The sequence below is a fragment of the Aeromonas sp. XH genome (genome assembly GCF_033348475.1).
Lineage (GTDB): Bacteria > Pseudomonadota > Gammaproteobacteria > Enterobacterales > Aeromonadaceae > Aeromonas > Aeromonas sanarellii.
The window spans coordinates 190996-302500 of sequence record NZ_CP137630.1 but is presented as its reverse complement, the minus strand read 5'-3'; the positions used below and the strand labels follow the sequence as shown (position 1 = coordinate 302500).

At 62.0% G+C, this 111505-nt stretch carries 97 protein-coding genes and 4 tRNA genes (1 of these 101 cut by a window edge); 38 read left to right on the top strand and 63 right to left on the bottom strand.

The window, feature by feature from the left end; genetic code table 11:
• Positions 1 to 116: 116 nt before the first annotated feature.
• The 22 genes from gmhB to R2B70_RS01255 all read right to left on the bottom strand — a co-directional run bounded on the left by gmhB (position 117) and on the right by R2B70_RS01255 (position 21529).
• On the bottom strand, positions 117 to 659 hold the full coding sequence (gene gmhB, locus R2B70_RS01360) for a D-glycero-beta-D-manno-heptose 1,7-bisphosphate 7-phosphatase (RefSeq protein ID WP_318162453.1): 543 nt from the start codon (positions 657 to 659) through the stop codon (positions 117 to 119).
• A 112-nt stretch (positions 660 to 771) separates the two neighbouring features.
• Complete coding sequence (gene tuf, locus R2B70_RS01355; RefSeq protein ID WP_209795068.1) at positions 772 to 1956, bottom strand: elongation factor Tu; 1185 nt, start codon at positions 1954 to 1956, stop codon at positions 772 to 774.
• A 54-nt stretch (positions 1957 to 2010) separates the two neighbouring features.
• On the bottom strand, positions 2011 to 4116 hold the full coding sequence (gene fusA / locus R2B70_RS01350) for an elongation factor G (RefSeq protein WP_042074448.1): 2106 nt from the start codon (positions 4114 to 4116) through the stop codon (positions 2011 to 2013).
• Positions 4117 to 4191: 75 nt separating this feature from the next.
• Positions 4192 to 4662 (bottom strand): 30S ribosomal protein S7, encoded by a 471-nt coding sequence (gene rpsG / locus R2B70_RS01345; protein ID WP_010675949.1) that lies wholly within the window; start codon positions 4660 to 4662, stop codon positions 4192 to 4194.
• Positions 4663 to 4755: 93 nt separating this feature from the next.
• Positions 4756 to 5130 carry a 30S ribosomal protein S12 gene (gene rpsL, locus R2B70_RS01340; protein WP_026456685.1) on the bottom strand — a complete coding sequence of 125 codons (375 nt, stop codon included), beginning with the start codon at positions 5128 to 5130 and terminating at the stop codon, positions 4756 to 4758.
• Positions 5131 to 5312: 182 nt separating this feature from the next.
• A complete protein-coding gene (gene tusB / locus R2B70_RS01335; RefSeq protein ID WP_219143006.1) occupies positions 5313 to 5591 on the bottom strand; it encodes a sulfurtransferase complex subunit TusB in 279 nt (92 codons plus the stop codon).
• A 7-nt stretch (positions 5592 to 5598) separates the two neighbouring features.
• A complete protein-coding gene (tusC, locus tag R2B70_RS01330; RefSeq protein WP_219143007.1) occupies positions 5599 to 5955 on the bottom strand; it encodes a sulfurtransferase complex subunit TusC in 357 nt (118 codons plus the stop codon).
• A gap of 8 nt (positions 5956 to 5963) precedes the next feature.
• Entirely contained in the window at positions 5964 to 6356 is a 393-nt protein-coding gene (tusD, locus tag R2B70_RS01325) for a sulfurtransferase complex subunit TusD (RefSeq protein WP_318162452.1), read from the bottom strand.
• An 86-nt stretch (positions 6357 to 6442) separates the two neighbouring features.
• On the bottom strand, positions 6443 to 6823 hold the full coding sequence (locus tag R2B70_RS01320) for a RidA family protein (RefSeq protein ID WP_042074462.1): 381 nt from the start codon (positions 6821 to 6823) through the stop codon (positions 6443 to 6445).
• 26 nt (positions 6824 to 6849) lie between these two features.
• The gene (locus R2B70_RS01315; protein ID WP_042074464.1) at positions 6850 to 7566 is read right to left on the bottom strand and encodes a transcriptional regulator; all 717 of its coding nucleotides are present in this window, start codon (positions 7564 to 7566) and stop codon (positions 6850 to 6852) included.
• Between the two features lie 196 nt (positions 7567 to 7762).
• Positions 7763 to 12067, bottom strand: coding sequence for a DNA-directed RNA polymerase subunit beta' (rpoC, locus tag R2B70_RS01310; RefSeq protein WP_042074468.1), 4305 nt, complete (start codon positions 12065 to 12067; stop codon positions 7763 to 7765).
• Positions 12068 to 12158: 91 nt separating this feature from the next.
• Entirely contained in the window at positions 12159 to 16187 is a 4029-nt protein-coding gene (gene rpoB / locus R2B70_RS01305; RefSeq protein ID WP_042074470.1) for a DNA-directed RNA polymerase subunit beta, read from the bottom strand.
• 222 nt (positions 16188 to 16409) lie between these two features.
• Positions 16410 to 16775 carry a 50S ribosomal protein L7/L12 gene (gene rplL, locus R2B70_RS01300; protein ID WP_010675957.1) on the bottom strand — a complete coding sequence of 122 codons (366 nt, stop codon included), beginning with the start codon at positions 16773 to 16775 and terminating at the stop codon, positions 16410 to 16412.
• A gap of 51 nt (positions 16776 to 16826) precedes the next feature.
• The gene (rplJ, locus tag R2B70_RS01295; RefSeq protein WP_005339895.1) at positions 16827 to 17327 is read right to left on the bottom strand and encodes a 50S ribosomal protein L10; all 501 of its coding nucleotides are present in this window, start codon (positions 17325 to 17327) and stop codon (positions 16827 to 16829) included.
• A gap of 256 nt (positions 17328 to 17583) precedes the next feature.
• Positions 17584 to 18285, bottom strand: a complete 702-nt coding sequence (rplA, locus tag R2B70_RS01290) for a 50S ribosomal protein L1 (protein ID WP_010675958.1) — start codon at positions 18283 to 18285, stop codon at positions 17584 to 17586.
• Between the two features lie 4 nt (positions 18286 to 18289).
• Positions 18290 to 18718 carry a 50S ribosomal protein L11 gene (gene rplK, locus R2B70_RS01285; RefSeq protein WP_005306313.1) on the bottom strand — a complete coding sequence of 143 codons (429 nt, stop codon included), beginning with the start codon at positions 18716 to 18718 and terminating at the stop codon, positions 18290 to 18292.
• Positions 18719 to 18852: 134 nt separating this feature from the next.
• Positions 18853 to 19380, bottom strand: coding sequence for a transcription termination/antitermination protein NusG (nusG, locus tag R2B70_RS01280; protein ID WP_197055467.1), 528 nt, complete (start codon positions 19378 to 19380; stop codon positions 18853 to 18855).
• 33 nt (positions 19381 to 19413) lie between these two features.
• The gene (gene secE, locus R2B70_RS01275) at positions 19414 to 19785 is read right to left on the bottom strand and encodes a preprotein translocase subunit SecE (protein WP_010675960.1); all 372 of its coding nucleotides are present in this window, start codon (positions 19783 to 19785) and stop codon (positions 19414 to 19416) included.
• 60 nt (positions 19786 to 19845) lie between these two features.
• A tRNA-Trp gene (locus tag R2B70_RS01270) sits at positions 19846 to 19922 on the bottom strand.
• A 52-nt stretch (positions 19923 to 19974) separates the two neighbouring features.
• The gene (gene tuf, locus R2B70_RS01265) at positions 19975 to 21159 is read right to left on the bottom strand and encodes an elongation factor Tu (RefSeq protein ID WP_209795068.1); all 1185 of its coding nucleotides are present in this window, start codon (positions 21157 to 21159) and stop codon (positions 19975 to 19977) included.
• 172 nt (positions 21160 to 21331) lie between these two features.
• A tRNA-Gly gene (locus tag R2B70_RS01260) sits at positions 21332 to 21406 on the bottom strand.
• Between the two features lie 38 nt (positions 21407 to 21444).
• A tRNA-Tyr gene (locus R2B70_RS01255) sits at positions 21445 to 21529 on the bottom strand.
• 263 nt (positions 21530 to 21792) lie between these two features.
• Between R2B70_RS01255 and coaA the strand changes: the two genes are divergently transcribed.
• Entirely contained in the window at positions 21793 to 22731 is a 939-nt protein-coding gene (gene coaA, locus R2B70_RS01250) for a type I pantothenate kinase (RefSeq protein WP_216991500.1), read from the top strand.
• Between the two features lie 59 nt (positions 22732 to 22790).
• Here the strand turns inward: coaA and birA are convergent, their stop codons facing one another.
• Complete coding sequence (gene birA, locus R2B70_RS01245) at positions 22791 to 23756, bottom strand: bifunctional biotin--[acetyl-CoA-carboxylase] ligase/biotin operon repressor BirA (protein WP_318162451.1); 966 nt, start codon at positions 23754 to 23756, stop codon at positions 22791 to 22793.
• Positions 23753 to 24790: a UDP-N-acetylmuramate dehydrogenase gene (gene murB / locus R2B70_RS01240; protein WP_318162450.1), complete on the bottom strand. Its 1038-nt coding sequence runs from the start codon at positions 24788 to 24790 to the stop codon at positions 23753 to 23755. The genes birA and murB overlap by 4 nt, the downstream gene beginning before the upstream one ends.
• A 125-nt stretch (positions 24791 to 24915) precedes the next feature.
• On the opposite strand from murB, the gene R2B70_RS01235 reads away from it, so the two are divergent.
• Both R2B70_RS01235 and R2B70_RS01230 read left to right on the top strand, forming a co-directional pair.
• Complete coding sequence (locus tag R2B70_RS01235; RefSeq protein WP_042078808.1) at positions 24916 to 25569, top strand: potassium channel family protein; 654 nt, start codon at positions 24916 to 24918, stop codon at positions 25567 to 25569.
• Positions 25566 to 26921, top strand: coding sequence for a TrkH family potassium uptake protein (locus R2B70_RS01230; protein WP_318162449.1), 1356 nt, complete (start codon positions 25566 to 25568; stop codon positions 26919 to 26921). Before R2B70_RS01235 ends, R2B70_RS01230 begins: the two co-directional genes overlap by 4 nt.
• Positions 26922 to 27150: 229 nt before the next feature.
• Here R2B70_RS01230 and R2B70_RS01225 read toward each other — a convergent pair whose 3' ends face one another.
• On the bottom strand, positions 27151 to 29139 hold the full coding sequence (locus R2B70_RS01225) for a DNA topoisomerase III (RefSeq protein WP_318162448.1): 1989 nt from the start codon (positions 29137 to 29139) through the stop codon (positions 27151 to 27153).
• Positions 29140 to 29413: 274 nt separating this feature from the next.
• Here R2B70_RS01225 and R2B70_RS01220 point away from each other — a divergent pair, with 274 nt between their 5' ends.
• A complete protein-coding gene (locus tag R2B70_RS01220) occupies positions 29414 to 30544 on the top strand; it encodes a NapC/NirT family cytochrome c (protein ID WP_318162447.1) in 1131 nt (376 codons plus the stop codon).
• Between the two features lie 23 nt (positions 30545 to 30567).
• Entirely contained in the window at positions 30568 to 33048 is a 2481-nt protein-coding gene (torA, locus tag R2B70_RS01215; protein WP_318162446.1) for a trimethylamine-N-oxide reductase TorA, read from the top strand.
• 153 nt (positions 33049 to 33201) lie between these two features.
• Here the strand turns inward: torA and R2B70_RS01210 are convergent, their stop codons facing one another.
• From R2B70_RS01210 to R2B70_RS01195, 4 genes are all read right to left on the bottom strand, one after another.
• A complete protein-coding gene (locus tag R2B70_RS01210; RefSeq protein WP_209795060.1) occupies positions 33202 to 33663 on the bottom strand; it encodes a hypothetical protein in 462 nt (153 codons plus the stop codon).
• A gap of 105 nt (positions 33664 to 33768) precedes the next feature.
• A complete protein-coding gene (locus R2B70_RS01205; protein ID WP_209795059.1) occupies positions 33769 to 35118 on the bottom strand; it encodes a sensor histidine kinase in 1350 nt (449 codons plus the stop codon).
• Between the two features lie 31 nt (positions 35119 to 35149).
• Positions 35150 to 35806, bottom strand: coding sequence for a response regulator transcription factor (locus tag R2B70_RS01200; RefSeq protein ID WP_025328630.1), 657 nt, complete (start codon positions 35804 to 35806; stop codon positions 35150 to 35152).
• A 70-nt stretch (positions 35807 to 35876) separates the two neighbouring features.
• Positions 35877 to 36209: a hypothetical protein gene (locus R2B70_RS01195; protein WP_318162445.1), complete on the bottom strand. Its 333-nt coding sequence runs from the start codon at positions 36207 to 36209 to the stop codon at positions 35877 to 35879.
• Positions 36210 to 36272: 63 nt separating this feature from the next.
• Here R2B70_RS01195 and R2B70_RS01190 point away from each other — a divergent pair, with 63 nt between their 5' ends.
• Positions 36273 to 36521 (top strand): PepSY domain-containing protein, encoded by a 249-nt coding sequence (locus R2B70_RS01190; RefSeq protein ID WP_042078800.1) that lies wholly within the window; start codon positions 36273 to 36275, stop codon positions 36519 to 36521.
• A 10-nt stretch (positions 36522 to 36531) separates the two neighbouring features.
• Here the strand turns inward: R2B70_RS01190 and msrQ are convergent, their stop codons facing one another.
• Positions 36532 to 37188: a protein-methionine-sulfoxide reductase heme-binding subunit MsrQ gene (gene msrQ, locus R2B70_RS01185; protein WP_318162444.1), complete on the bottom strand. Its 657-nt coding sequence runs from the start codon at positions 37186 to 37188 to the stop codon at positions 36532 to 36534.
• A gap of 17 nt (positions 37189 to 37205) precedes the next feature.
• Positions 37206 to 38216 carry a protein-methionine-sulfoxide reductase catalytic subunit MsrP gene (msrP, locus tag R2B70_RS01180; protein WP_318162443.1) on the bottom strand — a complete coding sequence of 337 codons (1011 nt, stop codon included), beginning with the start codon at positions 38214 to 38216 and terminating at the stop codon, positions 37206 to 37208.
• A 370-nt stretch (positions 38217 to 38586) separates the two neighbouring features.
• Between msrP and R2B70_RS01175 the strand changes: the two genes are divergently transcribed.
• Positions 38587 to 39069: a DUF1097 domain-containing protein gene (locus R2B70_RS01175; protein WP_318162442.1), complete on the top strand. Its 483-nt coding sequence runs from the start codon at positions 38587 to 38589 to the stop codon at positions 39067 to 39069.
• Positions 39070 to 39141: 72 nt separating this feature from the next.
• On the opposite strand, the gene R2B70_RS01170 is transcribed toward R2B70_RS01175, so the two are convergent.
• The 4 genes from R2B70_RS01170 to R2B70_RS01155 form a co-directional block, all read right to left on the bottom strand.
• Positions 39142 to 40422, bottom strand: a complete 1281-nt coding sequence (locus tag R2B70_RS01170) for a sigma 54-interacting transcriptional regulator (protein ID WP_318162441.1) — start codon at positions 40420 to 40422, stop codon at positions 39142 to 39144.
• 58 nt (positions 40423 to 40480) lie between these two features.
• Positions 40481 to 40990 carry a hypothetical protein gene (locus tag R2B70_RS01165; RefSeq protein ID WP_209794263.1) on the bottom strand — a complete coding sequence of 170 codons (510 nt, stop codon included), beginning with the start codon at positions 40988 to 40990 and terminating at the stop codon, positions 40481 to 40483.
• Between the two features lie 103 nt (positions 40991 to 41093).
• The gene (locus R2B70_RS01160; RefSeq protein ID WP_209794265.1) at positions 41094 to 42506 is read right to left on the bottom strand and encodes a sensor histidine kinase; all 1413 of its coding nucleotides are present in this window, start codon (positions 42504 to 42506) and stop codon (positions 41094 to 41096) included.
• Positions 42507 to 42608: 102 nt separating this feature from the next.
• Positions 42609 to 42701, bottom strand: a complete 93-nt coding sequence (locus R2B70_RS01155; RefSeq protein WP_157005474.1) for a YnhF family membrane protein — start codon at positions 42699 to 42701, stop codon at positions 42609 to 42611.
• A gap of 125 nt (positions 42702 to 42826) precedes the next feature.
• Here R2B70_RS01155 and R2B70_RS01150 point away from each other — a divergent pair, with 125 nt between their 5' ends.
• Positions 42827 to 43372 (top strand): 2-amino-4-hydroxy-6-hydroxymethyldihydropteridine diphosphokinase, encoded by a 546-nt coding sequence (locus R2B70_RS01150; RefSeq protein WP_318162440.1) that lies wholly within the window; start codon positions 42827 to 42829, stop codon positions 43370 to 43372.
• Between the two features lie 52 nt (positions 43373 to 43424).
• Here R2B70_RS01150 and R2B70_RS01145 read toward each other — a convergent pair whose 3' ends face one another.
• On the bottom strand, positions 43425 to 44129 hold the full coding sequence (locus R2B70_RS01145; RefSeq protein WP_290436583.1) for an SDR family oxidoreductase: 705 nt from the start codon (positions 44127 to 44129) through the stop codon (positions 43425 to 43427).
• 159 nt (positions 44130 to 44288) lie between these two features.
• On the opposite strand from R2B70_RS01145, the gene R2B70_RS01140 reads away from it, so the two are divergent.
• Together R2B70_RS01140 and R2B70_RS01135 are read left to right on the top strand one after the other, a co-directional pair.
• Positions 44289 to 44693: a CBS domain-containing protein gene (locus tag R2B70_RS01140; RefSeq protein ID WP_209794269.1), complete on the top strand. Its 405-nt coding sequence runs from the start codon at positions 44289 to 44291 to the stop codon at positions 44691 to 44693.
• A 270-nt stretch (positions 44694 to 44963) separates the two neighbouring features.
• Positions 44964 to 45719, top strand: coding sequence for a substrate-binding periplasmic protein (locus R2B70_RS01135; protein WP_412055163.1), 756 nt, complete (start codon positions 44964 to 44966; stop codon positions 45717 to 45719).
• 19 nt (positions 45720 to 45738) lie between these two features.
• On the opposite strand, the gene asnC is transcribed toward R2B70_RS01135, so the two are convergent.
• The gene (gene asnC / locus R2B70_RS01130; protein WP_202043249.1) at positions 45739 to 46200 is read right to left on the bottom strand and encodes a transcriptional regulator AsnC; all 462 of its coding nucleotides are present in this window, start codon (positions 46198 to 46200) and stop codon (positions 45739 to 45741) included.
• Between the two features lie 153 nt (positions 46201 to 46353).
• Here asnC and asnA point away from each other — a divergent pair, with 153 nt between their 5' ends.
• Complete coding sequence (asnA, locus tag R2B70_RS01125) at positions 46354 to 47346, top strand: aspartate--ammonia ligase (RefSeq protein ID WP_318162437.1); 993 nt, start codon at positions 46354 to 46356, stop codon at positions 47344 to 47346.
• A 205-nt stretch (positions 47347 to 47551) separates the two neighbouring features.
• On the opposite strand, the gene R2B70_RS01120 is transcribed toward asnA, so the two are convergent.
• The 4 genes from R2B70_RS01120 to rluD form a co-directional block, all read right to left on the bottom strand.
• On the bottom strand, positions 47552 to 48376 hold the full coding sequence (locus R2B70_RS01120; protein WP_318162436.1) for an MBL fold metallo-hydrolase: 825 nt from the start codon (positions 48374 to 48376) through the stop codon (positions 47552 to 47554).
• A gap of 60 nt (positions 48377 to 48436) precedes the next feature.
• Entirely contained in the window at positions 48437 to 51010 is a 2574-nt protein-coding gene (clpB, locus tag R2B70_RS01115; RefSeq protein ID WP_042078787.1) for an ATP-dependent chaperone ClpB, read from the bottom strand.
• A 171-nt stretch (positions 51011 to 51181) separates the two neighbouring features.
• The gene (gene pgeF / locus R2B70_RS01110; RefSeq protein WP_318162435.1) at positions 51182 to 51919 is read right to left on the bottom strand and encodes a peptidoglycan editing factor PgeF; all 738 of its coding nucleotides are present in this window, start codon (positions 51917 to 51919) and stop codon (positions 51182 to 51184) included.
• A gap of 118 nt (positions 51920 to 52037) precedes the next feature.
• The gene (rluD, locus tag R2B70_RS01105; RefSeq protein ID WP_042078785.1) at positions 52038 to 53018 is read right to left on the bottom strand and encodes a 23S rRNA pseudouridine(1911/1915/1917) synthase RluD; all 981 of its coding nucleotides are present in this window, start codon (positions 53016 to 53018) and stop codon (positions 52038 to 52040) included.
• Positions 53019 to 53134: 116 nt separating this feature from the next.
• Between rluD and R2B70_RS01100 the strand changes: the two genes are divergently transcribed.
• The gene (locus R2B70_RS01100; RefSeq protein WP_042078784.1) at positions 53135 to 53890 is read left to right on the top strand and encodes an outer membrane protein assembly factor BamD; all 756 of its coding nucleotides are present in this window, start codon (positions 53135 to 53137) and stop codon (positions 53888 to 53890) included.
• 75 nt (positions 53891 to 53965) lie between these two features.
• Here R2B70_RS01100 and R2B70_RS01095 read toward each other — a convergent pair whose 3' ends face one another.
• The 4 genes from R2B70_RS01095 to yqhD all read right to left on the bottom strand — a co-directional run bounded on the left by R2B70_RS01095 (position 53966) and on the right by yqhD (position 60269).
• On the bottom strand, positions 53966 to 55258 hold the full coding sequence (locus tag R2B70_RS01095) for a serine dehydratase subunit alpha family protein (RefSeq protein WP_216991484.1): 1293 nt from the start codon (positions 55256 to 55258) through the stop codon (positions 53966 to 53968).
• Between the two features lie 321 nt (positions 55259 to 55579).
• Positions 55580 to 57064, bottom strand: a complete 1485-nt coding sequence (gene pntB, locus R2B70_RS01090; RefSeq protein ID WP_216991483.1) for a Re/Si-specific NAD(P)(+) transhydrogenase subunit beta — start codon at positions 57062 to 57064, stop codon at positions 55580 to 55582.
• An 11-nt stretch (positions 57065 to 57075) separates the two neighbouring features.
• Positions 57076 to 58602, bottom strand: a complete 1527-nt coding sequence (pntA, locus tag R2B70_RS01085) for a Re/Si-specific NAD(P)(+) transhydrogenase subunit alpha (RefSeq protein WP_318162434.1) — start codon at positions 58600 to 58602, stop codon at positions 57076 to 57078.
• Between the two features lie 506 nt (positions 58603 to 59108).
• Positions 59109 to 60269, bottom strand: a complete 1161-nt coding sequence (gene yqhD / locus R2B70_RS01080; RefSeq protein WP_318162433.1) for an alcohol dehydrogenase — start codon at positions 60267 to 60269, stop codon at positions 59109 to 59111.
• A gap of 118 nt (positions 60270 to 60387) precedes the next feature.
• Here yqhD and R2B70_RS01075 point away from each other — a divergent pair, with 118 nt between their 5' ends.
• Together R2B70_RS01075 and R2B70_RS01070 are read left to right on the top strand one after the other, a co-directional pair.
• On the top strand, positions 60388 to 61311 hold the full coding sequence (locus tag R2B70_RS01075; RefSeq protein WP_318162432.1) for an AraC family transcriptional regulator: 924 nt from the start codon (positions 60388 to 60390) through the stop codon (positions 61309 to 61311).
• Position 61312: 1 nt separating this feature from the next.
• Entirely contained in the window at positions 61313 to 61816 is a 504-nt protein-coding gene (locus tag R2B70_RS01070; protein WP_318162431.1) for a lipocalin family protein, read from the top strand.
• Between the two features lie 61 nt (positions 61817 to 61877).
• On the opposite strand, the gene R2B70_RS01065 is transcribed toward R2B70_RS01070, so the two are convergent.
• Entirely contained in the window at positions 61878 to 63767 is a 1890-nt protein-coding gene (locus R2B70_RS01065) for a methyl-accepting chemotaxis protein (protein WP_318162430.1), read from the bottom strand.
• 240 nt (positions 63768 to 64007) lie between these two features.
• On the opposite strand from R2B70_RS01065, the gene R2B70_RS01060 reads away from it, so the two are divergent.
• Positions 64008 to 64526 (top strand): class IV adenylate cyclase, encoded by a 519-nt coding sequence (locus tag R2B70_RS01060; protein WP_318162429.1) that lies wholly within the window; start codon positions 64008 to 64010, stop codon positions 64524 to 64526.
• A 47-nt stretch (positions 64527 to 64573) separates the two neighbouring features.
• Here R2B70_RS01060 and R2B70_RS01055 read toward each other — a convergent pair whose 3' ends face one another.
• Both R2B70_RS01055 and R2B70_RS01050 read right to left on the bottom strand, forming a co-directional pair.
• A complete protein-coding gene (locus R2B70_RS01055) occupies positions 64574 to 65944 on the bottom strand; it encodes a phosphatidylserine decarboxylase family protein (protein ID WP_318162428.1) in 1371 nt (456 codons plus the stop codon).
• A 209-nt stretch (positions 65945 to 66153) separates the two neighbouring features.
• Positions 66154 to 66230: transfer RNA gene (locus tag R2B70_RS01050), tRNA-Trp, on the bottom strand.
• Between the two features lie 202 nt (positions 66231 to 66432).
• Here R2B70_RS01050 and R2B70_RS01045 point away from each other — a divergent pair.
• From R2B70_RS01045 to R2B70_RS01030, 4 genes are all read left to right on the top strand, one after another.
• Entirely contained in the window at positions 66433 to 66975 is a 543-nt protein-coding gene (locus R2B70_RS01045; RefSeq protein ID WP_209794293.1) for a hypothetical protein, read from the top strand.
• Between the two features lie 274 nt (positions 66976 to 67249).
• Entirely contained in the window at positions 67250 to 68170 is a 921-nt protein-coding gene (gene pyrB, locus R2B70_RS01040) for an aspartate carbamoyltransferase (RefSeq protein ID WP_042078770.1), read from the top strand.
• A 16-nt stretch (positions 68171 to 68186) separates the two neighbouring features.
• Positions 68187 to 68651, top strand: a complete 465-nt coding sequence (gene pyrI / locus R2B70_RS01035; RefSeq protein WP_209794295.1) for an aspartate carbamoyltransferase regulatory subunit — start codon at positions 68187 to 68189, stop codon at positions 68649 to 68651.
• Between the two features lie 220 nt (positions 68652 to 68871).
• Positions 68872 to 69363 (top strand): arginine repressor, encoded by a 492-nt coding sequence (locus tag R2B70_RS01030; RefSeq protein WP_209794297.1) that lies wholly within the window; start codon positions 68872 to 68874, stop codon positions 69361 to 69363.
• Between the two features lie 126 nt (positions 69364 to 69489).
• Here the strand turns inward: R2B70_RS01030 and R2B70_RS01025 are convergent, their stop codons facing one another.
• The 4 genes from R2B70_RS01025 to arcA all read right to left on the bottom strand — a co-directional run bounded on the left by R2B70_RS01025 (position 69490) and on the right by arcA (position 74312).
• Positions 69490 to 70896: a YfcC family protein gene (locus tag R2B70_RS01025; protein WP_318162427.1), complete on the bottom strand. Its 1407-nt coding sequence runs from the start codon at positions 70894 to 70896 to the stop codon at positions 69490 to 69492.
• 123 nt (positions 70897 to 71019) lie between these two features.
• Positions 71020 to 72024 carry an ornithine carbamoyltransferase gene (gene argF / locus R2B70_RS01020; protein ID WP_108573312.1) on the bottom strand — a complete coding sequence of 335 codons (1005 nt, stop codon included), beginning with the start codon at positions 72022 to 72024 and terminating at the stop codon, positions 71020 to 71022.
• A gap of 79 nt (positions 72025 to 72103) precedes the next feature.
• On the bottom strand, positions 72104 to 73030 hold the full coding sequence (gene arcC, locus R2B70_RS01015; protein WP_042078764.1) for a carbamate kinase: 927 nt from the start codon (positions 73028 to 73030) through the stop codon (positions 72104 to 72106).
• Between the two features lie 61 nt (positions 73031 to 73091).
• Positions 73092 to 74312 carry an arginine deiminase gene (arcA, locus tag R2B70_RS01010; RefSeq protein ID WP_042078763.1) on the bottom strand — a complete coding sequence of 407 codons (1221 nt, stop codon included), beginning with the start codon at positions 74310 to 74312 and terminating at the stop codon, positions 73092 to 73094.
• A gap of 746 nt (positions 74313 to 75058) precedes the next feature.
• On the opposite strand from arcA, the gene R2B70_RS01005 reads away from it, so the two are divergent.
• Entirely contained in the window at positions 75059 to 75235 is a 177-nt protein-coding gene (locus R2B70_RS01005; protein ID WP_152551730.1) for a hypothetical protein, read from the top strand.
• A 101-nt stretch (positions 75236 to 75336) separates the two neighbouring features.
• On the opposite strand, the gene R2B70_RS01000 is transcribed toward R2B70_RS01005, so the two are convergent.
• The 7 genes from R2B70_RS01000 to R2B70_RS00970 form a co-directional block, all read right to left on the bottom strand.
• The gene (locus R2B70_RS01000; RefSeq protein ID WP_318162426.1) at positions 75337 to 75570 is read right to left on the bottom strand and encodes a hypothetical protein; all 234 of its coding nucleotides are present in this window, start codon (positions 75568 to 75570) and stop codon (positions 75337 to 75339) included.
• A 444-nt stretch (positions 75571 to 76014) separates the two neighbouring features.
• Complete coding sequence (locus R2B70_RS00995; protein WP_318162425.1) at positions 76015 to 77748, bottom strand: methyl-accepting chemotaxis protein; 1734 nt, start codon at positions 77746 to 77748, stop codon at positions 76015 to 76017.
• 58 nt (positions 77749 to 77806) lie between these two features.
• Positions 77807 to 78817 (bottom strand): galactose/methyl galactoside ABC transporter permease MglC, encoded by a 1011-nt coding sequence (gene mglC / locus R2B70_RS00990; protein ID WP_042078760.1) that lies wholly within the window; start codon positions 78815 to 78817, stop codon positions 77807 to 77809.
• A gap of 15 nt (positions 78818 to 78832) precedes the next feature.
• Complete coding sequence (gene mglA, locus R2B70_RS00985; RefSeq protein WP_042078758.1) at positions 78833 to 80353, bottom strand: galactose/methyl galactoside ABC transporter ATP-binding protein MglA; 1521 nt, start codon at positions 80351 to 80353, stop codon at positions 78833 to 78835.
• A 52-nt stretch (positions 80354 to 80405) separates the two neighbouring features.
• Positions 80406 to 81392 carry a galactose/glucose ABC transporter substrate-binding protein MglB gene (mglB, locus tag R2B70_RS00980; protein ID WP_042078757.1) on the bottom strand — a complete coding sequence of 329 codons (987 nt, stop codon included), beginning with the start codon at positions 81390 to 81392 and terminating at the stop codon, positions 80406 to 80408.
• Positions 81393 to 81610: 218 nt separating this feature from the next.
• On the bottom strand, positions 81611 to 84685 hold the full coding sequence (locus R2B70_RS00975; RefSeq protein WP_318162424.1) for a beta-galactosidase: 3075 nt from the start codon (positions 84683 to 84685) through the stop codon (positions 81611 to 81613).
• A 520-nt stretch (positions 84686 to 85205) separates the two neighbouring features.
• On the bottom strand, positions 85206 to 86210 hold the full coding sequence (locus tag R2B70_RS00970; RefSeq protein WP_042078755.1) for a substrate-binding domain-containing protein: 1005 nt from the start codon (positions 86208 to 86210) through the stop codon (positions 85206 to 85208).
• Between the two features lie 215 nt (positions 86211 to 86425).
• Between R2B70_RS00970 and galE the strand changes: the two genes are divergently transcribed.
• The 7 genes from galE (at position 86426) to R2B70_RS00935 (ending at position 93959) form a co-directional block, all read left to right on the top strand.
• Entirely contained in the window at positions 86426 to 87439 is a 1014-nt protein-coding gene (galE, locus tag R2B70_RS00965) for a UDP-glucose 4-epimerase GalE (protein ID WP_042078754.1), read from the top strand.
• A 49-nt stretch (positions 87440 to 87488) separates the two neighbouring features.
• On the top strand, positions 87489 to 88535 hold the full coding sequence (locus R2B70_RS00960) for a UDP-glucose--hexose-1-phosphate uridylyltransferase (RefSeq protein WP_318162423.1): 1047 nt from the start codon (positions 87489 to 87491) through the stop codon (positions 88533 to 88535).
• Positions 88532 to 89680 carry a galactokinase gene (galK, locus tag R2B70_RS00955; RefSeq protein WP_318162422.1) on the top strand — a complete coding sequence of 383 codons (1149 nt, stop codon included), beginning with the start codon at positions 88532 to 88534 and terminating at the stop codon, positions 89678 to 89680. Before R2B70_RS00960 ends, galK begins: the two co-directional genes overlap by 4 nt.
• Positions 89681 to 89759: 79 nt before the next feature.
• Positions 89760 to 90731 carry an aldose epimerase family protein gene (locus tag R2B70_RS00950; protein ID WP_318162421.1) on the top strand — a complete coding sequence of 324 codons (972 nt, stop codon included), beginning with the start codon at positions 89760 to 89762 and terminating at the stop codon, positions 90729 to 90731.
• 307 nt (positions 90732 to 91038) lie between these two features.
• Positions 91039 to 92133, top strand: a complete 1095-nt coding sequence (locus R2B70_RS00945) for a cellulase family glycosylhydrolase (RefSeq protein WP_318162420.1) — start codon at positions 91039 to 91041, stop codon at positions 92131 to 92133.
• 63 nt (positions 92134 to 92196) lie between these two features.
• On the top strand, positions 92197 to 93543 hold the full coding sequence (locus R2B70_RS00940) for an MFS transporter (RefSeq protein ID WP_318162419.1): 1347 nt from the start codon (positions 92197 to 92199) through the stop codon (positions 93541 to 93543).
• Between the two features lie 89 nt (positions 93544 to 93632).
• The gene (locus R2B70_RS00935; protein ID WP_084203018.1) at positions 93633 to 93959 is read left to right on the top strand and encodes a SemiSWEET family sugar transporter; all 327 of its coding nucleotides are present in this window, start codon (positions 93633 to 93635) and stop codon (positions 93957 to 93959) included.
• Positions 93960 to 94268: 309 nt separating this feature from the next.
• On the opposite strand, the gene R2B70_RS00930 is transcribed toward R2B70_RS00935, so the two are convergent.
• A complete protein-coding gene (locus R2B70_RS00930; protein ID WP_042078747.1) occupies positions 94269 to 95306 on the bottom strand; it encodes a LacI family DNA-binding transcriptional regulator in 1038 nt (345 codons plus the stop codon).
• A 396-nt stretch (positions 95307 to 95702) separates the two neighbouring features.
• Here R2B70_RS00930 and R2B70_RS00925 point away from each other — a divergent pair, with 396 nt between their 5' ends.
• From R2B70_RS00925 to bacA, 9 genes are all read left to right on the top strand, one after another.
• Positions 95703 to 96701 (top strand): cellulase family glycosylhydrolase, encoded by a 999-nt coding sequence (locus R2B70_RS00925; RefSeq protein WP_318162418.1) that lies wholly within the window; start codon positions 95703 to 95705, stop codon positions 96699 to 96701.
• Positions 96702 to 96757: 56 nt separating this feature from the next.
• Positions 96758 to 98044: an extracellular solute-binding protein gene (locus R2B70_RS00920; RefSeq protein ID WP_318162417.1), complete on the top strand. Its 1287-nt coding sequence runs from the start codon at positions 96758 to 96760 to the stop codon at positions 98042 to 98044.
• Positions 98045 to 98160: 116 nt separating this feature from the next.
• Complete coding sequence (locus R2B70_RS00915) at positions 98161 to 99000, top strand: carbohydrate ABC transporter permease (RefSeq protein ID WP_226989652.1); 840 nt, start codon at positions 98161 to 98163, stop codon at positions 98998 to 99000.
• Between the two features lies 1 nt (position 99001).
• On the top strand, positions 99002 to 99829 hold the full coding sequence (locus R2B70_RS00910) for a carbohydrate ABC transporter permease (protein WP_318162416.1): 828 nt from the start codon (positions 99002 to 99004) through the stop codon (positions 99827 to 99829).
• A 71-nt stretch (positions 99830 to 99900) separates the two neighbouring features.
• Positions 99901 to 101001, top strand: a complete 1101-nt coding sequence (locus R2B70_RS00905) for a sn-glycerol-3-phosphate ABC transporter ATP-binding protein UgpC (RefSeq protein ID WP_318162415.1) — start codon at positions 99901 to 99903, stop codon at positions 100999 to 101001.
• A gap of 43 nt (positions 101002 to 101044) precedes the next feature.
• On the top strand, positions 101045 to 102052 hold the full coding sequence (locus tag R2B70_RS00900; RefSeq protein ID WP_318162414.1) for a glycoside hydrolase family 43 protein: 1008 nt from the start codon (positions 101045 to 101047) through the stop codon (positions 102050 to 102052).
• A gap of 1060 nt (positions 102053 to 103112) precedes the next feature.
• Positions 103113 to 104399 (top strand): carbohydrate porin, encoded by a 1287-nt coding sequence (locus R2B70_RS00895; RefSeq protein ID WP_042078743.1) that lies wholly within the window; start codon positions 103113 to 103115, stop codon positions 104397 to 104399.
• Between the two features lie 293 nt (positions 104400 to 104692).
• The gene (locus tag R2B70_RS00890; protein ID WP_318162413.1) at positions 104693 to 105688 is read left to right on the top strand and encodes an aldo/keto reductase; all 996 of its coding nucleotides are present in this window, start codon (positions 104693 to 104695) and stop codon (positions 105686 to 105688) included.
• Between the two features lie 226 nt (positions 105689 to 105914).
• Positions 105915 to 106730, top strand: a complete 816-nt coding sequence (gene bacA, locus R2B70_RS00885) for an undecaprenyl-diphosphate phosphatase (RefSeq protein ID WP_042078741.1) — start codon at positions 105915 to 105917, stop codon at positions 106728 to 106730.
• A 61-nt stretch (positions 106731 to 106791) separates the two neighbouring features.
• On the opposite strand, the gene R2B70_RS00880 is transcribed toward bacA, so the two are convergent.
• The 3 genes from R2B70_RS00880 to R2B70_RS00870 form a co-directional block, all read right to left on the bottom strand.
• Entirely contained in the window at positions 106792 to 107457 is a 666-nt protein-coding gene (locus tag R2B70_RS00880; protein WP_318162412.1) for a ChrR family anti-sigma-E factor, read from the bottom strand.
• Complete coding sequence (locus R2B70_RS00875) at positions 107450 to 108019, bottom strand: sigma-70 family RNA polymerase sigma factor (RefSeq protein WP_042078738.1); 570 nt, start codon at positions 108017 to 108019, stop codon at positions 107450 to 107452. Before R2B70_RS00875 ends, R2B70_RS00880 begins: the two co-directional genes overlap by 8 nt.
• 120 nt (positions 108020 to 108139) lie before the next feature.
• Complete coding sequence (locus R2B70_RS00870) at positions 108140 to 108706, bottom strand: LON peptidase substrate-binding domain-containing protein (protein WP_209794335.1); 567 nt, start codon at positions 108704 to 108706, stop codon at positions 108140 to 108142.
• 314 nt (positions 108707 to 109020) lie between these two features.
• Here R2B70_RS00870 and argS point away from each other — a divergent pair, with 314 nt between their 5' ends.
• Together argS and R2B70_RS00860 are read left to right on the top strand one after the other, a co-directional pair.
• Positions 109021 to 110766 carry an arginine--tRNA ligase gene (argS, locus tag R2B70_RS00865; protein ID WP_318162411.1) on the top strand — a complete coding sequence of 582 codons (1746 nt, stop codon included), beginning with the start codon at positions 109021 to 109023 and terminating at the stop codon, positions 110764 to 110766.
• Positions 110767 to 110769: 3 nt separating this feature from the next.
• On the top strand, positions 110770 to 111505 hold the 5' portion of the coding sequence (locus R2B70_RS00860; RefSeq protein WP_318162410.1) for an SPOR domain-containing protein. The gene runs 113 nt beyond the window's last position; only the first 736 of its 849 coding nucleotides appear in the window; it begins with the start codon at positions 110770 to 110772; its stop codon lies beyond the right edge, outside the window.

Genomic DNA, 111505 nt, shown 5'->3' with positions numbered 1-111505 from the left:
GATGGAGGCGCATTATAGGGAGCGGATTTGTTCTGGCAAGGGGATAATTACAAAAAGATGGTTTTCATCGTTCAACCGCTCACAAAGCCACCAAAAAGCATCTTAATCCAGCGAAATCAGCCTGCGGTGGGGGTCGCCACGGCAAAATCATGCAGGTTGTCATAGATGGCATCGGCCAACGCGATCCCCGCATCCGTTACCGGCTTGCCGGTGCGCACCATCACCTTGTGACCTACCTTGGCATTGATGGCCGCTTTCAGGTCGGACGGCTTGTCACCCACCATATAGGAGCGGCTCATATCGATATCGAGCTCCTGCTGGGCAAGCAGCAGCATGCCGGGTTCGGGTTTGCGGCAGTCGCAAGGCGCACCGTGGTCAGTATGATGTGGACAGAAATAGATACCATCGAGATCCACGTCCCGATCGGCCAGGGACCAATCCATCCATTCGGTCAGGTTCATGAAATCATCTTCAGTGAAGTAGCCTCGGGCAATGCCGGACTGATTGGTGACCACGACCAGCAGGTAGCCCTTCTTCTTCAGCAATTGCATGGCTTCGATCGCCCCGGGCAGAAAGTGGAAGTCATCAACCTGGCTGACATAACCCGTGTCTTCGTTGATGACACCGTCACGATCCAGAAAAATGGCGGGTTTACTCACAGCAGCTACCTCTATCAATAATTTCGCAAAGTATCTCACAGGCCATTTAAAGCCCCAAAAGTAAAAGGGGTGGCCGAAGCCACCCCTTTCATGTGCGTATATAAAGTATCGATTAAGCGATAACTTTAGCTACAACACCAGCACCTACGGTACGGCCACCTTCACGGATGGCGAAACGCAGGCCGTCGTCCATCGCGATCGGCGCAATCAGGGTAACAACCATCTTGATGTTGTCGCCCGGCATCACCATCTCTACGCCTTCCGGCAGTTCGATGGTACCGGTCACGTCGGTAGTACGGAAGTAGAACTGCGGACGGTAGCCCTTGAAGAACGGGGTATGACGACCACCTTCTTCTTTGGACAGTACGTACACTTCGGATTCGAACTTGGTGTGCGGCTTGATGGTGCCCGGCTTGGCCAGTACCTGACCACGCTCCACGTCTTCACGCTTCACGCCACGCAGCAGCGCGCCAACGTTCTCACCAGCACGGCCTTCGTCCAGCAGCTTGCGGAACATTTCAACACCGGTACAGGTGGTCTTGGTGGTATCTTTGATACCCACGATTTCCACTTCTTCGCCAACCTTGACGATACCGCGCTCTACACGACCGGTTACTACGGTACCACGGCCTGCGATGGAGAACACGTCTTCGATCGGCATCAGGAACGGCTGGTCAATCGCACGCTCCGGCTCCGGGATGTAGGTATCCAGGTGGTTTGCCAGTTCCAGGATCTTCTCTTCCCACTGAGCGTCGCCTTCCAGCGCTTTCAGTGCGGAACCACGTACGACCGGCAGGTCATCACCCGGGAAGTCGTACTCGGACAGCAGTTCGCGAACTTCCATCTCGACCAGTTCCAGCAGCTCTTCGTCATCGACCATGTCGCACTTGTTCATGAACACGATGATGTACGGAACGCCTACCTGACGACCCAGCAGGATGTGCTCACGAGTCTGCGGCATCGGGCCGTCAGTCGCTGCTACTACCAGGATCGCGCCGTCCATCTGGGCAGCACCGGTGATCATGTTTTTAACGTAGTCGGCGTGACCCGGGCAATCTACGTGGGCGTAGTGGCGGGTAGCGGTGTCGTATTCTACGTGGGAGGTGTTGATGGTGATACCACGCTCACGCTCTTCCGGTGCCTTGTCGATCTGGTCGAAGGCGAAAGCTTTACCACCGAAGTGCTTGGCCAGCACGTTGGTGATGGCAGCGGTCAGGGTGGTTTTACCGTGGTCAACGTGGCCGATGGTGCCGACGTTTACGTGCGGTTTATTACGCTCAAATTTTTCTTTAGACACGACGTAGTCCTTCTAGGTTAAACCCGCCTACCGTCGTAGGCGGGGAATCTTAAATTACTTGGATTTGCGCTCTTCGATCACGGCCTGGGCGACGTTGGTCGGGGCATCGTGATACTTGGCGAATTCCATGGCGTAGGAAGCGCGACCCTGGGTAGCAGAACGCAGGGAAGTGGCGTAACCGAACATCTCGGCCAGCGGCACCAGAGCACGTACGATTTTGCCGGACGGGCCATCTTCCATGCCTTCGATCAGGCCGCGACGACGGTTCAGGTCACCGATCACGTCGCCCATGTAGTCTTCCGGAGTCTCGACTTCGACCTTCATGATCGGCTCGAGCAGAACCGGGTTGGCCTTCATGAAGCCAGCCTTGAACGCCAGGGAAGCAGCGATCTTGAACGCCAGTTCGGAAGAGTCGACATCGTGGTAGGAACCGAAGTGCAGACGCACGCCCAGATCCATTACCGGATAACCTGCCAGCGGGCCGGACTTCAGCTGCTCGCGGATACCCTTGTCGACGCCCGGAATGAATTCGCCCGGGATCACGCCACCCTTGATGTCGTTGACGAATTCGTAGGCTTTGCCTTCTTCCAGCGGGTACATGTCGATAACGACGTGACCGTACTGACCACGACCACCGGACTGCTTGGCATGCTTGCCTTCGATGTCCTTGACGGTGGTGCGGATGGTTTCACGGTAGGCAACCTGCGGCTTACCTACGTTCGCTTCTACCTTGAACTCGCGACGCATACGGTCAACGATGATGTCCAGGTGCAGCTCACCCATACCGGCGATGATGGTTTGGCCAGATTCTTCGTCGGTCCATACACGGAAGGACGGATCTTCCTGAGCCAGACGGCCCAGAGCCAGACCCATCTTCTCCTGGTCAGCCTTGGATTTCGGCTCAACGGCAATGGAGATTACCGGCTCCGGGAATTCCATACGCTCCAGGATGATCGGGGCGTTTTCGTCACACAGGGTGTCACCGGTGGTGACGTCCTTCAGACCGATGGCTGCGGCGATGTCGCCCGCACGAACTTCTTTGATCTCTTCACGCTTGTTGGCGTGCATCTGAACGATACGGCCAAAACGCTCGCGCTTCTCTTTGACGGAGTTCAGCACGGAGTCACCGGAGTTAACCACACCGGAGTAAACGCGGAAGAAGGTCAGGTTGCCCACGAACGGGTCGGTAGCAATCTTGAACGCCAGAGCGGAGAACGGCTCGTCATCGGAAGCGTGACGCTCGTCCTTGGTCTCGCCGTCCAGCTTCAGACCGTCGATAGCAGCAACGTCAGTCGGCGCCGGCAGGTACTCGACCACGGCATCCAGCATGGCCTGTACGCCCTTGTTCTTGAACGCGGAGCCACAGGTAACCAGGATGATTTCGTTGTTCAGAACGCGCTGACGAAGAGCCTTCTTGATCTCTTCCTCGGTCAGTTCTTCACCACCCAGGTATTTTTCCATCAGGTCTTCAGACGCTTCGGCAGCGGCTTCAACCAGGTTCATGCGCATTTCTTGCGCTTGTTCCAGCAGCTCGGCCGGCACGTCTTCGTAGTCGAAGGAAACGCCCTGGTCGGCTTCGCTCCAGTTGATGGCCTTCATCTTGACCAGGTCGATAACACCCTTGAAGTTCTCTTCTGAACCGATGTTCAGTTGCAGCGGAACCGGGTTGCCTTTCAGACGGGTCTTGATGTGCTCAACGCAGCGCAGGAAGTTGGCACCGGTACGGTCCATCTTGTTGACGAACGCGATACGGGGAACCTTGTACTTGTTAGCCTGACGCCATACGGTTTCAGACTGGGGCTGTACGCCACCTACGGCACAGTACACCATCACGGCGCCATCCAGAACACGCATGGAGCGCTCTACTTCGATAGTAAAGTCAACGTGGCCCGGGGTATCGATGATGTTGATACGGTGCGGTTGGAACTGTTTACCCATACCGGACCAGAAAGCGGTGGTCGCGGCGGAGGTGATGGTGATACCACGCTCTTGTTCCTGTTCCATCCAGTCCATGGTGGCGGCGCCATCGTGAACTTCACCGATCTTGTGACTTACGCCGGTGTAAAACAGGACGCGCTCGGTAGTAGTAGTCTTACCGGCGTCGATGTGAGCGGAGATACCGATGTTACGATAACGCTCAATGGGGGTTGTACGAGCCATTGTCATCCTCTTACTAGGGCACTTGTCCCCAGATAATTAAAGGTGCGCAGAGCCAGAAGACCCTGCGCAAGCGGATTACCAGCGGAAGTGAGCGAAGGCCTTGTTCGCTTCAGCCATACGGTGAACGTCTTCACGTTTCTTGACAGACGAACCCTTATTATCAGCGGCATCCAGCAGCTCGCCAGCCAAACGCTGAGCCATTGATTTTTCACCACGTTTACGAGCGGCATCAACCAACCAGCGCATCGCCAGGGCGTTGCGACGTACCGGACGAACTTCTACCGGCACCTGATAGGTTGCACCACCGACGCGACGAGATTTAACCTCGACCGCCGGACGAATGTTGTCCAGAGCGACTTCGAACAGGGCCAGGTGCTCTTTGCCAGATTTGGTGGCAATGATGTCCAGGGCGCCATATACGATGGCTTCTGCAACAGATTTCTTACCGTCAACCATTACTACGTTGACAAATTTAGCCAGCAGCTCAGATCCGAACTTGGGATCCGGCAGGATTTTACGCTGACCAACAACACGACGTCTTGGCATTTCAAATTCTCCGTAACTTCAGGGGTTACCCAAAACTAGAAAGTTATCTAACTAGAAACGAATTAACGTTTGGCCTTACTTAACGGAGAACCATTAAGCTTTCGGACGCTTCACGCCGTACTTGGAGCGAGCCTGCTTACGGTCTTTAACACCGGCACAGTCCAACGCACCACGAACGGTGTGATAACGAACACCTGGCAAGTCCTTTACACGACCGCCACGGATCAGAACAACGGAGTGTTCCTGCAGGTTGTGACCTTCACCACCGATATAGGAGGTGACTTCGAAGCCGTTGGTCAGACGTACACGGCATACTTTACGCAGTGCAGAGTTAGGCTTCTTCGGGGTGGTGGTGTATACACGGGTGCATACGCCACGCTTCTGAGGGCACGCTTCCAACGCCGGCACGTTGCTTTTCACAACGAGCTTGGTGCGTGGCTTGCGAACCAACTGGTTAATAGTTGCCATCAAAAGGCTCCTGATAATGACTTCATAAACGTGTGAAAAATCCTCCCCGCAGATACGGGGACGCGAAATTTTATGCCCTGTTGTCTGGGGAGTCAAGATTTATACAATTTGTGCACCGAAATGGCAAATGACAGTCCGTTACCATTATGCTAAGCACCTGAGTTATATCGTGAAAACACAAACTAGCTGGCCCAGGTCTGCGGCGATCCATGTTCGGCGATCAGGCTGATCAAACCGGGCATGTCGAGTTCCATCCCGATCCCGGATGACAATCCCCTCGCCTGCAAGTCTTCCACCATGACATAGAGCGGGATGCCAGCCAGCCGTTCACGCCACGACGGCGCCACCGTGGCCACCACGGCGTCCTGCATCAGCACCAGCAGATCCTCTTCCCGACGATAGCGCAGCACCTGTTCGAGATCCTGGGTCAGGAAGGGAGAGTTCAATACCATCTGTATCATGGGCACCTCAGAAGCAGATGTGGGTGGTGAAATCGTCCCAGGAACGGCGGATCTCAGCGGGGGACAACAGGGTCACGGGGATCAGCAGATCCGACACCGTCAGCCCGCGCTCGGCCAGCGACACCGCGCAGACGTAGACCTCATCGATATCATACAGTTCCAGCATCTTGAAGGTCGGGGCATAGTGACGCTGCAGTGTCGCCTGGGGCGACTGCTCCTTCACCAGCTGCAATACGCCGTCTCCCATCAGGAAGAGGGCCAGAGACTCCGTCAGGGCCGAGGTCGCCAGCAGGGCATCCAGCCCCTCCCGACCGCTCGCCGTACCGTGGGGACCACGGCGACAGATAAAAGCTATCTTGGTCATGTCACCCCCTAGAACTGGACGAAGCGATCGGCAGTCAGGCTGGCCTCGGCCAACTGGCCCAGGCCGCTCAGGCGAAACGGCGCCTGCAGATTGAACTGGGATTTGCCTGCACTCCTCGCCTCCGTCTCGTCGATCACCCCACGTCGCATCGCCGCAGCCACGCACACATCGATGGCGATGCCTTGTGCCAGCGCCAATTCACGCCACAGCGCAACCAGATCGGTCTCATCGCTGGCCGGGGCATGCAGACCGTTGCCGTTGTGAACCCCATCCTGATAGAAGAACAGATGGGACAAGCGGTGCCCCTGCTGGACCAGGCTCAGGGCGAAGCGATAGGCGGTGCTGGCCGTCTGGGTACCATAGGCGGGCCCGGTGACCAGCAGCGCAAAATTCAGACTCATGTCCGGACTCCTGCAAGGGTATGCAACCATTCTACCTCAAAGACGAAAAAGCCCCTCCTGGGAGGGGCTTCTGCCAATACAGAGGCTCAAAGATGAGCAATGGCTTCCACTTCGACCAGGACGTCCTTGGGCAGGCGCGCCACTTCCACGCAGGAGCGTGCCGGAGCGGACTCCCCGAAGTAGCGGGCATACACCTGGTTGAAGGCCACGAAGTTGTTCATGTCGCTCAGGAAGCAGGTGGTCTTCAGCACCTTGCTGGTATCCGCCCCTGCAGCCTTCAATACTGCAACCAGATTCTTCATCACCTGTTCGGCCTGAGCTTCGATGCCACCGGCGACTATGTCCATGGTGGCAGGATCGAGCGGGATCTGCCCTGAGGTGAACACCAGCTCACCCAGCTTGGTCGCCTGAACATAAGGGCCAATTGCGGCTGGCGCCTTGTCGGTTGCAATCACTTCTTTAGCCATTGTTATCTATCCCCTATCTATGGCGCTTACTCGCTCTCTTCTTCACCCTGCTTGCGCTGTCGGATGTAGAGATACACGGTATGTTTGGAAATATTCAGCTTGTCGGCGACCAGATTGATCGAGTCCTTGATATCAAATATGCCCTTCTCGAACAACTGGGTCACGATAAAACGGTTCTTCGCGTTGTTGGCCACGGAGGGATCGCGGTTGATCTCGTCGATGGTGTTGTCCACCGTCTGGGCGACCAGCTCCTCGACGCTGTTGGCGAAGGTCTCCGGCGATTGGCGCTCCACCTGCTGCGGGGTCGGGAAGAACTCGGCCACGAACTCGTGGAAGGGCGCATTGATGTGCAGGTTGATGCAGATAAGACCGATCACCTGCTTGTCGCGGTTGCGGATGGCGATGGTGCTCGATTTCATCAGGGCACCGGTCCGGCTGCGGGCAAAATAACTCTGGGTGTGATCCTGGCCCGTGCTCTCGATGTCCTTGAGCATGCGCAGGGCGAGATCGGTGATCGGCGCCCCTAGAGTACGACCCGTATTGAAACCATTCGCGATTTGGATCACGGACTCATGCAGATTTTCCAGGGAGTGGAGCACCACCTCGCAGTGCTTGCCGAACAGATCGGCCAGGCCATCGATGAGGCCCCCATATGAACGCAACAATTCCCTGTCTTCGTCTGTAAAAGCGCGACCGCTCAGTTGCTCTTCGGGAAGCAATACTTCCTCGATACCGACAGCCATGTTCTACCCCTGTAATACCCATTCAACTTTCCCGAGTTTTCAATTGCGAGGGGTCAATGTCAACTTTTTTTGATTTTTTGCTCTATAACCTTGCACTGGATCATCCCCTGCCCCAGCCCGGTGCAGGCTGGCGGCCGGGGGCTGAACGAAAAAAGGGCCCCTAGAAGGGGCCCTTTTCGATCACTGCAGCGGAAGATTACTCTTCGTCAAAGCTGCCGGCTGCGTTGAGCAGATCCGCCAGATTTTGCTGAGCCTCATCGGCAGTCACCTGCGGTACACCGACAGCACGGGCTGCGGCGGCACGCTGGTTGATCCGGCTGTGGTGGTAGGCAAAGCCGGTACCCGCCGGGATCAGACGACCCACGATCACGTTCTCTTTCAGGCCACGCAGTTCGTCGCGCTTGCCGCCAACGGCTGCTTCGGTCAGAACCCGGGTGGTTTCCTGGAAGGAAGCCGCGGAGATGAAGGACTCGGTGCTCAGAGATGCCTTGGTAATACCCATCAGGATGTGACGGTAGGTAGCCGGGGTCTTGCCTTCGGCAACCAGTTTACGGTTGGCAATCTTCACACGGGCCACTTCAACCTGCTCGCCTTCGATCAGGTCGGTGTCGCCGGCGCTCAGGATCTCGCACTTGCGCAGCATCTGACGCACGATGACTTCGATGTGCTTGTCGTTGATCTTAACGCCCTGCAGACGGTAAACGTCCTGCACTTCGTTGGCGATGTAGTTGGCGACCGGGCTGATACCGCGCAGACGCAGGATGTCGTGAGCAGACTCAGGACCGTCCGCCAGGACTTCACCCTTCTCAACTTTTTCACCTTCGAACACGTTGAGGTGACGCCACTTCGGAATCATCTCTTCGTAGATCTCGCCACCGTCGGTCGGGGTGATGACCAGGCGGCGCTTGCCCTTGGTCTCTTTCCCGAAGGAGATGGTGCCGGAGATTTCGGCCAGAATGGCCGGCTCTTTCGGCTGACGTGCTTCGAACAGATCCGCAACGCGCGGCAGACCACCGGTGATGTCCTTAGTACCACTGGACTCTTGCGGGATACGCGCAACCGCGTCACCCACGCCCACGTTGGCGCCATCTTCCAGGTTCACGATCGCCTTGCCCGGCAGGAAGTACTGGGCGGGAACGTCCGTGCCCGGGATCATCACATCCTTGCCGTTCAGGTCGACCAGTTTCACGGTCGGACGCATCTCTTTACCGGCGCTCGGACGCTCGTTGACGTCCAGCACGACGATGGAGGAGAGACCGGTCAGCTCGTCGGTCTGACGAGTGATGGTCACGCCATCGATCATGTGTTCGAAGTGCAGACGACCTGCCACTTCGGTGATGATCGGGTGGGTGTGCGGGTCCCAGTTCGCGACGGTATCACCGGCGCTCACGGCCTGGCCATCCTTCACTTCCAGGACGGAACCGTAAGGCAGCTTGTGGCTTTCCTTGGTACGGCCCATCTCGTCCATGATGGTCAGCTCGGTAGAACGGGAGGTGATAACCAGCTTGTCAGAGTTGTTCAGAACGAACTTGGCGTTCTGCAGCTTGATGCTACCGGTGTTCTTCACCTGGATGCTGCTCTCGGCAGCCGCTCGGGATGCGGCACCACCGATGTGGAAGGTACGCATCGTCAGCTGGGTACCCGGCTCACCGATGGACTGGGCGGCGATAACACCGACAGCCTCACCCTTGTTAACCAGGTGACCACGGGCCAGATCACGGCCATAGCAGTGAGCACAGTTACCGAAGTCGGTCTCACAGGTGATGGCAGAACGTACCTTCACGCGGTCGACGGAGTTGCGCTCCAGCAGGTCACACAGCTGCTCGTCGAGCAGGGTGTTACGCGCTACCAGCACTTCATCCTCGGTACCCGGCTTGATGACGTCCTCGGCCACCACACGACCCAGCACGCGCTCACGCAGCGGCTCGACCACGTCGCCCCCCTCGATCAGCGGAGTCATCCACAGACCGTCGGTAGTGCCGCAATCGTCCTCGGTGATCACCATGTCCTGGGCCACGTCAACCAGACGACGGGTCAGGTAACCGGAGTTCGCGGTCTTCAGTGCGGTATCCGCCAGACCCTTACGAGCACCGTGAGTGGAGATGAAGTACTGCAGTACGTTCAGACCTTCACGGAAGTTCGCCACGATCGGCGTTTCGATGATGGAGCCATCCGGCTTCGCCATCAGGCCACGCATACCGGCCAGCTGACGGATCTGGGCGGCGGAACCCCGCGCACCGGAGTCGGCCATCATGAAGATGCTGTTGAAGGAGGCCTGTTCTTCCTCATCGCCCAGGGAGTTGACGTTACGCTCCTTGGAAAGGTTGTCCATCATGGCCTTGGAGACGCGATCGTTCGCGCTGGCCCAGATATCGATAACCTTGTTGTAGCGTTCACCCGCGGTCACCAGACCGGACAGGAACTGGTCCTGGATCTCGGCGACTTCGGCTTCAGCGGCGGCGATGATGTCCTTCTTGGCATCCGGGATGACCATGTCATCGATACCAACGGACGCACCGGACAGGGCCGCGTAGTGGAAACCGGTATACATCAGCTGGTCAGCGAAGATGACGGTGTCCTTCAGGCCCTGCTTGCGATAGCAGGTGTTCAGCAGACGAGAGATGAGCTTCTTGCCCAGCGCCTTGTTGGAGACGCACTTGATCCAGTTCTGCGGGTTGGCGTCCAGATCGGCCTGCTCTGCAGCAGTCAGCACCTTGGGCTCGTCGATCAGCGCGTATTCCATGCCTTTGGGCAGGATCAGGCTCAGGATCGCACGACCAACGGTGGTGTTCTTCATCTCGGTCTTGGCAACCAGTTCACCGGCTTCGTTCTTCACGTACTCGGTGATGCGGCACTTGACGCGAGCATGCAGGTCGGCCAGACCGGCACGGTAGACCTTCTCGGCCTCTTTCGGACCGGACAGCACCATGCCTTCACCCTTGGCGTTGATGCGGGCACGGGTCATGTAGTACAGACCCAAGACCACGTCCTGGGAAGGAACGATGATCGGCTCACCGGAGGCGGGCGATAAGATGTTGTTGGTGGACATCATCAGGGCGCGCGCTTCCAGCTGGGCTTCCAGGGTCAGCGGTACGTGGACCGCCATCTGGTCACCGTCGAAGTCCGCGTTATAGGCGGCACAGACGAGCGGGTGCAGCTGGATGGCCTTGCCTTCGATCAGGGTCGGTTCAAACGCCTGGATACCCAGACGGTGCAGGGTCGGTGCACGGTTCAGCAGGACCGGGTGTTCGCGGATCACTTCGTCCAGGATGTCCCAAACGACGGCTTCTTCGCGCTCCACCATCTTCTTGGCGGCCTTGATGGTGGTCGCCAGACCGCGGGATTCCAGCTTGCCATAGATGAAGGGCTTGAACAGCTCCAGCGCCATCTTCTTCGGCAGACCGCACTGATGCAGACGCAGGGTCGGACCTACGGTGATAACGGAACGACCGGAGTAGTCGACACGTTTACCCAGCAGGTTCTGACGGAAACGACCTTGCTTACCCTTGATCATGTCGGCAAGGGATTTCAGCGGGCGCTTGTTGGAGCCGGTGATGGCACGACCACGACGGCCGTTGTCCAGCAGGGCATCCACGGACTCTTGCAGCATGCGCTTTTCGTTGCGCACGATGATGTCCGGAGCCGCCAGGTCCAGCAGACGCTTCAGACGGTTGTTACGGTTGATCACGCGACGGTACAGATCGTTCAGATCGGAGGTCGCGAAACGACCGCCGTCCAGCGGTACCAGCGGACGCAGGTCCGGCGGCAGCACGGGCAGCACTGTCATGATCATCCACTCCGGCTTGTTGCCGGATTGCAGGAAGGCTTCCATCAGCTTCAGACGCTTGGTGGTCTTCTTGCGCTTGGTCTCGGAGTTGGTCTGATCCAGCTCCTCACGCATGGCCTTGACTTCGCCTTCCAGATCGATGGCGCGCAGCAGGGCCAGAATGGCCTCGGCACCCATCTTGGCATCGAATTCGTCGCCCCACTCTTCCAGTGCGTCCAGATAGTTCTCTTCGGACAGCATCTGGCTGCGCTCGAGGTTGGTCATGCCGGGTTCGATCACCACATAGGATTCGAAATACAGCACGCGCTCGATGTCACGCAGGGTCATGTCCAGCAGCAGACCGATACGGGACGGCAGGGACTTCAGGAACCAGATGTGGGCAGTCGGGCTGGCCAGCTCGATGTGGCCCATGCGCTCACGACGGACCTTGGTCTGGGTCACTTCTACGCCGCACTTCTCACAGATCACACCACGGTGTTTCAGGCGCTTGTACTTGCCGCACAGACACTCGTAGTCCTTCACCGGTCCGAAGATACGGGCGCAGAACAGACCATCACGCTCCGGCTTGAAAGTCCGGTAGTTGATGGTCTCAGGCTTTTTGACCTCACCGAATGACCAGGAGCGGATCATGTCAGGAGAGGCCAGACCGATCTTGATACTGTCAAACTCTTCGGTCTTGGTCTGAGCCTTCAAAAACTTGAGTAAGTCTTTCACGTGTTTCCCCTGTCAGGAGTCTAACCTCGGCGCCCCTGCTGCCGAAACAGCGGGGCGCCCACGTCAATTCTCGAACAATAAGAGCGAGCTCTTACTCTTCGTCCAGCTCGATGTTGATACCCAGAGAGCGGATTTCCTTCAGCAATACGTTGAAGGATTCGGGCATGCCCGGCTCCATACGGTGGTCGCCATCCACGATGTTCTTGTACATCTTGGTACGGCCGTTCACATCGTCAGACTTGACGGTCAGCATTTCCTGCAGGGTATATGCCGCACCGTAAGCCTCCAGGGCCCACACTTCCATCTCACCGAACCGCTGACCACCGAACTGCGCCTTACCACCCAGCGGCTGCTGGGTAACCAGGCTGTAGGAACCGGTAGAACGCGCGTGCATCTTGTCGTCTACCAAGTGGTTCAGCTTCAGCATGTACATGTAACCCACGGTGACCTTGCGCTCGAAGGCGTTGCCGGTACGACCGTCGTACAGGGAGATCTGACCGGATTCCGGCAGATCGGCCAGCTTCAGCAAGGCCTTGATTTCGCGCTCTTTGGCACCATCAAAGACAGGCGTAGCCACCGGCAGACCCTTACGCAGGTTACCCACCAGGGTACGCACGTCGTCGTCAGACAGCTCGGCGATGTTCACTTGCTGGGAGTCCTTCTCGCCCAGGTCATAGACCTGTTGCAGGAACTCGCGCATCTCGTGCAGCTCGCGCTGATCCTTGATCATGCGGTCGATCTTCTCGCCGATGCCCTTGGCCGCGAGGCCCAGATGCACTTCGAGGATCTGACCGATGTTCATACGGGACGGTACGCCCAGCGGGTTCAGTACGATGTCGACCGGACGGCCGTACTCGTCATGGGGCATGTCCTCGACCGGGCAGATCTTGGAGATAACACCCTTGTTACCGTGACGGCCCGCCATCTTGTCACCCGGCTGGATGCGACGCTTGACGGCCAGATAGACCTTGACGATCTTCAGCACGCCCGGCGCCAGGTCATCGCCCTGGATGATCTTGCGACGCTTGTTCTCGAATTTCTTGTCGAACTCGGCCTTCAGCTCGACGTGCTGTTCGGCGATCTGCTCCAGCTCGATTTGCTTGGCTTCATCTTCGATGGCCAGTTCAAACCACTTGGAACGATCCAGCTTGTTCAGACGATCTTCGCTGTAACCGGCGGCCAGCAGCAGGTTGCGGGAACGGCCGAAAATGCCGTCTTCCAGGATCTTGAACTCTTCGGTCAAGTCCTTCTTCGCTTCCTTCAGCTGCATCTCTTCGATTTCTTTGGCGCGCTTGTCTTTTTCCACGCCATCGCGGGTAAAGACCTGCACGTCAACCACGGTACCGTACACACCGTTCGGTACGCGCAGGGAGGAGTCCTTCACGTCGGACGCCTTCTCGCCAAAGATGGCGCGCAGCAGCTTCTCTTCCGGGGTCAGCTGGGTTTCGCCCTTCGGGGTCACCTTGCCGACCAGGATGTCGCCGCCCTTCACTTCCGCACCCACGTAGACGATACCGGACTCGTCCAGCTTGGACAGCGCGGCTTCACCCACGTTCGGGATGTCGGCAGTGATCTCTTCCGGACCCAGCTTGGTGTCGCGGGAGATACAGGCCAGTTCCTGGATGTGGATGGTAGTCAGGCGATCTTCCTGAACCACGCGTTCGTTCACCAGGATCGAGTCTTCGAAGTTGTAACCGTTCCACGGCATGAACGCGACGCGCAGGTTCTGGCCCAGCGCCAGTTCACCCAGGTCGGTGGACGGGCCGTCAGCCAGCACGTCGCCCGCCATCACCGGCTCGCCCAACATCACGCACGGACGCTGGTTGATACAGGTATTCTGGTTGGAACGGGTGTACTTGGTCAGGTTGTAGATGTCGATGCCGGCTTCGCCAGGCAGCAGCTCATCTTCGTTGACCTTGATAACGATACGGGAGGCATCGACGTAGTCGATCATGCCACCACGCTTGGCCACCACGGTTACACCGGAGTCGACGGCCACGGCGCGTTCCATACCGGTACCTACCAGCGGCTTGTCGGCGCGCAGGGTCGGTACGGCCTGACGTTGCATGTTCGAACCCATCAGGGCTCGGTTAGCATCATCGTGCTCCAGGAAGGGGATCAGGGCCGCTGCCACAGAGACGATCTGTTGCGGGCTCACGTCCATATACTGGATCTGGTCAGCGTTCATAAAGGTGGATTCACCCTTGTGACGGCACGGGATCAGCTCATCTTTCAGACGGCCATCTTCGGTGGTCGCGGCGTTGGCCTGGGCGATCACGTACTTGCCTTCTTCGATCGCGGACAGGTAGTCCACTTCGTCGGTGATCACACCGTCGATCACCTTGCGGTACGGGGTCTCGAGGAAACCGTACTCGTTGGTGCGGGAATACACGGACAGCGAGTTGATCAGACCAATGTTCGGACCTTCCGGCGTTTCGATGGGGCACAGACGGCCGTAGTGGGTTGGGTGTACGTCTCGAACTTCGAAGCCGGCACGCTCACGGGTCAGACCGCCCGGGCCCAGCGCGGAGATACGGCGCTTGTGGGTCACTTCGGACAGCGGGTTGTTCTGATCCATGAACTGGGACAGCTGGCTGGAACCGAAGAACTCTTTGACCGCGGCGGAGATCGGCTTGGCGTTGATCAGATCCTGCGGCATCAGGGTGTCCAGATCGCCCAGAGACAGGCGTTCCTTCACCGCACGCTCGACACGGACCAGACCGACGCGGAACTGGTTCTCGGCCATTTCGCCGACGGAACGGATGCGACGGTTACCCAGGTGGTCGATATCGTCCACTTCGTCGTTGCCGTTACGGATGTCGATCAGGCGCTTCATGACCTCGACGATGTCGTCCTTGGTCAGCACGCCGACGCCGGTCTCGTCTTCACGACCCAGACGGCGGTTGAACTTCATCCGACCCACGGTAGACAGGTCGTAACGCTCGGAAGAGAAGAACAGGTTCTCGAACAGCTGTTCGGCCGCTTCGCGAGTGGGCGGCTCGCCCGGACGCATCATGCGATAGATCTCGACCAGGGCTTCCAGGCGGCTGGAGCTGGAGTCGATACGCAGGGTCTCGGACATGTAGGCACCGTGGTCCAGTTCGTTGGTGAACAGAACCTCGAAGTGCTTGAAGCCGGCTTGGGACAGGTTGGCAACCGCTTCCAGGCTCAGGGCCTGGTTGGCGGTGACGACCATCTCACCAGTCTGCGGATGCGCATAGTTCTTGGCTGCAACCTTGCCAACAACATACTCGACCGGCACCTCGATCTGGGTGATGCCGTCTTTTTCCAGCTGGCGGATGTGACGCGCGGTGACACGACGACCGGTCTCGACCACCACGGCACCATTTGCAATGATGTCGAAGGTCGCGGTTTCGCCACGCAGGCGCTCGGGTACCAGATCCATCATCAACTTGCCATCCTTGACCTCGAAACCGATAGTCTCGAAGAAGGTGGCCAGGATTTCTTCGGAGCTGAAGTCCAGGGCGCGCAGAATAATGGAGGCCGGCAGTTTGCGACGACGGTCGATACGGACAAACAGGTTGTCTTTCGCATCGAACTCGAAGTCCAGCCAGGAGCCACGGTAGGGGATAACGCGGGCGTTATACAGTACCTTACCGGATGAATGTGTTTTGCCTTTATCGTGGTCGAAGAAGACGCCCGGGCTGCGGTGCAGCTGGGAGACGATAACCCGCTCGGTACCATTGATCACAAAGGTGCCGTTTTCGGTCATGAGCGGAATTTCGCCCATGTATACTTCTTGTTCCTTGATATCTTTGACGGTGCCGGCAGCTGCTTCACGGTCGTACAGAACCATACGAAGCTTGACACGCAGCGGCGCGGAGTAGGTCACTCCACGGATCTGGCATTCTTTTACGTCAAATACCGGCTCACCCAGGCGATAGCTGACATACTGAAGCTCAGCACTACCGGAGTAACTGGTGATCGGGAAAACGCTACGGAAAGCGGCCTCTAGGCCATATTCACCTTCCGGGTCGGCCTCGATGAACTGCTTGAAGGAGTCCAGCTGAATGGACAACAGATAAGGCGTGTCCAGTACCTGGTCTCGCTTACCGAAGTCCTTACGAATGCGTTTTTTTTCGGTATAAGAGTAAACCATAGGGTTCCTCAGCTCGCTGATAAGTGACCCACTCTGTCCCGCGGGACAGCTCTGTCTCAACACCGTTTTGTGTTGGCCCGGACGATGAAGCGGTCCGGATTGCTGGTGCACCGAGAGTCGTAAACGGTGTGAAATGCTCTCAGTCTACAGCGCAAAAAGGCTGGTGAACAAACATTCACCAGCCCTAGCCTGTTTTATCAGGCTAATCTACATAAATGCAGATTATTTGATCTCAACAGAAGCACCGGCAGCTTCCAGCTCTTTCTTCAGAGCTTCAGCTTCGTCCTTGGACACGGCTTCTTTCAGATTGGTCGGAGCAGCTTCTACCAGGTCCTTGGCTTCTTTCAGGCCCAGACCGGTAGCGCCACGAACGGCCTTGATGACGGCAACTTTGTTGGCGCCAGCAGCAGTCAGAACTACGTCGAACTCGGTCTTCTCTTCTACTGCTTCAGCAGCAGCCGGGCCGGCCATGACGGCAGCAGCGGCAGAAACACCGAACTTCTCTTCCATAGCTTCGATCAGCTCAACAACTTCCATTACGGACATGGAAGCAACGGCTTCGATGATTTGGTCTTTAGTGATAGACATGACAAAAATTCCTGATGTTGAATAAACTCAAACAGCCTAGATAGGCGAGAATCAAGCAGCAGCTTGTTTCTGGTCGCGAACAGCAGCGATAGTACGAACCAGCTTGCCAGCAGAGGCTTCCTTCATGGTAGCCATCAACTTCGCAATTGCTTCTTCGTAGGTCGGCAGCGTGGCCAGACGATCAATTTGTGCTGCGGCGATAAACTCACCGTTAAAAGCGCCAGCCTTGATTTCGAACTTTTGGTTCGCTTTGGCAAACTCTTTGAACAGACGAGCGGCAGCGCCCGGGTGTTCGTTGGAGAAAGCAATCAAGGTAGGACCGGTAAATGCGTCGTTGAGGCACTCGTATTCGGTACCTTCTACCGCGCGACGCAGCAGGGTGTTACGCACAACGCGCATGTACACACCAGCTTCACGAGCGGTCTTACGCAGGACGGTCATCTTGTCTACAGTGACGCCGCGAGAATCGGCTACAACTGCAGAAAGAGCGCCTTTGGCAGCTTCGTTGACTTCAGCAACAATTGCCTTTTTGTCTTCGAGTCCCAATGCCATTGGCTTAACTCCTGGATTGAATCCGGGTCTGTTGACCCAGTACTGACACATCCCCCCTACCTTTACAACAGAGGGGAACGATGCGGTAGCAGGATTCCAGAAGAGAAAGAATCTTTCTCGCTGGGTTTCCGGCACCGTCTACGCAGGAAAAATTAAGGCCCTGCGGCCTCCTGCGGTCTTGGACGGAGGTCGAAACCCCCAACCAATCAAGGCGCAAAATTATAGATTAAATTTTGCGCCTTGTAAAACCCATCAATTAGGCCTGCGCTTCCAGGGAAGCTTGGTCTACGGCAACACCGGCACCCATGGTGGTGGAGATGCTGACTTTCTTGATGAATACACCCTTGGCGGAGGACGGCTTGGCCTTCTTCAAGGCAACCAGCAGCGCTTCCAAGTTTTCTTTCAGCTGAACTTCGTTGAAAGAGACCTTGCCCAGAGTGGTGTGAATGATACCGTTCTTGTCGTTACGGTAACGAACCTGACCAGCCTTGGCGTTCTTGACGGCTTCGGCTACGTTCGGAGTCACGGTACCAACCTTCGGGTTCGGCATCAGGCCGCGCGGGCCCAGGATTTGACCCAGTTGACCAACAACGCGCATGGCATCCGGGGATGCGATCACGACGTCGAAGTTCATCTCGCCTTTCTTGACCAGCTCGGCCAGGTCGTCCATACCAACCAGTTCAGCACCGGCAGCCTTGGCGGCTTCGGCGTTGGCACCCTGGGTGAACACGGCGACACGGATGTCACGACCGGTACCGTGCGGCAGTACAGTTGCACCACGTACGTTCTGGTCGGATTTACGAGCATCGATACCCAGGTTAACGGCAACGTCAACGCTTTCAACGAACTTGGCAGTGGCCAGTTCTTTCAGCAGGGCAATGGCTTCGTTGATGGAGTACTCTTTGGTACCGTCAACTTTTTCGCGAATAACGCGCATACGCTTGGACAGTTTAGCCATTGTCTTACTCCTCCACTACCAGGCCCATGGAACGAGCGGAACCGGCGATGCAACGTACTTTTGCATCCAGATCGGCACCAGTCATATCCGGCTCTTTGGTCTTGGCGATTTCTTGCAGCTGAGCCACAGTCACCTTACCAACCTTGTCTTTGTTCGGCTTGGCGGAACCAGACTGGATACCAGCGGCTTTCTTCAGCAGGAAGGAAGCGGGCGGAGTCTTGGTTTCGAAGGTGAAGGAACGGTCGCTGTAAACGGTGATCACGACCGGAGTCGGAGAACCTTTTTCCAGCTTTTCTGTACGGGCGTTGAATGCCTTACAGAATTCCATGATGTTTACACCGTGCTGACCCAGAGCAGGACCAACGGGAGGGCTGGGGTTAGCACTGCCAGCCTTAACTTGCAGCTTGATATAAGCTGTGACTTTCTTAGCCATTACAAAAATACCTCAAAAATGGGTTCTAACGCCTCGGAGACATGCTCCTGCAAACGGCTCCCCAACAAATAAAGGGGCAGCGAATTATAGAGATAATCGCTGCCCCTGACAACCGTTAAACGTACAGAGATTAATCAGCCTTTCTCGACCTGACCAAAATCCAGTTCTACCGGCGTTGAGCGGCCGAAGATCAGTACGGAGACCTTCACGCGGCTCTTTTCGTAGTCCACCTCTTCAACAGTACCGTTGAAGTCGGCGAACGGACCATCGGCAACCCGCACCATTTCACCCGGTTCAAACAGGGTTTTCGGACGCGGCTTGTCGTGGGCATCTTGCAGACGATTGAGGATGGCATCCGCTTCTTTATCGGAGATAGGAGCGGGACGATCGGAAGTGCCACCGATGAAGCCCATGACGCGCGGTACATTGCGTACCAGGTGCCATGTGGTCTCATCCATCACCATCTGAACCAGGACGTAGCCCGGGAAAAATTTGCGCTCACTCTTGCGCTTCTGGCCAGCGCGCATCTCGACCACTTCTTCGGTCGGGACCAGCACTTCGCCAAACAGCTCTTCCATGCCATGCATCTTGATATGTTCACGCAGGGATTTGGCAACCCGGCCTTCATAGCCGGAAAACGCCTGCACCACATACCATCTCATACGCTGTTCACGTTGTTCAGTCATGGCTTATCCTTACACACCGGTAATCAGGTTGACCAACCAGACCAAGGCACCGTCCAAGACGAACAGCAACAGCCCCATCACGGCGGTCACCGCCAGCACAATCAGGGTTGTCTGAATGGCTTCCTGACGGGTTGGCCATACGACCTTGCGGACTTCCAGGCGAGACTCACGAGCAAAAGCCAGTGTTGCCTTGCCCTTGGTGGTTTGCAGGGCCACTGCACCGGCAGCGGCGATGACAACGACCACACCCAGGGCGCGGACGGCAGCAATAACGTCGCTCAGCAGGTAATTGCCCACTACAGCGGCCGCCAGGATGATGAAAACCAGGCCCCAAAGCAGGGTATCCTTGCTTCCGCCCTGACCCTCAGAACTAACACTCATACAACCCACCTGTATCTGACGTAACCAAAGACACAAAAGCCCCGTACGAGACGAGGTATATGGCAGGGGCGGCAGGACTCGAACCCGCAACCATCGGTTTTGGAGACCGCTGTTCTACCAATTCGAACTACGCCCCTGCATAAGAAAGCCCCTATTATAGGGGCTTTGCTTTATTTATGTAAGCCAAGATTACGCGATAACTTTGGCTACAACACCAGCACCTACGGTACGGCCACCTTCACGGATGGCGAAACGCAGGCCGTCGTCCATCGCGATCGGCGCAATCAGGGTAACAACCATCTTGATGTTGTCGCCCGGCATGACCATCTCTACGCCTTCCGGCAGTTCGATGGTACCGGTCACGTCGGTAGTACGGAAGTAGAACTGCGGACGGTAGCCCTTGAAGAACGGGGTATGACGACCACCTTCTTCCTTGGACAGCACGTACACTTCGGATTCGAACTTGGTGTGCGGCTTGATGGTGCCCGGCTTGGCCAGTACCTGACCACGCTCCACGTCTTCACGCTTCACGCCACGCAGCAGCGCGCCAACGTTCTCACCAGCACGGCCTTCGTCCAGCAGCTTGCGGAACATTTCAACACCGGTACAGGTGGTCTTGGTGGTATCTTTGATACCCACGATTTCCACTTCTTCGCCAACCTTGACGATACCGCGCTCTACACGACCGGTTACTACGGTACCACGGCCTGCGATGGAGAAGACGTCTTCGATCGGCATCAGGAACGGCTGGTCAATCGCACGCTCCGGCTCCGGGATGTAGGTATCCAGGTGGTTTGCCAGTTCCAGGATCTTCTCTTCCCACTGGGCGTCGCCTTCCAGCGCTTTCAGTGCGGAACCACGTACGACCGGCAGGTCATCACCCGGGAAGTCGTACTCGGACAGCAGTTCGCGAACTTCCATCTCGACCAGTTCCAGCAGCTCTTCGTCATCGACCATGTCGCACTTGTTCATGAACACGATGATGTACGGAACGCCTACCTGACGACCCAGCAGGATGTGCTCACGAGTCTGCGGCATCGGGCCGTCAGTCGCTGCTACTACCAGGATCGCGCCGTCCATCTGGGCAGCACCGGTGATCATGTTTTTAACGTAGTCGGCGTGACCCGGGCAATCTACGTGGGCGTAGTGACGGGTAGCGGTGTCGTATTCTACGTGGGAGGTGTTGATGGTGATACCACGCTCACGCTCTTCCGGTGCCTTGTCGATCTGGTCGAAGGCGAAAGCTTTACCACCGAAGTGCTTGGCCAGCACGTTGGTGATGGCAGCGGTCAGGGTGGTTTTACCGTGGTCAACGTGGCCGATGGTACCCACGTTAACGTGCGGTTTATTACGCTCAAATTTTTCTTTAGACATGATCGTCCCTCTAAACTAACGCTGAGTACGCGGTGGCAAGCTAACCACAGAACAGTTTATATGATGGATTTGAATCACGGGGAGCAGAGAGGCTGGTGCTGACAGGCTGGTTCGATTGCCGAACTCACCCTAGGGTGTGGCTTTCAGAATTACCTGAGCCATATCAGCATCTTGGAGCGGGCAGCGGGAATCGAACCCGCATCATCAGCTTGGAAGGCTGAGGTAATAGCCATTATACGATGCCCGCATTTCTCTAACCCAAAGAACTCAAACCGCAGAGAAATATGGTGGAGGGAGAAGGATTCGAACCTTCGAAGGCAGAGCCGTCAGATTTACAGTCTGATCCCTTTGGCCGCTCGGGAACCCCTCCGGTTGCATAAATGCCACAACGGTAATTCTGCTTGCACCCGTTGTTTTTGTCGCTTTTGCTGGGCAAATAGACGACAGACATCCAAGCGTCGCGCATTTTATGGTAAGGATTTTGGGGATGCAACCATTGCGCCTTGCAAAATGTGCATTATTGCCGGGATCTAGGCAAAAAAGCGCTCCTTCTCCGTCCCAACCGGACGCGTCCCTTGTCGCTCCCGACCCCTTGGTGTATGGTCGCCCTGCCCAAGAAACAGTGATGACACCATGACAACAGAGCATAACCCCTATTTGCAATTCACCCGCGAACAATGGGCGTTATTGCGCGATGCGGTCCCCCTGACCCTGACCGAGCACGATCTGCAGACCCTGCGCGGCATCAACGAGAAGGTGTCATTGCGGGAGGTGGAAGAGATCTACCTGCCCCTCTCCCGCCTGCTCAATCTCTACGTCAAGGCCAAGCAGCGGCGCAGCCGGGTGCTGGAGCAGTTTCTCGGCCAGTCCCGCGGTAAGGGCACCTATATCATCAGCATCGCCGGCAGCGTGGCGGGGGGCAAGAGCACCACGGCCCGCATCCTGCAGGCACTGCTGGAACGCTGGCCTGAGCACCCCAGGGTGGAGCTGGTCACCACGGATGGCTTCCTGTTTCCCAACAAGGAGCTGGAAGCCCGCGGCCTGATGCGCCGCAAGGGGTTCCCCGAGTCCTATGACATCCGCCATCTGGTGGAATTTGTCGCCAATATCCGCGCCGGCCACGAGAAGGTCGAGGCCCCCGTCTACTCCCACCTCGTCTACGACATCCTGCCCGACGAGAAGAAGGTGGTGGAGCAACCGGACATCCTAATCCTGGAAGGGCTCAACGTGCTGCAAAGCGGCATGGACTATCCCCAGGACCCCCATCGCGTCTTCGTGTCCGACTTCGTCGACTTCTCCATCTATGTGGACGCCGACGCCGAGCTGCTGCGCACCTGGTACATAGACCGCTTCCTCAAGTTCCGCAGCGGCGCCTTCTCGGATCCCGACTCCTATTTCCACCACTATGCCAGGCTGGCGGAGAGCGAGGCCACCGAGATCGCCAACAACATCTGGCAGGATATCAACTACCTGAATCTGCAAGAGAACATCCTGCCGACCCGGGAGCGGGCGAACCTGATCCTGACCAAGGGCAGGGAGCACGCTATCGAGCAGATCAAGCTGCGCAAATAATGACAGCGACGAAGAGGGGGCCCATGGGCCCCCTCTTCTCATTCATGCCGGATGGAGTCTCAGTCCCCCCGGCGCAGGGAGATCTCCCCACCCAGGTAGAACTTGATCCCCTCCTCCGTCTCCAGCCGCAGGGCCCCGCGATCGTCGATGCCCCTGGCGATCCCGCGGATCACCTGCTCCCCCATCAACAGTTTCACCGGATGGCCGGCGAAGTGATCGAGCCGGTTCCAGCTCTCGACGAAGCTCGCCAGCCCGGTCTGCTCGAAGGTCTGCATGGCCTGCTGCAGGTGCAACAGCACGCAGGCGGCCAGCTGGTTGCGGTCCACCAGTTCGGGCTGGATGTGGCGCAGCTCGGACCAGGCCTGATCGATCTTCTCCCCCTCCCGGCTCGGCATCGCAAGATTGAGGCCGACCCCGATCACCAGATTGCAGCTGGCGCCGGCACTGCCGCTCATCTCCACCAGAATGCCCGCCAGCTTGCGGCCCTGATAGTAGAGATCGTTCGGCCACTTGAGCTCAACCCCTGGATAACCGAGCGACTCCAGCGCCTCCACCACGGCCACCCCCACCGCCAGGCTGAGCCCCATGGCGGCCGCCATGCCCTGCTCCAGCCGCCAGTACATGCTGAGGATCAGCTGGCAGCCGAAGGGGGAGACCCAGGGCTTGCCGCGGCGCCCCCGGCCGGCGGTCTGGCACTCGGCCAGACAGCTCTCGCCTGAGCTCAGCTGGTTGACCCGCTCCAGCAGGTACTGGTTGGTGGAGTCGATCACCGGGAAGCAGTGCACCGGTGCCATGGGCGCCAGCGCCCGCAGCTGCGCCTCGTCATAGAGCGCCATGGGCACCGCGAGCCGGTAGCCTTTGCCGGTCAGGCTGAATAAGTCCAGCCCCAGCTCCTTGAGCGCAGCCATGTGCTTGCTCACCGCCGCCCGGCTGATGCCGAGCCGCTCGCCGAGCTGCTCGCCCGAGTGGAACTGGCCGTCGCTGAGCAGGGTGATCAGCGTCTGCCGGATGGGGGTCAGGATCATGCCAGTACCTCATCGAGCCGGGTCTCGCCGCTGCGGCCCATGAAGCGCACCTCGTGCTCCAGCACCACCCCGAACTTCTGCTCCACGCTGTCCCGCACATGGGCCGCCAGGGCGATCAGCTCCATGGCGCTGGCGCCCCCCTGGTTGACCAGCACCAACGCCTGCTCCTGATGGACGGCGGCACGGCCGATGGCGAACCCCTTGAGGCCGCACTGATCGATCAGCCAGCCCGCCGCCAGCTTCACCTGACCGTCGCCGGCCGGGTAGCTGGGCATCTGCGGGTATTGCTGTCTCAGGGTCTCAGCCAATGCGGCAGGCACCACCGGGTTCTTGAAGAAGCTGCCCGCATTGCCGAGCACGGCGGGATCCGGCAGCTTGGCCATGCGAGTGGCGCAGACGGTGTCGAAGATGGCTTGTGCACTCGGCGCCTCCCCCAAGGCGGCAAGGGGGCCGTACCCCGCCACCGGTCGCCAGGCCTTGGGCAGACGCAGGCCGACTGCGGTGATGAAGTGGGAGTCCTGACAGGCGTGCTTGAAGATGCTGTCACGGTAACCGAACTGGCAATCGGCGGCGTCGATGCGCTCCACCTCGCCGCTGTGCCAGTTGAATGCCTCCACATAGGCGCAGACACTGGCCAGCTCGACCCCGTAGGCACCGATGTTCTGCACTGGGGCGGCACCGACGGTGCCGGGAATGAGCGCCAGGTTCTCCAGGCCGTACCAGCCCTGCTGCAGGGCATGGCACACCAGCTTGTGCCAGTTCTCGCCGGCCGCCACGTGCAGCAGCCAGTGATCCCCCTCGTCGTGCAGCGCAATCCCCTTCAGGCCGTTGTGCACCACCAGACCGGCGAAGTCATCGCAGAACAGGATGTTGCTGCCGCCGCCCAGCACCAGGCGCGGCAAGACGCTCAGCTCGGGGTGAACCCGCAACTGTGCGAGGTCATCCAGCTGGGTCACGTCTGCCAGCCAGAGACAGTGCGCATCCAGCGCCAGGGTATTGAGGGTCGACAGGGAGGCTTGGGGGGTGAGTTTCATCTGCGTGTTCCGACAAGGACAGGGGGGCAGTTTACCCCAGATCTTCCGGGACAAAAAACCCGGACACTTTTCGGACTCACATCGCTGGAGTAGAGTAACGCCTTCAGTTCCTTGAGGAAGCATGAATGAACAATCAATTCGCCGTCATCGGCCTCGGCCTGTTTGGCAGCGCCTTGTGCGAAGAGTTGCAGCGGCAGGATGCCGAGGTGCTGGCCATCGACATCGACGAGGTCAAGACCCGCCAGATAGCCACCCTGTGCAATCATGTCATCGTCGCCGATGCCACCGACGAGGCCACAGTCGCCGAACTGGGTCTGGCGAATTTCGACATCGTCTTCGTCGCCATCGGCGACAACCTGGAGACCAGCATCCTCACCACCCTCGTTCTGAAGGAAGCCGGCGTGAAAAAGGTGTGGGTCAAGGCCCGCGACAAGTTCCACGCCAAGATCCTGCAGAAGGTGGGGGCCGACAAGGTGATCAACCCGGAGTGGGACATGGGGCGCCGGGTGGCCCAGAGCATGCTGGACAACCGGCTGTTCGACTATCTGGAGCTGGGGCACGACATGGTGCTCACCGAATTCGTCATCGGCCTGCAGCAGAATGCCCGCACCCTGGCCGACCTGCACCTGTTGCAGCAGAACGACTTCCAGCTGCTGGCCATCAAGCGCGGCGAGGTCCTGCACAACGTGCTGACCGGCAAGATGGAGCTGCAGCTGGGTGACATCCTGATCCTGGCTGGCAACAAGCATGCCATCGACCACTGGCTCGACACCCTATGATCAGCTGGCGCAGCAACTACGCCTTCACCCTTTATCGGGATGACAACTCCCGCTGGAGCGAGGCCAGGCTGATCCTAGGCAGCTTCCTCATCATACTGCTGGTCGGCACCCTGTTTCTGGTGCAGCCCTCCAGCCACAAGGGGGAGGTCACCTTCATCAACGCCCTGTTTACCGCCACCTCGGCCATCAGCGTGACCGGCCTGGGGGTGGTAGATACCGGCACCGCTTTCACCCTGCAGGGGCAGATCATCCTGCTGATGCTGATGGAGATAGGCGGGCTGGGCCAGATGACCATGACGCTGCTGCTGATCGCCATGTTCAGCAAACGGGTCGGCCTGCGCCAGCAGGTACTGGCCAAGGAGGCGCTGGGCCAGGAGGGCTCAGTCAACATCATCCAGCTGGTGAAGCGCATCGTCTTGTTCGCCCTCATCGCCCAGCTGATCGGCACCGGCATCATGGCCATTCGCTGGGTCCCCGAGATGGGGTGGAGCCACGGCCTCTATGTCAGCTTCTTCCACGCGGTGTCGGCCTTCAACAACGCCGGTTTCTCGCTGTTTGCCAGCAATCTGATGGACTATCGCGACGACCCCCTCATCAGCTTGACCATTCCGGCCCTGCTCATCCTCGGCGGCATCGGCTTTACCGTCATCGTCGATCTGGTGCGCAACCGCCGCTGGCGCAAGCTGAAGCTGCACAGCAAGCTGATGCTGCTGATGACCCCGGGGCTGCTGCTCCTGGGCACCCTGATGTTCTGGCTGCTGGAGCACGACAACCCTAACACCCTGGGCCAGAGCAGTCTGGGCGGCCAGTGGCTGGCGGCCTTCTTCCAGTCGGCCACCGCACGCACGGCGGGCTTCAATACGGTGGATATCGGCCAGATGGTGCCGGCCTCCCTGCTGTTCATGATGATGCTGATGTTCATCGGTGCCGGGGCGACCTCGACAGGGGGCGGCATCAAGGTCACCACCTTCGCCGTCGTCCTGCTCGCGACCCGGGCGTTTCTGACCAAGCGCCCCCATGTCACCGCCTTTGGCCGCACCCTATCCCCCCAGATAGTGACCCGATCGCTCGCCATCATCATCGTCAGCACCATGGCCCTGATGCTGGCCATGTTTCTGTTGATGCTCACGGAATCACACTCCTTCGACAAGATCATGTTCGAGACCATCTCGGCCTTCGCCACCGTCGGCCTCTCGACCGGGATCACCGCTTCCCTGAGTGAACCGGGCAAGCTGATCCTGGTGCTGGTGATGATCTGCGGCCGTCTGGGACCCCTCACCCTGGCCCTGATGCTGGCCAGACCGAGCGAGACCCGGATCCGTTACCCGGAGGAAGGGGTCTATACAGGTTAATTCACTGCTGTTATTGGATTATTTCAATAGAGAAGAGGGGCGAAAGCCCCTCTTCTCTATGGCAGACATCGGCCTCTGAACGACTTAGAGCCTGTTTATGATCTTACTGCGAGGCCGTGATCAAGGCTCATGTGCTGCTCGGAATCCTCATGTATGGCTTATACACTCCGGTTCCTGCGCTGCTCTTCACCTTGCTGACAACCTCTCGCGACAGATCGTAAACAGGTTCTCAGGCCGCCTTGGTTCGAGTGGTGCGCTTGCCCGTGCTCTTGCGAGGGCTGGCTCCTGTGCCAGCACCGCCCTTGCCCCCGCTCTTTCCACTGCTGCGACGGGTGAAACGGTGCTTGTCGGCGCCGGGGGCCGCCTTGGGCAGGGTGCTGAAGCTGGCGCCGGAGTCCTGCCTGGCCCTCTCTATCAAGGCGTTCAACTGCTCCATCAGCGGCCCCATAAACTGCTGGTAGCTGCCGTGACGCTCGGCGATCCGGCCGAGGCTCTGCTCCCAGAGCGCCGTCATGTCCGGCGTGGTGGCGCCAGGGGGCAGCGCCTGGACCAGGGCCCGCCCGGTGGGTGTCGCCTTGATGCTCTTGCCTTGGCGCACCAGGAAGCGGCGCTTGAACAGCAGATCTATGATGCCGGCCCGGGTCGCCTCGGTGCCCAGACCGTCGGTCTCCCGCAGGGTCTTGCGGATCTCGGGATCCTGAACGTAGCGGGCTATGCCTGTCATGGCCGACAGCAGGGTGGCGTCGGTGAACGGCTTGGGGGGCTGGGTCATCTTCTCCAGCAGCTCGCCCCGCTCGCAAAATAGTTGCTCCCCCTTCTTCAGGGCCGGCAGGGTGCCCGCCTCCTCCTCGTCATCCTCCTCCACCCCGAGCAGCGCCTTCCAGCCCGCCTTGAGGATGCGACGCGCCTTGGCCTGGAACAGGCCGCCGGCGATGCGCAGCAGCACCTTGCTGTCGTTGTACTCGAACGGCGGGTAGAACTGCAGCAGGTACTGGCGGGCGACAAGGCCATACAGCCTGGCCTCATCCCCGCTCAGGCTCCCCTCGTTGCCCCGCTTCTCGGTGGGGATGATGGCGTGGTGGGCATCCACCTTGCCGTCGTTCCACGCCTTGCTGCGGAGCCTGCCGTCCGCCTCGTTCACCGCCCGCGCCAGGGCCGGGGCAGTTGCGGCGATGGCCTCCCGCACCTGGCCGGCCCGGTTGAAGTGATCGCTCGGCAGATAACGGCTGTCGGATCTGGGGTAGGTGATGAGCTTGTGACGCTCGTAGAGGCTCTGGCAGACGTCCAGCACCCGCTTGGCATCCATGCCGAACCGCTTGGCCGCATCGATCTGCAGGCTGGAGAGGTTGTAGGGCAGCGGCGCAGCCTGCTTGCGGGCCTGCTCCTCCACCTCTTCCACCAGCGCGGGTTGCCCCTGGATCCGCTCCACCACCTTGGCGGCCAGCGCCCGGTTGAGCACCCGCCCCTCTTCATCCTGCCAGGGGAGGCAGGCTTCCGAGGGGAGCCACTTTGCGGTGAAACGCTCATTGCCCCCGGTCAGCAGGTGGGCCAGCACCTCGTAGAACGGCTTGGGCACGAAGGCTTCTATTTCGAGATCCCGCCGCACCACCAGCCCCAACAGCGGCGTCTGCACCCGCCCCACCGACAGCAGCTCGTTGCAACCCCCCTTGCGGCCGAGCAGGGTGTAGGCCCGGGTCATGTTGATACCATAGAGCCAGTCGGCCCGGCTGCGGGCCAGGGCCGACACAGCCAGCGGCACGAACTCCTTGTTGTCCCGCAGCTGGTCCAGGGCACGACGCACCGCCGGCGGGTTGAGATCGCTGATGAGGCAGCGCTGCACCGGCTTGCTCTTGGGGTAGCCGAGAAAGTCGATCACCTCGTCCACCAGCAGCTGCCCTTCCCTGTCCGGGTCGCCGGCGTTGACCACGCAGTCGGCCCGCTTGATGAGCCCCTTGATCACATTGAGCTGAGCCCGGGTCTTGGGTTTGGCCACCAGTTGCCACTGCTCGGGGATGATGGGAAGCGATTCCATCCGCCACTGCTTGTAGGCGGCGTCATAGGCGTCGGGCTCCGCCTGCTCCAGCAGGTGGCCGATGCACCAGGTCACCACGTCCCCCTGCGCCGTCTCGATGAAACCCTCCCCCTTCTTGTGGGGCTTGGGCAGAACGTCGGCGATGGCGCGGCCAAGGCTGGGTTTCTCGGCGATAAAGAGTCGCATGGAAGACACACCTAAATACTGTATATGCGAACAGTATACATCCCGCCACGCGCAAACCCCAAGCCCCGGGCTGTCACCTTGCTCCGCCCTCCGCACCTGAGTCTCACCCGTTCAAAACAGGAGAATCAGACTTAAATTCATAAAAAAACGAAAATAGAAAACTTTTAACAGTCAAATAGTTTCCATCGAAATAAAAACCATGACCGAGGTCAACCCCTGGGTTCCCAAGACTACTACTATATTGGTACTACCCGATTCGAAGGACACTGCCACCATGCTTGGAAAAATGTTGAGAAAGCCCTGGTTCTGGCTTCTGCTGCTCGGGGCCCTGCTGGGGATCGCCGCGCTGGGGGTCACCGTCACCGTGCTGCACAAGACCAGCTCCACCGAATTCTGCGTCTCCTGCCACTCCATGCAGACACCCCTCGCCGAATACCAGGGCAGCGTCCACTTCCAGAACACCAAGGGGATCCGCGCCGAGTGCGCCGACTGCCACATCCCGGGCGACCCCACCTCCTACCTGTGGACCAAGATCCGCGCCGTGAAGGATATCTATCACGAGGCGATCGGCACGCTCGACACCCCTGAGAAATACGAGGCCCACAAGCTGCGGATGGCCCAGTCCGTCTGGGACGAACTGAAAGCCAACGACTCCGCTACCTGCCGCAGTTGCCACAGCTACGAGGCGATGGACATTCTGGCCCAGCGCCCCAATGCCCGCGCCGAGCACCCGGTCGCCATCAAGGAGGGTCAGACCTGTATCGACTGCCACCGCGGTGTCGCCCACATCATGCCTGACATGAGCGGCCTCGCTGCCGCCGGTGCCAGCGAGCTGGCGCAGGCTGCGGCCCAGACCCCAGCCAACGTCACCACCCGTTACGCCATCGCCACCACCCCGTTGTTCCTCGATGCCGCCGCCAAGACCGACGAAGGCACCCTGATGCCTTCCACCCAGGTGGAAGTGCTGGCCAACGAAAACGGCCGCGCCAAGGTGCAGATCGAAGGCTGGCAACAGGATGGTGTGAGCGAAGTGTTCTACGCCGCACCGGGCAAGCGGATCCTCAGCGTGCTGGTCGGCGATGCCGCCAAGAAAGCGCTGGTCACCGGCCAGAGCGAAACCGACAGCGCCACCAACCTCACCTGGCATCAGGTCAAGCTGACCGCCTGGGTCGACCAGAGCCAGCTTATCGGCGATCAGGGCAAGCTGTGGCAGTACGCCTCCACCCTGATGTCCAACAACTGTACCGGCTGCCACGGCCTCACCGCGCTGGATCACTTCAATGCCAACCAGTGGATCGGCGTCATCAAGGGGATGGAATCTCGTACCTCCCTGACTCCGGAACAGGCTCGCATGTTGACCCAGTATGTCCAGAAACACGCCAGTGACATGAGCGCGGCCCACTAAGGCTGGCACAGAGGATAACCGTTATGACTTTTTTCAATGACAAGAAGACCAATCTGTCCCGCCGCAACCTGCTCAAGGGGCTCGGTGCCTGCGCAGCCCTGCCCCTGCTCGGCGGCATTTTTCCCAAGAGTGCGCTGGCGCAAGCCATCAGCACCGCATTGAGTCAGTTCCCGACCCTGGTGCCCGCCCAGAAGGGCATTCTGACCGGCGCCCACTGGGGTGCTTTCGAGGCGATCGTCGAGGATGGCCGCATGGTGCGCGTCCAGCCGGTGGCCGATGATCCGGCGCCGAACGATCTCATCGATATGGCGCCGTTCCAGGTGCACGCCAAGAACCGCATCAAATACCCCATGGTGCGCAAGAGCTGGCTGGAGCACGGCCCGGGCGCCAAACCCGAGCTGCGCGGTGCCGACGAGTGGGTGCGAGTGAGCTGGGACAAGGCGATCGAACTGGTGGCCGGTGAAATCCAGCGCGTGCAGAGTGACTTCGGCCCGCAGGCGATCCACGCCGGATCCTACGGCTGGAAGAGCGTCGGCATGTTCCACAACAGCCGTACCCTGCTGCACCGCCTGATGAACCTCGCCGGGGGCTTTACCGGCTATGCCGGGGACTACTCCACCGGCGCGGCCCAGGTGATCATGTCCCACGTGATGGGCTCCATCGAGGTGTACGAGCAACAGACCGCCTGGCCCAACGTGGTGGAGAACGCCGAACTGGTGGTGCTGTGGGGGGTCAATGCTCAGGTGACCCTGAAGAACAGCTGGAACATGCCGGACCACGAGGGTCAGGCCGGTTTCATGGCGCTGAAAGAGAAGGGCACCCGCGTCATCAGCATCGATCCCGTCTACAACGAGACCGCCAAGCTGGTCGGCGCCGAGTGGATTGCGCCGAACGCCTACACCGACGTGGCCATGATGCTGGGTGTGGCCCACACCCTCTACAGCGAGAAGAAGCACGATCAGGCCTTCCTCGATCGCTACACAGTCGGCTTTGACAAGTTCCTAGACTATCTGCTCGGCAAGGAGGATGGCCAGCCCAAGAGCGCCGAGTGGGCGAGCACTGTCTGCGGCGTCGATGCCAAGGTGATCCGCCAACTGGCCCTCGACATGGCCGCCAAGCGCACCATGATCATGGCCGGTTGGGGCATGCAGCGTCAGCAGCATGGCGAACAGCCCAACTGGATGCTGGTGACCCTGGCTGCCATGCTGGGCCAGATTGGCCTGCCGGGGGGCGGCTACGGCTTCAGCTACCACTACTCCTCCGGTGGCAGCCCCACCGCCAAGGGCGGCATTCTGGCCGGTATCTCCGCCGGCAACGCACCGAAGAACAGCCCGGCACCGATCCCCGTGGCCCGCATCGCCGACTGTCTCGCCAACCCGGGCAAGACCATCGACTTCAATGGCCGCAAGGTGACCTATCCGGACATCAAGCTGGTCTATGTGGCGGGCGGCAACCCCTTCCACCACCATCAGGACACCAACAACCTGCTGCAGGCGTGGCGCAAACCGCAGACCGTGATCGTCCACGAGCCCTACTGGACGGCCACCGCCAAGCACGCCGATATCGTGCTGCCGGTCACCACCAGCTACGAGCGCAACGATCTGGAGATGGGCGGCGACTACTCCCAGCGCTACGTGTTCCCCATGCACCAGTGCGTGCCGCCCCAGTTTGAAGCCCGCAACGACTTCGACATCTTCAGCGCCATCGCCGCCAAGCTGGGCGTGCAGGAGCAGTACACCGAGGGCAAGGACGAGATGCTGTGGCTCAAGCAGATGTACGACGGCATGGCGGCCCAGGCCCGTGGTGCCCGGGTGGCGCTGCCGCCGTTCGACATGTTCTGGGAGTCCAACAACTACATCCGCTTCCCGATCCCCGAGGCCAACCGCCAGTGGATCCGTCACGCCGATTTCCGCGAGAACCCGCTGCTCAACCCGCTCGGCACGCCGTCCGGCAAGATCGAGATCTTCTCCAATACCGTGGCCGGGATGGGTTACTCCGACTGCGCCGGCCATCCCAAGTGGTATGAGCCCAAGGAGTGGGTGAAGAGCGAGGTGGCGGCGCGCTATCCGCTGTCCCTCAACACCTCCCACCCGACCCAGCGGCTGCACTCCCAGCTCGACAACACCCCGCTGCGGGACAAGTTCGCCATCGCCGACCGCGAGGCGATCATGATCCATCCCGCCGACGCCAAGGCCCGTGGCATCACCCAGGGGGATCTGGTGCGCGCCTTCAACGAGCGCGGTCAGATCCTGGTGGGCGCCCTGCTCTCCGAGGATGTGCGCCAAGGCGTGGTGCGGATCTGCGAAGGGGCCTGGTATGACCCGGCCAAGCCGGGGGAAGCGGGCAGCATCTGCAAGAACGGCAACGTCAACTGCCTCACCTTCGACGAAGGCTCGTCCCGCCTGGCGCAGGGCAACTGCGGCCACATGGCCCAGCTGCAGATAGAGAAGTACGCAGGCCCGGTGCTGGCCAACACCGCCCACGCGGTACCGGCCAACGGCTAAGCAGGTTGTGACCCAATAAAAACGGCGCCATCAAGGCGCCGTTTTCTTATCGCGGGTTCCCGTTTCCTGTGTGACTCAGAAGTCGCCCCCGACCATTTACTCTTCGGCTCACTCCACCCGCCTTGCAGCCAGAGTGCGCGCGGACAAGATGACTCAGAAGTCCCCTTCCACCATATACTCTTCCGCACACTCCACCAGCTGTGGCCAGAGCTCTTCCGGCACCCAGGCCTCGGGGTCGTCCTCGTCACCGTCATACTGGCTCCAGAAGAAGGCCCTCAGGCCGCTCGCGAAGTCGTCGCTCAGCTCCGCCAGTTCGGAAAGGGGACCCAGCCAGGCGATGCGGCGCAGGCCGGAGGCGAGATCGTTGATGGCATCCATCAGGCCGCGATCGTCCAGGCTCTGCTCCACCAGCAGGGTGAAGCGCTCGCGGGCGCTCTCGGTCTGATCTTCGTCCAGCTCCCCCACGTCGGCCAGCAGGTCGACGAAATCCTCCAGCAGGAACTGGATCAGGGCGTCCCTGTCCTCGAACCACTGGATCTGGGCCCCCTTGGTACCCAGCACGGAGGCATCGAACGAATCGTCGAGATGACACAGTGCCCACGGATCGTCAGTCATTGCTACCCTTCCTCAACCTTGAAACAAGAGCCTTATCTTATGCCGGCGACCCGTCCCTTGCCAGCGCGGGCGGCGGCCCGAAGGCCCCTGATGACAAACCCCGACCTAACTCTCGACCCTGGCGACCTTGGGCAGCGACAGAGAAGCAGCCAATCCCCCCAGCTCGGCCCGCCCCATGATGAGGCTGCCGCGGTAGGCTTCCGCGAGATCGGAGACGATGTTGAGACCAAGCCCGGAACCCGGCACCTTCTCGTCGAGCCGCACCCCGCGCAGCACCGCCTTGGCGATCTGATCCTCGCTCATGCCGGGGCCGTCATCTTCGATGCGCAGGGTGATCCAGCCCCCCAGCTCGGCGCTGGAGATGCGCAGCCGGCCGGCGGACCACTTGAAGGCGTTCTCCAGCAGGTTGCCCACCATCTCGTCGAAGTCCTGCTCCTCCACCCCGACCGCCAGACTGGCCGGCACCTGCAGATCCACTTCCCGGCCCGGATAGAGGCGGGAGAAGGCGCGGCAGATGTACTCCACCCGGGCCCGCACCGGGGTCGAGACCCCGAGGATCTTGGCGGCACCGGTCACCCGCGCCTTGCCGAGGTGGTAGTCGATGTGGCGCTGGATCTGGTCGAGCTGCTCGCCGATGGCGGCCTGATCCTCCGGCGGCAGCTGGGCCACCTGGTTGCGCATGATGCTGAGCGGGGTCTTGAGGGCGTGGGCCAGGTTGCCGGTGTGGGAGCGTGCCCGCTGCAACAGCTCACCGTAGTGGTGCAGCAGGCGGTTGATGTCCTCCACCAGGGGCTGGATCTCCAGCGGGTAGCGCAGCCTGAATCCCTCCTGATGGCCCTGATGGACGCGGCTCAGCTCGCGGCGCAGCAGGTGCAGCGGGCGCAGGCCGTAGACTATCTGGAACATGAAGCCGAGCACCAGGCCGGTGGCGGCGAAGCCGAGACCGAGGAAGAGGCTGATGCGCGTCTTCTTCAGGGTCTGGGTCAGGGCGCTGCTGTCCTTGGCCATCACCAGGGTAAAGACCCTATCCGAGCCCGGCAGCAGCACGGTGCGGGTCATGATCAGCAGGGGCTCCTTGTTGGGCCCCTTGCCGACGAAGAGATCCGGGTCGCCGAAGGCCGACTTCAGGCCATGGGCGCTCAGATGGGCATCCCACAGGGAGCGGGAGCGGCTGACCACCGTCTCCCCCAGCTCCAGCTGCCAGTAGTAGCCGGAGTAAGGCTGACGATAGCGGGGATCCGCCATGGGTTCGGTGACGACCGGCAGGCCGTCCGGCTGGATCTCGAGGCGGGCGAGCAGATCGTAGAGTTGCAGGCGCAGGCCGTCGGCCTCCGCCTCCTGCCAGTAGTTGCGCATCATGGTCTGCAGGCTGAAGCCGGTGGCGAACAGGAAGAGACCGCACCAGACCATGGCGATGACCACCAGCCGTCCCCGCAGGGTGCGTACCAGCCTCATTCAGCCCGCCTCGCGATCCCCTGGACCCGGCTCATTCGTTGATCCGGTAGCCGAGGCCGCGCACCGTCTCGATGAGATCGGCGTGGGTCTTCTTGCGGATCCGGCCGATAAACACCTCAACCGTATTAGAATCCCGGTCGAAATCCTGGGCATAGATGTGGTCGATGAGCTCGCTGCGGGACACCACCTTGCCCCTGTGCTGCATCAGGTAGCCCAGCACCCGGAATTCGTGGGCGGTGAGCTTGATGGGGGTGCCCTCGTACCAGACCTGGGAGGCCGCCATGTCGAGGCGCACGCCGCCGATCTCGAGGATGGAGCTGGCATTGCCCGCCGCCCGGCGTACCAGGGCCTGCACCCTGGCCACCAGCTCGGCCACCTGGAAGGGCTTGGTGAGGTAGTCGTCGGCCCCGGCGTTCAGCCCCTCTATCTTCTCGTGCAGCTGGCCCCGTGCGGTCAGCACCAGCACCGGGGTGTCGATGCCCTTGCTGCGCCACTCCTTCAGCACGCTCAGGCCGTCGCGACCCGGCAGGCCGAGATCCAGGATGATGGCGTCATAGGGTTCGGTCTCGCCGAGAAAGCCAGCCTCGTTGCCGTCGTGGCAGAGATCGGTGACAAAGCCGGACAGGCGCAGCTGTTCCGCCAGCTGGCCCGCCAGGATCTTCTCGTCTTCAACTATCAGAATTCGCATAAATGGGTATCCAAAGCAGAGTTGTGCCTGTCACGGCGGCGATTGGGGAGAGGCCGGGGCAGCCGGCGGCTTACTCCTCTTCCGGGGGCGGGCGGGGCTCGAACAGGCGTTCCAGATGATGACCCTTGAGCCACACCATTTCCAGGTTGTCGGCCCGATAGCCCACCTTGATGACGCTGTCCTCCTCGTCGATGAGCCTGAGCTCGTACAACCAGACACCGTCCTCCTCCCCCAGGTCGACCCGCAGCACGCGCACCGGCAGACGGGACGCCACCGCCATCAGCTCATGAAAAGGCCGGATCCGCCCCTCGCTGACCGCCTGTTGCAGCAAGGCCTCGTTCGGCTGGGCCGCCTGCACCAGCATCGGCAGCAGCAATCCAAGCAGGGGCAGGACGCTATTCATGGGTGATTCATCTCTCAAAACCTAACATAATGCCGTTTATAGTGTGCCAGCCATGAATCCGGAATGAATATGATCCCACGCAGTATCCTGCTGATCTTGTGTCTCTTTTCCACCTTTGGCTGGGCGGCCCAGACCCGTCTCGACATGGCCGGACTGGTCAAGTTGTTGCTGGCACAAGGGTACCACGACATTCGGGAAGTGGCGCTGGAAGGAGACAAATTCGAGGTGGACACCCTGAATGCCGACAACCAGCGCGTCCAGCTGGAGGTCGATGCCTACAGCGGGGAAATCACCAAAAAAGAGGCCGATTAGGCCTCTTTTGCTATGGACGCGACGGCTGCTGCACGGCGCCCTGCGTCCCCTTCAGTGACTGGCGCTGGCGCCAGGGCCTCAGCAGCTTGTCACGGCGCGGCCACAACAGGGCGATGGCCAGCATCAGATAGATGAGGGGCTCCAGCCACCCGCTCTTGACCGACCACCAGTAGTGCACCGGCACCAGCAGGGCCACCGCATAGATCCAGTTGTGCAGCTTCTGCCAGGCCGGCCCCATGGCCCGCAGCAGCGCCGGGATAGAGGTGATGCTCAGCGCCAGCAACAGCAGCAGCGCCACCATCCCCACCACTATGTAGCTGCGCTTCACCAGCTCGCCGCCGATCAGACCCCAGTCGAACTGCAGATCCAACCCCAGCCACACCATAAAGTGCAGGGACGCCCAGGCGGCGCACCAGAGCCCGAGGGGGCGGCGCAGCTTGACGAGCTGGCCCTGGCGCCAGCGCTTGGCCAGCGGCGATACCAGCAGGGTCAGCAGCAGCAGGTGCAGGGCCCCCTTGCCGAGGTAGTGGGTCAGCCCCTGCACCGGATCCCCCCCCAGCAGGCCTGCCGGCACCGCATAGCCAAGCCAGAGCAAAAAGCCCAGCGAGGCCAGGTGTACCAGGGCCCGCAGCAGAGTGATATGGCGTGTGGTCAGTCTCAATGTCATGGCGTCGGCCCCCCGTCTCAATACCACTTGCGCAGATCCATGCCCTGATAGAGGGAGGCCACCTCATCGCCATAGCCGTTGAACATCAGGGTCGGCTGGCGCTTGGCACCGAAGATGCCCCCCTCGCCGATGAAGCGCTCGCTGGCCTGGCTCCAGCGCGGGTGATCCACCTGTGGATTGACGTTGGCGTAGAAGCCATATTCGTTCGGTGCCAGCAGGTTCCAGGTGGTGGGGGGCATCTCCTCCACCAGGCGGATGGAGACGATGCTCTTGATGCTCTTGAAGCCGTATTTCCAGGGCACCACCAGCCGGATGGGCGCCCCGTTCTGGGCGGGCAGCGTCTTGCCGTAGAGCCCCATCGCCAGGAAGGAAAGCGGGTGCATGGCCTCGTCGAGGCGCAAGCCCTCCACGTAGGGATAGTCGATGCCGCCGCCGAGAGTACGGGAGGCCTGCCCCGGCAACTGCTCGGGATCGTAGAGGGTCTCGAAGGCCACGAACTTGGCGCGACTGGTGGGCTCGGCACGGCGGATCAGCTCCGCCAGCACAATGCCGCTCCAGGGCAGCACCATGGACCAGGCCTCCACGCAGCGCAGCCGGTAGATCCGCTCCTCCAGCGTGCTCTTGTTGATGAGATCCCACACATCCAGGGTGAAGGGCCTGGCCACCTCCCCCTCCACCTTCAGGCTCCAGGGCTCGGGCTTGAGGTAGTGGGCGTTGCGGGCCGGATCCCCCTTGTCGGTGCCGAGCTCATAGAAGTTGTTGTGGGTGGTGGCCTTCTCCAGCGGCGTCAGGGTCAATCCGTCCGGCCGGGTTGCGGCCTTGTAATTGAGCGGTTTGCTGGCAGGTGCCGGGGTTTTCTCCTCGGTGGAGAAGAGATCCAGCAGGCTGGCGTGCGTGGGAAATGCCAGGGTGGCGGTGGCGACGCCCAGGCCCAGCCCCTTGAGAATGCGCCGACGATCCTGATAGACGGCTTCCGGCGTGACGTCCCGTTCGACGGGGTGGTGAGAAGAGCGGTGTTTGATCAACATGAATAACTCCCGGGGCGATGAGGCTGACAATCATAAGACCCGCCCCGGTCGAGTTTTATTTCACACGAGATCACATGAGTTGGTAAATGGGCAGTGCCTTGGCCATGGTTCCGACCAGGAACAGCAGAATGAATACCAGCAGAGGGACTATCACGTTTGGCACCATCAGACTCACTCCATGAGCAGGACAGGGCCTCTAACTATGGTTCAAGGCCTGCGGTGCCTCCAATGAATTTTTTTCGCGAGCGCAAGCGTATTCCCGAGTTGCAAAGAGTGACCCTGATCACACACAATCCGGCCCCCGCTTGCCGCCCCCCTGCCGCAGGGTAGGCTGCCTCCTTTTCCGGATTCAACCACTGAGAGTCACGCCATGAGCCCATTGATCGCCATCGCCATCACGACCGGGATCCTCTCCGCCGTCTGGGGCGGACTGGCCGCCGCCCTCGGCCTCATCTCCTGGGTCGGCTTCCTCGGCTGCACCAGCTACTTCGCCTCGAGCGGCGGTTACAAGGCGCTGCTGCAGACCCTGCTGTGCAACGCCAGCGGCATGCTGTGGGCACTCTTGCTGATCCACGGGGAGTCCTGGTGGGGGGCCGGCATGGCCGGCTATCTGATGACGGGGATGGTGGCGACCCTGATGTGCGTGCAGGCCAGGCAGCAGTGGCTCGCCTACATTCCCGGCACCTTCGCCGGATGCTGCGCCACCTTCGGCGCTGCAGGGGAGTGGCGCCTCATCCTTCCCTCCCTGGTGATAGGCGCCCTGTTCGGCTACCTGATGAAGGCGAGCGGCCTCTGGCTCTCCCACAAGACCCAGAAAACCCAGGCCACCGCTGGCGTCACCGACCCGGCCTGATCCTAGCGATGTGACCGATTCGGTCTGAAACAAGAGGGGCGGCCCGTCATCGACGAGCCGCCCCTCTGTCATTTACCCCTTCGACTTGAAGTTTGCCGCCTCGATACCGTGCCGATTCAATAGCTTGTAGAAATCGGTGCGGTTTCTCCCCGCCATGTTGGCCGCCAGGGTCACGTTCCCCTCCGTGGTGCGCAGCAGGCGGATCAGATACTCCTTCTCGAACTCGGCCCGCGCCTCGTTGAACGAGGGAATACCGCCACCGCCGCCACTCAGGGCCGACTCCACCATGGCCGCGCCTATCACCGGGCTGCAGCAGAGGCTGGCGAGCTGTTCCACCACCCCGCAGAGCTGGCGCACGTTGCCGGGCCAGGCCGCTGCTGCCAGCAAGGCCAGCGCCTCCGGCGAGAAGCCGAGGGCGGCACAATCGGGGTGACGGGTGCGGTAATCGTCCAGCGCCTGGCGCGCCAGCAGCGGAATGTCCTCGCTGCGGGCACTGAGGGGCGGCAGGGTGATGTTCGCCACGTTGAGGCGATAGAAGAGATCCTCGCGAAAGCGCCCCTCCTCCATGGCCGCCACCAGATCCTGGTGGCTGGAGCTGATGACCCGCACCTCGGGGGCCCCCTGACCATACTCCGCCAGCACCTGCAGCAGCTTGGCCTGCAGCGACTCCGACAGATCCCCGATCTCGTCGAGGAAGAGGGTCCCCCCCTTGGCCTCGGCAAACAGGCCGGACTGGCCGTCCTCCCCAAACAGCTGCAGGTCCAGCGCCGCCCAGGGCAGGGCGGCGCAGTTGATGGTGTACAGCGGCTTGTCGCGACGATGGCTGGCCTGATGCAGCGCCTGGGTCATGACCCCCTTGCCGGAGCCGGAAGGCCCCAGGATCAGCACGGGCACGTCCATGGTGGCGATGCTGCTCGCCTGGATCAGCAACTGCTCCATCTGCGGGTTGCGGGTCTGGATGAGAGACTGCCACTCCTGCTGCTGCTTCGGGCGGGTCAGGCTCAGGGCGTGTTCTATGGTGACCAGCAGCTCGTCCTTGTCGATGGGCTTGGTGAGGAAGCTGAACACCCCGGAGCGGGTCGCCTGGATGGCGTCGGGAATGGTGCCGTGGGCGGTCATGATGATCACCGGCATGCCGAGCCACTGGGACTGGATCCGCTCGAACAGCGCCAGTCCGTCCATGCCCCCCATGCGCAGATCGCTCAGCACTAGGTCGGCCCGCTGCTGCCGCAGCCTGTCCAGCGCCCCCTCGGCGCTGTCGGCGGTATCCACCTCGTAGCCCTGGCTGCGCAGGCGCATGCTCATCAGCTTGAGCAGGCTGGCATCGTCGTCCACCAGCAGAATGCGGCTCATGCTCTCACTCCCTCTGTGTGAAGATCCGGGGGGATAGCCCCGGCACAGGACCGGCGTATCATGGCTGGCCCCCTCCATTGAGCTTACGCTCGTTGAGCTGTTCGTCGATGGCGGAGAGCTGTTCTATCTGGCGGCGCAGACGCTGTACCTCCTGACTCTGGTCGTCGCGACGGCTGTCGCGCACCAGCAGCTCCTCGCCGAGGGCTATCCAGCTGCGCAGGAAGGCCTGGGCATCCAGGCCGAGCTCGGGCAGCAGGGATTTGAGCTTGTCCAGCCCGGCCCGACGGCTGGCCACCGATTCGGACGGGTGGGTATTGACCATGGCCAGGCTGACCCGGCTCTCGAGATCGGTGGCACCCGCCAGCCGCTGGCGCTCCTGTGCCCGTTGCTGGGGGTGGCTGGCCAGCAGCCAGTCCGAGTACTGCAGGCGCACCTGCATCTCCTTGTTGGCAAACTCCATCCGCCTGGCGATCGCCTCCTGGGAAGGCTCGGTGAGGCTGGGGGATGGCAGCAGGGAACAGCCCGCGAGCAGGCTCATCATCAACACGGGAACAACAAATCGTTTCATCTTGAACGTCACTTCAGATCCAAGGGAAAACAGGCGTCCGCCTGTTCGTCTCAATATTCGGTTGCAAGGGTGCGCCGGGCGATCGCCGACACGGCAGATCCCGTCATGCCGGGCGCTCTTTCAAATCCAGCCGGAAGCAGACATCCGCCTGCTCATCCTCAATGAGTCTGAGCTCGCCGCCCAGGCTCATCGCCGACTCGCGGGCGATGGAGAGGCCCATCCCGGACCCTTTCAACAATCCCTGGCGCACTATGCTGCCCTGCTCGAAGGGTTCGAAGATCCGTTCCCGCTCGGCCAGCGGGATGACGGGCCCCTCGTTGGCCACCTCCAGCCAGCCCCCGTTTTCCCCCTGACCGGCCCGGATCCAGATTTGGCCCCCTTTGGCGCCGTAGCTGACCGCGTTGGAAAACAGGTTGTCGAGGATGAGTCGCAGGCGATAGGGCTCGGCCTGCAGACTGATGGGCTCGGGCGGCAAGTGTACACTGATTTGCTTGGATTCCAGCGCCAGCCGGTACTCTTCGGACAAGTCTGACAGCAGGGGCGCCAGGGGGACCGCCGTCAGGCTGAACACCTCCTGCTGGCTGAGGCGGTTGAAGTCGAGCAGGCGCTCGATCAGGGTCTGCAGCCGGCGGCTGTTCTCCTCCAGCATCTGGCAGATCTCCTGCTGATCCCCGTTGAGGGGTCCCACCAGCTGTTCGGAGAGCAGATCCGCCCCCTCCCTCAGCACGGCGAGGGGGGTCTTCAGCTCGTGGGAGACGTGGCGCAGGAACTGGTACTTCTGCTGTTCCAGCTCCTTGAGCTTGTCGTGCAACCAGCCGATCCGCTCTCCCAGCAGCACCAGCTCAGCTGGGCCGTCCACCGGGCGCGTGTCCGGCTCGACCCCGGCCCCCAGGCTCAGGATCCGCGACTCAATCTGACGTACGGGGTGGATGATGAGGTAGGTAAACAGCAGCACCAGCAACAGGCTGAGCCCGACCACGAAGCCGCTGACCCACCAGATCTCCTTCCTCAGCTCCGCGATGGCGGCCCGCATCCGGGTCACGTGCTCGTCGACCTGACCCCGGGTGACGATCTCCAGCTGCTGGTTCAGTTCGTTGAACTCGGTGAAATGGGGGCTGTTCGCCTCCTGCCTGGCCTTGCGCAGATCCTGCAGGCCGTCCAGCCAGGTCAGCGCGGCCTCGAGATCCCCATAGACCTCGGCATCCGGTATGGACTGCTGATGGGTGCCGAGCAGTTCCCGATAACGGGCCAGCTGCTGCTGATAGCTGGCCAGGATGCGCCCGTCCCCCAGCACCGCGTAGCGGCGCAGGGTGCGCTCCAGATCGGTGGCCTGGGTGGTGAGCAGGGTCGCCCGGCGGGTATCCCGCACCGCCCGCTCCATCTCGTCGCTGGTCAGCTGACCCAGGTGTGAGAGCGCCTGACTGTCGTGCCAGATCATGCCCCCCAGGGGCATCAGCACCAGCACGAAGCCCATCAATACCACCTGGAGCAGGGAACGGGGGCGAACCTTGGTCATCTTCTGCGGTCTCGAGTCGTCATGGGTGGGCCAGCATATCCGCACTGCACCAAAAAGCAAAACCGGCCAGGAGGCCGGTTTGATTGCACCAAGGGCCCGGGATCACGCCAGACCGACGGACGCCAGACAGATGATCATGATCACGGCCAGGGCCCCCGCGGCGGTCAACAGTGCCCATTTCATTTCCACGCTCATGCAAACCTCCTTTCTGTCAATCAGAGTTGGATCACAACAGATAACGATATGTTAATTCATAGTGAATCCAATAACCGTGAGCCGCGTATATATTTCAGACGAGCCCAAACCAAGGAAGGGTACGCATGTTTTATCTCTGCAGCATTGGATCCAATCTCGACCCCGGCCTGCATGTCTGTCAGGCCGTTGAGGAATTGCTGGCACGCTTCGGTCACCTGCGCCTGAGCTCGGTGATCCGGACCAAACCGGTCGGCATGCACTCGCACCACGACTTTCTCAACTGCCTGTTCGTCGTCCAGAGCGAACTCTCCACCGCCCAGCTCAAGGCCGAGTTTGTCACCATGGAGCTGGCCCACGGCCGGGATCGCAACCACCCTCTGTGCAAGGTGGCGGACAGGCCGCTCGACATCGACATCCTGGCCTGGGACGAGCGGAATGACTTCGCCGCCGTCGGGGTGGATGCCTACCTCGGCGAGCTGCTGGCCGAGATGTATCTGGGCGGGCGCATCGAGGCCGGCAAGGTGGTGCTGAGCCTGCCTGGCAGCAAGGTATTTGCACGCCAGCACTTCGGCCACTCCCCCGTCGATCTCCTGCTGCCCGAGGAGCACAGGAGCCTCGGCGGCACGCCGCCGGACAGGGCGCCCCATCACGCGACCATCCGCCACCACTAGTCCCCGCGCAAAACCGCGAGGCGCCCAGGGGCGCCTCGCGTCATCATGCCTCCTAGATGACGGCCAGGGCCCGCCCCCCGTCCACCCGTATGCTGGCCCCGGTCATATAGTCGTTCTGCATCAGCAACTGCACCGCCTGCCAGATGGGCGCCAGCCCCCCTTCCCGCGCCAGCGGCGTCTTTGCCAGCACCTGCTGGCGCCACTCGTCGCCGTGTTCGTCGAGAAACAGGATGGGCCCGGGCTCTATGGTGTTGACCCGCACGGCGGGCGCCAGCTCCCGGGCAAAGCTCATGGCCAGCGAGTGGGCCCCCGCCTTGGTGGCCACATAGCTGGCAAACTGGGGCGCCGGGGCGTGGATATAGATATCGGTGATATGGATGATGCTGGCGTTGGCATTGCGCGCCAGCACGGGGGCCAGGGCCCGGTTGAGCTGGAAGGGTGCCGCCATGTGCACCCGGTAGAACTGATCGAACTGGGCCAGCTGGGCCGCCTGCTCATCGGCTTCTGGCTCGAAGGCCGAGGCGTTGTGGATGATCAGCGCCAGATCCTCATGGACACCCAGCGCCCTGACCAGGCGGGCGACCTCCTCCTCCACGGCGAAGTCCGCCTGCACCAGCTCCACCCCCAGCGCCCGCAGGCGGGCCAACTCGGGCCGCTCGCTGCGATAGCTGCCCGTGACCTGCCAACCCGCCGCCACCAGCTGCTCGCACAGATAGAATCCCAGTCGGCGGCCACAGCCCGTTACCAATGCACGCATACCCTCTCCTTGTGGTTGTCGCCCTGCCCGACCCATACCGGATCCCGCGAAGGGCCTCTGCTTCGTGAATGGCCTATCAATGTCCGAGACCAAACCCATTGGCCCCACGCCGGGCCGACCGGGCACAGTGACACCATCGACCCTGTTGGAGCCACCATCATGCTACAAGTTCGCGATCATATGCAGCCATTGACCCACTCACTCAGCCCCGAGCTCGGCCTGGCCGAGGCCATGGACAGGCTGCACCTGGCCGATCTCGGCGGCCTGCCGGTGCTGGACGACCAGAGACGACTCATCGGATTCCTCTCCGAGCAGGATTGCATTCCCGCCCTGCTCACCGGCAGCTATCACTGCGACAGCCGCACCCGGGTCGAGGATCTGATGAGCCGGACACCGCTGTTCGTCGGCCCGGACGACAGCATCCTGGATCTCGCCCGCCAGATGACCGGGGCCAAGCCCAGGCTCTATCCGGTGATGGAGGGGGACAGGGTGATCGGCCTCATCAGCCGGCGCCGGGTGATGCAGGCCCTCAACACCCAGTTGAAGCAATGTCAGGCGACCTGAGGCGACGCTGCCCCCACGCACGTTCCACGCAGGGGGCGGGCTCCTGCAAACTTCCCCTGCACAACAACGAGCGGTTGGTCCCCCCTCCCGACTCTGCCACAGGGCGGCCTGCCGATGCAGTGCCACGCCCCTTCCCCGGTGCCATTCTTTTGTCCCCTCCCCATTTCAGGGTTTGCCATCCGGGGTCGTCTCTAGTTAGATATCTGACGGCCACCGCATCCGGCATGCGTGACCTCGTCCCGCGTGCTCAGGAGATGTAACGTGCGAAGCTTGCTCGTGTTCTGCTTGCTGCTGCCCTGCTGGCTGTCGGCCAGGGAGCTGGTCATTGGCGGCATCCTTGAGCCGCCCCTGAAGTGGCTGGATGAAGGCGGCCACCCCAGGGGGCTGGACGTGGATCTGGTCAGCGCCATCTTCGGCACCCTCCGGATCCCCATCAAGATAGAGCTGATCGATTCCGGGGCCAGGCTCACCCGCAATGCCGAGGGCGGCCTCTATGATCTGCTGCTGACCCACTCCTACAAGCCGGAGCGGGAGGCCTACCTGCTCTACCCCAAGCAGGCCCACATCCTCCACAGCTGGCACTTCTTCATACGCAAGGAGTCCGTGGGGCAGATCCACTACGACCATCTGGCGGATCTCAAGCCCTGGCGCATCGGTGTCACCCGTGACTTCTCCTACACCCCCGAGCTCGCGGCAGCCATGGCCGACCCTGCCTACCGCTTCCAGGAGATCCCCATCAACCAGCTGCAACTGCGCAAGCTGATCGCCGGGCGCATCGATGTGGTCCCCATGTCCCTGGTCACCGCCTTCGCCCAGATCAGGGAAGAGGGGCTGGAGGGCAGGCTCGACTACCTGCCAAAGCCCCTCAAGACCAGCCCCTACTTCAATGTCTGGACCCGCTCCCGGGCCGATGCCGACACCCCGGCCCTGATGGCGGCCTATGACACCGAACTGCGGCACATGAAGCAGGATGGGCGCCTCAAGGCCCTCTACGACAAGTACGGCATTCCCTATATCGAGCCCTGATCCTCATCCACAGGGGTGATCAGGGCTTCACGTCTCTCAATATCGGGTTCTGCAGCGAGATCAGGGTTTCGGTGGACTGGATCTCGTCTATGGTCTGGATCTTGTGGATCAGCACGGTCTGCAGCTCGTCGATGGAGCGGGTCATCACCTTCATGAAGATGCTGTAGTGGCCCGTGGTGTAATAGGCCTCCACCACCTCGTCCAGGGCCTGCAGCTTGGCCAGGGCCGAGGGATAGTCCTTGGCGCTCTTCAGATTGATGCCGATAAAGCAGCAGACGTCGTAGCCCAGCTTCTTGGGGTTCACCTGCACCCGCGTTCCCTCGATGATCCCCGCCTGCTTCATCTTCTCCACCCGCACGTGGATGGTGCCCGGGCTGACCGCCAGTTGCTTGGCCAGTTCGGCGTAAGGGAGCCGCGCATTCTCCATCAGGGCGGTGAGGATGGCCTGATCGAGATTATCGATCCGATAATTTTCCGACACTTTTTTGCACTCCCGTTGACGATATCTCAGTAACATACCGGATATTTTGAACAAAAAAATGCGTAAAGCCTATTTCTATTATCGAATATTGAATTTAGTGCGCAATCTGTTGAAGAATCGCCACATCCAACGGGTTTGAAACAGGTATTCAGCATGAAACAGCACTACATTCGCAGCCAACAACAGATCAGCTTCGTCAAAGAGATGTTCTCCCGCCAGCTCGCCCTGCAACTTGGGCTGATGGAGGTACAAGCCCCCATCCTGAGCCGGGTCGGTGATGGCACTCAGGACAACCTGTCCGGCCACGAGAATGCGGTGCAGGTGAAGGTGAAGACACTCCCCGGACACAGCTACGAAGTGGTGCACTCCCTTGCCAAGTGGAAGCGCCAGACCCTGGGCCGCTTCGGTTTCGGCCCGGGTGAAGGCATCTACACCCACATGAAGGCGCTGCGCCCGGACGAGGACAGGCTCACCCCCATCCACTCCGTCTACGTGGATCAGTGGGACTGGGAGAAGGTTATGCCGAGCGAGCGCCGGGATCTCGCCTATCTGCAGGAGACGGTGCGCGGCATCTGGTCCGCCATCAAGGCCACCGAGCGGGCGGTCTGCGCCGAGCACGAGCTGACCCCCTTCCTGCCGGCGGAGATCCAGTTCCTGCACAGCGAAGAGTTGCTGACCCGTTACCCGGATCTCGACGCCAAGGGGCGCGAGCGCGCCATCGCCAAGGAGCTGGGGGCCGTGTTCCTCATCGGCATCGGCGGCGACCTGTCCCACGGCGAGCGCCACGACGTGCGTGCCCCGGACTACGACGACTGGAGCAGCGAGAGCGAACTCGGCCTGGCCGGTCTGAACGGCGACATCCTGGTGTGGAACCCGGTGCTGCAGGACAGCTTCGAGATCTCCTCCATGGGGATCCGGGTCGACGCCGAGGCGCTGCGCCGTCAGCTCGCCCTCACCGGCGACGAGGATCGCCTGCAGTACGACTGGCACCAGGATCTGCTGGCGGAGCGGATGCCGCAAACCATAGGCGGCGGCATCGGCCAATCCCGTCTCGCCATGCTGCTGCTGCAAAAAGAGCATATCGGTCAGGTACAGGTCGGCGTCTGGCCGGCCGAGATGAAGGAGCGCATCCCCGGCATGCTGTAACGAACGGATGGCGCCCGGCGGCATGCCCGCCGGACGCCAGCAAGTGTGGCAGTGCGGACTGAGCGAGCGCAGTCCGGACAGGCTGTAAGCAGGAGGCCATCTTCGACGGCCCTCTGCGAAAACGGGGCTTGCCCCTGCGACCCGCTCGACCCACGCCAGGTCGCATTGAATACATTCCTCCCGGCAATCTTCGGATTGCCGTTTTTTATGTCGGAAAACTGTACTCGAAACCGGCCCCGATCGGGTGCTGACGCGGCAGTCTCGCCTTTCTGCTGCCGGTACAGTGGCAGGCAAACAGCTTCTCCACCGCTTCCTCTTCCAAATAGGCGCCGAGCGTCGCCGCCCGCTGCGGACCGGAAAACTTCAGATGCAGGCCGCCGATGACGGCGTGGATCCGCTCCTCGCCACACACCTCCCTGGCCCGCGCTATGATGTTCTCGACCCCGGCGTGACCGCAGCCGATAAAGACGATAAGACCTTTGGAACTCTTATAGGCCAGCGCCGAGTCATCGCTGATAAGGTCTTTCTCCACCCGTCCGCCCCGCACTATGTAGCCGAGCAGCGAGGGGGCGGCCCTGTCGCGCCGCACAATGCTGCCGAGGAACACCAGACGATCAGAGATCCACACCGGATCGGCCGAGCAGTGGGGGAGCAAACCTTTGGCCGCCAGCGACTCCTGAGCCAGCTCCACCGACAGGCGATAGAGGTTGCATCGCCAGAAGGGGATTGGCAGGAAGTAGCCCCGCTCATTGAACACATCCGGACAGGCGATCAGCGGGATGGGCGTGGCATAGCGGGGCAGCGAGCCGACCCCGCCCACATGGTCGTAATGACCGTGGGAGAGCACCACGTGGGTGAGGGAGGCGAGATCGATCCCCATCACGGTGGCGTTGTGACGCAAAGCCCGGCCACGGCCGCTGTCGAACAGCACCCTGAGGCCGTCGCACTCCAGCAGCAGCGCCAATCCCCGCTCGGGCAGACAGCCTGGCCGATAAACATCGTCATCCACCAGCACGGAAAAGGTGAGCATCAGATTTTCCCTCAAAACAAAACGCAGGCACTGAGCCTGCGTTTTTTATCGACCAACCGGTTACTGGGTCATGGTGAGACCGTTGCTGTCCGCCCCGAGCAGCAGCCGCTTGCCGGGGATGACCCGACCCGAGAGCAGTGCCTGGGCCAGCGGGTTCTCCACCTTGTGCTGAATGGCCCGCTTGAGGGGCCGCGCCCCGTAGACGGGGTCGAAGCCCGCGTGCACCAGCTTGGTCAGCAGCTCCTCGCTCACCTCCACCTCGAAGCCCTGGGACTCCAGGCGACTCATCAGGCTCTTGAGCTGGATACGGGCGATGGACTTGATGTGCTCCTCGCCGAGCGGGTGGAACACCACGGTCTCGTCGATCCGGTTGATGAACTCCGGCCGGAAGCTGCGGGTCAGCACCTCCATCAGCATGGCCTTCATCTCGTCGTAATCCTTCTCGGAGTGGTGCTCCTGAATGAGATCCGAACCGAGGTTGGAGGTCATGATGACCACGGTGTTGCGGAAGTCCACGGTGCGGCCCTGACCATCGGTCAGGCGGCCGTCGTCCAGCACCTGCAACAGGATGTTGAACACGTCCGGGTGGGCCTTCTCCACTTCGTCCAGCAGGATCACCGAGTAGGGGCGACGGCGCACCGCCTCGGTCAGATAACCGCCTTCCTCGTAACCCACGTATCCCGGAGGCGCCCCCACCAGACGGGCCACGCTGTGCTTCTCCATGAATTCGGACATGTCGATGCGCACCATGGCGTCCTGGGTGTCGAACAGGAACTCCGCCAGCGCCTTGCACAGCTCGGTCTTGCCCACCCCGGTGGGGCCCAGGAACAGGAAGGAGCCGATGGGGCGGTTCGGGTCGGACAGCCCGGCACGGGAGCGACGAATGGCGTTGGAGACGGCGTCCACCGCCTCCTCCTGGCCGATCACCCGGCTGTGCAGCTGATCTTCCATCCGCAGCAGCTTCTCCCGCTCCCCCTCCAGCATCCGCGCCACCGGAATGCCGGTCCAGCGCGCCAGGACGTCTGCAATCTCCACGTCGGTGACCCGGTTGCGCAGCAGGCTGGTCTCCTGCATCTCCGCCTGGGTGGCGAGGTCGAGCTGTTTCTCAAGCTCGGGGATGCGGCCATACTGCAGCTCGGACATTCGGCCCAAGTCGCCTGCGCGACGCGCCACCTCGAGATCCTGACGGGCCTGCTCCAGCGCCGCCTTGATGTGCTGGGTACCGGCGAGGGCGGCCTTCTCGGCCTTCCACACCTCTTCCAGCTCGTTGTATTCCCGCTCTTTTTCACTCAGCTCCTGATTGAGCAGATCGAGGCGCTTGCGGCTGGCGTCATCGTCCTCCTTCATCAGCGCCTGCTGCTCCAGCTTGAGCTGGATGATGCGTCGCTCGAGCCGGTCCAGGGATTCCGGCTTGGAGTCGATCTGGAGCCGGATGCTGGCCGCCGCCTCGTCGATGAGGTCGATGGCCTTGTCCGGCAGCTGGCGATCGGCTATGTAGCGGTGGGACAGCTGGGCCGCCGCGACGATGGCGGGGTCGGTGATCTGCACATGGTGGTGCAGCTCGTAGCGCTCCTTCAGGCCACGCAGGATGGCGATGGTGTCCTCTACCGAGGGCTCCTCCACCAACACCTTCTGGAAGCGGCGCTCCAGGGCGGCATCCTTCTCCACATACTGGCGATACTCATCGAGGGTGGTGGCGCCGACGCAGTGCAGCTCGCCACGGGCCAGGGCGGGTTTGAGCATGTTGCCCGCGTCCATGGCCCCCTCGCCCTTGCCGGCGCCGACCATGGTGTGCAGCTCGTCCACGAACAGGATGACGTTGCCCTCCTCCTTGGCCAGATCGCTGAGCACCGCCTTGAGCCGCTCCTCGAACTCGCCGCGATACTTGGCCCCGGCCACCAGGGCCCCCATGTCGAGGGAGAGCACCCGCTTGTTCTTGAGCCCTTCCGGCACCTCGCCGTTGATGATGCGCTGGGCCAGCCCCTCGACGATGGCAGTCTTGCCGACGCCAGGGGCGCCGATCAGCACAGGGTTGTTCTTGGTGCGGCGTTGCAGCACCTGGATGGTGCGGCGGATCTCGTCATCCCGGCCGATCACCGGGTCGAGCTTGCCGAGCTCGGCCCGCTCGGTGAGATCTATGGTGTACTTCTCCAGCGCCTGGCGGTTCTCCTCGGCGTTGGCATCCTCCACCTTCTTGCCGCCGCGCACCTTGTCGATGGCCGCGTCGAGTTTTTCCTTGGTCAGTCCCTGGGCGCGCAGCAGCTCGCCGAGGGTCCCCTTCTCGTCCAGGGCCGCCAGCACGAACAGCTCGGACGAGATGAACTGATCCTTGCGCTGCTGGGCCAGCTTGTCGCAGACGTTGAGCAACCGGCCGAGGCCGTTGGAGAGCTGCACGTCCCCCTCCACGCCGCTGACGCGGGGCAGGCGATCCAGCTCCTCACCGAGGCGCGAGCGCAGGGCATTGATGTCGAGCCCGGTCAGGGCGAGCAACGGACGAATGGAGCCGCCGTCCTGATTGAGCAGGGCGCTCATCAGGTGGACGGGTTCGATGAATTGGTGGTCACGACCCAGTGCAAGGGACTGGGCATCGGAAATGGCAATCTGGAATTTGCTGGTCAGGCGATCGAGGCGCATTGCACTCCCCCTTCAAGACAGACGCCGCTTGCGCGGCAAACAACATAACTTTCTGAGATGAAAGATGAGGCCCGTACGGGCTATTTCAAGGGGCAGGCCTGGTTATTTTTTCTGCAAGGCGGGAAGGAGGCAGCATCCCCCGCCCGGCAAGATGCAGGGCGGGGGAAGAGGTTAGGGAGCCAGCCAGACGATGGAGGCCATGCGACCGGTCTGGCCATCGCGGCGGTAGGAGTAGAAACGCTCGGAATCGCTGAAGGTGCAGTGCTCGCCGCCATAAACGGCGGTGACGCCGGCACGGGCGAGGCGCAGCCGGGCCAGCTGATAGATATCCGCCAGCCATTTCCCTTCGCTGGACGAAGGGACGAACGCAGCCGCCGCTTCCGCCTGCTCCGCCATAAAGGCGTCGCGCACCTCGCCGCCCACCTCAAAGGCCGTGGGGCCTATGGCCGGGCCCAGCCAGGCCAGGATCTCGCCCGGCTCGCAGCCCATGGCCGCGATGCTCTCCTCCAGCACGCCCCCCTGCAGCCCGCGCCAGCCGGCATGGGCCGCCGCCACTACGGTGCCGGCCCGATCGCAGAACAGCACCGGCAGGCAGTCGGCGGTCATCACTATGCAGGCCAGCCCGGCCTCGCGGACACAGGCCGCATCGGCCTCCGGCGTCCCCCCATACTCGCGACTCACGGGATGCACGGCGGTGCCATGCACCTGGTTGAGCCAGTTGAGGGGGCCGGGGACCCCTGCGGCCTGTTGCAGCAAGGTGCGGTTGGCCTCGACCCTGGCCGGCTCGTCTCCCACGTGAGCCCCCAGGTTGAGGCCGGCAAAGACTCCCTCGCTCAGGCCCCCGTTTCGGGTGGTCGACAGGGCCCTGACATTGCCCGGCGCGGGCCAGTCGGGTTCGATCCAGTTCATCTGTGGCTCCTTTCGGTCATATGAAAGCGGGGCCCCTTGGCTGCAACCAGTCAAGGGGCCCCGTGTCAGATCATGCAGGGCAGGTTGCGGCAGGAATAGTCGCAGAACTGCCGCTGTCTCAGTTCCAGACCAGATCGTCCGGGTTGGCCAGGGTATCCGCCCGCAGCACCTCCATCAGATCCACCATGTCCTGCGGCGTGGGGGAGTGCCACTCCATCACCTCACCCGTGATGGGGTGGGCCAGCTTCAGCATGGTGGCGTGCAGTGCCTGGCGATGGAAGTTGCGCAGGGCCTCGGTCAGCTCTGGGGTGGCGTTGCGCAGCAGACGCAGACGGCCGCCGTAGGCGGGATCCCCCACCAGGGGATGCTTGATGTGGGCCATGTGCACGCGGATCTGGTGGGTTCGACCGGTCTCCAGCCGCAGCCGCAGGCGGGTGTGACCACGGAATTTCTCGTGCACCCGGTAGTGGGTGACGGACTCGCGCCCATTGGGCACCACGGCCATGTGGGTACGCTGGGTTGGATGACGGCCGATGGGGGCATCGACGGTGCCGCCCGCAGTCATGTGACCGATGGCGATGGCCTCGTACTCACGGGTGATCTGGCGCGCCTGCAGCGCCTCCACCAGGTGGGTCTGGGCCGGAATGGTCTTGGCGACCACCATCAGACCGGTGGTGTCCTTGTCCAGACGGTGCACTATGCCGGCACGAGGCACCTCGGCGATGCCGGGGTAGCGGTGCAGCAGGGCGTTGAGCACTGTGCCGTCCGGCGTGCCGGCACCCGGGTGGACCACCAGGCCGGCCGGCTTGTCGATCACCAGGATGTGTTCGTCTTCATAGACGATGTTGAGCTCGATGTTCTGGGCATCCCAGCGGGTGTCGTCTGCCAGTTCCACATTCACATGCACCTGCTGCCCGGCCACCACTTTCTCGCGCGGGGTATTGGCAACCTGACCGTCCAGGGTCACTCTGTCCTGTAAAATCCACTCCTTGATGCGGGTGCGGGAGTAGTCGGGAAACAATTCGGCCAGGGCCTGGTCGAGTCGCTGCCCGAATTGGTGATCCTGAAATTCGCCTGTCAGTTCAATATGCTGGCTCATGTATGGTCTCTTGAGCGGGGGTATCAATTCGAAATAATCCGGGTATTCTAGCTTTTCTTTTAGCCAAGCATAACGGATACTTTGCCAATTTCGTGGAAATGGACCGGATGTTGTTGATGGGAAAGAAGTCTCACCTGCTGATGTCGCTCGCCTTGGTTGCCACCCTGATCACTGGCTGTTCCAGCACCAAACCCAAGGTTCCCGACGAACCGCCGGAAGTCCTGTACCATAAAGCCCGGCTCAAGCTGGATGCAGGCAACTACCTGAATGCCATCGAGTTGCTGGAGGCGCTGGATTCCCGCTACCCGTTCGGTGCCTATTCCAACCAGGTGCAACTCGACCTCATCTACGCCTACTACAAGCAGGACGACACCGCCCAGGCGGTCGCCAACATCGACCGTTTCATCCGCCTCAATCCGGCGCACAAGAACATCGATTACGTCTTTTACATGCGCGGTCTGACCAACATGGCGGCAGACTACAACTTCTTCCAGGACTTCCTGGGCATCGATCGGGATGACAAGGACCCCTCCTACGCCCGTCAGGCCTTCCAGGACTTCAAGACCCTGCTGCAGAACTACCCCAACAGCCAGTATGCGGCCGACGCCCGCGCCCGCATGATCGGCCTGAAGAACCGCCTCGCCCGTTACGACCTGGGGGTGGCCGAGTACTACGTCAAGCGTGACGCCCTGATCGCCGCCGCCAACCGCGCCAAGCTGGTCGTCGAGACCTACCCCGACACGGCGGAAACCGAGAAGGCGCTGGAGATCATGGTCAACGCCTACGACACCCTCAAGATGCCGACCCTGGCCCGCCACGCCCGCGAAGTGCTGGCCAAGAACTACCCGGACAATCGCCTCGGCCGCGGCTGAGCGTTCAACGGACAATGAAAAAACCGGAGCCACTGGCTCCGGTTTTTTTATGGGTCTATGCCGGCTTGCGGCTCGTCAGCTGGCCTTGCCCTGCTGCTTGGCCCGCATGATGTTGATGATCTCGATGTCGGTGTCCAGCATCCCCTGCTTGGAGAGACGCCCCAGGTTGGCGATGGTCTGATCCACGTCGTCGGAGACGATCCCCTCGCTCTGGGGCACCCGCAGGTTGTTGATGGCCATCAGGGACGACTTCACCGCCGCCGAGGTGGAGGTGGAGACCTTCATGGAGCAGGCGCTGCCGGCGCCGTCGCAGATGATGCCGGAGACGTCGCCAATCATGTTGTTGATGCAGTGGCTGATCTGCTCGAACTGGCCGCCGAGCAGCCAGGTGATGGCGGCCCCCGATCCCATGGCGGCGGTGCTGGCGGCGCACAGGGCGGAGAGCTTGTTCTGGTACATCTTGATGTAGATGGCCACCAGGTGGCTCATCACCAGGGCGCGGGCCAGCTGCTCATCATCGGCCTCGAGGAAACGGGCGGCGGCCACCACCGGCATGGTGGCGGCGATGCCCTGGTTGCCGGAACCCGAGTTCGACATGGCGGGCAGCATGGCGCCGTCCATCCGCGCATCGGAGGCGGCGGAGGAGAGGCGCATGGCCAGGGTCATCAGATCGTCGGACAGCAGCTTGCGCTCCACCTGTTCGGTCAGGATCTTGCCGATGCGCAGGCCATAGCCCTGCAGCCCCTCGTCCGCCAGCGCCTGGTTCATGCTGGCCGCCTCGCGAATGAAATCGATCTCGGCCAGGGGCGCCTGCAGGGCGAAGTCGACGATCTCCCGCAGGGTCATGGCGGGCTTGTCAGACCTGGCGGGCTGGATCTGCACGCCCGGGGCGCTGTCCTGCGCCAGCAGCACCTCGCCATCCTTCTCCATCAGCACGATGCGGGTGTGGTCGGTGCAGATCACCACCCGGGCGCTGTGGCCGTCCACCTCTGCCAGCACCTCGGCGTAGAGCACGTCAGGCACGTCCTTCACATCCACCTGGATCATGGGCAGCAGCGCCTTGGCGGCCTCCACCTGGGCCGGCGTCAGGGCCTTGAGTACCTCCAGCCCGGCGTCCGGGTTGCCCCCCGTGAGGCCGACGGCCGCCGCCACCGGCAGGCCTATCATGCCGGTACCCGGCACCCCCACCCCCATGCCGTTCTTGAACAGGTTGCCGCTGACCCAGACGCTGATGCGGGTCGGCACCTGCCCCAGCAGCCTGCGGCAGTTGGCCGCCGCCAGGGCCACCGACATGGGTTCGGTGCAGCCCAGGGCCGGCACCACTTCACGCTTGAGCAGGGTAATAAAGTCGGTCCATTGTGCTTTCATCTGTGGTTTCTCTGGTTCACTGTACCGCGGTCATCCCATGACGGTGTCGGGTCACGCCTCGGGGTGGCCCGCCGGGCCACCCTGTTCATGCAACTTAATTTGATTCTAACGGGGCGGATATCAAATAAAATTGAGCCCGCTCCCCTTTTTGCCGCCATTATGCCTTCCCGCAGGGGCAAGGTCACCGGATTGCTGCGCTGCCGCCGGCACGCGCGCCCCGCCATCCCGGCGAATCTCTTTGCCATCAATGCCTTGGCCCCGGTAAAAAACAGGCAATAAAAAAGGAGGCCGAAGCCTCCTCTTGTCTCATCCCATCGACCCTTAGAGCGCCTTCAGGATGGCCTCGACGCTGGCCTTGGCATCGCCAAACAGCATCTGGGTGTTCTCCTTGAAGAACAGCGGGTTCTGGACCCCGGCGTAGCCGGTGTTCATGGAGCGCTTGAAGCCGATGACGTTCTGCGCCTTCCACACTTCCAGCACCGGCATGCCGGCGATGGGGCTGCCCGGATCTTCCATGGCGGCCGGGTTGACGGTGTCGTTCGCACCGATCACCAGCACCACGTCGGTATCGCCGAAGTCCTCGTTGATCTCGTCCATTTCCAGCACGATGTCATAGGGGACCTTGGCTTCCGCCAGCAGCACGTTCATGTGACCAGGCAGACGACCGGCCACCGGGTGGATACCGAAGCGCACCTTGACGCCGCGCTCACGCAGTTTGTGGGTGATCTCGGCCACCGGATACTGCGCCTGCGCCACCGCCATGCCGTAGCCCGGGGTGATGATGACGGAGTGGGCGTTCTTCAGCATGTCGGCCACGTCTTCCGCGTTGGTCTCGCGGTATTCGCCCAGCTCCTGCTCGGCGGTGGAGGCCACGCCGTCGGAGCCGAAGCCACCGGCGATCACGGAGATGAAGGAGCGGTTCATCGCCTTGCACATGATGTAGGAGAGGATGGCACCGGAGGAACCCACCAGGGCACCGGTGACGATCAGCAGGTCATTGGAGAGCATGAAGCCCGCCGCCGCCGCCGCCCAACCGGAGTAGGAGTTCAGCATGGAGACCACCACCGGCATGTCGGCGCCGCCGATGGAGGCCACCAGGTGCCAGCCGAAGGCGAAGGCGATCAGAGTCATCACCAGCAGGGCGAAGGTGGAGCCACCGGCGTTGACGAAGTGGATCATCAGCGCGAAGGAGACCACCACGGCCAGCAGGTTCAGCTTGTGACGATGGGGCAGCATCAGCGGCTTGGAAGAGATGAGGCCACGCAGCTTGCCGAACGCCACCACGGAACCGGTGAAGGTCACGGCACCGATGAAGACGCCCAGGAACACTTCCACCAAGTGGATGTTCAGCATGGCGCCGGAGAGGTGCTCGACCTGGGCGACGCTGGCCGCCTGCTCGAACGCCGCCCGGGCGGCTGCCAGGGTCGCATCCAGGTTGGAACCGACGGAGACCACCACTTCAGCGGGGGCGGAGGGGTGCAGATCGATGAAGCTGTTGAAGCCCACCAGCACCGCTGCCATGCCCACGAAGCTGTGCAGCACGGCCACCAGCTCGGGCATCTCAGTCATCTCGACCTTGAGGGCCAGACGCACGCCGATGGCGCCACCGATGGCCATGGCCAGGATGATCCAGTGGACGCCACTGGTTTCCGGGTTGAAGACGGTGGCGAGCAGGGCGATGGCCATGCCCGCGATACCGAACAGGTTGCCATGCTTGGCCGTCTCTTGCTTCGACAGTCCCGCGAGACTGAGGATGAAGAGCACGGCGGCAACGATATAGGATGCTGTTACCAGTCCTTGAGACACGTTAAACCCCCTTAATCCTTACGGAACATCTTCAGCATGCGCTGAGTGACGGTGAAGCCACCGAAGATGTTGATACTGGCAATCAGCACGGCGACAAAGGCCAGCACGGTGACCAGGGTCGACCCTTGTCCAATCTGCAACAGCGCACCGACGACGATGATGCCGGAGATGGCATTGGTGACCGACATCAGCGGCGTGTGCAGGGCGTGAGAGACGTTCCACACCACGTAGTAACCGACCACGCAGGCCAGGATGAAGACGGTGAAGTGGGAGAGGAAGGCGGCAGGCGCCACGGCGGCCACCCAACCGAAGGCGGCGATGCCGAGGGCACCGAACACGAACTTCTTGTTGGAGGGCTTGCTCTCTTCTTTCTTGGCGGCCGGTTTGGCGGCAGCGGGCTTCTGCGGGGCGGCAGAGACGGAGATGGCGGGGGGCGGGAAGGTCACTTCACCGGCCTGGATCACCGTCATGTTGCGCTGCACCACGTCTTCGAAGTCGATGGCGACGTTGCCGTCCTTCTCCTTGCACATCAGCTTCATCAGGTTGACCAGGTTGGTGCCGTAGAGCTGGGAGGATTGGGCAGGCAGGCGGCCCGGCAGATCGGTGTAACCGATCACCTTGACGCCGTTGTCGGTGACATGCAGTTCACCCGGTACCGTGTATTCGCAGTTGCCGCCGGCCTGGGCCGCCATGTCCACGATGACGGAGCCCGGCTTCATGCTGTCCACCATCTCCTTGGTGATCAGCTTGGGTGCCGGCTTGCCCGGGATCAGGGCGGTAGTGATGATGATGTCCACTTCCTTGGCCTGCTGGGCGAACAGCTCCATCTCGGCCTTGATGAACTCTTCGCTCATCACCTTGGCGTAACCGTCGCTGGATGCGCCATCTTCGCCGCCGAAGTCCAGCTTGAGGAATTCCCCACCCATGGACTCGATCTGCTCGGCGACTTCCAGACGGGTATCGAAGGCACGCACGATGGCACCGAGGGAACCGGCGGTCCCGATGGCGGCCAGACCGGCCACACCGGCACCGATGACCAGCACCTTGGCGGGCGGCACTTTACCGGCGGCGGTGATCTGGCCGGTGAAGAAGCGACCGAACTGGTGTGCGGCTTCCACCACGGCGCGATAGCCACCGATGTTGGCCATGGAAGAGAGGGCGTCCAGGGACTGGGCACGGGAGATCCGCGGCACCATGTCCATCGCCATCACATTGATGTTGCGCTCGGAAAGCTTCTTGACCAGCTCGGGGTTCTGGGCGGGCCAGATGAAGCTCACCAGGGTGGCACCATCCTTAATTTGTGCGATTTCGGCCTCGGTCGGCGCGTTGACCTTGAAGACAAGGTCGGCTTGCCAGACGTTCGGTACCACGCTGGCACCGGCAGCCTCGAAGGCGGCATCATCGAAGCTGGCTCGCAGGCCGGCACCGGCCTCGATGGCAACCTCGAAGCCGAGCTTTTTCAGCTGCTCGACAGTGGCCGGGGTCGCTGCGACCCGGGTCTCACCGGCGAGACTCTCTCTCGGTATTCCAATCTGCATGACTATTCCCTGATGGTTAATAAACAATCATTGCCCAGTCTCTCATGTCTGAGGGGACAAGGCATGATCAAAGTGCAGGTCACGGGCCCTTTGTTATGAAAATCAGCAGGCTTCACCTCGACCTCCTGTCACGGTCAGGCCCCCGCTTTTCAGGCGCGAGGGTGATTAGTATCAAATTTTGGAGTTTTATTACAACCACGGCCCCGGACGGTCGGGTACAGAATTCAACCCATCCCGGCGCACGATTAAAAAAAACAAACCAAATTAGGGGCTTATACCAGCAAAAAGCGCCAAAAAAAGTGATCCAACCAGTCAAAAAAAATGTTTGGGCCGCTCTCTACCTTAGCGTTTTTTGTTCTTATGAAATCTGCCATTGGCTCATCTGATGAGATGAAAAGGGAAAAAGTAACCATTTTGCAACGATCAGGGGGCCGCTGCCCCGCCATCCGGCGGAGTCGGGCCCCCTGGTACAACCGGACCTGCAGCCCGGTTCAGGCGTGCTCTGCTTACCAGGCGGCCTCATAAATATGCCGGCTCTGGGCCAGGTCGATGTCGCCGTGCTCCCCCAGGCTGGTCATGCCGTGCTCTTCGAGCTTGGCCAGCAGGGCGTCGATACGGGCGTCGGCCACGTAATCCCGCAGCCGGGTCTTGATCCCCATCCGCTCGAAGAAGTCGCGGGTGGCGGCGATGGCACCGTCGATGCGCTCGGCCTCGCTGCCGCTGCGCAGATCCCAGACCCGCTCGGCGTATTGCAGCAGCTTGGCGCGCTTCTGCTCGCGCTTGGCATTGAGCAGGGCAGGCAGTACCACCGCCAGGGTCTGGGCATGGTCCAGACCGTGCAGGGCGGTGATCTCGTGGCCCAGCATGTGGGTGGCCCAGTCCTGGGGCACGCCGGCACCGATCAGGCCGTTCAGTGCCAGGGTGGCGCTCCACATGATGTTGGCACGCACGTCGTAGTTTTCCGGCTCCACCAGCGCCTTGGGGCCCTCCTCCATCAGGGTCAGCAGCAGCCCTTCGGCGAAGCGATCCTGCACCTTGGCATCCACCGGGTAGGTGAGGTACTGCTCCAGGGTGTGGATGAAGGCATCCACCACCCCGTTCGCCACCTGACGGGCGGGCAGGGTATAGGTGAGCACGGGGTCGAGCACGGCGAAGCGCGGCATCACGAAGGGCGAGAAGAAGTGCTGCTTGTCCCCTGTGCTCTTGCGGGTGATGACGGCGCCCATGTTCATCTCGGAACCGGTGGCCGGCAGGGTCAGCACGCTGCCGAGTGGAATGGCGGAGGCCACCTCGCCCCCGACGGTCTCGAGGATGTGCCAGGGATCCCTGGCCGGATCGTAGTGGGCGGCCGCCGCGATAAACTTGGTGCCATCGAGCACGGAACCACCGCCGACGGCGAGCAGGAAGTCGATCCGCTCGGCGCGCGCCAGCTCGACGGCGCCCATCAGGGTCTCGTAGGTGGGGTTGGGCTCGATGCCGCCAAATTCAAACAGGGTCAGGCCGGCCAGCTCGCTGCGGATCTGGTCCAGCAGGCCGCTGCGCACCACGCTGCCACCGCCGTAGGTGACGAGGATGCGGGCGTCGCTGGGGATCTGGCCGCGCAGCTGGGCCACCTGGCCCTTGCCGAACAGCACCTTGGTGGGGGTGTGCAGGATGAAGTTGTTCATGGGATCTCCCGGAGTGGTCGTAGTCGGTAAGGTATGGGTTGCATTTTTCTCTTATAACCACCTACCATCAAGTGAGCTTTCTGCCGATTTCTTGCCTATTTCTACTGAGCCTGGATAAATGAGTACAAATCAGCCCATCGCGGCGACCCACCAGTCCGCCCTCGCCAGCCGACTCGCCGCCCTGGCACCCCACCCGGGGATCACCGCCGCCCCCGTGCCCGGCGTACACCTCATCTACACCACGGAGCATCACGACCGCATCCCGGTGCTCTACCGCCCGCGCATGATCATCATCCTGCAGGGGCACAAGGTGGGCTATCTCTCGGACTTCACCTTCCGCTACGACCCCGAGCACTACCTGATGATGACCCTGCCGCTGCCCTGCGAGTGCGAGTGCTTCGCCTCCCCCGAATCCCCCCTGGTGGGGCTCTCGGTGGAGATCGACGTGGCGGCGCTGCAGGCCCTGCTGCTGGAGATGGGGGACGCGGCCCCCGCCCCGGCGGAGCCTGGCCGCGGCGTGGTCTCCGTGCCCCTCTCCGAGACCATGCTCTGCGCCGTGGAGCGCCTCATCGACGTGATGGACAAGCCGCTCCACGCCCGGGTGCTGGGGTCCCAGATAGTGCGCGAGATCCTGTTCCACGCCCTGCATGAGGCGGGGGCCCCCGCCCTGCTCGCCATGGCCAGCCGTCACAGCCAGGTGAGCCAGATCGCCCGGGTGCTGCGTATCATGGAGCAGCGCTTTACCGAGAACCTGACGGTGGAGGAGCTGGCCCGGGAGGCGAACATGAGCGTCTCGGCCTTCCACCACCACTTCAAGGCGGCTACCGCCACCTCGCCCCTGCAGTACATCAAGACCCTCCGCCTGCACCGGGCGCGGCTGATGATGCTGCACGACGGCCTCAAGGCCGGGGTGGCGGCGGGCAAGGTGGGCTACGAGAGCGGCTCCCAGTTCAGCCGCGAGTACAAGCGCTTCTTTGGCAACACCCCGAGCGAGCACGCGGTGCGTTTTCGCTCGGGACAACTGCGTATCGTGGAGGGATGACATGCGCACGCTGATCCTGCTTCTGGCCCTGCTGGTCACCGCCTGTACCGGCATTCCACAGGGGCACCAGGTGGTCAAGCCCTTCCAGCTCGACCGCTACCTGGGCACCTGGTACGAGGTGGCCCGACTCGATCACCGTTTCGAGCGCGGCCTGAACCGGGTCACCGCCAGCTACAGCCTGAGGGACGACGGCGGCGTCAGGGTGCTGAACCGGGGCCAGGACGAGGACGGCCAGTGGCGCGAGGCCGAGGGGCGCGCCTACTTCATGGGCGAGCGCGACGAGGGACGCCTCAAGGTGAGCTTCTTCGGCCCCTTCTACGGCAGCTACAACGTGCTGGCGACCGACTACGAGCTCTCCCTGGTGAGCAGCTACAACCTCCAGTACCTCTGGGTCCTCTCGCGAACCCCCAACCCGCCCGAGGAGAAGGTGCAGGCCCTGATCGCGCAAGCCAGGGTGCTCGGCTTTGCCACCGACCAGCTGATCCGGGTCAGTCAGACCCCCTGAGCTGGCAACACAAAAGGGCAGCCCGCGGGCTGCCCTTTCTCTTGGCTGAATGACGGGAGGATCAGAGCCGGAAGCGTCCTATCTCCTGCTCCAGCCGCTCGGTCAGTGACTTGAGCTCGGCGGCCTGAGCCGCCTCCTCCCCGGCCTGCTCCGCCAGCGCCTGGGAGACGTGGCGGATGTTCTCGGTGTTGCGGCTGATCTCGCCGGTCACCGAGGTCTGCTCCTCGGCCGCCGCCGCTATCTGGGTCGCCATGTCGCTGATGGAGCCGATGGCCTCGTTGATCCGCGCCAGGCTCTGGTTGGCGGATTCCGCATCCTCCACGCTGGTGCCCGCGAGCCGGCGGCTGGTCTCCATGCCGCCCACGGCGCGGCGGGTGGTCTGCTGCAGGGCCTCGATCATCTGCTGGATCTCGGCGGTGGAGTCGTGGGTGCGGCGCGACAGCACCCGCACCTCGTCCGCCACCACGGCGAAGCCCCGCCCCTGCTCCCCGGCCCGGGCCGCCTCGATGGCGGCGTTGAGCGCCAGCAAATTGGTCTGCTCGGCGATGCCGCTGATGGTGGCCAGGATGCCGCTGATCTGCTGGGCGTGGCCGTCCAGCTCGTGAATGGTCTGGCTCGCGTCGGACACCTCGTCCGCCAGCCCCGTGATGCTGCGCTGGCTCTGGCCGACCTGGGACTGGCCGGCGACGGCCAGGCTGACCGCCTCCCCGGCGGTAGTGGCGGCAAACTCGGCGTTGCCGGCGATCTCCTGGGTGGCGGAAGCCATCTCGGTCACCGCGGTCGCCACCATTACGATCTCATCCTGCTGCTGGCGCACCCGCTGGCTGCGTGCCTCGGCCCCCGCCGCCTGGGTCCTGGACTGTGCCGCCAGCTCTATGGTGACGTCCCGCAACCGGCTGACGATGCCGTGCAGCCGGGTCACGAACAGGTTGAAGTTCTGGGCCAGCAGTCCCACCTCGTCCTTGCTGCTGGTGGCGATCTGCACCGTGAGATCCCCCTCCCCGTGGGCGATGGCGGCAAGCGCCTTCGACACCCGGCCGAGATCGGCGAACAGGTAGTTGAACATGGCGATGAGCAGGGCGCCGAACACCAGCAACAGCACCAGGGTCAGCCCCACCAGTTGCCACAGCAGGGTGGCGAGCGGGGCTTCCAGCACGTCCTTGTACATCACCATGGCGAGCAGCCAGTCGGTGCCGGGCACCCCCTGTACCGAGAGCAGCACCTCGCGCCCGTTCAGGTTGGCGCCGTGCAGCTCGCCGTCCCGGCTCCACGCATCCAGCGCCGCCCCCGTGAGGCCGGGATCCAGCTCCGCCACCTGCTTGAGCGCCAGCTCCTTGTTCGGGTGGCCGACGATGAGGCCGGCACGATCGAGCAGCATGGCGTAGCCCTCCCCCTGTACCTTCATGGCCAGCACCTCGTCGATGAGGGCATCGAGGGAGAGATCCGCCCCGGCGACCCCGATCACCCGGCCCTGGTGGCTCACCGGCTCGGCCAGGGTCACCACCATCTGCTGCATGGTCACGCTGACATAGGGAGCGGTGACGATGAGTCGGCCCGCCTTGCTGGCGTTCTGATACCAGGGACGCACCCTGGGGTCGTAGTTGGCGGTGTTGAGGGAGGGATCGTGGCGGGTCATCTCTCCCTGCTCCGAGCCGAAGTAGGTCAGACCAAAGCCGCCCGAGGTGCGGGTCTGCAGCAGGTGCGACACCAGGGTCGTCTCGGGATTGTCGGCAATCACGGCGGCCAGGGCATCGACCGCGTGCTTGCGATCCGCCAGCCAGTTGCCGATGGCCACCGAGTGGGCGTGGCCGTAGTTGACCGCCTCGCTCTGGATGGCGCCCAGGGTGCGGGATTTGAGGGTGTGGAAGGCGACGATACCGAGCAGGGCTGCCATCAGCAGCACTACCCCCAGGCTGGCCGCGAGCAACTTGCCGCGCAACGAGAGAGTCATGACAACGAATCCTTGTGGTAGCCGGGGGTCGGAAATACCCCCATCTTGGTAGATCTATCGGCAGTATGAGGAGCAGACTTTAGTGAATCCTGTTGATTTATCATGACTCGGCAACAGGTTATGCCGTGGGTCACGAAAAACTACCAAGTCTTCAGCCGATATCCGTCTCGACAGATGGCTATGCAGGGACGCAATCCGTGCTAGGGTGGACTCCTTCAAACCCTGATAGATAAACCTGCCATGCCCCGAAATATCGAGATCAAAGCCAGCATAGAGCGGATAGATGATCTACTCCCCAAGGCACTCGCCATCGCCGATCAGGGCCCCGTCGAGATCGAGCAGGATGACTCCTTCTTTCACTGTGACGCCGGTCGTCTGAAGCTGCGAACCTTTTCCCCCTCGACCGGCGAGCTCATCTTCTACCGCCGCGCCGATCAACAAGGCCCCAAGGAGAGCTTCTATCAGCTGACCCCGACACATGAACCAGATCGCCTGCGGGAGACCCTCAGCCTGGCCTGGGGCCAGATCGGCAGGGTGCAGAAGAAGCGCACCCTGTTGCTGGTCGGCAGAACCCGGATCCACCTCGATCAGGTGCAGGGGCTTGGCCACTTCCTCGAACTGGAGGTGGTGCTGGAGGAGGACGAGCCGCTTGAGGCGGGGATGCAGGAAGCCAACGACATCATGGCGCAGCTTGAGGTAGAGCCCTCCCAACTGATAGAAGGTGCCTACCTGGATCTGCTTCTCCGGCAGCAGGCCTGAATGCAACAAGGCCGCCCGAAGGCGGCCTCGTGCTATCGGAGGCGGGGTTATCCGACCCGCGCCAGCGCCGTGTTGATCCTCAGGTTGGACGCCTCCAGCCCCGGCTGCTGGCCGTAGAAGTCGAACGCCAGCTCGACCCCGGGGCGGAACAGCAGGCAGTGGGTGGAGCCGCCGAAGTGGAACATGCCGAGCTGCTCCCCCTTCGCGATCCGCTGCCCCGGCTGCACCGTCACCTCGCAGCTCGACACCTCCGCCATGCCCACCGGCACCACGCACATCAGGCCGATCTTGGGGTTGTCCGCCTCGATGAAGATGAGTGCCCGGGTCGCTACCGCAGTGAGGAAGGGCTGGGACTGGTTGGGGGCGCTCGGGTCAGGCCCCTCCGGGTTGCCAAAGCCCTGGTACCGGTTGGCGAGGTAGTAGCAGCCGTTGACCACCTTGACCGAGCGCACCGTGCCGCTCACCGGGCTGTGCCAGCGGTGATAGCTGAGGGCGCTGAGGAAGGCCTGATAGAGAGTGCCCCCCTCGAACGCGGCGGCGCGCGGGTCGAAGTCCAGCAGGTTGTCCAGGGAATAGGGCTGCCCCTTGAGCCAGAAGGCATCCTGCCGCCGTACCCCTCTGACCACCTGCAGCGGGGCCGATTCGCAGGCATTGGCGATCACGCTGTCATCATCCGGGGCCGTCACCGGCCGCACGCCGGGGCAGAAACGGCGGGTGAAGAAGTCGTCCCAGCTGGCAAAGCCCTCGTACTGCTCTCCCGGCACGGTGTGGAAGATCTCCTCGAAGCGGTCTGGGGTGGGGTTGTCGCCGGCCCCGAGCGCCCCCTGCGCCACCCGGACCATCTCCTCCTTCGCCACCTCGCCGAGCCAGGGAACGATCAGGGTCTGGCGATCCAGGGGGCTCACCGACTCGGTCAGCACATAGCGGGACGCGGGGCTTTGCAGGAAGTCGGCCCAGTAGCCGAGGATCTTGCGCAGTTGCTGGTTCACCAGCGCATTGGCGAAGAAGTCGTAGCCGGCGACCGTCGCCATGGGCCAGTTGAGCAGGGCATTGATGGGAAATCCGATCAGCCCGGCGGGCTCCTGGGTTTTCACATCCTGATAGGCCTCCGGGGCCGTGGTCATGATGCCGTTGAGTAGCAGCAGGAACTCGTCGAAGCTGCGCACCTCGATCTGGCCGAGCGGCGTGCTCTGCTCGTGCTGCCACGCCTCGTCAAACATCGCCTGGGCCTGCAGATGCAGGACAGGATCCTGCTCCACCAGCGCCTTCAGCCCGGCGATTGGTGCCACCAGCGGGCGCGGCTGGCGGGTGACCGCCTGACGCAGCCGCTGCACCCAGCGTGCCACATGGGCCTGATCCCGGGGGACCCAGCCACCGGCATGGGCATGGGGGTGACGCGTATCCACTGCCTTGTTCATCGCTCTCTCCTTGTTGAAGCGCCTTGGGCCCGCCGGATGCGATGCGCCTGAGGGCGCCATCTGGCAGGAAGCAAGGTGTAGCACAGGGGAAAAGCGGCCTCCATTGGCAGAAATGGCAGCGGCGAAGAGGGGGAAAAGAGGCTAACGGAGGCGGCGGCAAACGTCGGAAATGCGAAAGGCCAGCTCAATGAGCTGGCCTTTCTGAAAAATGGCAGGGGCGGCAGGACTCGAACCCGCAACCATCGGTTTTGGAGACCGCTGTTCTACCAATTGGAACTACGCCCCTGCAACAAACGAGGCGTAGTATACAAAGCGGGGTTCAAAGGTAAAGGCTTTTTTTCTCACTTTCGATGCGATCGAACAAATGACGAGCAAATCCCCGTCATTCTTGCAAGGAGCAGGGGTAAGCTGCTGTATTTGCAGCCCCAACGGGGTAGGAATGGGACACAAATGGGGGTAGGGTGAAATCAGGTACAGGGAGGCCGCCCATGCTCAATTACCGACTGCTGCAACAACTTGCACCGCTCAACTTCAGGGATGAGCGCAAAACCGAGTCCCTGGCTGACTACCTCGAGCGGGTCTATCCCCTGGTGCCCTTCATTCCCCCGAACGTGCTTGCCCAGTGGATTTACCGCCACTGGCGCGGTTTTGAATCCAACTGGAGCTTTATCGACCTCGCCAGCCACCGCTTCGAGCGGGAACGCTGGCCCACGGCGCAGATTGTCGCCAACATCGACTCCCGCCATATGGAGGTCATCGACCGCTGGGGCGAGATGCTGCGCCACAATCGCTACGTGCGCCGCTCCTGGCTCGGGGAGAAGATGCTGAGTCTCGGCACCTGGTCCGAACCCATCATAGTGCTGGAACCCGAGCCCGATGCCTGCTACCCCGACGGCCAGCCCCTGCCCCGCCCATACTGCCTGCTGGAGGGACACCACAGACTCGGCTACCTGCGCAGCATGGCCGAAGACGGCGCGCCGCTGCGAGATGAACACGAGCTGTGGATTTGCCGGCCCGTTCGCGATACTTAAACGTTTTCCCAGGCGAATCCTGCCTATCAAATAAATTTTTGACAATTCAAAAAGCGGCCCTATAATCTGTCCGGTTTGAAAAAAGGTCGGGACAGGACGATGCCGTTTTTGATGAAAAAAGCAGCCTTGCAGACGGGTGGAGCGCACCAGAGCGGCCCCGTTGTTTCCGGTTCCCGCCCCACAGATCCCCAGTTGTTTTTAAAAAGAGCCCCTGTTTCAGGGGCTTTTTTTTGTGCCGGAAAAACCTTCATTGATGTCAAAGGGAATGCAGACGATGACCAATCCACTCTATAACAAACACGTCATCTCCATCTCGGATCTGACCCGGTCCGACATGGAACTGGTGGTCGCCACCGCACAGCGGTTGAAGGCCGAACCCGACAGCCGCCTGCTGAAAGACAAGCTGGTCGCCAGCTGCTTCTTCGAGGCCTCCACCCGTACCCGACTGTCGTTCGAAACTGCCGTCCAGCGCCTGGGCGGCAACATCATCGGCTTCGCCGACGGCGGCAACACCAGCGCCAAGAAGGGCGAGACCCTGGCCGACTCCATCAAGATCATCGGCTCCTACTCCGATGCGGTGGTGATGCGCCACCCGAAGGAGGGCGCCGCCCGCCTCGCCTCCGAGTTCTCCCGGGTGCCGGTCATCAACGGCGGTGACGGTTCCAACCAGCATCCGACCCAGACCCTGCTCGATCTCTTCTCCATCCACGAGACGCAAGGGCGCCTGGACGGCCTCAACGTCGCCTTCGTCGGCGACCTGAAATACGGCCGCACCGTCCACTCCCTGGCCCAGGCCCTGAGCCTGTTCAACTGCCGCTTCTTCTTCATCTCCCCCGAGGCGCTGGCCATGCCGGACTACCTGTGCGAGGAGCTGGAGGAGAAGGGCATCCAGTTCAGCGTGCACGAGACCATGGAAGAGGTGATGCCGGAGCTCGACATCCTCTACATGACCCGCGTCCAGAAGGAGCGCTTCGACGAGACCGAGTACAAGCACATGGCCGCCAAGTTCGTGCTGGAACTGGCCACCCTGGAAGGGGCCAAGCCGACCATGAAGATCCTGCATCCCCTGCCCCGGGTCGACGAGATCGACGTGGCCGTCGACAAGACCCCCCACGCCTACTACTTCCAGCAGGCGGAGAACGGGGTCTATGCGCGCCAGGCACTGCTGGCACTGGTACTGAACGAAACCGTCTAAGGGAAAGGGGAACATCATGTCCGAGAAGAACCAACTGCAAGTCGAAGCCATCCGTCACGGCTCCGTCATCGACCACGTCCCCGCCGGCCAGGGCATCAAGATCCTCAAGCTGTTCCAGCTGATCGAGACCCAGGAGCGGATCACCGTCGGTTTCAACCTGAAATCCGGCGCGCTGGGCAAGAAGGATCTCATCAAGATCGAGAACACCCGATTGACCGAGCAGCAGGCCAACCAGCTGGCGCTGTTCGCCCCCAAGGCAACCGTCAACATCATCGAAGACTTCGTGGTGGTGAAGAAGCACCAGCTGGCGCTGCCGGAGTTCATCGAAGGGGTGTTCCACTGCCCCAACTCCAACTGCATCTCCCACAACGAGCCGGTGGACAGCTACTTCCGGGTGCGCGAGGTGAAAGGTGCGGTGCGCATGAAGTGCAAGTACTGCGAGAAGTCCTTCACCCAGGAGATCGTCAGCGAGCGCTACTGATTTCTCGCCTGCAAAAGATATCCATGTGGGCCCCATTGGGCCCATTTTTGAACCCTGTCACATCACTTATTCCCCCTTTGGTTATAATTTGCCATCTCAGAACGGCTAGGCATTGCTCATCACCTGCTTGAACGCTCGTCATCAGTGTTTTTTGCTATGAAAAACCGGAATGACAGACTGAGCGAGGATAGCCATCGGTCATCATCAAAGGAAAGTCGCCATGGTCAAGACCCTCACTCGCTCCCAGGAACCAGAGTCCGACCAGGCTCAGCTGGATGCCTGCCGCCAGATCATCGGCCAGCACTGCTACAGCACCCAGGAAGAGATCCGCCGCGAGCTGTCGGAGCGCGGCTTCGCCGACATCAGCCAGTCCACCATCTCCCGCCTGCTGCGCCGCCTAGGCGTGGCCAAGGCCCAGAACGCCAACGGCAAGAAGGTCTACACCCTGGTGGACGAGCAGCTGGAGCCCGCCGGCAGCACCCGTTCGGTACACGACATGGTGCGCGCCGTGGTCCACAACCAGCAGATGGTGCTGGTGCACACCACACCGGGGGCCGCCACCGTGGTCGCCCGCCTGCTGGATCGCCACGCCGATCCGGAGATCCTGGGGGCCGTGGCCGGCAACGACGTGGTGCTGATCGCCCCGCGCCACATCAGCCGCACCCGCCAGGCCCACGCCGCCGTGGTGCGCACCCTGGAGCAGGCGCGCTAGCACCTCCCTTCGACGCAGCGAGGCGACCCTTGGGTCGCCTTTTTGTTGCCTGCGGTTTGCCGGGGATCAGCCGCAACCATAAAAAACGGGAGCCACTGGCTCCCGTTTGCGGTGTCGATCTCTTCGTCAGGCCAGCATGGCGCCAAGACTCAGGCAGGCCACGATCAGCACGGTCAGCAGGCCGAGCAGCGGGGCCACCCACTTCAGGTAGCGCACATAGGGCACCTTGGCGATGGCCAGGCCCCCCATGACCACGGCGGAGGTCGGGGTCACCAGGTTCACCAGCCCGGAGGCGGACTGGTAGGCGGTGACCACCAGCTCGCGGCCCACGTTGGCGAAGTCGGCCAGTGGCGCCATGATCGGCATGGTCAGCACGGCCAGACCGGAGGAGGAGGGCACCAGGAAGGAGAGCACCACTTCCAGCGCGAACATCACGTTGATGAACACCACGGTGGAGAGGCCGGTCACTATGCCTTCCGCGCTGTGCAAGATGGTGTGGGTGATCATGCCGTTGTCCATCACCACGACTATACCGCGGGCGATACCTATGATGAGGGCCACGCCGAGCAGATCGCGGGCACCGTCGATGAAGTTGGAGGTCAGCTCCTCCTCGCTCATGCGGGAGATGACGCCCACTATGATGGCGGCGGCCAGGAAGACGCCGGAGATCTGCGCCATCCACCAGCCCAGCACGGCCACCCCGTAGATCATCACGGCGAAGGCGGCGACGAAGATACCCAGCACGATCTTGCGGGTCAGGGTGAACTCCAGCATCTGGTCGCTCTTGTTGCCGAGGAAGTGGGCTCGGTTCTCTTCCCACTTGTCGGCCACCAGGGACTTGCTGGGGTTGTTGCGCACCATCTTGGCGTAGCGCATCACGTAGGCTACGCACAGCAGCCAGCCGGCCCCCAGCATGGCGACACGCAACCAGATGCCATCGGTAAAGGAGATGCCGGCGGCGTTGGCGGCGATAACGGTAGCAAAGGGGTTGATGGTGGAACCCAGGGTACCGATACCGGCCCCCAGCAATACGGTTGCAGCAGCCACCACAGGGTCGAAGCGGGCGGCCATCATCACCGGCACCAGCAGGGTGTAGAAGGGCAGCGATTCTTCCGCCATGCCGTAGATGGTGCCACCCGCGGCAAACAGCGCCATCAGGATCGGGATCATCCACTCCTCGCGGCCGCGCAGGCGGTCGGTGACGCGCTCGATCCCGGCATCGATGGCCCCGGTCTTGGTCACTATGCCAAGGAAGCCGCCGATGATCAGGATGAAGAGGGAGACGTCGATGGCGCCCGCCTCATAGGTGTCGTGGTTGTAGAGGCCGTCGATGGGGGCCAGCAGCACGTCGACGATCCCCTGGGGATTGGCATCCACCAGCTTGTAGGTACCGGCGACCGGCACTTCCTTACCGAGGGCTTCGTTCATGGTCATTTCATATTTGCCGGCGGGCACTATCCAGCTCAGGGCGGCCACCAGGGCGATCAGCACAAACAATATGGTGTAGGCTGACGGGAACTTGAATTTGGTCATGGTCCAGCTTCCTTCTGTGGGTGTGGTATCCATGCAGGCTGCGGGTTGTAGGGTTAGAGGTGTTGTTCCGCTGTCACATGGTCGAAAAGCCGGGGGTCACCCCCCGGCACCACTACTGCGACCTCAGTCGCCCAGCGTAGCAACCATCACTGCCTTGATGGTGTGCATCCGGTTTTCGGCCTCGTCGAATACGATGCTGTGCTCGGATTCGAACACGTCCTCGGTCACTTCCAGGCCCTTCATGCCATATTTGTCGGCCACTTCCTTGCCCATGGTGGTCTCGTCGTTGTGGAAGGCCGGCAGGCAGTGCATGAACTTCACATCCGGGTTCTTGGTGGCGTTGATGACGTCCATGTTGACCTGATACGGAGTCATCAGTTTCACGCGCTGATCCCAGGCCTCTTTCGCCTCACCCATGGAGACCCAGACGTCTGTGTAGAGGAAGTCGGTACCCAGCACACCCTCTTTGACATCTTCGGTCAGGGTGATGCGTGCGCCTGTCTCTTCGGCGATCAGGCGGCACTTGGCAACCAGATCCTCTTCCGGCCAGAAGGCTTTCGGCGCCACCAGGCGAATGTCCATGCCCATCTTGGCGGCGCCGACCATCAGGGAGTTGCCCATGTTGTTGCGGGCATCACCCAGGTAGGCGAACTTGATTTGATCCAGACGCTTGCCCTTGCCGTGCTCCAGCATGGTCATGAAGTCGGCCAGGATCTGGGTCGGGTGGAATTCGTTGGTCAGGCCGTTCCAGACCGGGACACCGGCGTAGGCACCCAGCTCTTCCACGATCTCCTGGCCGTAGCCACGGTATTCGATGCCGTCATACATGCGGCCCAGTACGCGGGCGGTGTCCTTCATGGACTCCTTGTGGCCGATCTGGGAACCGCTCGGGCCGAGGTAGGAGACTTGCGCGCCCTGGTCGAAGGCTGCCACTTCAAACGCACAGCGGGTGCGGGTGGAGGTCTTCTCGAAGATCAGGGCGATGTTCTTGCCGACCAGATGCTTGCGCTCATAGCCACCGTATTTGGCCTTCTTCAGGTCGATGGCCAGATCGATCATGTATTGGATTTCGCGCGGGGTGAAGTCCAGCAGTTTCAGGAAGTTACGGTTACGCAGATTAAAAGCCATGATGAGTTCTCTCTATATTTGTTCAGACCAATTTGGGCAGTGTTGTTAACTACGCAGTTGTTCAGGCCAGAGCATTGGCTCAGGCATTGACGGTATTAGTGGCAACGATATTGGTGCCGGCTTCGCCCCTGAGGATGGCCAGACCATCTTCCAGGGAACCGATCCCGACCATGCCGCCGGTCGCCTTGACGAATTCGCAGGAGGCCTCGACCTTGGGTCCCATGGAGCCTGCATCGAACTTGACCCCGGCCAGCTCGTCCGGGCTGGTGACCCGCAGCGGACGCTGGGTCGGCTTGCCCCAATCCAGGTAGACGGCATCGGCGTCGGTCAGGATCAGCAGGGCGTCGGCCTTGATCTGCTTGGCCAGGTAGGCGGCAGACATGTCCTTGTCGATGACGGCCTCGATGCCGGTCAGGCTCTGGCCATCCCAGGTCACCGGAATGCCGCCACCACCGGTACAGATGATGAGGTGGCCCTGGGCGATCAGGGTTTCGATGGCGTCGCCTTCGACGATGCGCTGAGGCAGCGGGGACGGCACCACGCGGCGGAAGAACTTGCCGTCAGCCTTGACCGACCAGTGCTTCTCTGCAGCTAGGGCGCGGGCCTCCACTTCTTCATAAACCGGGCCGATAAACTTGGTCGGATTGGCAAACGCCGGATCCTGGGGGTCGACCTGCACCTGGGTCAGCAGCGCGGTGACGTTGCGGCTCGGCATCAGGTTCTTCAGCTCCTGGATCAGCATGTAGCCGATCATGCCCTGGGACTCGGCGCCCAGCACATCCAGAGGATAGGGGGAGACCTTGGTGTAGGCGCTGTTCTGCAGGGCCAGCAGGCCGACTTGCGGGCCGTTGCCGTGCACCAGCACCACGTTGTACTCCTGGGCGATCAGGGCGATGGTCTTGGCGGCGGTGGCGATGTTCTTGCGCTGGATGTCAGCTTCAAGCGGCTCGCCACGACGGAGCAGGGCATTGCCACCCAGGGCGACGACGACAGTTGGTTTTTTCATGGTGTTACTCTCGAGTCTTGGTATCTGTGGCGCCAGCCTCTGCCGGCGCCACGCCGTCTTGTCAGATGCCGTCACGTTCCATCGGGCAGCTCATGCAGCGGGCGCCGCCGCGACCACGTCCCAGCTCTTCACCCGGGATGGGCAGCACAGTGATGCCGGCCTTGTCGTACTTCTCGTTGGTGTAGGTGTTGCGCTCGTAACCCACCACCACGCCGGGGCGTACGGTCAGCACGTTGTTGGCGTCGTTCCACTGCTCGCGCTCGGCCTCGAAGCTGTCGCCGCCCGTGGTGATGAGCTTGAGCTGATCCACCCCCAGCGCCTTCTCGATGGCGGTGACGAAGTAACCCTCCTCCTTGATGTTCATGCCGGTGGCGCCACCCGGGGTCAGGCTCCAGCAGTTCACGTCCTTGCGGATGACTTCCGGATAGACGGAGAAGGTGTCTATGTCCATGTGGGTCATGACGGTGTCGAGGTGCATGCAGCTGCGGTGTTTCGGCAACTGCATGGCGATGACCTGCTTGGCCTGGCCGTGTTTGAACAGGCCGCGGGCCAGGTGTTCGACCCCTTGCGGCGTGGTGCGCTCGGACATGCCGATGAGCACGGCGCCGCGGCCGATGACCAGGACGTCGCCCCCCTCGATGGTGGAGTTGTCGTAGTCGCGGTCTTCGTCACCGAAGTACTTGATGAAGTCCTGGCCGGCGAACTGCGGGTGCCAGCGGTAGATGGCCTTCACATGGTTGGTCTCGCGGCGACGGGCGGCCTTGGCCATGGGGTTGATGGAGACGCCGCCGTAGACCCAGCAGGAGGTGTCGCGGGTGAAGAGGTGGTTGGGCAGCGGCTCTATGATGAAATCGGTCGGGGCGTGCATGCCGACCACCATGTTGACGCCGCTGTAGGGCATCTCGGAGTAGGTCAGGCCGCCGGAGAGGATGCGGGCCAGCTCGCGGTGCGGCATGTCGGCCAGGAAGCAGCGCACGTCGTTGGCCAGCGCGGTGCCGAGGCGATAATCGGAGACCTGATGCTGCAGCAGCCAGGTTTTGGCTTCCGGTACATCCAGGGTTTCCGCCAGCAGGTTGGTCAGCAGGAAGACTTCGACATTCTGATCGCGCAGCACCTGAGCGAATTTGTCGTGCTCCTGACCGGCGCGCTCAACGGACAAGACGTCATCGAACAGCAGATCCTGGCAGTTGGAGGGGGTCAGACGCTTCAGACTGAGGTTGGGGCGGTGCAACATGACGCGGCGCAACTGGCCAACTTCAGAACCTACATAAAATTTGCTCATGATTATATTCCGTCTAGCAGTGGTCCCTGCGAGTGATTGAATAGATTCCTTCTATTCAGGCTCGTGGCTAAGGCGGGATATTCTTTATGTAGGGTATTCGGCTTATGTTCTATCCTGCCCTTGCCTTTCGACGCAGAGATTAGGACTGGAGGTCACATCAAACTTAGACATTGATCACATTCAACTCAGACTGCATAAATTCCGGAGTTAATTTATGACGGAGTGTACATAAACGATATTTGCCCCAGGGTCGTCATGGCATAAACAAGCAAAAAACGCCCGTAAAATCCCGGCAAGATAGCGTTTTCATTCATTTTCATTATCCATAAAGAGATAGCCATTGTTTTAAAATCACTTGGAAATCAGCAAGATAAAATAATCCATTTCAGTTTTTGAATTTTTTATATCTCTCCATGAATTTATCGTCATTCACTCCCCTTGAGTTCACCACATAAATAGTCACTTTCGCCATTCCGGTTGAATAATCCATCTTTTGTTCCAGATCATGGCATTTGCGCCAGGTCGCACGGCAGGCTTCGCGCCCACGGCTTTCACGCCATGTCTCTTATATGGATATGCATTTTGGACGCATCCCGGCGGGGGTTTTCTCATCAGCGCCATTGCAGCCGGGATTCAAAGTTTTTTCATTAGTTGAATTTATTGCAGCGCCTTGCACCAACCCGTGGTTCGCCTTAACTCAGAAAGTGATCGGGATCACACGCTTTTCTGTCATCAAGGAGATAACCATGAAGATCAAGTCGCTGTTTCTGCTCGTCGCCCTGGTCCTGCCCATGGCCCCGGCCCTGGTCCACGCCCAGGGCGCCCCCGCCATGCCGCTGGTGGTATGCCATGTCGACCAGGCACCCCAGATGCTGGTGCCCGCCTACCTTTGCCAATGGTATGGCGGCAGCCAGCACCACTGATCCTCCCACCCACGTCCTCTCACCCAAGGGGGGATGCACTCCTCTTGGGTGATGCCATTCCCCTCCCTCGTTCGCCCTCGCCCCCATCCAGACCCGTCGCTTCAATCCCCCGGGATTGCCATTGGGCCGACATCACGCCCCTGGATGTCGGCTCCCGCATGCGCCCATCTGCGATCGACACCTGTAGCGCCGACATTTCTGAACCCCAGGTAAACGGCCTGTGAGACATTCACCATTACATGAGTGAGTAAAACGCCATAAAAATTCTCGCCATAGTCGGAAGATAAGCGTGAAAAAACCACAAGCAACACCGACAACACAATGATTAATAACAAAATAATCTCTATATCATTTCGCGAGAAACGAGTTGAGAAAAAACGTTTTTCAACATGCCGTTGTCGCCCTGCGCGAAATCCTTATAGTTACTCCTGCACGGACGCAATGAAGTCGGTCAGGAAGACTGGCTGCCAGGGTTGGGCAAATGGACTCACCACAGGATGTGGTAAAGGACACCTCCCAGGACGGAGAAAGTGCGACGGGAAAGGATGACTCGTCAGGCCATGATGGCTAAAGGACACCCCAAGGGATTGGGAAGGGGAAACCTAAAGGAAGAGGTATAGTCAGGGATTGCAGGGAGCAACTTCGTTCAAGGATCTGAGCGATAAGACTATCGGGGGCGACGCGAGTCGCCCCCATCTTTTTTGGGCATTTTTCACTCCTGCCCGCTGATGGGTCACCCCGGCCACGGCGCTGTCGGCCAGGGTGTCCACGACCAAACCTTATTCCAGCCGGAAGTGCCCCACTATCTCCCTCAGCCTGTCATAGGTGTGCTGCATGGCGGTCGAGCTGTGCGCGGTCCGCTCCCCATTGCCCTTGAGCTGGGTGATCACCTCGGCGATGGCGCTCATGTTGCGGTTGATCTCCTCGGCAACGGCACTCTGCTGCTCCGCCGCCGTGGCGATATGGCTGATGAGATCGTTGATTTCCACCACTTCCCCCGCCATCAGATCCAGCGACGCATTCACCTTGCTGGTGTTTTCCGCCGCATCCTGACAGCTCTGCCGGGTGTTGCCCATGGCGGTCACCACTGTCTGGGTGCCCCTCTGCAACCGGGTCAGCATGGTCTGGATCTCGGCTGTGCTCTTCTGGGTACGGCCTGCCAGGGAGCGCACCTCGTCCGCCACCACGGCGAAGCCACGCCCCTGTTCACCGGCCCTGGCCGCCTCGATGGCGGCGTTGAGAGCCAGCAGGTTGGTCTGTTCCGCGATGCCGCCGATGACCCCGAGGATGGAGCCGATCTGCTGCACATCCTGCTGCATGGCCTCGATGGAACGTGCCGTGGCCTCCACCTCGGTCACCAGGGCGGTCACGCTGGCCATGGCCTGATCCACCACCTGACGCGACTGGTTGGCCAGCTGCTGGCTCTGGCCGGTGAGCTGGGCCGTGCTGGCCGCACTCTCCGACACCGAGACGGCGGTACGGCTCATCTCGTTGATGGCGGTGACCACCTGCTCCGTCTCCCGCACATGCTCGGCCAGCAGCCCCTGTGCCGAGCCCGTCTGCCTGGCGAGATCCGAAATCCCCTCGTTGAGCTGGCCACTGGCCTGCCGCACCTCCCCCATCATCTCCTGCAACTGCTCGATGAAGCGGTTGATGCCCGCCGAGATCTGGCCGAGATCGTCCTTGCTGGTCACCGTGAGCCGGCGGGTCAGATCGCCGTTGCCCTGGGACAACTCCTGCACCAGGTCGCGCAGGGAGAGGATGGGTCTATAGGCCAGGTTGAGGGCCACCATGGAGATCACCAGCACCAGGGCCGCGACCCCGAGCAGGGCCAGGGTGATCTTGCGGTTGAGCGCCTGGGTCATGGCCCGGATGTAATCGAGGTCGATATAGCCGGTCAGGGTCCAGCTGCTGCCCCGGATATCCAGCGTGTTGGGACGGCTCTCCGTCTCTCCCCCGGGCTTGCTGCTGTAGAGCTCCCGACCCTGGCTGTCGGTGAGGGAGAAATAGCGCCCCTCCCCGCTCACCTTCTCCAGCAGCGTCTTGAACTCGCTCATGTCGAGGTAGTAGAGGTAGGCGGAATCGGCACCACGGGGTACCAGGATGGAGATCACCGGCTTGCCGTCCAGCTGCTCCAGCGGGCTGACGGTGATCTGGTTGTTGGCGGCGGGGATCTGTTTGCGCAGGGCCTCGACCCTGGCCTTGTCGTCGATCACCCCGTTCACGTCGAATGCCATGTCGCCGATGATCTTGACGATGTTGTGAAAGCCGGTCTCCTGGAGGGCTTTCTTGACGCTGGTCACCCCGAGATTGAGGTTGGCCGCCAGCAGCACCCTCTGGTTGATGTCCCCCGCCAGCTTCTCCCTGACCAGGGTTATCTGCTCGTTGATGTTCTGGGTGGCCTGGGTGCGGATGTACCCGCTGATGAAGTGGTTGACGCTGAACCAGGCGGTGCCGATGGTGGCCAGAATGGCGAGCAGCAGGAGGACGTTGATCTTGACTTTGAATGGCATGGGATGGGTCCCTCCAGAGAGAAAGGGCCGGAATTGCTCCAGCCCTCTCTGCCAATGCTTACTTCTTCTTGGCGTACTTCATGGAGTCCAGCGCGACCGCCAGAATGATGATGCCGCCCTTGATGATGAACTGCCAGTAAGGGCTGACCCCTATGTAGGTCAAACCATAGTTGATCAGCGTGAAGATGAGCACCCCGGTGATCACACCGGCGACAGTGCCCACACCGCCGGCGAACGACACCCCACCCACCACGCAGGCCGCGATGGCGTCGAGTTCATACATGAAGCCCAGGTTGTTGGTGGCGCTGCCGATGCGGCCCGCTTCCAGCATGCCGCCGAAGGCATAGAAGACACCGGCCAGGGCGTAGATGATCACCAGGTTGACGGCGACGTTGACGCCGGACACCTTGGCCGCCTCCGGGTTGCCGCCGATGGCGAAGATGTTCTTGCCGAAGCGGGTCTTGTTCCACAGCACCCAGACGAAGACGCTGGCGATGGCCGCATAGAAGGTCAGGTAGGAGAGCTTGAACCCGCCAATCCGGATGAACCCCTGGGCAAAGTTGGAGAAGCGGGGATCGAAGCCGGCTACCGGGGAGGCACCTACCGAGTCAAAGTACAGCGAGTTGATGCCGTAGACGATGATCATGGTGCCCAGGGTGGTGATGAAGGGCGTCACGTTCAGGTAGGCCACGATCAGGCCGTTGACCAGGCCGATCAGGGCCCCCACCACGCACACCAGCAGGATCACTGCGGGGATGGGCACTTCACCCAGGGTCGGGAATACCTTGTTGACGTTGGTCAGGGCCTGCAGCATGGTGGCCGCGATCAGCGCCGCCAGGCCGACCTGGCGACCGGCCGACAGGTCGGTACCCTGGGTGATGATGATGCCCGCCACCCCGAGGGCGATGATGACCCGCACCGAGGACTGGGTCAGGATGTTGCTGAGGTTGGTGAGGCTGAGGAAGGAGGGCTCCTTGATCACGATGATCATGAGCAACACCAGCAGCACCACATAGATGCCGTTCTCTTTGAGCGCCTGCATCAGGTTGAAATTTTTAGCCGACTCCATAATGTCTTCCTGTCTTTATAGGTACAGAGATGCCAGGCGCAGGATCTCGCTCTGGTCAGTTTCTTTGGTGTTGACGATCCCAGCGACCCGGCCATTGCTCATGACCAGGATGCGATCGGTGATCCCGAGCAGTTCCGGCATCTCGGACGAGATGATGACGATGCCCTTGTCCTTCTTCGCCAGCTCCAGGATGAGCTGGTAGATCTCGAACTTGGCCCCCACGTCGATGCCGCGGGTCGGTTCGTCCAGCATCAGTATCTCCGGCTGGGTCAGCAGCCAGCGGCCGATGATCACCTTCTGCTGGTTGCCGCCGGACAGGGAGCCGATCTGGGTCTGCTGGGTCGGCGTCTTGACCCGCATGGAGTCGATGACCCACTGGGTATCGCTCTTCATCTTGTTGTCGCTGAGCAGCCCCATGGATCCCTTGTAGTTGTCCATGTTGGCGATCAGGGAGTTGAAGGCGATATCGAGACGGGAGTAAATCCCGGTGGAGCGGCGCTCTTCGGTGACCAGGGCGAAGCCATTCTGGATCGCCTCGTGGGCGTTGCGGTTGGCGACCTCCTTGCCGTGAAGCTTGATGCTCCCCTCGCTGTGCTCGCGAATGCCGAACAGGGTCTCGACTATGTCGGTGCGCTTGGCCCCCACCAGACCGGCGATGCCGAGGATCTCCCCCTTGTGCAGGTTGAAGGTCACGTCCTTGATGGAAGGCTGGTTCTTGGCCGTCAGGTGTTCGACCTCGAGGATCACTTCTTTCGGCTGGTTGGTTTTTTCCGGGAAACGCTGGGTGAGCTCGCGGCCGACCATCATGCCGATGATCTTGTCCATGGTGAGCCCTTCGAGGGACTGGGTCGCCACCCACTGGCCATCCCGCAATATGGTGATCTCGTCACAGAGCTGGAAGATCTCTTCCATCTTGTGGGAGATGTAGACGATGCCGCACCCCTTCTCCTTGAGCTTGTTGATGATCTTGAAGAGGTGGTTGACCTCCTTCTCGGTCAGGGAGGAGGTGGGTTCGTCCATGATGACGATCTTGGCGTCATAGGAGAATGCCTTGGCGATCTCGATCATCTGCATCTGGGAGACGGACAGCGTGCCGACCTTGACTCGCGGGTCTATGTCGATGTCCAGCTCTTCGAAGATGCGCTTGGTGTCGTCATACATCTTGCCGTGATCGATGAACCACCCCTTGGTGGGGTAGCGGCCGAGCCACATGTTGTCCATCACGGTGCGTTGCAGAACCAGGTTCAGCTCCTGGTGCACCATGGAGACACCGTTCTCCAGCGCCTCCTTGGACGAGGTGAAGTTGACCTCCTCGCCCTTGAAGAAGATCTTGCCCTGATCCTTCTCGTAGATGCCGAACAGGCACTTGAGCAGCGTGGACTTCCCTGCTCCATTCTCGCCCATCAACGCATGCACAGAATGAGGACGGACCCGTAAATTGACATTATCGAGTGCCTTGACGCCGGGAAAGCTCTTACTGACGTCAATCATCTCCAACAGCCATTCTGATTGTTGCCGTGTTGTCATATCAGCCATCACATCTGGTTGAAAAAAGGGCAAGGGATCTCCCTTGCCCTGGAGGTGGGAATTACTCGAATTGGGACAGGTTGTCTTTATCCACGCCCACGTAGGCAACACGCACGACCTTGTTGTCGATCTTCCAGTTGGTGCCTTCACCGGCCGGCTTGCCTTCCGCCAGGTTCTTGGTCAGCTCGAAGGTGGCCTTGGCCTGGTTGGCCGCATCGTTCAGCACTGTGCCCGCCATGGCGCCGCTCTTGACCATGGCCAGGGCTTCCGGCAGGGCGTCGACGCCGAACACCGGGATGGCAGTCTTGCCCTGGGCCTTCAGGGATTCAACAGCGCCCATTGCCATGCCGTCGTTGTTGGCGATGACCACTTCGATCTTGTTGGCGTTGGGGCCGGAGATCCAGGCATCCATCTTGTCCTTGGCCATGGCGGTATCCCACATACCGGTATCCATGTGCAGCTGCTCGGTCTTGACGCCGCCGTCGTTCAGGGTCTTGACGACGTAGGTGGTACGGGCTTCCGCATCCGGGTGGCCCGGCTCTCCCTTGAGCAGCACGAACTGGATGACGCCATCCTTGTTCAGATCCCACTCGGGATGGGCCTTCCAGTGCTTGGCGATCAGCTCGCCCTGGATGATGCCGGACTCCTTGGAGTCGGTCCCTACGTAGTAGGCCTTGTCGTAGCTGGCCAGATCGGCTGCGCTCGGTTCCTTGTTGTAGAACACCACGGGGATCTCGTCCGCACGGGCTTTCTCGATCACGACAGGGGCCGCCGCCGGGTCGACCAGGTTGATGGCCAGCGCCTTCACGCCCTTGGCCAGCAATACGTCGATCTGGTCGTTCTGCTTGGACTGGTCATTCTGGGAGTCGTTCATCAGCAGCTCCACGCCGGGATTGGCTGCCGCTTCCTTCTCGATGGCCTTGCGCACCACGGCCATGAAGTTGTCGTCATACTTGTAGACGGTGACACCGATACGGGTATCGGCCTGGGCTTGGGCTCCCGCCATCAGTCCCATCAGCAAGGTGGCAACTGTCGTGAGTTTTTTCATTGTTATGCTCCGATCTCTATCTGTTTTTGTAGGGAATGCTGTACACCATGTGAACTGGCGCCAGCCTAATGTAATCAGTTTGTTGTGTGACGGTCTGTGATCATGGCAACAAAATGAAAACGTTTACACTCTGTTACATAGAAGCAATATTGTTAAAAATTAAATAGTTATGTAAGTTAAGGCCTCTTTCGAGGCCTCTCCATGAAAGACTAGCCCATCTAGCGCAAAATGCAGTGCCAGCTGTAACTTCCCGGCAACAACCAGAATTCGGGCCGCACGCTCTGGCTCCAGGAGTCATCGCCTCCCACCCCCATGTGGAAGCCATCGAGGCAGAGGTGCACTCCCCCTTCGGCCACCAGATCGGTCTGGTGACGCGCCAGGGCGAGCTGTTGCTGGCTGTAACGGCTGACGCTGAAGTGGAAGTGCCCCTCCACCTCCAGATCCCCCAGCCGCAGCTGGCGGGTATCGCAGCGCAGGCCGTTGTCGGTCGGGAACACATACGCGGTGTGCAGTGCATCGAGCGACGACTGCCAGCGACCGAGGTCGGCGGCCAGCAGGCGGTCCGGGTAGTTCTCGTGGGGGCCGCGCCCCAGCCAGTTCACCTCGCCATTCCCGGCGACCTCGTCGGCCAGCCAGAGCCTGGCCCCGATGCGGGGCAGGGAGGGCAGGTCTGCGGCGATCTCCACCTCGATCTCCAGCGCCATGGCGCCATCATCACCAAACCTGTGGTGCCAGCGGGTCAGCACCTTCGGCTCGTCGCCCACGAAGTAGCCGTGGCGTACCGTGACTAGCCCCTGCGCCGGGTTCGCCTCCAGGCCGAGGCAGCGATGGCTCAAATCGTTCAGTCCGGCCTCCTGCCAGCGGGCAATCCAGGCATTGGGATCGGCGTGATCCGCCTCGCTGGTGCCAATGTCGTTGTCGAGCGGCGCCCGGTAGAAGTGATCGCAGATCGCCTCCCGCAACTGTTCGCGTCCCCGCTTGCGCCAGCTCAGGATGCGGCCGCTGGCCTTGTCCAGCCGCCATTCGGTGCCACCCGCCGTGACCAGCCATCGATCGGATTGCTCTTGCAAGCTGGCGGGGGCAGAGAGGCCGGGCAGCGCCAGCGGCGTGGGCAGCATAAATTGCTGACGTGCCACTTCGTGCCCCGCCTCGGCCCAGGGGGTGGCGGCCGGCTGCACTATGGCCAGATCCAACCAGGCGAGGGAGCCTGCCGTGAAGGCCGGCAGCCGATCCAGCAGGGTCAGCGTCACGCTGGCCTGGGGCGCCAGGTCGAGCAGGCATTCTCCCTGGCTCAACGCCACGCCGTCCTCACACAGCCGCCACCGCAAGACTTCGTTGTCCGTGGGGCGGAATAGATATTCGCTGTGGATCGCCACCGTCAGCGGCTGCCGCTCGATCAGCGTCAGCGCGAACGGCTGCTGGGCCCGCTTGGCCTCGGCCAGGGAGGGATGGGGGGTGCGATCCGGGAACAGCAGGCCGTTGCAGCAGAACTGGCGATCGTTCGGGGCGTCGCCGAAGTCGCCGCCGTAGGCCCAGAAGTGGCGACCCTCGTCTGTCTGCTTGTCCAGCCCCTGATCCACCCAATCCCAGACGAAGCCGCCCTGCAGGCGGGGATGATCGCGAAACGCCTGCCAGTAATGGGCATAGCCCCCCAGGCTGTTGCCCATGGCGTGGGCGTACTCGCACAGGATCAGCGGCCGGGTCTCTCCTGGCAGGCCGATCCACTTGCCGAGCGCCCACTTGGGCACCGCCGGGAAGGGTTGATCCTGGTGGGTGCGGGCATACATGGGGCAGATGATGTCGGTGGCCGGGGTGTCGGCCCCGCCCCCCTCGTACTGCACGGGGCGGCTCGGATCGCTCCCCTTGACCCAGCGATACATGGCGTCGTGGGCCGGGCCGTAGCCGGACTCGTTGCCGAGGGACCAGATGATGATGCTGGGGTGGTTGAAGTCCCGGGCCACCATGCGAGTGACCCGCTCGAGGAAGGCGGTGCTCCAGGCGGGATCCCGCGCCAGCCGACCCATGGGGATCATGCCGTGAGTCTCCAGGTTCGCCTCGTCCACCACGTAGAGGCCCAGCCGGTCGCACAGGCGATAGAGCTCGGGGTGGTTGGGATAGTGGGAGCAGCGCACCGCGTTGAAGTTGTGCCGCTTCATCAGCAGCAGATCCTGCTCCATGTCGGCAGGCGCCACCGCGTGTCCCGTGGCGGGATGGTGCTCGTGGCGGTTGGCGCCGCGGATCAGCAGGGGTTGGCCGTTGACCCGCAGCAGGCCGCCACGGATCTCCACCGCACGAAAGCCCACGTCATAAGCCTCGCTCTCGATGGGCGCCCCCTGCTCGTCCAGCAGGGTCAGGGTCAGACGATAAAGATGGGGTGTCTCGGCGCTCCACTTGTGCGGCGCCGCCACCGCCAGCCACAGCTCGCCACGGTCGTCGTAAACCCCTTTTTCGTCGATGGCGCCGGTGCCGAGCGGCTGGCGTCGCTCGGCGATCAGTGTCTCACCGAAATAGAGCCTGGCCTCCACCGCCAGGCCGCTGCCCTCATTGACCTGCAGATCGATCTTGAGGCGGGCATCCCGGTAGCAGGCGTCAAGCTCGGGCGTCACCCGGATATCCATCAGATGACGGGCCGGTTTGTGCAGCAGGCTCACGGAGCGGAAGATGCCGCTCATGCGCCACATGTCCTGATCCTCCAGATAGGAGCCGTCGGACCAGCGCAGCACCAGGGCGGCGAGCCGGTTGGCTCCGGCCTGAAGGAAGGGGCTCAGATCGAATTCGGCGGGCAGCCGGCTGTCCTGGGAGTAGCCTACCCAGCGGCCGTTGCAGAACAGGTGGAAGGCGCTGTCCACCCCGTCGAAGATGACTCGGGTCTGGCCGCCGGCCAGCCAGTCGGCGGGCAGTGCGAACTCGCGAGAGTAGCAGCCGGTGGGATTCTCGGCGGGCACCCTGGGCGGATCGCAGGGGAAAGGGTATTTGATGTTGGTGTAGATGGGCACGTCGGTCGCAGGCCGCAACCCTGGGTAGGCCGCATCCAGCTGCCAGTTGCCGGGTACCCGGATGGCCGTCGCGTCGGGCAGATCCTCGTTCACCCAGCGCTCTGGCACCTGCTCGGGGGCACCGAAGAAAGAAAAACGCCACTCGCCGTCGAGCAGCATGCGGGAAGGCGAAGGAAGCCCGGCTCGCGCCTCGGCCTCGCTGCGCCAACTGGACAAGGGGGTATGGGTGGGCAGACGATTCACCGACGTAATCGCCTGGGTCTGCCAGTCCTGACGGGCCACTATCTCCCTGAGCATGCTTCTCTCTCCCTGCATGAGTGCTGAAAACCATTGCAGTGTAGGGAAGTTTTGACCGGCGGTCGGCGATCTCGCTCACACAGATGTAAACGATTACACCCATTTTGTTAAGTAAAACGGAGTAAAAATCGGATAAATAGGGGTAAAGCATCTCCACGCCGGGGCGTCGGCAGCCAGTCGGGCCGAGTGGCGTACCGCAGATGCACAGGCTTCGCTGGCACACGGCGGGGCCAGGGCGCTGGCTGGCAGGGATGGAAGCCAATGCAGCCGCGGTTCCACGGGCCGGAGACGGCATAGAAGCGCACCCGGCCTTGAAGGTGCAGCGATGCTGATGATGGCGCAGAGACTAGGGTAGATGGCGGCTGTGACCCCATCTTAGGCGCGCCAAAGCGCTGTCGCCGCGGTGAGAGCTGTCGCAGCCCGGACGCAGCGATGGACGCGGGATGGAGGAGTCAGCCCCCGCCTGCGCTGGTGCAGACGCAGGGGACGGCCCCGTCGCAGGTGAAATGGGCGGGAAGGATCAGGGCCTGACGGGAGCGACCGAGTGACGGTTGATCAGGGTCGGAGTGTAGATGCGGCTCTGCACCGACTCGCTCTCCCCCGCAGCGAGCTGCAATGCCAGCTTGGCCGCCTGCGCCGCCATCAGCTCGATGGGATAGCGCATGGTGGAGAGCTTGGGCCGCAAGTATCTGGCGTAGATGATGTCATCGAACCCCACCACCGAGACCTCCTCCGGCACCTTGAAGCCGTTGTCCGCCAGCACCGAGATGGCCCCCGCCGCCATGGCATCGTTGTAGGCCACCACAGCCGTGATGGGCAGCCCCTTGGCCAGCAGGTTGAGCATGGCGCGCTCCCCACCCTCCTCATTGGGCATGCCGCTCTCCACCAGCTCGGGATCGGCGCTCAACCCCGCCTCGGCCAGGGCGTCCTGATAGCCTTGATGGCGCAGCAAGGCATCCTCGATGGCGTGATCCGAGCTCAGGAAGGCGATGTGGCGGTGCCCCAGCTCCAGCAGATGGCGGGTCGCGGTCGCGGCCCCCTGACGGTTGTTGAGGGCGATGCAGCGCCCCCGCAGGCTCGGGATGTCGCGGTTGATCAGCACCATGCCGGGGGCCCGCAGGGCATAGTCGATGAGTTCCTCGTCGCCGAGCGCCTTGCTGTGCACCACCAGCGCCTCGCAACGCTTGCCGATCAGCAGCTCGATCGCTTCCCGCTCCTGCTGGGCTCGGTGAAAACCATTACCCATCAGGAGGTGCAACCCCTGCTCGACCGCCACCGTCGCCACCCCCTTGACCAGGGCACCGAAGAAGGGATCGGCCACGTCGCCCACCACCACGCCCATGGTGTCGCAGGTCTGGCTGACCAGGGCCCGGGCGTTGGCGTTGGGGGTGTAGCCCAGTTCGGCCATGGCCTTCAGCACCACCTCGCGGGAGGCGGCGCTGGCCTTGGGTGAATTGTTCATCACCCGTGAAACCGTTGCCACCGACACATTGGCCAAACGGGCGACATCCTTGATGGTGCTCATGCTGTTTTCACTTATTTCACGGTTCGATATGACGCATTATACCGGGCAATGTCCCTGATAACAGGGGAAAAAGTCACCACACGGCATTCGTGACGACAAAAACAAGTGTAATCGTTTACACAAAACCGTTAACCGGATCACAGTTTACCTTCCAACCCCTCGGCTAGACTCCTTCTCAGACTTTCCTGTGTGAGGATCCAAGGGTGGAGAAGAGGATGAAAGTACTGGTCACCGGCGGTTGCGGCTATATCGGCAGCCACACCTGCCTGGCCTTGCAGGCCGCAGGCATGGAGCCCGTGGTGGTGGACAACCTGTGCAACAGCAAGACCGGCGTGCTGACACGCATCGCCGCCATCAGCGGGCAGGCGCCCGCGTTCTACCAGGGGGACATCCGCGACCCGGCCCTGCTGGATCGCATCTTCGCCGAGCAGGAGATAGGGGCCGTGATCCACTTCGCCGCCCTCAAGGCGGTCGGCGAGTCGACCCGCATTCCCCTCGACTACTACGACAACAACCTCGGCGGCACCCTGGTGCTGCTGCAGGCCATGAAACGCGCCGGGGTCCACAACCTGGTGTTCAGCTCCTCGGCCACCGTCTACGGTGACCCGGCAAGCGTGCCCATCCGCGAAGACTTCCCCCGCAGCGCCACCAATCCCTATGGGCGATCCAAGCTGATCATCGAGGAGATCCTCGAGGATCTGCAGGCTGCCGAGCCCCACTGGAGCATGACCCTGCTGCGCTACTTCAACCCGGTCGGCGCCCACGAGTCCGGCACCCTGGGAGAGGATCCCCAGGGCATCCCGAACAACCTCATGCCCTTTCTGACCCAGGTCGCCATCGGTCGCCGTGACTGCCTCTCGGTGTTTGGAAACGATTACAAAACCCCGGATGGCACAGGGGTACGCGACTACATCCACGTGATGGATCTCGCCGAGGGCCACGTCAAGGCGCTGCAGCATTGCACCCACAAGGGCGGCGTCCATGCCTACAACCTGGGCACCGGCCAGGGCCAGAGCGTGCTGCAGATGGTGGCGGCGTTCGAGGCGGCCAGCGGCCGCCCCCTGCCCTATCGCATCGAGCCAAGGCGCCCCGGCGACATCGCCGAGTGCTGGGCAGACCCGGCCAAGGCCGAGCGTGAGCTGGGCTGGCACGCCAGCCGGGATCTCGCGGCCATGTGCGCCGACAGCTGGCGCTGGCAGTCCGCCAACCCGAACGGTTACGAGGAGTAGGCCCCGGCCTCTCCATGACGATTCTCCCAACTCATTGACTGGAGTGATGATGTTCAACCCCGTTGATCACCCCCACCGCCGCTTCAACCCGCTGACCGGCCAGTACGTGCTGGTCTCCCCCCACAGGGCCAAGCGCCCCTGGCAGGGGCAGGTCGAGAAGGTGAGCCAGGCGCCGAGCCTGGCCCACGATCCCGACTGCTTCCTCTGCGCGGGCAACAAGCGCGTGACCGGCGACATGAACCCCGACTATCGGGGCACCTTCGTCTTTACCAACGACTTCGCCGCCCTGATGCAGGACACCCCGGCCGCCGCCGGCGAGCAGGATCCCCTGCTGAAGCTGGAGGCCGCCCGCGGCACCAGCCGGGTCATCTGCTTCTCGCCGGATCACGGCAAGACCCTCCCCGAGCTGGAACTGCCCGCCATCGAGGCGGTGATCACCACCTGGATGAGCCAGGTGGCCGAGCTGTCAGCCCAGTGGGAATGGGTGCAGGTGTTCGAGAACAAGGGCGCCGTCATGGGCTGCTCCAATCCCCACCCCCACGGCCAGCTGTGGGGCAGCGACTTCCTGCCCAACGAGATCGCCCGGGAAGAGGAACACCAGCGCGCCTGGCTGGCCGAGCATGGCCGCCCGCTGCTGGTCGACTACGTGGAGCGCGAGCTGCAAGACCGCTCCCGCATCGTGGTGGAGACCGAGCACTGGCTGGCCGTGGTGCCGTTCTGGGCCGCCTGGCCATTCGAGACCCTGCTGCTGCCCAAGCGCCATGTGCCCTCCCTGCTCAATCTCACCCCGGAGTTGCAGCAGGATCTGGCCATCGCGCTCAAGGAGCTGACCAGCCGCTACGACAACCTGTTCGAGTGCAGCTTCCCCTACTCCATGGGCTGGCACTTCGCGCCGCCCAAGTCGGACAGCCCCGAGGCCTGGCAGTTGCACGCCCACTTCTATCCGCCGCTGCTGCGCTCCGCCACGGTGCGCAAGTTTATGGTGGGCTTCGAGATGCTGGCCGAAACCCAGCGCGACCTGACCCCGGAACAGGCCGCCGAGCGCCTGCGCTCCCTCTCCCCCGTTCATTACAAAGCCAATGAGGTGACCCCATGACCCCCAGCCAGCGCGTCAGCGCCGTCTTCGCCGAGCAGTTTGAACAACAACCCGACCTGCTGGTCCGAGCCCCAGGCCGCGTCAACCTCATCGGCGAGCACACCGACTACAACGACGGCTTCGTGCTGCCCTGCGCCATCGACTACGAGACCTGCGTCGCCATCGGCCGCCGCACCGACAACCTGGTGCACGTGGTCGCCGCCGACTACGGCAACCAGCGCGATCTGTTCAGCCTGGACCAGCCCATCGCCCATCATCCGGATCAGCGCTGGAGCGACTACATCCGCGGCGTGGTGAAGTGCCTGCAGGAGCGCGGTCATGCCCTGCGCGGCCTCAACCTGGTGGTCTCTGGCAACGTGCCCCAGGGGGCCGGTCTGTCGTCCTCCGCCTCCCTGGAGGTGGCCATTGGCCAGGCCTTCAAGGAGGCGCAGGGACTTGACATCAGCCAGGCCGAGATCGCCCTGAACGGCCAGCAGGCGGAGAACCAGTTCGTCGGCTGCAACTGCGGCATCATGGATCAGATGATCTCGGCGAGCGGCGAGAAGGATCACGCCCTGCTGCTGGACTGCCGCTCCCTGGAGACCCGCCTCATCCCCATGCCGAGCAATCTGGCGGTGCTGATCGTCAACTCCAACGTGCGCCGCGGCCTGGTGGACAGCGAATACAACACCCGCCGCCAGCAGTGCGAGGCCGCCGCCCGCCACTACGGCGTCAAGGCGCTGCGCGATCTGGATCTGGCCGCGCTGGAAGCCGGCAAGGCGGGGCTGGACGAGGCGAGCTATCGCCGCGCCCGCCACGTGGTCGGCGAGAACGCCCGCACCCTGGCCGCCGCCGATGCGCTGGAGTCCGGCGATCTGGTGCGCCTCGGCGAGCTGATGGGCCAGTCCCACGCCGCCATGCGCGATGACTTCGAGATCACCGTGCCGGCCATCGACGGCCTGGTGGAGATCATCAAGGCCCAGATCGGCAGCGAGGGCGGCGTGCGCATGACGGGCGGCGGCTTCGGCGGCTGCGTGGTGGCCGTGCTGCGTCCGGAGAAGGTGGCCGCGGCGATCGCGGCGGTCGAGGCCGAGTATCAGGCTCGCTTCGGCCTCAAGGCAGACTGCTACGTCTGTCGTGCCAGCGCCGGGGCGGGCCAGCTATGACCACATTCAACACAGGCACCATCATCAGGGCAGGCCACAACGTCTGCCCCAGCAACGACACCGGGGCGGGGGCCATCTGATGCAAGAGTTCCATCTGCAAAACAAGGCTGGCCTCAAGGCCCGCGTGCTCGACTTCGGCGCCACCCTCACCGAACTGGGCCTGACCGTCGACGGCCAGTACCGCAACGTGGTGCTGGCCTGCGAGCCCGCCGACTACGCCAACCAGAGTGCCTATCTCGGCGCCATGGTCGGCCGCTTCGCCAACCGCATCGGCGGCTCCCGGCTGGTACGGGATGGTCGGGAGTGGCTCCTCAGCGCCAACGAGGGCACCACCTGCCTGCACGGGGGCCACGACTCGGTGCACAACCGGACGTGGCAGCTGGTCGAGCAGGCTGCCGACCGTCTGCGCCTGCGCACCCGGCTGGCCGACGGCGAGCAGGGCTTCCCCGGCAATCTGGAAGTGGAGCTGGAGTACCGGCTGGAGCAGTTGGATCTGGTGATCGAGCTGACCGCCACCACGGATGCGACGACCCCGGTCAACCTCACCAGCCACGCCTACTTCAACCTGGATGGCGGTGACGTGCGCGACCACCTCATCTGCATCGCCGCCGATCGCTACCTGCCGACCGACGAACGCTCGATCCCGCTCGGCAAGGCCGAGGTGGACGGCCCCTTCGACCTGCGCCAGACCCGCCGCATCGGCGCCGACTGGCAGGACCATCCGCAGCTGGTACGGTGCCGTGGCTACGATCACTGCTTCCTGTTGGACGGGCCGCAGGATGAGCCCGCCGTGACCCTGATCTCGGGTGACCAGCGCCTTTGCCTGGAGATGTACACGGATCAGCCCGGCGTGCAGCTCTACACCGGCAACTGGCTGGCCGGCACCCCGGCCCGTGGCGGCGGCGAGTGGCAGAACTATCAGGGGCTCTGCCTCGAGGCGCAGCAACTGCCGGACAGCCCGAACCGCCCCGAGCTCGGCGATCCCTGGCTGCTGCCCGGTCAGACCTATCGGCATCAGACCCGGTATCGCTTGATCCCGACAGACAAATAGCCTCCCCTCAGCAGGCTGCCTTCTCCCTTAGGCGTTGGCAGCCTGCCGCCAGCTAATATTATTAGTTTATTCTTTCTCACCAGTCATGACCCGCAAGATCAGGGGTTCCCGCCGCGTGATCCCCCTCGTGCTCGACTTCTGTGGCTTATCACCGCGGGCTCGATGCGAACCGCGCGTCTCTAAGCGATAGTGCAACCAGGGAGCTCATTTTGTGACTGAGCACCAACTTCTGCCCTTCCTCCTTTGCCATCGCGAAAATCAGCTAATAAAATTAGCTAATCAAAATAAACTTTAGCGAGAGGTTCCGATGGCGGTACAACAATGGACGATCGAGCAGGCCAACGCCTGGTATGACGAGCAGCCCTGGCTGCTGGGCTTCAACTATCTGCCCCGCACCGCGGTCAACTGGACCGAGATGTGGCAGGCCGAGACCTTCGATCCCGCCACCATCGATCAGGAGCTGGGCTGGGCCAGTGCGCTGGGCTACAACACCCTGCGCACCAACCTGCCGTTTATCGTCTGGCAGCACGATCGCGACGGCCTGATCGCCCGCATCGAGCAGTTCCTCGGCCTGTGCGCCAAGCACGGCATCCGCGTGATGATGACCCTGATGGATGACTGCGGCTTCTCCGGCGATCACCCCTATCTGGGCAGCCAGAAACCGCCGCGGGACGACGTGCACAACAGCCAGGCGGCGGCGAGCCCAGGCCGCAACGTCGTCATCGATCCGACCCAATGGCGCGATCTGGAGCGTTACATCCGCGATCTGGTGCACACCTTCGCCAGTGACGAACGGATCTTCATCTGGGATCTCTACAACGAGCCGACCAACCGCGGCATCTTCGCGGAGGGCGATGTGGAGGTGCGCTTCGACGAGGCGCTGGAGACCTACGCCCACTATCTGATGGAGCTGGCGTTCGTCTGGGCGCGGGAGGAGAACCCCACCCAGCCGCTCACCGTCGGCGCCTGGCACGCCCCCTACAGCATCGGTCAGGGTGACTCGGAATTTACCCCGGAAAACACCTTCACCCACCCCACCGACAAGCGCGCCATGGAACTGTCTGACGTCATCAGCTTCCACTCCTATCAGCGCATGGAGGGGTTGAGGATCTCCTTGGAGGTGGTCAGCCAGTATCGCCGCCCGATCTTCTGCACCGAGTGGCTGGCACGCCATGTCGGCAGCGTGGTGGAGCAGCAGTTGCCCCTGTTCAAGGAGCTGAAGATTGGCGCCTATCAGTGGGGCCTGGTGAAAGGCAAGACCCAGACCCACCTGCCCTGGCCCTTCGTCCGCAATATCGACCCCGATTTTCGCCGGGTCTGGTTCCATGACCTGCTGGAAGAGGACGGCACCCCCTACTCCGCCAGCGAGACGGCGCTTATCCGCACATTGACCCGCTCATAACACCAACAGGACGCCACAGAGGTGGCGCCCTTCGCAACCCATTCATGTCGTAGAGGTTGGCAGATGACAGACCAGAAGATACAAAATAGAGAGCTGGCGGGATATTTCAGCTACGCCGTCGGGCAATGCCTGAGCTTCGGCCTGGTGGGCTCCTTCATTCTCTATTTTTACACCGATATCCTTGGAATATCGCCCGCAGCGGCCGGGGCCATTTTCCTCGTCGCCCGTATTTGGGATGCCATCAACGATCCCCTGATCGCCGGCTACATGGACACGCTGAATTTCAAGCGGGGCAAATTTACCCCCTACATGCTGTTCGTGCCCTTCCTGATCGCGGGCGTCACCGCCCTCAGCTTCATCGGGCTGGATCTGCCGATGGCGACCAAGGTGGCCTATGCGGCGGTGACCTATATCGCCTGGGGCATGATCTACACCCTCTCCGATGTGCCGTTCTGGACCATGTCGTCTGTCATGAGTCAGGAGCCGCAAGAACGCGCCAAGGCCGTGACCGTGGCCATGCTGGGGGTCAACATCGGCATCGGCGGGGCCTCCATCATCTTCCCCAAGCTCACCGAGCTGTTTGCCGCCACCAGTAGCACCAAGGGCTACATGGAAGGCGCCATCTGCCTGATGCTGATCGCCCTGCCGCTGATGGTAATCGGCGCCAGCCAGATGAAGGAGCGCGTCAGGCCCAATCCGGATGACAAGATCACCATCCGGGACTCCTTCCGCGTCCTGCGCTCCAACAAGCCGCTGGCCTATGTGCTGGGCTCCTTCTTCTGCAACGTCTTCTTCAACCTGGCGACCGGGCTCTACATCTTCTTCTTCACCTACAACATGGGTGACGCCGGACTGCTCTCTGTGATGGGGACCATAGGCGTGGCCACCTCCATGGCCTGCATGCTGGTGCCGGTGTTGACCAAGCGCTTCAGGAAGCGCGATCTCTTCCTGATGCTCACCATGCTGGAGATCGCCCTGCGCGTCGGCTTCTACACGACGGGTTACGACAACCTGATGCTGGTGTTCGGCTTCCTCGCCCTGATCCACGCCGCCAACGTCATCACCAACCCGCTGATCTCCGCCATGCTGAGCGAGACCATCGAATATGCCGAGCTCAAGTCCGGCCGCCGCTGCGCCGCCATCGCCTTCTCCGGGCAGACCTTTACCGGCAAACTGGCCTGGGCCATCGCGGGCGGCATCTCCGGCACCCTGCTGATCTGGCTCGGCTATCAGCCGAACATGGCGCAGACGCAGGCCACCATGGACGGGCTCTTCACCTGCATCTCGCTGGTGCCGATCGTGGGCAGCGTCATGCGCGTCATCATCATGACCCGTTACAACTTCACCGAAGACAAGCATGCGAAGGTCCGTCATGCCCTGCTGAAGTGGCGCTCCACCAACGCTATTTAACCGGACAATACAAAGATGCGGCGGGCCGGATCATCATCTGGCCCGCCCTCCGGCCATCGCCGCCCCCATCGCTATCGAGGAACCTGATTATGCCGCCCCTGTTCTGGCCCGGTGCCATCGCCCTGTCACTCTCCCTGGGGGGTCTGGTGCTCTGGCTGGATGATGCCTATCTCGGCCTGTGCGCCGCCTTTCTCACCACAGGCTCCTTTGCCCTGCAAGTTGTCCACATCCTGAAAACCCGGGAGACCAAGGCCATCTCCCTCGGCATGTATCTCGCCTTCGGCTGTGGCGTGCTGCTGTGGCTGGTGTACGGTCTGAAGATTGGCGATAGACCGGTCACCATCGCAAACAGCATCACGCTGGCGCTGGCCAGCACTGTGCTGCTGCTCAAGCTGCGCAACGAGTCGCGTACCTGAGGTTCCGATGGAAAAGAACGGGCTCATCTGGTCGCGCCCACCATCCGGAATGTGAAGCTCAAGCCGACCAGCCGCTTCCCGCCTGCGGACAGGGCGCCTTGACGACTGGCTGTTCCGGGCACTCCCGGCAGCCAGCTCTTCCAGCGAGTCTCCGGCGAGACGCCGAGCATGCGGCTGCAGCGGGCGGATGCCAGATAGGCGATGACGCTGACTCAGGAGGGCGACGGCGTGCTTTAGAGGGGAGAGAGAAAAGTCTTTATCTCAATCCCATGCCGTGGTGCCAATCCCAGACAAACGCCATGCCCCCTCTCACGACTCATGCACCAACCGCTGGCTGGATGTCCGGATAAAGAGCTCCCCCTCCAGCTTCATCACGGGGGCAATCGGTCTCTCCCCCTGCGCCAGCTGCATCAGGGTCTCCACCGCCAGCTTGCCCATTTCGTCGTAGGGCAGCTCGATGGAGCTCAGCGGGGGGACCATCTCGTTGGCCAGCATCTGATTATCGTGACCAGCCACCAGGATATCTTCCGGAATGCGTAACCCTGCCTCCGCAATGGCCTGATAACAGCCCTGCGCCATGTAGTCGCTGCAGCAGAAGATACCGTCGGGTGCCTGGGGGAGCGCCAGCAACTGCCGCGTCTGCTCATAGGCCTCGTGCAAGGACCAGTTAGCGACGCGCACCAGTTGTGGGTCCGGGATCACGTCATGATTGATCAACGCCTGGCGATACCCCTCCAGCCGCAGGTTGTTGGCCTCCATCCAGGGTTCTCCCTGAATCAGCGCGATCCGCCGGCAGCCCTGCGCCAACAGGTGTGCCGTCATCTTGTATCCCCCGAGCTTGTCGGCAGGCAGGATGGAGGGGCGATCGGGTGAGCCTGATGCCTCCAGATAGCAGTTGAGCAGGACGGTGGGAACCTGGGGAGAAAGCTCCATCTCGGGGAGCTGCCGCGTCATCGAGGAAGCAAAGATCATCCCCATATAGTCTCCCTGATTGATCTCCTGCTCGATCAGCTCGGTGAGATCCCGGCTGTTGCGATAATCGAAGGTCACCAGCATGCGATCGGCCTCCCAGGCGCGTTCATTGCAGGCATTGATCGCATCCAGGAAGGGGTCATAGAGGGTGAGCCCGTTGAATACAAAGGCAATCTTGCGAGGAGCCGGCCCCTTGGGCTGATGCTCCACCCGCTTGTGCTGGTAGCCCAACTCGGACGCCTTCTCGATCACCCGACGCCTCGTCTCTTCGGAGAGCTTCACCGCGGTAGAGCCATTGAGCACCAAGGAGACGGTGGATTGGGAGACGCCTGCCGCGGCGGCGATGGCACTCATGGTTATGCGTTTCTTGTTCATCGATATGGCCATTGATTACGGGCTGTCCCTGTCGCCCAGGTAATATTATTAGTTATTTTTTCTCGCCAATCATAACCCAGGGAACAGGGGGGAGCCAGCCAAGTTATCGCCCTCACCATGGCGTCGTGCGGCTTGCACCGTTCACTCGACAGGTGCCGTGCGGTGAACCGCGACGGCGAAACCAGAGATTGGAATGAGCCCTGATCAGGTTCATTTTGTGACCAGCCACCAAATTTCACCCTTCATCCTTTGCCATCAACATGATTAGCTAATAAAAATTAGCTAATCAAAAGCAAAGATTAGCAATGGGGAGTCTCGATGGCGGTACAACAGTGGTCCACAGACCGGGCCTGGCAATGGTGGAGCAGGCAACCCTGGTTGAGAGGGTTCAATTACTTGCCCAGAACCGCCGTCAACTGGACGGAGATGTGGCAACGGGACACCTTCGATCTCCCGACCATCAGGCAGGAGCTGGCCTGGGCCAGAGAGGTGGGCTACAACACCCTGCGCACCAACCTGCCCTTCATCGTCTGGCAGGCAGACAGGGACGGTCTGATCGCCCGCATCGACAGTTTCCTCGCGGCTGCGGCCGCAGAAGGGATCGGCGTCATGCTGACCCCCATGGATGATTGCGGTTTCTCCGGCGATCATCCCTACCTTGGCCCGCAGAAAGGGCCTGTCGAGCAGCTGCACAACAGCCAGGCGGCGGCAAGCCCAGGGCGCAACATTGTCATGGATATTACGCAGTGGCATGAGATTGGGCGCTATATCAAGGACATCGTCGGCACCTTTGCCAAGGACGATCGCATCCTGGTGTGGGACCTCTACAACGAGCCGACCAATCGTGGCATCTTCCGCGGCCCCGGTCTGTCTGAAGAGTTCGATCCGGCCATGGAGCCCTACAGCCACCATCTGATGGAGCTGGCCTTCGCCTGGGCACGCGAAGCGGATCCCAGCCAGCCGCTCACCGTCTGTGCCTGGCATGCCGCCAACCACTTCAGCCCGGATGAGCCCATCTTTGCCCATCCCACCGACATCCGGGCCATGGAGCTGTCAGACGTGATCAGTTTCCATGCCTATCAGCCCCTGGCGCTGCTGGAAAAGAGCCTGGCAATAGTCGCGGCCTATGAGCGCCCCCTGCTCTGCACCGAATGGCTCGCTCGCCACGCCCAGTCCTTCATGCATGAACAACTGCCCCTCTTCAAGGAACGGAAAATCGCCTGCTACCAGTGGGGGCTGGTCAAGGGGAAAACCCAGACCCATCTGCCCTGGCCCAATATCCAGCGCGAACTCCCCGAGTATGCGGACACCTGGTTCCACGACCTGCTCGAGGCGGATGGCTCCCCTTATGACGGACGCGAAGTTGCCCTGATCCGGTCCCTGACCGACGAATAAAAAACCCCTCCGGGGCGATCCACTAGGCATCGCCTCACCCTACGCATAGAGGTCAAATGATGAAAAAGATGAAGCTGCTGGCATTGCTGGTCGCGGGCGCGACGCTCTCTCCCGTCACCCTGGCGCAGACCACACTGCAATACTGGACCCTGCTCAACGGCGGTGACGGCGCCCGCATGAAACAGCTGGTCGACGGTTTCAACGCCAGCCAGGGCGACTACAGAATAGAGACCACCACCCTGAACTGGGGCGAACCCTTCTACACCAAGCTCAAGACCGCCTCCGCCATGGGCAGCGGTCCGGACATGGCCACCATCCACCTCTCCAAGATCTCCGGCCTCACCCAGACCCAGGGCCTGGAGCCCATCACGGCGCAGGCGATGCAGGCCGCCAGTTATGACAGCGGCAAGCTGTTCCCGCTGCTCTGGAAACAATCGAACGTCGATGGCAAGACCTATGCGCTGCCCATCGATACCCATGCCCTGGTGCTCTACTACAACAAGTCCATCGCGGCCAAGGCCGGCCTGCTGGACGAGCAGGGCAAGCTCAAGCCCATCACCTCGCTGGCACAGTTCGACGCGGCGCTCAAGAGCGTCAAAGGTCAGGGCGCCATGGGGCTGAGCATGGAGACCTCTCCCATGTCCTATATGCCGTACCGCCTCTGGCTATCCATGATCACCCAGCAGGGGGGCAAGACCATAGAGAACAACAAGTTCGTCTATGGTGAGGCGGGCCAGAAGGCCATGGAGGCCATGGCCAGGTGGTATGCCGACGGCTACGCCACCAAGGGGCTGGATTACGCCTCTTCCACCACCGAATTCATGACGGGCAAATCCGCCTTCATGCTCAACGGCGTCTGGGAAGTGCCCTCCGTCAACGACGGCATGAAGGGCGGCAGGCTCGGCTTCGAGGTGGGGGTTGCCTCGCTGCCCTCCTTCTTCAACGGTGTGCAGGCGGCCTGGGCCGACTCCCACGCGCTCGCCATTCCGAACAACAAGGGCAAGCCCATCTCGGCCGAGAAGATGAAAGGGGTCGCCCGGTTCGCCACCTACATCAACCAGCACGCCATCACCTGGGCCGAGGGTGGCCATATCCCGGCCTATGAACCGGTAGTGGAGACCAAGGAGTTCAAGGAGATGCCGCTGCTCGCCGACTATGTCAGCAACACCGCCAGCCACATCGTCTATGACCCGGACGGTTGGTACAGCGGAGCCGCAGGCCCCCTGCAGGCCACCGCCTCCAAGTACTTCCCTGCGGCCCTGACCGGTCAGCTGCCCACCGAAAAGGCACTGCAGATGTTCGAGCGCGACGCAGGCAAGTTCATGAGCCGCCCGGCCCGTTAATGACCCCGGGGCAGAGGGTCACCCCCTGCCCCTCCGTTTCTCCCATTCCAGGTTCGATCGCAGACATGGATCATAAAGACACTACCAGAACCCCCGCCGGCAGCTTGGGGGCCCTCATGACGCCCTGGCTCATGCTGGCCCCCTTCCTGCTCGCCTTTTTGCTCTTCTTTGTCATTCCGGCCCTGCAAACGTTGCAGTTGAGCTTTACCGACAGCGGGCTGACCGAGACCCACGGCTATGTTGGCCTTGCCAACTATGTGGAGCTGCTGCAAGACCCGAGCTTCTGGGATTCACTGCTGCAAACCGCCTACTTCGCCCTGCTCACCGTGATCCCCCTGACCGCGCTCGGGCTGGTGATGGCGATGCTGATCAACCGGCTCACCCGCTTCGCCGGCCTGGTGCAGGCCATCTTCTTCATCCCCAATATCTTGCCTATCGCCGTCATGGCGATGATAGGCGGATGGATGCTGCACCCCACCTTTGGGGTGGTCAACCTGATCGCGGGCACCGAGATCGCCTGGTTCAACGACCCGGACTTCGCCATGCCCATGGTCGCGATGGCGACCATCTGGTGGACCGTCGGCTTCAACGTGCTGTTGTTCCTCGCGGCGCTCAAGAACATCCCGCAGGACCTCTACGAGGCGGCCCGGCTCGACGGCGCCTCGGAGTGGGGGATCTTCCGTTACATCACCTGGCGCCAGCTGCGCCCCGTGACCGTCATGGTCTTCGGCCTGCAACTGGTGGCCTCCCTGAAGATCTTCGGCCAGACCTACCTGCTGACTGGCGGCGGCCCCTTCGACAGCACCAAGGTCGTTCTGCACTACATGTACGAGACCGGGTTCGTCAACCAGAACGCCGGCTATGCCTCGGCCATCGCCGTGGTCTTCGTGCTGATCGTCTTGCTCATTCTGGTGCTGCAATCCCTGGCTAATAGATTCATCAATCGTCGAGGCTAAGATGAAGAGCAAACTGACATTTACCGCCTTGCTGGGCATCTCATTGACCCTGCTGCTCTGCCTGTTGTGGGGCGCCCCGCTGCTGTGGGCCATCAGCACTGCGCTGCGCCCGGAGGAGCAAACCGTCGCAGGGCTGCAGTGGTTGCCCGACCCCGTCACCCTCGATGCCTTCATCAAGGTGCTGACCCTGGGGGATCTGCCCATCTTCTTCATGAACAGCGTGTTCACCTCGCTGGCGGTCACAGTGCTGACGCTGTCCGTCACAGTGCTGGCCGCCTACAGCTTCTCCCAGCTCCGCTTTCGGGGGGCAAACCTGCTGTTCTGGTGCTGCATGTTCGGCATCATCTTCCCGTTCGAGGCCCTGGTGATCCCGCTCTTCCGCCAGATTTATCACCTCGGACTGGCGGACTCCCTCGGGGGCGTGATCCTGCCCCAGGTGGTGTCGCCCATGGTGCTGTTCGTGCTCAAGCGCTTCTTCGATCAGATCCCAAAGGACTTTCGCGAGGCGGCCATCCTGGATGGCGCACGGGAGTGGCAGGTGCTGCTGCGCGTTTATCTGCCCCTGTCTCGAAACATCATCTATGCCATGGCGATCATCACCTTCATGGGGGCCTGGAACAACTTCCTCTGGCCGTTCCTGGTGGTGAGCTCCACCGAGAACATGACCATCCCCATCGGCCTGACCCAGCTCAACGACACCTACGGGGTGCGCTATGCCCAGAACATGGCCTCCGCCCTGATAGGTGGCCTGCCGGTCGCCATCCTCTACGTCATATTCCAGAAACGAGTCGCATCGGGCTTCCTCGCTGCCACCGGTCTCAAGGGTTGACCATTCACGGGCCCGCCGAGGCGAGCCCCTTGTTTTACGGCCAGCACGGGCCCTCGTGAGAGAACATTCATATGTCCTGCGTATTGCTTAACAACATCAAGAAGACCTATCCCAACGGCAATGCCGTCATCCACGGCGTGGATCTGGAAATAAAGCAGGGGGAATTCGTCGTCTTCGTCGGCCCCTCCGGCTGTGGCAAATCCACCCTGCTGCGCATGATCGCCGGGCTGGAGGCGATCTCCGAAGGGGATCTGCACATCGGCAACAAGCGCGCCAACGATCTGGATGCCGCCAGGCGGGGGGTCGCCATGGTGTTCCAGTCCTATGCGCTCTACCCCCACCTGACGGTGGCCGAGAACATGGGCTTCTCCCTGCTGTTCAACGGCACGCCAAAGGCGGAGATCGCCACCAAGGTGAACCGGGTGGCGGAGACCCTGCAACTGGCCCACCTGCTGGATCGCAAGCCCGCCGAGCTCTCGGGGGGCCAGCGTCAGCGGGTTGCCATCGGTCGTGCCATAGTGCGCGAACCCGACGTCTTCCTGTTCGACGAGCCGCTCTCCAACCTGGATGCGGCCCTGCGCGGACAGATGCGCACCGAGCTGGCGCGCCTGCACCAGAAGCTCGGCACCACCATGATTTACGTGACGCACGATCAGGTGGAGGCGATGACCCTGGGGGACAGGATCGTGGTCTTCAACAAGGGACACATCGAGCAGGTGGGTTCACCGCTGGAGCTCTACCAGCGCCCCGCCACCGAGTTCGTGGCCACCTTCCTCGGCATGCCAAAAATGAACCTGCTGACCTGCAAACTGGCGGGAGCAGAGGGGAAACACTGGCAGCTGACAGCGGGCAGAGGGATCGCGCTGGCCGTGCCTGAGTCCTCGTTCGACTGCACCGACCAGCACAGCATCAAGCTGGGGATCCGCCCCGAACATCTGCTGGTCGGTGCAGAGGGGGCGTCGGGCGCCCATCTCCAGGGCCGGGTCTCTCTGGTAGAGAACCTCGGCGATTCCGCCATCCTGCACATCAAGTGCGAGGGTCTGGAGCGACTGCTGCTGGCCAAGGTCAACACGGATCGGCGGGTGCCTGCGTGCGACGAGGCCGTCTCCCTCACCGTCGCCCTCGAATACGTCCACCTCTTCGGCGAGCAGGGACAGAGCCTGCGGCGTTGAGCCGAGGGGCGGGCAAGCCTCGCCCCTTCATGGAGCATCAGTCATGTTTCGCATCCTGTTCACTCTCTTCATCCTGGTGGGAGCCATCATGCCAGCGCAGGCCGGTTCGACGTTTACCAATCCCATCCTGAGTGATGGCGCAGACCCCTGGGTCGTGCGCCATGACGACGGCTTTTACTACTACACCCAGACAACCGGCAACGACATCACCCTATGGCGAACCAGAGATATCGCCGACCTTGAGCATGCCGAGCGCAAGGTGGTCTGGATGCCGGCTCAGGGTGCCGTCAACGGCTCCCACATCTGGGCGCCCGAGCTGCACCGGCTCGACGGCCGCTGGTACCTCTATTTCGCCGCCTCGGCAGGGGACATGGCCCGGCAGCGCATGTACGTGCTGCAATCCGAGGGGGACGACCCGTTCGGCAGCTACGCCTTCCCGCAAGATACCGACGCCGGCAAGATCTCCGATGCCAGCGACAAGTGGGCCATCGATGGCACAGTGCTGGAATACGAGGGCCAACGCTACTTCATCTGGTCGGGTTGGGAGGGGGACGTCAACGAGCAGCAGCGCATCTACATCGCCAGGATGAGCTCCCCCTGGCGACTGGCAGGAGCGCGGGTCGAGATTTCCCGCCCCGAGCTGGCGTGGGAGCGCATCGGCACGCCCCAGGTCAATGAGGCCCCGCAAGTCCTGCTGGGCCCGGAAGGGCGCCTCTTCCTCGTCTACTCCGCCAGCGGCAGCTGGACGGACGATTATTGCCTCGGCCTGCTGACGCTGGAGGGGGAGGATCCGATGAACCCGGCACACTGGCGCAAGCGGCCGGAACCCGTCTTCAGCAAGCATGAGGCGGTGGACGTCTATGGTCCCGGCCATAACGGCTTCTTTGCCGATGACGCGGGACAGCCCTGGCTGATCTATCACGCCGCCAAGTTCAAGGGGGCAGGCTGGAACCGCGAGATACACATGCAACCCTTTCACTGGGACGAGCAGGGCCTGCCTCTGTTTGGCTCCCCCCTGGGGGCCGGACGCCCACGGACAGCCCCGCACTGATGGAGACCCCGATGGGGGCTTCAACGACATGGTGGGAAGAGAGCGCCCTGCACTCGCCGCCCGTGAGAGAGGCCAGGATGCTGCCCGCGACAGCGCCATCGCCTCCTGAGAGGCTTTTTGTGGTTGTCGGCAGCAACCTGATGAAGGAGAGTGTCATTTGACCCATAAAGTTCACCACCTCACTCGGTGCGATGTACGGGTCATATATCGGCCTTACCACACCTCAATAATTGTCAATATGGTGGCGACATGGATTGAACATTAATTTGTTTTATTCAGCTTTAATCAAGCAAGCTGAACAGTCTTTATTATTTTATTAGTTAAGTTCCAGTTCAGCCTAAATACTGGCAAAACACATCATCAAATTAATATGAACTGGAATGAGTCCACTTGAATTAAATAGAGAAAGAATTGTGTGAAGCGCATGGCAAAATAAATTGCTGCTGATGTTCTCGCCTGGCCTGTTTGCTATAGTCAGGCTGACTCCACAAGCATGCCTTTTTGATGCGCTTGTCTGGCAAGGTCAAAATATGCGTGAACAGGTGCCATCTATTTTGGATGTGCCATGAGGGCTGCTCGCCCCATGACAGGCAAGGGTTGAACGCGCCCCAGAACAGCGACGTCAGCTCAGCGCCTGAACGCCACGCTAAGGGTCGAGACACCTGTGATGCTTGCCTGTGACAAGCTGCTCGCCAGGCGAGGGCAGGCAGATGTGCGAGTCGCCCCAATGCTATTTCGAAAAACGGTCAACGGATTTGCCATTATCGCGTCCTCGTTGTTAACCATTGCGATCAATGAAAGCTAGTTGCGAAGACATGCCGCCGGCAATGATGTCCTGACAATACTCCATTATTTTATTAAAGAATGGATAACACGGTTTCCTAAAATAACGGCCACCTGTGGCAGGCTCCCATGCCGTCACGCCGCTATTCCAATTATTTATGTTTGCAAGGCTCAGCACAGAGAAGTGTCGAGTTTCAAATCGGTCAGGGAATTGACTCAGTGGAATGCTGATTGTTTTCGGCGTTACCCAATTCATCATTGTTATAAGGAAGAGATCATGAAAACCAAGTGGCTTCCAGTTGCCGTCGCCGTCGTGTCTGCGCTTTCCGCGCAAGCTGCCGTTTCTGCCGAGGCGGCCGGCTTCGATTATTACGGCTATTTCCGCTCCGGCATGGGAACGGGCGACAGCGGCTCCATGCAAGATGCCGTGGGGGGCAGCTTCCAGAAGAACAAGGTCGGCCGTCTGGGCAACGAATTCGATACCTATGCCGAGGTGGGTTTCGGCAAGGAGCTGAAGAGCGACGAAACCAAGTCCGTCTATATCCAGACCATGTTCAACATGTACGACGGCGACACCAACAGCAACATGGGGGATTCCAACTTCGGCTGGGAAAACATGAACATGCAGCTGCGCAACTTCATGGGCCTGGGTGAGACCTCCTGGGCTGGCATCCGCCAGTACAAGAAGGGCTTCGTCATCGACTCGAATGATTTCTTCTACTGGAACCAGACCAACATAGGTGGCGGTATCGAAGACATGCAGCTGGGCCAGGGCAAGCTCTCCGTCGCCGCCCTGCACCGCGACATCGCAGACAGCTACAACAACAGTGTCGGCGATCCGATAGAGGACATGATCGACTCCAACCAGCTGGACTTGCTCTACACCGACCTGCCGCTGTGGAATGGCGCCACCCTGGCCATGGGTTACAAGTTCCTGAAGGCCGATGCCACCGCGGAGCAGATCGATGCCGATCTGGGCAACCATGACTACGCCGACGGCCATGCCGTGATGCTGGAACTGAATCAGTCGCTCCTGGGAACTGGTTGGAACAAGACCACCCTCCAGTACTACGCCGACGGCTCCGCCCTGCAAGGGGTCACCTTCGGTTCTGCCGATACCCTGAGCGGCCGTGTCGAGAGCGGCAACGGCTTCGCCATCCGCAACTACGGCATCATTCCGCTGGCCGCGGACTGGGATCTGAGCCACGCCATCAACTACGCCGAAGCGAACGACATCAAGCAGTGGGATGGCGTCGAGGGTGACGCAAGCGCCTTCGCCGTGAGCGCCAAGGTGACCTACCACTGGACCGACATCACCCGCACCTATGTGGAAGCCGGTTACTTCGAGGACGAGAAGACCGAGAACGGTGACGTCGACTCCCGCAGTGGCTCCAAGACCACCATCGCCCAGGCCTTCTCCTTCGGCCGTGGCGAGCCGGAGCTGCGCGTGTTCGCCAGCTACCTCGACAGCGACAACGCCGACTGGGATGGCTCCCACGCCTTCGACAACGGCACCGCCGATGACACCTGGACCGTGGGCCTGCAAGCCAACGTATGGTGGTAACCACCCGGCCAGGATCCGCTGCCGATCCCCGTGTTCCACAGGGACGGGGGCTGAGAACCGGCAGGAATTGAGGCGCGACGGGTTGGCATAGAAACTATGCCAACCCGTTGTTTTATATTGAGTTTGCAATGTGTGATCACACCGTGGTTGCCCCCGTCATTGCCGTTGACAACCGCGATGGCTTCTGGCGTTGTATGGCGATGCATTCAGACATCCCCCGGCGTGCCGATGCCCGCGCCAACAACGGCTTGAGGCCTAAGGTCCTGCACATGAAAGCTGATTCAGGAGTACCCATGGATGATCCCTACCTCGCCGCGCCGGATCGTTACCAGCGCCAGGCCTACCAACCCGCCGGTCGCCACGGCCTCCGCCTGCCCGGCATCGGTCTCGGCCTCTGGCACAACTTCGGCGAAGGGAGCGATCCCGCCAGGGTGAAGGCCATGGTGCACCGGGCGTTCGATCTCGGCATCACCCACTTCGATCTCGCCAACAACTACGGCCCGCCCCCGGGCGCCGCCGAGACCACCTTCGGCAAGCTGCTCAAGGGCAGCCTGGCTCCCTATCGGGACGAGCTGATCATCGCCAGCAAGGCGGGCTACGTGATGTGGGACGGCCCCTACGGCGACGGCGGCAGCGCCAAGTACCTGTTTGCCAGCCTGCACCAGAGCCTGCGCCGGCTCGGCCTCGACTACGTGGACATCTTCTATCACCACAGGCCGGATCCCCGCACCCCGCTGGAGGAGACCTGCCAGGCGCTGGCGCTCATGGTGCGCCAGGGCAAGGCGCTCTACGTCGGCCTCTCCAACTACCCGGCCCCGCTTGCCGCTAGTGCCGCCACCCGGCTGGCGGAGCTCGGCACCCCCTGCCTGGTCAACCAGCTCAAGTACTCCCTGTTCCAGCGGGAGATCGAAGAGCAGACACTGCCGGTCTGCCGGGAGCAGGGGATGGGGGTGGTCGCCTTCTCGCCCCTGGCGGGCGGGCTGCTGAGCGATCGCTATCTGGCCGGCATTCCGGCGGATTCCCGCGCCGCCAGCGCCAGCCCCTTCCTCAAGCCCGAACAGATCACCCCGGACAGGCTGACCCGTATCCGCGCCCTGCACGATCTGGCACAGCGGCGGGGACAATCCCTGTCACAGCTCGCGCTGCAGTGGGTGCTGCGCGACCCCGTGGTAAGCTGTGCCCTGATCGGCGCCAGCAACCCGCAACAGATAACGAGCGCCGTCGACGCCCTGGCCCTGCCGCCCCTGGAGGAGACGCTGCAGCAGCAGATCCTGTCCGTGCTGGCGTAACGGGCCTATGCCGCTGACCATGCCAGAAGATGACGGGACCAGGGGGCGGCCGACCCCTGCCCCGCGCAGCCCGCAGACAGACGACCCCGGCCGCACGGCACAGGTCGGGGTCGGCGGTCCTTTCCAATAATCTCTGGTTGCCCGCGCGATTTTCCGCCATCATTGGCCGCCCCGACCCTGTTCGGGGCTGATTTTATCCAGACCCATCAACCAAGAGATCTGCACCATGACCGAATCCTACGCCCTGTTTGTCGCCTTCGTGCTGGGCATAGTGGAAGGCCTGACCGAGTTTCTGCCCGTTTCCTCCACCGGCCACATGATCATCGTCGGCCACCTGCTCGGTTTTGAGGGGCCCAAGGCCGCCACCTTCGAGGTGGTGATCCAGCTGGGCTCCATCCTGGCGGTGGTCGTCATGTTCTGGCGCCGCCTGTTCGGTCTCATCGGCATCCACTTCGGCCAGAAGCCGCCGAAGGGCCAGGCCACCCTGTCGCTGGTGCACATCATCCTCGGCATGCTGCCCGCCGTGGTCATCGGGCTGGTCATCCACAGCTGGATCAAGGCCCATCTGTTCGGCCCCCAGACCGTGATGTATGCCCTGGTGGCCGGCGGCATCCTGCTCATCATCGCCGAGAAGTTCCGTCCGGCGGTTCGCGCCGAGACCCTGGACGACATCAGCTACAAGCAGGCCTTCGGCATCGGCCTGTTCCAGTGTCTGGCGCTCTGGCCCGGCTTCTCCCGCTCCGGCGCCACCATCAGCGGCGGCATGCTGATGGGGATCAGCCGCCACGCGGCGGCCGAGTTCTCCTTCATCATGGCGGTGCCCATGATGATCGCGGCCAGCGGCCTGGATCTCTACAAGAGCCGTGACTTCCTCTCCATGGCCGACTTCCCCATGTTTGCGGTGGGTTTCGTCACCGCCTTCGTGGTGGCCATGATCGCCATCAAGACCTTCCTGGCGTTGATCCGTCGCCTCGACTTCATCCCGTTCGCCATCTACCGCTTCGTGGTGGCCTTCGCCGTCTACCTGGTGTTTGTGGCCTGATCACCATGCCGTGGAACGAGAAAGGGACCCTGAGGGTCCCTTTTTTATTGCCATTGAGGGCTCAGTAGAGGCGATGGCTGATGCCGTTGAGCAGCCGCGACAGCCCCTTGGTGAACTGCACGGGCGCATCCTGCACCGTGTAGCAGAGGCAGCCGTCCGGGGTGTGCGGACTGTGGGCGTGGCTGGCGTCGCGCCAGATGAAATCCCCGGCCTGATAGCGGGTGTCGCCATCTTCTATGGTGCCCGCCAGCAGCAGGGTCAGCTCATAGCCCCTGTGGGTGTGCTCGGGGATGCGGCCGCCCGCCTCGATGTGGAGCAGGCTGGCGCGGGCCCCCATCTCGTCGAGCGGCAGGCTGTGTTGGCGAATGGCGCCGATGTGGCGCCACCTGGGGTCATGGTACCTGGCCAGCACCCGTGGCAGGTGGTAGCTGTGGCCCGCCACCCGCAGCTCGGGCCGGGGGCTCGCCGGGAGATCCCGCTCGGCCGACGTCGTCACCGGCTGATGCAGTATGCCGGCCAGCATGGCATCGAACCCGGCCGGCAGCGCCTCGTCCGGCTCGGCGGGCGCCAGGTGCTCGCGTGCCAGCTCCTCTTCGCAATCCTTGACCCGGGCGGCGCAGTCCGGGCAGAGCTCGCAATGGGCGGAGACGCCGACGGCCAGCGGCAGTGGCAGCTCGTCGGCGGCGAAGGCGCGCAGCATGAGTGCAGTCGGATGGGTCTTAATCATGGCCTTGCTCCACTTGTTCCTTCAGTTTCTGTAATGCCAGCCGGAGGCGGGACTTGATGGTACCGAGCGGCACGCCGAGCCGGTCTGCCAGCTCCTGCTGGGAGAGCTCCTGCAGATAGATGCCGCGCACCACCTGCTGCTGCGGCTCCGGCAGGGTGGCCACATAGTGGGCCATCTGGCGTGTCAGCACGGCGTCCTCGCCCCCGCTCAGGTGCTCCTCCTCCGCCCTGAACTCCAGCAGGGGCCAGATCTCCTCGGCGCACAGCTCCTCCTTGCTGGCTCGGCGGCGACGCAGCATGTCGAAGCTCTGGTTGCGCATCACCGTATAGATCCAGGTGGTCGGCGCCCCCTTGTCGGGGTGGTAGAGGCGCGCCTTCTGCCACACCAGCAGCATGGTCTCCTGGACCAGCTCCATGGCGTTGGCCTCGCTGCCGAGGTGGCGCAGCCCGTAGCTGCGGATGCGCGGGGCGAAGTGGTGAAACAGGGTGGCGAAGGCAGCCTTGTCGGCCTGCTCGGCCACCCGGATGAGTAGAGATGTCAGATCGCCATCTGGGTTGTCCATGGGGGGCGATGTCCTGCGTGGAGCCGATTGTGGTTGGCCAGTATATGCCATTGCGCCATCCCTCGCGTGTCGTGGTCTTCACCAGTACGTGCGGGAAGGAAAAAGGATCACCCCGGACTGTCAGTGGCTGGCGACCAGCAGGCCGCTCAGCAGGGAGAGGGCGGGCTGGTTGTCCTTGGCCGCGACCAGCCACTGCTTCTGCTCCACCGGGATGGGCAGCACCTCCAGCCAGCGCTGGGCCACCCAGCTCGCGTCCTCCCAGTCCGGCTCGGGATAGAGGGCCGCGTATTCGGGGTAGTCGTTGAACACGTCCTGCAACGCCTTGGCCAGGGAGTGCTGGTCGGCCTTGAGCCGGCCGCTCTGCCAGGGGGGCAGCGGCTCCACCTCGCCGACCCGCAGGCCGTCCTCTTCCTGCCACAGATCGGTGATCCTGACCCGCTCCACCCCGAGCACTGTGATGCCGAGCAGGCCGTCAGGCAGCAGATCGAAGTCGATGATCCGCACCCGGGTGGCGATGGGATACATGTTGCGCAGCGCATCGGGCTGGCGGGGATCCAGCATGCAGAGCGCGAACTCCCGCTCCCGGGACTCGGCGATCATGCGCTGGTATCTGGGCTCGAAGATGCGCAGCGGCATGATGCCGCCGGGCAGCAGGTGAGCGGAGAGTGGAAACAGTACCAGTGTCATGGGAATCGTCCTCCAGCGGCTTCCTCTAAGGATACGACCGCCGTAGGCAGCGAGATCATTCAGACCGAAACGGTATAAATAGCCCCGCAATAATCAGGGGAAAATAGCCTGGACAAGCCGCTTCGATATGCAGTAGAAATGGATAACCACCACTTATTCAAATCAATATCCTGCCATGTGGTGGAAAACGCAGTGAAATATCCGTCGCACCCACGGGTACGGGCCGTTCCTATAGTTTTCTCGGCCCGATGCGGGTAAAATTCACGCCCTTATCCAGTCAGTCATTTTTCGACGCGCAACCTCGGTGGTCAGTTATGAAAGAGCATATTCATCATCTACTTGAACAAACGGTAGCCAATCTCAAGTCTGTGGGCGTCCTGCCGGCGGACCTGGAAGCCCGCGTGCAAGTAGACCGATGCAAGGAGAAGGCTCACGGCGACCTGGCCACCAACCTGGCCATGCTGCTGGCCAAACCGGCCCGCAAGAATCCCCGCGAGCTGGCCGCCGCCATCATCGAGCACCTGCCCGCCTCCGATCTGATCGCCAAGGTCGAGATCGCCGGCCCCGGCTTCATCAACTTCTTCTTCGACACGAGCTGGCTGGCCGGCCAGGTGGAAGCCATGGTGACCAGCGCCAACGCCAACGTGCGCCTGCCCGCGCCGCAGACCGTGGTGGTGGACTACTCCGCCCCCAACGTGGCCAAGGAGATGGCGGTGCACCACATCCGTTCCACCGTGCTCGGTGACGTGGCCGCCCGCGCCCTGGAGTTCCTCGGCCACAAGGTGATCCGCGCCAACCACATCGGCGACTGGGGCACCCAGTTCGGCATGCTGATCGCCTACCTGGAGAAGATGGCCAACGAGCACGCCTCCGACATGGAACTGCGCGATCTGGAGGCCTTCTACACCCAGGCCAAGCGTCACTACGACGAAGACGAAGCCTTCGCCGAGCGCGCGCGCAACTACGTGGTCAAGCTGCAGGGTGGCGATGAGTACTGCCGCACCATGTGGAAGAAGCTGGTCGACATGACCATGGAGCAGAACCAGCGCAACTACGACCGCCTGAACGTCTCCCTGACCAACAAGGACATCATGGGCGAGTCCATGTACAACGACATGCTGCCCCAGATCGTCGCCGACCTGAAGGCCAAGGGCCTCGCGGTCGAGAGCGAAGGCGCCACCGTCGTCTTCCTGGACGAATTCAAGAACAAGGATGGCGAGCCCATGGGGGTCATCATCCAGAAGAGCGACGGCGGCTTCCTCTACACCACCACCGACATCGCCTGTGCCAAGTACCGTTACGAGACCCTGGGCGCCGACCGGGTGATGTACTTCATCGACTCCCGTCAGCACCAGCACCTGATGCAGGCCTGGACCATCACCCGCAAGGCGGGCTATGTGCCGGAGTCCGTGCCCCTCGAGCACCACGCCTTCGGCATGATGCTGGGCAAGGATGGCCGCCCCTACAAGACCCGCTCCGGCGGCACCGTCAAGCTGGTCGACCTGCTGAACGAGGCGGAAGAGCGCGCGAGCGCCCTGCTGGAGAGCCGCAACAGCGACCTCTCCGCCGAAGAGAAGGCCGAGGTGGTCCACGCCATCGCCATGGGCGCGGTCAAGTATGCGGATCTCTCCAAGAACCGCACCACGGACTACATCTTCGACTGGGATCTGATGCTCTCCTTTGAAGGCAACACGGCCCCCTACCTGCAGTACGCCTACACCCGGATCCAGTCCATCTTCCGCAAGGCCGGCGTCGATGCCGATAGCCTGAGCGGCAAGGTTGTCCTGGCCGAAGAGGCGGAAGAGACCCTGGCCCAGAAGCTGATCCAGTTCTCCGACGCGGTCAACGGCGTGGCTGACAAGGGGATGCCGCACCTTCTGTGCACATATCTCTATGAATTGTCTGGCAACTTTATGACCTTCTACGAAGCCTGCCCGATCAACAAGGACGGCGTGGACGAGGCGACCCGCCAGAGCCGTCTGCTGCTGTGTGCCGCCACTGCCAAGGTGCTCAAGCTGGGCCTGGGCGTGCTGGGCATCCACACCCTGGAGCGCATGTAATAGATGGCGACCCGGGATTACGTCGGCAACAGCCCGAGACGACGGGCGGGTGGCCGTAACATCAAGAAAGCGGCGCCTCGCCGCTTTCCTGTTATCCCGGCACTGCTGGCCGGGGCCCTGGTGGTCGGCTTCGGCGCCTTCCTCTACCTCATCAACGGCAAGGGGGCCGACGCCCCCACCATCGAGGAGCAGGTGAAGGCCAACAAGCCCAAGGCGCAGGGCAATGGCCTGCCCCAGGAGAAGTGGAGCTACATCGAGCGGCTGGAGAACAAGCAGGTGGACGTCATCGAGCCGCCGCCCCAGCCGGGCGTGCTGCCGCCGCCGCCCGCCGAGACCCTGACCCTGCAGCCGGAGAAGCTGCCGCAACCCGTGCCGACCGAGATCCCCCAGCCGGGGACCCCCATCGGCCAGGCCAAGCCCTACCAGCCGCAGCCGGTGCAGCCGCCCAAGCCGGCCACCGGCGCCCCGGTCGCCAGCGCCCGGGAGCAGGTGATCGACCAGAAGGCCGAGCGTGAGCGGATGGAGCGGGAGATCCGCGCCGAACTGGAGCGGGAACGGGCCGAGGCCGCCAGGGCCAAGGCGGCGACCCAGAGCACGCAAACGGCGGCCGCCGACGGCGGTCGCTACATGATGCAGTGCGCCGCCCTGCGCTCCCAGGACTCCGCGGAGTCGCTCAAGGCGCGCATCGCCTTCACCGCCGGCCTCTCCTCCAGCCTGCAGGTGGTCAACGGGGCCGGTG

Coding starts and splice junctions, on each gene's coding strand:
- asnA (WP_318162437.1), top strand. CDS start 46,354: ATGAAACAGCACTACATTCGCAGCCAACAACAGATCAGCTTCGTCAAA.
- R2B70_RS00970 (WP_042078755.1), bottom strand. CDS start 86,210: ATGAGCACCATCAAGGATGTCGCCCGTTTGGCCAATGTGTCGGTGGCA.
- msrP (WP_318162443.1), bottom strand. CDS start 38,216: ATGTTGATCAAACACCGCTCTTCTCACCACCCCGTCGAACGGGACGTC.
- R2B70_RS00950 (WP_318162421.1), top strand. CDS start 89,760: ATGCAAGAGTTCCATCTGCAAAACAAGGCTGGCCTCAAGGCCCGCGTG.
- R2B70_RS01200 (WP_025328630.1), bottom strand. CDS start 35,806: ATGCGAATTCTGATAGTTGAAGACGAGAAGATCCTGGCGGGCCAGCTG.
- R2B70_RS00920 (WP_318162417.1), top strand. CDS start 96,758: ATGATGAAAAAGATGAAGCTGCTGGCATTGCTGGTCGCGGGCGCGACG.
- R2B70_RS01205 (WP_209795059.1), bottom strand. CDS start 35,118: ATGAGGCTGGTACGCACCCTGCGGGGACGGCTGGTGGTCATCGCCATG.
- nusG (WP_197055467.1), bottom strand. CDS start 19,380: ATGAGATGGTATGTGGTGCAGGCGTTTTCCGGCTATGAAGGCCGGGTT.
- argS (WP_318162411.1), top strand. CDS start 109,021: ATGAAAGAGCATATTCATCATCTACTTGAACAAACGGTAGCCAATCTC.
- R2B70_RS00870 (WP_209794335.1), bottom strand. CDS start 108,706: ATGACACTGGTACTGTTTCCACTCTCCGCTCACCTGCTGCCCGGCGGC.
- pntA (WP_318162434.1), bottom strand. CDS start 58,602: ATGCAGATTGGAATACCGAGAGAGAGTCTCGCCGGTGAGACCCGGGTC.
- mglA (WP_042078758.1), bottom strand. CDS start 80,353: ATGGCTGATATGACAACACGGCAACAATCAGAATGGCTGTTGGAGATG.
- R2B70_RS01230 (WP_318162449.1), top strand. CDS start 25,566: ATGATCAGCTGGCGCAGCAACTACGCCTTCACCCTTTATCGGGATGAC.
- rplK (WP_005306313.1), bottom strand. CDS start 18,718: ATGGCTAAGAAAGTCACAGCTTATATCAAGCTGCAAGTTAAGGCTGGC.
- R2B70_RS01175 (WP_318162442.1), top strand. CDS start 38,587: ATGAGCCCATTGATCGCCATCGCCATCACGACCGGGATCCTCTCCGCC.
- R2B70_RS00975 (WP_318162424.1), bottom strand. CDS start 84,685: ATGCTCAGGGAGATAGTGGCCCGTCAGGACTGGCAGACCCAGGCGATT.
- clpB (WP_042078787.1), bottom strand. CDS start 51,010: ATGCGCCTCGATCGCCTGACCAGCAAATTCCAGATTGCCATTTCCGAT.
- murB (WP_318162450.1), bottom strand. CDS start 24,790: ATGAAACTCACCCCCCAAGCCTCCCTGTCGACCCTCAATACCCTGGCG.
- argF (WP_108573312.1), bottom strand. CDS start 72,024: ATGGCTTTTAATCTGCGTAACCGTAACTTCCTGAAACTGCTGGACTTC.
- pyrI (WP_209794295.1), top strand. CDS start 68,187: ATGTCCGAGAAGAACCAACTGCAAGTCGAAGCCATCCGTCACGGCTCC.
- R2B70_RS01150 (WP_318162440.1), top strand. CDS start 42,827: ATGTTTTATCTCTGCAGCATTGGATCCAATCTCGACCCCGGCCTGCAT.
- coaA (WP_216991500.1), top strand. CDS start 21,793: ATGACAACAGAGCATAACCCCTATTTGCAATTCACCCGCGAACAATGG.
- tusB (WP_219143006.1), bottom strand. CDS start 5,591: ATGATACAGATGGTATTGAACTCTCCCTTCCTGACCCAGGATCTCGAA.
- rpoB (WP_042074470.1), bottom strand. CDS start 16,187: ATGGTTTACTCTTATACCGAAAAAAAACGCATTCGTAAGGACTTCGGT.
- R2B70_RS01100 (WP_042078784.1), top strand. CDS start 53,135: ATGGGAAAGAAGTCTCACCTGCTGATGTCGCTCGCCTTGGTTGCCACC.
- tusC (WP_219143007.1), bottom strand. CDS start 5,955: ATGACCAAGATAGCTTTTATCTGTCGCCGTGGTCCCCACGGTACGGCG.
- R2B70_RS00900 (WP_318162414.1), top strand. CDS start 101,045: ATGTTTCGCATCCTGTTCACTCTCTTCATCCTGGTGGGAGCCATCATG.
- rplJ (WP_005339895.1), bottom strand. CDS start 17,327: ATGGCATTGGGACTCGAAGACAAAAAGGCAATTGTTGCTGAAGTCAAC.
- bacA (WP_042078741.1), top strand. CDS start 105,915: ATGACCGAATCCTACGCCCTGTTTGTCGCCTTCGTGCTGGGCATAGTG.
- R2B70_RS01095 (WP_216991484.1), bottom strand. CDS start 55,258: ATGAAAGCACAATGGACCGACTTTATTACCCTGCTCAAGCGTGAAGTG.
- R2B70_RS01065 (WP_318162430.1), bottom strand. CDS start 63,767: ATGACTCTCTCGTTGCGCGGCAAGTTGCTCGCGGCCAGCCTGGGGGTA.
- R2B70_RS01315 (WP_042074464.1), bottom strand. CDS start 7,566: ATGGCTGTCGGTATCGAGGAAGTATTGCTTCCCGAAGAGCAACTGAGC.
- R2B70_RS00960 (WP_318162423.1), top strand. CDS start 87,489: ATGTTCAACCCCGTTGATCACCCCCACCGCCGCTTCAACCCGCTGACC.
- R2B70_RS01225 (WP_318162448.1), bottom strand. CDS start 29,139: ATGCGACTCTTTATCGCCGAGAAACCCAGCCTTGGCCGCGCCATCGCC.
- R2B70_RS01025 (WP_318162427.1), bottom strand. CDS start 70,896: ATGACCAAATTCAAGTTCCCGTCAGCCTACACCATATTGTTTGTGCTG.
- R2B70_RS01075 (WP_318162432.1), top strand. CDS start 60,388: ATGAGTACAAATCAGCCCATCGCGGCGACCCACCAGTCCGCCCTCGCC.
- R2B70_RS01190 (WP_042078800.1), top strand. CDS start 36,273: ATGAATATGATCCCACGCAGTATCCTGCTGATCTTGTGTCTCTTTTCC.
- R2B70_RS01055 (WP_318162428.1), bottom strand. CDS start 65,944: ATGAACAAGGCAGTGGATACGCGTCACCCCCATGCCCATGCCGGTGGC.
- R2B70_RS00995 (WP_318162425.1), bottom strand. CDS start 77,748: ATGCCATTCAAAGTCAAGATCAACGTCCTCCTGCTGCTCGCCATTCTG.
- pyrB (WP_042078770.1), top strand. CDS start 67,250: ATGACCAATCCACTCTATAACAAACACGTCATCTCCATCTCGGATCTG.
- msrQ (WP_318162444.1), bottom strand. CDS start 37,188: ATGACATTGAGACTGACCACACGCCATATCACTCTGCTGCGGGCCCTG.
- R2B70_RS00890 (WP_318162413.1), top strand. CDS start 104,693: ATGGATGATCCCTACCTCGCCGCGCCGGATCGTTACCAGCGCCAGGCC.
- galK (WP_318162422.1), top strand. CDS start 88,532: ATGACCCCCAGCCAGCGCGTCAGCGCCGTCTTCGCCGAGCAGTTTGAA.
- R2B70_RS01155 (WP_157005474.1), bottom strand. CDS start 42,701: ATGAGCGTGGAAATGAAATGGGCACTGTTGACCGCCGCGGGGGCCCTG.
- R2B70_RS00940 (WP_318162419.1), top strand. CDS start 92,197: ATGACAGACCAGAAGATACAAAATAGAGAGCTGGCGGGATATTTCAGC.
- R2B70_RS00905 (WP_318162415.1), top strand. CDS start 99,901: ATGTCCTGCGTATTGCTTAACAACATCAAGAAGACCTATCCCAACGGC.
- galE (WP_042078754.1), top strand. CDS start 86,426: ATGAAAGTACTGGTCACCGGCGGTTGCGGCTATATCGGCAGCCACACC.
- R2B70_RS01160 (WP_209794265.1), bottom strand. CDS start 42,506: ATGACCAAGGTTCGCCCCCGTTCCCTGCTCCAGGTGGTATTGATGGGC.
- fusA (WP_042074448.1), bottom strand. CDS start 4,116: ATGGCTCGTACAACCCCCATTGAGCGTTATCGTAACATCGGTATCTCC.
- R2B70_RS01070 (WP_318162431.1), top strand. CDS start 61,313: ATGCGCACGCTGATCCTGCTTCTGGCCCTGCTGGTCACCGCCTGTACC.
- R2B70_RS00915 (WP_226989652.1), top strand. CDS start 98,161: ATGACGCCCTGGCTCATGCTGGCCCCCTTCCTGCTCGCCTTTTTGCTC.
- R2B70_RS01030 (WP_209794297.1), top strand. CDS start 68,872: ATGGTCAAGACCCTCACTCGCTCCCAGGAACCAGAGTCCGACCAGGCT.
- R2B70_RS01045 (WP_209794293.1), top strand. CDS start 66,433: ATGCTCAATTACCGACTGCTGCAACAACTTGCACCGCTCAACTTCAGG.
- mglC (WP_042078760.1), bottom strand. CDS start 78,817: ATGGAGTCGGCTAAAAATTTCAACCTGATGCAGGCGCTCAAAGAGAAC.
- pgeF (WP_318162435.1), bottom strand. CDS start 51,919: ATGAACTGGATCGAACCCGACTGGCCCGCGCCGGGCAATGTCAGGGCC.
- R2B70_RS01235 (WP_042078808.1), top strand. CDS start 24,916: ATGAACAATCAATTCGCCGTCATCGGCCTCGGCCTGTTTGGCAGCGCC.
- torA (WP_318162446.1), top strand. CDS start 30,568: ATGACTTTTTTCAATGACAAGAAGACCAATCTGTCCCGCCGCAACCTG.
- rpsL (WP_026456685.1), bottom strand. CDS start 5,130: ATGGCAACTATTAACCAGTTGGTTCGCAAGCCACGCACCAAGCTCGTT.
- R2B70_RS01220 (WP_318162447.1), top strand. CDS start 29,414: ATGCTTGGAAAAATGTTGAGAAAGCCCTGGTTCTGGCTTCTGCTGCTC.
- R2B70_RS00880 (WP_318162412.1), bottom strand. CDS start 107,457: ATGATTAAGACCCATCCGACTGCACTCATGCTGCGCGCCTTCGCCGCC.
- R2B70_RS00875 (WP_042078738.1), bottom strand. CDS start 108,019: ATGGACAACCCAGATGGCGATCTGACATCTCTACTCATCCGGGTGGCC.
- yqhD (WP_318162433.1), bottom strand. CDS start 60,269: ATGAACAACTTCATCCTGCACACCCCCACCAAGGTGCTGTTCGGCAAG.
- arcC (WP_042078764.1), bottom strand. CDS start 73,030: ATGAAAAAACCAACTGTCGTCGTCGCCCTGGGTGGCAATGCCCTGCTC.
- R2B70_RS00935 (WP_084203018.1), top strand. CDS start 93,633: ATGCCGCCCCTGTTCTGGCCCGGTGCCATCGCCCTGTCACTCTCCCTG.
- rplL (WP_010675957.1), bottom strand. CDS start 16,775: ATGTCTATCACTAAAGACCAAATCATCGAAGCCGTTGCTTCCATGTCC.
- R2B70_RS01120 (WP_318162436.1), bottom strand. CDS start 48,376: ATGCTCACCTTTTCCGTGCTGGTGGATGACGATGTTTATCGGCCAGGC.
- R2B70_RS00910 (WP_318162416.1), top strand. CDS start 99,002: ATGAAGAGCAAACTGACATTTACCGCCTTGCTGGGCATCTCATTGACC.
- R2B70_RS01210 (WP_209795060.1), bottom strand. CDS start 33,663: ATGACTGACGATCCGTGGGCACTGTGTCATCTCGACGATTCGTTCGAT.
- R2B70_RS01005 (WP_152551730.1), top strand. CDS start 75,059: ATGAAGATCAAGTCGCTGTTTCTGCTCGTCGCCCTGGTCCTGCCCATG.
- R2B70_RS00930 (WP_042078747.1), bottom strand. CDS start 95,306: ATGAACAAGAAACGCATAACCATGAGTGCCATCGCCGCCGCGGCAGGC.
- R2B70_RS01145 (WP_290436583.1), bottom strand. CDS start 44,129: ATGCGTGCATTGGTAACGGGCTGTGGCCGCCGACTGGGATTCTATCTG.
- secE (WP_010675960.1), bottom strand. CDS start 19,785: ATGAGTGTTAGTTCTGAGGGTCAGGGCGGAAGCAAGGATACCCTGCTT.
- R2B70_RS00895 (WP_042078743.1), top strand. CDS start 103,113: ATGAAAACCAAGTGGCTTCCAGTTGCCGTCGCCGTCGTGTCTGCGCTT.
- rplA (WP_010675958.1), bottom strand. CDS start 18,285: ATGGCTAAACTGTCCAAGCGTATGCGCGTTATTCGCGAAAAAGTTGAC.
- R2B70_RS01195 (WP_318162445.1), bottom strand. CDS start 36,209: ATGAATAGCGTCCTGCCCCTGCTTGGATTGCTGCTGCCGATGCTGGTG.
- R2B70_RS01140 (WP_209794269.1), top strand. CDS start 44,289: ATGCTACAAGTTCGCGATCATATGCAGCCATTGACCCACTCACTCAGC.
- R2B70_RS00945 (WP_318162420.1), top strand. CDS start 91,039: ATGGCGGTACAACAATGGACGATCGAGCAGGCCAACGCCTGGTATGAC.
- arcA (WP_042078763.1), bottom strand. CDS start 74,312: ATGAGCAAATTTTATGTAGGTTCTGAAGTTGGCCAGTTGCGCCGCGTC.
- mglB (WP_042078757.1), bottom strand. CDS start 81,392: ATGAAAAAACTCACGACAGTTGCCACCTTGCTGATGGGACTGATGGCG.
- birA (WP_318162451.1), bottom strand. CDS start 23,756: ATGATCCTGACCCCCATCCGGCAGACGCTGATCACCCTGCTCAGCGAC.
- R2B70_RS01060 (WP_318162429.1), top strand. CDS start 64,008: ATGCCCCGAAATATCGAGATCAAAGCCAGCATAGAGCGGATAGATGAT.
- R2B70_RS01170 (WP_318162441.1), bottom strand. CDS start 40,422: ATGAGCCGCATTCTGCTGGTGGACGACGATGCCAGCCTGCTCAAGCTG.
- tuf (WP_209795068.1), bottom strand. CDS start 21,159: ATGTCTAAAGAAAAATTTGAGCGTAATAAACCGCACGTTAACGTGGGT.
- R2B70_RS01320 (WP_042074462.1), bottom strand. CDS start 6,823: ATGGCTAAAGAAGTGATTGCAACCGACAAGGCGCCAGCCGCAATTGGC.
- R2B70_RS01165 (WP_209794263.1), bottom strand. CDS start 40,990: ATGAAACGATTTGTTGTTCCCGTGTTGATGATGAGCCTGCTCGCGGGC.
- rpsG (WP_010675949.1), bottom strand. CDS start 4,662: ATGCCAAGACGTCGTGTTGTTGGTCAGCGTAAAATCCTGCCGGATCCC.
- tusD (WP_318162452.1), bottom strand. CDS start 6,356: ATGAGTCTGAATTTTGCGCTGCTGGTCACCGGGCCCGCCTATGGTACC.
- rluD (WP_042078785.1), bottom strand. CDS start 53,018: ATGAGCCAGCATATTGAACTGACAGGCGAATTTCAGGATCACCAATTC.